Consider the following 115,343-nt stretch of genomic DNA (forward strand, 5'->3'; position numbering starts at 1 on the left):
GGGGTGTGGGGAGGCGGGAATCGCTACGCTCATCCCGCCTCCCCACACCCCTAATGGCGGTTATCTGAACACAGAGATAGCTGCGCTACACTAACACGCAAGATGGTTCAAAAGCTCGGGCAGGCCATTCAAAGCAAGCAAAAATGCGATGGTTCACCAGGTCACACCCCGCGAACGGCGAAGAGTGCGGTATGAAGCATGATGGCGATGTCCAGTGAAATTGAGCGGTACTTCAGGTAGTAAAGATCGTAGTGCATGTTTTCGTGGATCGGGTAGCGGCGGTCTTCACTAATCTGCCAGATGCCAGTGAGGCCAGGTTTTATGGCGAGTCTTCGCATTTGGATCTCTGAGTAGGTGGCGACGATGAACGGCATCTCCGGCCGCGGACCAACCAGGGTCATATCGCCCCGCAGAATATTTAGGAGCTGTGGCAACTCATCGATGCTGCTCTTACGCAGCCAACGCCCAACGCGCGTGATGCGAGGGTCAGCAGAGTCGAGCGGGCTTGTCTTGTAGCCACACATCTCGGTATGCATACTTCGAAATTTTAGGATGGTAAACGGCTTGCCGTGAGTGCCTATACGCGTTTGGCGAAAAAGGACAGGCCCGCGCGTGTCCAGCATGATAGCCGCAGCCGCAAGCAGCATGGGAATGCCTGTGATCACGAGCAATAGCGATGACGCGGAGATATCAAGTGCTCGCTTCAAAGCGTCGTAGAGCGTACGTTTGTTTGCGGTGTGAATCCCATAAAGTAGCCGCCCATCGAGCTCGAAGTAGTCGACCTGCACGCTGCCTGGGCTATGCGGCTCAGCTCCAAAAAGGATGGTTGCGCCTGCGCGTTTGCTTTGGTCAATCACATACTTCAACTGCGCGCTCGAAGCCATAGGTGATGCGATCACAACAAGATTTACACCTTCCGATCGCAAAGTCTCTTCATTAAAGCGCTCAGGACTGTAGATGTTCACATGGGCTGCGTTGCGTTCAAATGCCCTTGCATAATCGGGACTGTGCGCATCGCTAAAGCAGACTGTGGGGAGCAGCCTACTTTTGGGAGAGCGAAGGAGTGCGTCAAGAACAGGGATAGCGTTCTCAGCATGGCCGTAAACGGCTGCGCGATATAATCCTGCGCGGCGCGAACGGATATAGAAGAGCAATGCACAGTAGGCCTGCTTCTGGATGATGAGAAACAATGAGAGCAGTACGATCGTAAGGCCGCCAAATTCGAACGTGCTTCGCACGCCGAGAAAAAGAGCGCAGGGCGCAAACATCATTGAAGCATAGAAGACGGCGTTGAGAATGCATGCGGTTTCGCGGAGACCTAACAGGCTTCCTCCGATGCGATATGCTCCGGCGCGATCAAGCAGAACTACCAGCACCGCCGATACAACCAATGCCGCTGCGTGAAGTCGCATCTGCGATGCATGAAGTTGCAGGTGCAGCATGGAAAGCTGTGCTAAGTAGAACGATAGTTCGATAGCGCACAGCGCGGTCAGTACATCAAGACACACCTCTACCAGCTGGATTCTAGACAGGCGAAGGATGGCGTGATTGCCGACTGCGGCAGGTACCTTACTGGAAGGGTAGCCTGCATTCTGCGATATAGCTGTTGTGCTGGTTGCCATAAGGCTCCGTCAATACAGGATTGGATCAACCGGGACTTGCAGACTGCCTGTAGGCGATGGCTGCATCTATGGCCCCGGTGGAACAGCTTCGTTCCGGTAATTACACAGAGTATGAAGGTTCCCAGCGCGGGGTGTGTCGGCTTTGAACTGCACACCCGTTGTATTTGCGTGCCGGGTGTAACCCTGCTGGCGTCACAATCATGAGATTCCGTTTATTGCCGACAACCCGTCCTCAGCGACTCGTTACTATCACTGCATCCAACACATGTGCTCGATCTATGTGTTCTTCAGTTTCTGCCAAACACTCACAGCTATCGAAGCCAGGAATTAAGAACGGCTCAATGAAAGAGACGGTTACCGATGATGGAAAGTGTCACTCCAGATCGACCCAAGCACAGCCATGCGATGTTAGCGCCCGATATAGAAACTTCGTGCCTCATCGTCGGCGCCGGCCCGGCAGGTCTCGGACCTCTCGTGGCCGCAGCAACCTCGGATAAGCTGCAGGCCTTATTGAAGGCTGGCATTACGATCGTGGAGGCAGGTCTGGTAGCTGGGTGCGGGGAGATTGGACGCTACGCGATTTCTTCTGACAGTGCTGCCGAAGCCTTTCTCGATGCACTCTCCGGCACGGAGTATCCGCAGCTTGTTAGGTTAAAAGATCATCACTTGGCCGCAGCTATTCGCGGACGCATTGGTCAAGCTATTCCGCTGAAGCAGGCTGCTCAGTTCCTGCAACTTGTGGGTGAATCGATCTGTGGGATGGTGAAAGAGTCCAGACGCGGCCATGTGTTCATGCAGCATCGGGTGCTTTACACACGACGCACGAACGATGGTGGTTGGATTACAACCGTGCGCGACGAGCAGCAGGGGACGCTTCGGCAGATTCGAAGCAAGTCTGTAATCGTTGCGACGGGAGCGGAGCAACCGCTGTCACGCCTCTACTCAGAGGAAGTTGCCGGTCAAGCCCTGTTGCCTAAGTATGCAGGCAAGGTTTTGCAGAGCGGTTACGCGCTTACCGCGGGTGGCTTGCGCCAAATTAGAAGAGAGTTGGCAGCAAAAAGCGATCCTCGCGTAGCGATTGTCGGCGGTTCGGCTAGCGCAGGCGCCGTCGCGAAAGCGTTGTTGAATGACAAGACGCGAATTCCGTTTGGATCAAACGGCGTGACCATTGTCCATCGTCGACCACTTCGCATCTTCTATCCATCTGCTGCCGACGCGCTGAGTGATGGCTACACTGATTTTGAGCCGCAGGACATTTGTCCTGTCAGTGGCAGAGTGTACAGACTGGCGGGCTTTCGTCTTGAGTCGCGCGAGTTGATGATGCGTGTGCTGCGTGTAGGTGGAAGAGATGTTGAACCGCGTGTGAGACTGCAGCAGGTTGTTCCGGAAAACACAGCGGAAACCGCGAAGATCCTGGACGATGCACACATTATTGTAGCGGCGATGGGGTATCGACCTAGGGCGTTGACGGTGCTTGACGCATTCGGCAATCGGATCGCATTGCAGTGTGATACCGACGACATGGTTCCCATGGTCGGAGGAAGTTCGAATGTTTTAAGTGCGTCCGGTCGGGCGATCATGGGTCTTTACGGGGTTGGTCTGGCCTCGGGCTTTGTGCCGCGTGGTCGGTTCGGTGGTGAGCCAAGCTTCAAAGGGCAGGCCAACAGCCTTTGGCTTTGGCAACACGATATCGGTGAGCAGATCGCCACTGCAGTACTGCACGACGCAACTGCTATGAACGTATCCAACCGCTCAGTGGTCCCCAGTTCATATGTTGAAGTGCCCCGAGAGCAGCAGGAAGGTGTCGCATGATGGGTGTAAAGCGCGAAATACGAATGGCGAAACCGAATCCACCGAAGCTGAGCGAGCATCTTGCCGAGCTAATTGCGCTGGAGCAGTCTGGGACCTTTTCAAACTATGGCTTCCAGGCTCGTCGTCTTGAGCGAGAGCTTATCGAACAACTTTTTGATAGTGGCCATTGCCTCTCAGTCTGTAATGCAACTATGGGGCTTATGGTCGCGATTCGCAGTACGTTGTGGCGGCGCAAGAAACAACGCAAATACGCCTTGATGCCCTCCTATACGTTTGCTGCTACGGCCCATGCAGCGCTGTGGTGCGGGCTGACGCCACTTTTTTGCGATGTAGATGCCGACACTTGGCTCGGTTCTGAAGCGGCCGAAGAAGAGCTTCTATGTCGTTATAAAGATGAGATCGCCGTGGTTATTCCCTGTACGACCTTCGGCAATTCGATCGACATGGCGCGCTATGATCGCTATCACCGGCGGTACGATGTCGACATAGTTGTGGACGCTGCAGCCGCGCTCGGCAGCAAAGGACATGAAGGCAAGCAGTTTGGACAGGGAAGTCGTTGGCCTATTGTGTACTCGATGCACGCCACCAAGCCTTTTTCCAGTGGCGAAGCTGGCGTGATCTACTCTGCGGACTCCGATTGGATCGAAGAGATGCGCGCGATGGCCTCTTTCGGCTTCGAACAGCCGCGTGTCGCTATGCTCCCAGGTTTGAATGCAAAGATCTCTGAGATCGCTGCGCTTACGGCATTCCTCCAGCTGCAACGCTTTGAGGAGGTTGTGGATCAGCGAGCGCGACTTAAAGTGCAGTATGAGATAAGTCTTCCGGAGTTGAAGCGGCAAAGTGTGAATGGTCAGCGTCAAGTAGCCTCCTACGAATTCGTACTTCTGCCTGAGGAGATAGCTCATCTTCGTTCGCACATGATCGAAGATCTCAAGGATCGAGGCATTGGAACAGGTTGCTACTTTAGCCCTCACCTCGCAGAGCAATCGTATTTTGCGCAGTGCAGCGTGTCAGGACCACTTCCAAACACCGAAACCCTGAGCCATCAAGTGCTGACTCTGCCGATGTATGACACGATGACACGTGAAGAGGTGCAATACGTCTCGGATGAATTGCTCGCAGTGTTGTCGAAGTATACCGAAAGGGATTTAACCCCGACTGCCCAACCGTGTATACCAGAACCGGCTTACGTTATGGGACAACCAGCATAGCGATGACAAAGGTCTACACGGAGATGAGGGCAAAGAATTGAAAGCAGGTGGTCGTGACATCGCGAGCGATAGTGCAGCGCCTTTGCCGCTGGTGTCTGTCATCATCCCTTATTACAGTCAAGGGTCATATATCGCGGAGACGATTCAAAGCGTGCGTCGCCAGACGTATCCAAATATTGAATTAATCGTCATCGATGACGGTTCGGCAGAAGTTCATGCAGAGGCTTTGCGCAAGCTGGAAGGCCTGGTGGTGCATCGTATTCCGAACTCCGGGCCACCCGCAGCTCGCAACTTCGGATTTCATCAGAGCTCCGGCGAATACCTCGTTTTTCTTGACGCTGACGACGTTCTAACTGACGAGTCGATTCAAAAGAATCTTCATATGCTGCTTGCCAATCCGAAGGCGGCACTTGCTTTCGGCGCGGTTGAAGTGATCGATTCTCACGGACAGACACTAATTAAAAATCGTGTTTGCCTCCCAAGACGTAACTATTTTTTGATGCTGCTGGAGACGAATCCAATCTGGTCTCCCGGGGCAGCTATGGTGCGTCGCACCGCATTCAAACAAGCTGAAGGCTTTCGAGACATGCGGCAATTTCAAGCCGATGACTACGAGTTTTATTTGCACTTGGCACGTATAGGGGACTTTTGCCAGCATGACGAGTGCGTGCTTCGATACCGCCGCCACAGCAGCAATATGTCAAACGATCGTGAGCGCTTATTATGGGCCACACTCGAGGGTCTCGATAGGCTGGCGGCGGAGCATCAACTCGGCTTGCTCGAACGATTGCAGCTATGGCACGGACGTCGACGTTGGCAGCATGAGTTTAGCGACCGAAAAGGGTTGCTTGCGGAACTGAAGTCTTTCTACTTTAAGATTGCGACGTTTTGGAATATCGATGCGCTTTATTTGTTGCAAAAGCTCACCTCGAGAGATTGATCTTCAAATGTGGTTGAGAGCCGACGCAGACCACCTTGCCAGCATTGATAGTTACATAAGGATCAGGCCCGCGGCGTCATTCATTCGTCGCTTAAATCTGCCATCCTCCAGTTACTCAGGAGCCTTGTGAATCCATCCATTTACCGCGAGTTGACACTCCGTGACTTCATGCAGTCCTTTCTGCGCAGAAAGAGCTTGTTCCTCGGAACCGTCGGGGCCGGCGTCTTGCTGGGTGTTTTGGTATGCGCGCTTATTCCACGAAAATATGAAGCTACAGGTACGATCGAACTCGATACGCCCTCGGCAGATGGCCTTGATCGAGGTTCGCTCATGGGTGGCGCGCCGTCTAGTTCCGATGCTATGTCCGCGGACATTGCGATTCAGACACAGGCCAAGATCCTGCAGTCGGATGAACTCGCTCTCCGCACGATCACTGCTCTGCACCTGGCAGACAAAACGTCCTCGTCGGTAAAGCCTGCCGGAGGAAATACTAAGGACCAGCCGGCGCTGAAGGCGCTGACCTCATTTCGAACCGCGCTTACGGTGAAGCCAATAGCTGGCACTAAGCTCGTACAAATCTCTTTTTCGAACAAAGACCCGCGCGTTGCGGCGGCTGTTGTCAATGAACTAGTTAGCCAGCTGACGCAATTTAGTGAAGAGCGCATGTCAGCTTCGACCAATGAGTCGACCCAGGTGCTGACGCGGCAGCTTGAAGGACTTCGCACGCAGAGCGAAGATCTGCAAAAGCAGGTCGCCGCTATGCAGTCGCAGACGGGGCTTTACGAGCAGAGCACCTCTGATGGACGCAATGACGGGCAAGCGTACTCCGCGATTCTCTCGCAGTTTCAACGCGCAGCCGCTACGCTGAGTGATGCCACACAGAACCGGATACTGAAGGACTCCATCTACAATGTAGCGAAGACGGGTGACCCTGAACAGATCTCAAGCCTGGCAGGTAACTCGATGGGCGGGTCTTCATCCGGGCTTGCGAACTCGCTGGGGACGATCGAGAATTTGCGTGTGAGTGAAAGTCAAATGCAAACGCAGCTCGACCAGCTGCGCGTGAAGTTTGGCCCGGATTATCCGAAGGTCGCTGAACTACAGGCTGGTATCGCAAGCTCGGAAAAATCAATTCAGGCTGAGACTCAACGCATCAAGGAACGCGCACAAACAGATGCAACCATTGCAGACCAGACATGGAAGAGTGCGCAAGACAACTATAACCAACTGAAAGCTCAGGCCGACTCGCTTAACAGCAAGACCGTCAACTACCGTATCACCCTGCAGGAGGCTGACGAAAGCCGCACGCTTTACACGGATCTGATGAAGAGGTTGAAGGAAGCTGGAGTTGTTCAGGGCCTTCACTCGACGAACGTCACAGTAGTTGATAAGGCAGTTGTGCCTCGTCTGCCATCGCGACCAGTGGTCCCCCTATACATGGCTGTCGCTCTAGCGCTCGGCATCTTTCTCGGCGTCTTTGCTGTTGCCGCTGCAGAACTATTGGACGACCGTATTTATGAGTACGTTTCCGTGGAAGAGATGGGACTGAAGATCGCAGGTATCGTACCGCACTTGCTCGGAGGAGACGGGATTACGGTGGCAAATGGGGTGCTCGGCCTATATCACAACGCGATCCGCACAGTTCGTAACAATGCGACGCCTTCTCGACAAGGTGTCGCTGGTACCGTGGTTGCAGTTATGCCGGCAACACCTCATGAGAGCTCGCGACAATTCGCACTCAGTCTTACAGGCAATGCCGCCCAAGCGGGGCAGCGTGTTCTGTTTGTCGAAGCCAATGCGTCGGCGAGAGAAATACGTGGGCTGAAGACTGGAGTGGAGAAGCGGAAGATAGGTGACGTTTCTCCTGTAGTTGAGAAAAGCAAGGGTAAGAACCTTCCAGCTGTATGTCATTTGAGCAACGAGCTCACGACGGCGGGTTTGCCTATTACGCAAGATGATGCGGGACTTCAGCTTCGCCTGCAGGAATGGCGAGATCAATACGACGTGATCTTCATCGATGCATCAGCGCAACTCTTCGATGCGGATGCGGCGGCTCTGTGTGATAACGCAGACGTGGTGTTACAGGTGGTCACATATGGCGTGACGACTAAGACCTCGCTTCGGCGATCGAGCACACTTCTGAGCCAGCGATCCGGCAAGAAGCCCGCTGTCATCATTCAGGATGTTCCGCTACGTTCGGTTGCGTTTACAAATTACTACGGCTGTGCGCCGGCACCTGGCAATATCTAGGAGGGCAAGATGAAACCTGTAGTGCTACTTGCCATCTTAGGCACCGTGCTCACGTCACCGTTGTTTGCGCAGAAGGAAAGCCTTCTCATCGGCCCCGGCGATCAAGTGCATGTGGAGGTGTTTGATACACCTGAACTGAACTCAACTGCGCGTGTAAGTGACAAAGGGGATCTGCCGTTGCTTATGGGGGGAAGCGCACATGTCGCTGGTCTTACTCCAGAGCAGGCGGCCCAGGAAGTGGAGCGCAATTTGGTTCATCGGAGACTGATGAATAAGCCGCAGGTGCTGGTCACAGTGCAACGGTCCGCTACGCAAAATGTGACAGTTTTTGGTCAGGTAGTGCGTCCTGCTGCGTACGAAATTGCTACGCCAAGGCCGCTGACAGAGATTCTCGCGCAAGCTGGCGGATTTACAGAAACAGCCGATCATCACGTGTCGATTCGAAGGGCAAATGCTAAATCCGTGGAGACAGTCTTCGTATCGAATGACCCGAAGACCGATGTCGCGCAGGATGTTTTCATCTACCCTGGGGACGTTGTTACCGTTCCCAAGCAGGGTCTCATATACATTCTGGGGGACGTCAATCGGGCCGGTGGTTTTCCGATGGGTAACGATGCCTCGGGAATGACGGTGTTGCAAGCCATCGCTACCGCTGGCGGAACCGCACATACAGCGAAGAGCCAGGCGAAGCTCATCCGTCGCGAAAATGGCGACGGGTACAAGGAAATCCCATTGAATCTAAGTGCCATGCAAAAAGGGAAAGAGCCTGACATGGTGATGCAGCAGAACGACATCGTGTACGTACCCTTCGGCTTCCTGAAAAATGCAGCGCTCGGTGCAACAGGCATCGCGTCGGCAGCGACCTCGGCGGTGATCTATGCAAAGTAGCGTCCTTGACTTTCCAAGAGCAGTTGAAGACAGCATCGATAGACCTGACCGCGTGAAGGTGTATCACCTGCTTGATGAGGCCGAGCCTTTCTCTGAGGTCAATGGCGGCGCAATCTCGCGCTGGGCCGCAAACGTACTACGAGATAGCGAAGAGACGATCATCTGCCCCGATTACGATAGCTCGTGGAGTTTTGACGAAAAGCGTCTCCAAAAGCTGTCGAATTGGCAGAGAACGGATATCATTCATCCGATCTTGTACCGTATGCCATGGATGTTACAGAAGGCTTTCTACCTTCGCCTCTTTAGGCCTCTCTTGAAGCAGATGAAGTCCGGTGACATCCTGTACGTTCACAATCGTCCGGAGTGTGCTTCGGTGCTCAGCACCGTGGCTGCGAAGTACGGCATCACCGTAGTGCTTCACATGCATAACTCGCATCTCACGGTCGCGAAGTCTTCGCAACTTCGAGCGCTGAAGCATACGCCCATCGTCTTTGTAAGCACTTTCCTGCAGCGTGAGATCGAGCAAAAGTTCCCAGGTCACTTTGCTCGAACCTATGTCGTTTACAACGGCGCTGATGTTCAGCGTTTTTATCCTGCGCCATTTCGAGATAGCAAGCGGACGACTGTCGTTTATACAGGTCGCCTGATTGGTTACAAGGGTGCGCACATCCTTCTGGAAGCGATGCGGTTACTGCAGCAGAGAGGTGTCGATATCCAGTGCCGGATTGTCGGCGGATCATGGTTTGGTAAGAGTCGGACAACCGCTTACATGAAGAGCCTTCGACGCAATTGTCCGTCCAACACCGAGCTTGTAGGCTACAAGGCCGGCGCTGAGTTAGCGGAGATACTCCGCGAATCAGATATTTTCTGCTGTCCCTCCATCTGGAACGATCCATTCCCCCTGGCTCCCATTGAGGCTATGGCCACGGGATTGCCTGTAGTTGCATCCCGTGTTGGCGGCATTCCAGAGGCTTTACAGTATGGCGGTGGTTTGATGGTTCCTCCCAAAGATCCCTCAGCACTGGCCGATGCAATGCAGGCGCTTACGGAAGACTCCGATTACAGACTGCGGCTTCGAGAAGAAGGCATCCATGCAGCAGACCGCAAATTCCGCTGGTCGAATGTGCGCGAACAGTATGAGACGGTCATCGAAAAGGTATCTGCATGAGTAGTGGTAGTTCGGACCATGGGCTCAGATCCAGTGTTGGCTGGATGTTTATTGGGCAATGCAGCGGATATGTGCTCCGTGTCGTTTACTTCATCCTTATTGCGCGAGCGCTGGGAGTGGTTGAGTACGGCGCGGTTGCCGCTGCATTCGCGTTCGTAAGCCTTGGCGCACAGTACAGCCGTCTGGGCTCAGGTATGGTGTTGCTGCGGTACGTTTCTGCTGATCGACCGCAGTTCAGCGTGTATTGGGGAAATGTTCTAGCCACTACGCTTGCTGCAAGTGGCATCATCACGCTGGTGTTTACGCTGGTTGCTCCGCATATCCTCGACGCGAAGAGTGTTGGTCTTGTAGCTTTCACGGCTGCCGCAAGCTGCGTCTTCGAGCAAATCACAATCAGCACAACCCAGGTATTTCAGGCCTTCCAGCGAATGGGATTCACGGCTGGCCTCAACTTGCTCACTTCACTGTTCCGAACAATCGCTGCGGCGGGCCTTCTGCTCACGGTTCATCATGCAACGGCGAAGGAGTGGGTGATCCTTTCGATGATTGTCTCCGCCCTCGCAGCTGCGATTGGTGTCACCGCGGTTACGGTCTGCTTTGGGCGGCCAACTCTAGATCTGAAAGTCTTCCAGTCCAGAGCGGGCGAGGGCATTGAATATGCCTTCGCAGCGTCCACAAACAGCGCTTACGACGACCTCGACAAAACCATGCTGAGTCACTTCGGCATGACCGCCGCAGTAGGCATCTACGCCATGGCTTACCGTGTGATCGAGATGGCCACCGTACCAATCACCTCGATCCAACTCGCAGTTGAGCCACGTCAGTTTGCTCTCGGAGAGGAGGGCGTACTCGAGTCGGCGGCACTCGGTAAGCGTCTACTCTCAAAGTCGGTACTGCTTAGTTTGGCCACAGCGGCCATCCTGTTCGCGGCTGCACCCGTGCTTCCCTTATTAGTGGGCAAGAACTTTAGCGAGTCCGTGAGCGCACTGCGGTGGCTCTGCCTGATCCCGTTATTTCGCAGTGTCCACCACTTAACGGGGAGCGTATTGACCTGCTCGGGAAAACAGCGCCTCCGAACAGCCAACCAGCTCGCGACAGCAGCCTTCAACTTTCTATTGAACCTTTGGATGATTCCTCGCTTCGGCTGGGTCGGGGCCGCGTGGGCATCGCTATTGAGCGATGGAGCGCTCGGATTGATGAACTGGTTGACCCTGCGCCACGTTCTGCGCAAGAAAATCAGCCGGGATCTTGCAGCCACTGCACCAAGCCTGGCACCGCCTGTCATCTCGATCGTTATCCCATACTTTAATCAGGAGATGTATCTTCGCCACACGGTCAACAGTGTGAAAGCTCTGAGCTATCCCCATGTCGAAGTAATTGTGGTTGATGATGGTTCTACCGTCTCCGCTGCAAGTGTCCTGGAGGGTATAGATTCTGTGCAGATCGTCCGTACGGCTAATCGCGGTGTCTCTGCGGCACGTAACCTCGGGGCGAAGCTTAGCTCGGGCGACTACTTCATCTTCCTTGATGCAGACGATTTGCTAGAAAGTTCCGCTATCGAAGCGCATCTCAAGTTGCTCGAGAGGTCGCCCAAAGCTTCGATGAGTTTCGGCGCCACGCAGATCATCAGTGCGACCGGGAAGATTCTGGTGAAACCCCACGTTTGCAGGCCTCGCCGCGACTACCTAAGGTCTATGCTGGTGAGCAACCCAGTCGCCTGCCCGGGGGCGGCTATGATCTCGAAGGAGGCGTTCCATCGGGCCGGCGGCTTTGACGAACGTTTCAAGATGGCTGAGGACTATCTGCTCTTTCTTCGTATCGCTGCCCGTGAACAGATCGTTCGCCACGCCCATTGTGTGATTTCGTATCGAAGTCATCCCGCAGGTGTCTCTCAGGACAAGGCTGCAATGCTTGCGAGTACCTTGACTGCGCTTGACCTGGTAAAAAGTGATCTGAGCGCCGAAGATCAAAAGTATCTGCAGCACGCTCGTTGGCGTTGGAGACACGAGTATGAGGAGAATAAGGGTCTTCGTTTTGCTTGCAAACGTTTTTATTGCAAGTTGCATGCCATGATGACAGTTCCCGTTTCTGCTTACTTTGGGCGCGAATAGATAAATCTGGCCTGGGAGTGCTTGTTGAATATCGTCATCGTAAACGATAGCGCCACAATCAACGGTGGTGCCGCGAAGGTTGCTCTCACGGAGGCAAAAGCTCTTGCGGAGTGCGGACACAAGGTGCACCTGCTGTGTGGGGCAGGACCCATTGCTGCAGATCTTGCGAGCACTCGCAACCTGGTTATCCATCAACTTGATATTCCCGATATCAACGTCGATCCGAGTCGGATTCGCGCCATGAGCTTGGGTCTCTGGAACCCAGGTGCGCACAGATTTACCCAAGAGCTACTTTTGTCGCTCGACGCGACGCAGACAGTAGTACACGCTCACAGTTGGACGAGGGCGCTTACGTCGAGCGTCCTGCAAGCCGCGCTCGAAAGTAGGTGTTCTGTTGTACTCACGTTGCACGACTATCTGATGGGTTGTCCGCAAGGAACATTTTTCCAACAACGTAAAGGTTGTCCCTGCACACTCGTGCCCATGGGCATTTCCTGCCTTGCAAGTAATTGTGACACCAAGGGCTATACGCACAAACTCTGGCGTGCGGGTAGAAAGTTTGTGCAGGACAAGGTCAGCGGAGCTCCACGAAATATTCGGAACTTCATCTATCTCTCGAACGCATCGTTGAATCAACTGAAGCCGTACTTACCCCCCGATGCAAACTACTACCGCCTGCCCAATCCGATCGACGTACAGCGACTCACACCTGCGGCCGTCGAGCGTTCCGATATATTCTGCTTTGCTGGTCGTTTCGTTCCGGAGAAGGGCGCGCTGTTGTTCGCGCAAGCGGCCCAGGCGCAAGCCATATCGGCGCGCTTCATCGGTGACGGTCCGCAGAGAGATCAGATCGTTCGCATTATGCCCTCGGCGCAGATGTCCGGCTGGATGAATAGCTGGGACTTATCGCGAGCGCTTCGCGACGCCCGTGCTCTTATCTTTCCATCTGTATGGAATGAAGTGCTCGGCCTTACTGTTCTCGAAGCCGCAGCTCAAGGTGTGCCTTCAATCGTCCCTAAAGGGTGTGGCGCTGAGGAGTCTGTTCTCGATGGCATCACGGGACTTCACTTTGAGAGTGGTAACGCGAGCGACCTGGAAGCAAAGATCTCCATGCTGAAAGATCCGGTGTTCGCGGCAAAGCTCGGTCGCGAGGCGTATGAAACATTTTGGTCCACGAAGGAATGGACCATGGCGAAACATATAGAAAATCTTGAAGCAATCTATGGAGAGATCCTCGAGAAGCGCCAAAGTTAGGCCTTCGATACTAGCGACTTTCCTCGAGGAGACTTTTCATTCCTTGCGCGAAGTTCTGCAGGCGCATGGTTCGCTTTGAGAGTAGTTCTAGCCTGAGTCGGAACATCGCTGCGTTTTCTTCCGAAGAATTGCCGCAGAACGACTGATAGGAACTGCAGGTTGCCCACCAGGTATCTTTTCCAAAGTCTTCGGGGTTCGATACAGAGGCGCCACAGCCACTCGCAGCCAGCTCTCTGCCAGAATATCGGTGCTCGTTTGGTAAAGCCTCCAACCAATTCGAAGCTGCCACCCACACCGATCATTACCTTGGCTCGTACGTGCAGGTGTTCCTCGATCCAGTACTCAGCCTTCGGCGCCCCGAGAGCTACAAAAACGATGTCGGGATTGGCAGCATCGATACGATCCGATACTTCTTTATCCAGCGCAGAATCTTCATCGAACCCAAACGCAGGACAGTCGATTCCAGCCACGATCAGGCCGGGATAACGTGCGCTCATGCGTTCCATGGTCGCTTCTGCTGCCCCGGGTCGGCCACCCAGAAAGTACACGCTCTTGCCGTAGATTGCCGCCTCTTCACAGAGCCGCACCATCAACTCAGTTCCATTGACGCGACCGCGCAAAGACTGGCCCAGCGCAGACGCTACCCAAAGCAAGGGGACGCCATCTGCAGTGCTCACCGAGGCGTTCGCGATCAGCCTCGCAAGGCGAGGTTCGTTAGCGGCAAGGGTAACAAACTGCGCGTTCACGGTGACGACTTGCTGGCATCTCGCGCACGGGTCGCTCGCGAGTTGCAGAATCTCTTGAACTGTCTCCGGCAAAGACAGTGGATCGAGAACGGTCTTCCCAATCGTCACACGCTTTCGTGGCTTGATAGCTATACTCACAGTTCCTCCATCTTCAGTATCACAGCCCCACGACGGGAGTATGTCGGCAATAAGCCACCTACATCGCTTTCATCTAAAGATGATTACGTTCACGCTCAACGGAGGTAGCACCACTTCAGTGCCATCATGCCACGATGGCATTCTGGTCATGACAGGCCCAGCTTGCCAGTCGCCACTGCGGCTGCGATCATACTGCCGTTTGCCATAGCTCCATACCTCCACCGCATCTCCCGCCCGCCGCTCAGCGAGCCGCACCGGTACCGCATGCTCATGATCGGCATCCCGGTTTATCAATAACACCGCATAGGACCCATTGTGGGTTGCAGCATAGGCCGCCAGCCATGGAGCCCCTGCCGCGTCGGTTTGCACACGCAGCATATGCTCGCCGTCCTTTACGAAGCCGCTCTGCGAGAGAATCTGAAATCCTCTCGCGGCCGGCATCAGGTCACCTGGTTTAAGCCCCACTTGCACCTCTCCGACATTTGCGGTAGAGCCCGTATACACCAGCGCGGTATTACCGCAACCCGACCACCAGTTGTACGCAGACTCCCCCTTTGCATCGTAGTTATATGTCGAGCACACGGCTGTTTCGCCTTGCGCTTGCCACGTTGCGAACTCGACGCCCGCTTGCATAAACTCAGCGATTTGTATTGCCGTGAAAAGCGGCATCACTGCACCCATACTCTGTTTCGACCACTGATTGCCGCTCTCTTCTCCATTCCATTCCGTCACCCATATTGCTCCTGAAGGCTTCCCCGCATTCAGCAGTTGCGTTTGAAAAGAAAGCAGCGTCCCTCGCACCTGTGTGCCTGCGTCTACACGCTCTTGATAGAGAGTGGATCCATCCGTAATTGGATCGACGATCGGATATGAATGGAGTATCAGTGCATCAAACTTCGCCTGCTTTAACAACGGAACCTGATAATGCACTAGCGGGTCGTACCCTGGATTAGGCCCTGCTGACGGTACGGCAATCCGCACAGTTGGATCGACTGCTTTTATTGCTTCGTAGAACTGTGGTTCATATGTCGTATAAGTTGACAGTTCATGCCCATGCGACTTGAAGTAGGGGTTCGGATGCAGGTCAATGTTTGGGCCATCATAGGAGTACTGTTCGTTCCCAATCTCCCATCGATTGATGCCGTACTTCCGCTCTTGATTGGCGAAACTTACGAGGTCTGCCCCATTACGTTGCGCGCTTCCGCCGTCATCGCAACTCGGTGGATTGCTCCCATAGTTGACTGTCATATCCACATCGAGCCCCAACGGTTTCGCAACCGCCTCCATCATGTGTTGCAAAGTGTTGCTCGTTGTACCCGTTCGAGATGGCGTGGTTTGCCCATCTACTGCCGTGCAATCCGCTTTACCGCCTCGCCAGTTGTCGGCATCCGGAAAGCCACCTCCCGTATAGCGAAGCGCAGTCACTCCCGCAAGTTTCAATCCTGTCAGCAGCGCTGCCAGCGGAGCAGGGGAGAGGTCCTGGTTCGCATCGACATAGCCAAGCACATCGCGATGGATAACCCCGAGCCGGAGCGGTAGCACCAGAACCCCTCCAGCGGGTGGAGAAGATAACTTCGGCTTGAAGTCATCTCCTACTTCAGCTGCACTCCACGCTCGGTTTGCGATCAGAGCTTTTGCAATCGACATCTGCTTGCCGGTCTCGCAACATCCAGGAAATAGCTGGTAGTAAAAAATTGCGTCGTCCAGCAACTCCTTATACGATACCTTCGAACGCAATGTCCCGTCGACGTAAAGAGAGAGTTCACCCTCATTCCACGTCATCACGATCCGATGCCAGCTATCGCTTCGCAGATCGCAATGTTCTACATGAAAGCTTTCTCCAAGTCGTGTCCTAAATGAGCCACGAACGCAAAGCTCCTTCGAGTCCGTTTTTTGCAAGACCTCCACAGCCACGCTCGACTTGCCATCGATTGCCGTCATGGACTCTGCCATGAGCGGATAGCCGCCGGCGTCTGCGTTGAGCCAGAGGGCCAAGGTTCCAGCGTGTTTATTGAGGAATATTCCCTGCTGCTCAAGTTTTGCCTGGCTGTCGAGTGTCTGTGCTGCGTGCTCGCCATCCGGTACGGGGCCTGCCACGCCGCCTTGGATACCAAGACCGTGCGTAAAACCATGCGCTAATGGCCACGCGCCAAGATAATCAAACCCCAGGTCATCGCTCTGTTTTTCGCAAAGGGCCCAGTAGGCAAATACCCCAGGCTCGGTTTCATAAAAAGAGTCGTAAGCGGACTGGCATGCATTGGCTCGCGGTAGTTCCATTGCAGGCTGCTTGGAAGCAGATGACTGGGAGGACGCGGATGCCACGCCTAAAGCGAAGAGGCAATAAGCAATGTGAGCGGCTTGCAGTAACTTTCTCAATACTGATCCTTGAAAGGCTCTGGTGTTCGGCGAGAGTAATCGCCCGGTGTCGCGAAGAGATCGGCAAGAAGTGGAACCATCGGTTCCGTAGAGATTTGAAGAGAAGAAGCGATAACGGCGCTTGGCGCCTGCGGCCAGGGAACTTGCCCGGCCGCAAGCAAAAAGCAAGCCAGGGTTAGATTCCATCCAGTAAATCGGATAGGGTGAGCTTCATTCCGAGCGCGATCACTTCAAGCATATGGAGGGAGATCGACTTACGTCCTCGCTCTACGTCGGAGATAAAACTGCGGTCGATACCGAAGTCTACCGCCATGCGTAGTTGGGTCATGTGGCGCGAACGGCGGAGTTCGCGGAGACGTAGACCAAACCGTGAGCTTATGTCACGGGGAAGGAAATCGACCGACTTGTCGATAACGACGTGAGTAGAGGGTGTGACTCGTGGAAAAAGGGGCCCGTCAGAAATTCGTACACTGCTGGGCCCAGGGGCGACTACATCGTTGCCACGTGGATGACCCGCAGAGCGGATCGTGGCAACCGGAGAGGACGCATACTGTCCCCCTGCATAACCATGCATGTATATACTCCTGGTTTTTTTGTCGTGATTGTTGTGTCGAGCTTTGCTCCTTATTGAATAGGCACTTCATTGGTGCTCAGCGGCGTAAGGCTCGCATTCATTGCACTGCGGTTGATCAAGCCAGCGACGTTACCATGTCGATACCTGGGTTTCATCTTATGACGCAATTCTGATGTTGTTAGCAAAGATATTCTGGTTTTAGCCGTCACAAAGATTCTGATTAGCGTGGTCCACAATTGGACTATGGTGAGCACCTGTTACGGCTGCACTGACAGCGCCACATGCACCGCATGCTGATGGCCACCACCACTCGCTGTCACAAGTACATCGTAGCTGGCGGCGTTCGTATGCGTAGCCACGCAGCCACTCATGCTAAGCGCTGTGGCCAATCCTGCTATGACTAACAATGCTGAAAACAGAGAGTGAGGCATTCTGCGACGCACGCCGCTTGCTGCGAGGAAGGGAAGCAGCAGAATACCAGCCATGACCCCGTAAGTACTTGTCTTCAGGGCGCGATCAGCTGCGATGCTGGTATTAGGCTGTATTGTCAGCTGTGTCTGGACCGTGCTGGAACCTGGTGTTACTGAACTCGGCATAAAGACCGCGCGATAGCTTGTAGGAATACCCGACACGGTGAAGCTCACCGCATATGGGATGCTGCCGGTCGCAGGGCTCACGCTCACTGTATATTGCGCTGTTCCACTGAGCGGGATTGTCTGCGTCTGCGTACCCACGACGGACAACTGGAAGTCCAGCGTTGAGGCAACGACGCTTAGCGGAAACGAAGAACTCCCCAAATTGCCATTTGCATCCTTAGCAGTAACCACTAAGGTGTATGAACCTATAGTTGTAGGTGTTCCGGAAAGTGCGCCTGCAGCTGAAAGGCTCAAGCCCGGTGGAAGCCCCGTTGCCGAGAAGGTATACGGTGCCGTGCCGCCTGCTCCAGCAAACGACCCGGTGTAGCTTGTTCCAACAGTCGCTGCACCGAGCGTCCCCGTGACTGTAATGGTGACAGTGCCAATCCCGGTGCCGTTCAATAAGACGATCTGACTGTTCGCGACCCCGGTGCCGAAGGCGGCAAGGTTGTTGTCGGTCAACGTCAACTTGCCTTGCACTGCGCCATTCGTGGCGGGAGTGAAGGTCACCGCGTAGCTGCAGCTCGCATTGCTGGCGAGCGGAGCCGTGCTGGAAAGTGTCCCGCCAATGGCAGGGCATGTTGTCGCTCCGCCGCTTACCAGGTTGAACCCTGAGGTCAATACAGGGTTTGTGCCACTCCCGGCAGCCAGCGTCAGCGGAGCTGAGCCTATGTTCTCCACTGTGAATACTTGTGCGCCATCTGCAGTGTCGGTCGTTCCTGCCTGCGTGGGCGTCGCGAAGATCACTACCGGGGGTGTTGCAACATCTACAAGCACCACGCGGTTATTGTTGTAGTCCGCGATGTACACGTCGCCGTTTGCAGCCACAGTTACACCGTTGGGTATGTTTAAACCGCTACCCACTGTACGAAGGCTGCCATCTGTGACTGAAATTTCTTTGACAGCATTGTTGTAGGTATCCGTCACATAGACGTTGCCGAGCCCGTCGACAGCCACATCGCGGGGCAGATTGAAACCTGTACCAAGCGTCTGCACTTTGCCCGTCGCCGCCACGATCTCTTTGACGGTCCCATCATTAAGCCCCGCGACGTACACATTGCCGCTACCGTCCACGGCCACCCCTGCAGGCGCGTTGAAGCCGCTGCCTAGCGTGCGAACGCTACCATCGACTGCAACGATTTCCTTTACCGCATTGTTCCCGATGTCTGCGACATACACATTGCCGCCACCATCGACAGCCACACTATTCGGCATCATGAAGCCACTGCCAAGGGTGACCATGCTGCCGTCGGAGGCAAGGATCTCCTTCACAACATTGTTGTAGGTGTCAGCGACATACACATTGCCTGCGCCATCGACAGCTACTCCACCCGGCAGGAGAAAACCACTGCCTAGAGTTTTCGTACTGCCATCGGCTACAACGTACTCCTCGATGGAATCGAGACCGATGCTTGCGGTGTAGACGTTACCGCTGCCATCAACCGCCACGCTGTTTGGCCCGCTGAACCCCTGGCCGACCATACTCTGCGTTCCCGGCAGATACGCGATCTGAGGCCCATAACCATAGCCCTGGAGGTAGCCTGTTGCTACCTCGCTTGTGCCATTCGCCAACACTATCGCCCCATTGCGCGGACCGTTGAAGCGGGGCGAGAATGTGACCACCACGCTGCATGTGTCGCCAGTCGCGTAAGTATGGGCCGCGCCGTTCGTAGTGCAGGTTCCCGTGCCTGCATCGACGAAGTCTTGGTTAATAGCCCCAAGCGTCAACACCTTCACCGTCACCCCGCTCCCTGCAGTGGTAAAAGTGAATGTCAAGGTAGACGGTGCACTCGTATTGCCCGTATTTACGGTGCCAAATGTCACTCCATTTGAGCCCAGTGCCGCCGCAGTATTGTTCGTAGATGGAAGCGGAGCCACAAGTCGCGCCTGCTGAGCGAACGCAGCAGACGCGACGGAAGAGAGTAGAACCAAAGCAGACGGCAGCGCTCTCGCGCGAAGCAAACAGATGTTGAGCATAGTGGTCTTAGTCATGGGGTATCGAACAGTCGTAGAGGTCAGGTTTATCGCCGTAGCTTTACTTCTGTCAGATGCGCCATCAACCACTGTATGGGGAAGGAACGCGGCGTTTGTCGTCCAAAGCCATCACGCCCGCGCTCCGATCGAATCGGAATTGCCTCATCGGTTAGCCGTCACACTTCAGAGACGCCCACAACGATCTAGTAAATCGTATCCAGCAGCAACTGCTTCAAGTAGTTGCCATAGGTGCTTTTACCGAGCTTGGCTGCCAGCTGCTTCAACTCGTCATAGGTGATATATCCCTGCCGATAGGCAATCTCCTCAGGACAAGCCACTTTTAGCCCCTGACGCTGTTCGATCGTCTGGATGAAATTGCTCGCCTGCAGCAGCGACTCGTGCGTGCCCGTATCCAGCCACGCCACGCCGCGACCGAGGATCTCGGTGCGCAGCTGGCCCTTCTCGAGATACCAACGGTTCACATCCGTGATCTCCAGTTCGCCACGCTCGGAAGGCTTGATCGACTTAGCCACATCTACGATCTGCTTGTCGTAGAAGTAGATGCCCGTCACCGCATAACGCGACTTCGGCTTGGACGGCTTCTCTTCAAGAGACAGCACCTTGCGGTCTTTGTCGAACTCCACTACGCCGTAGCGTTCTGGATCGGTCACAGCATACGCAAACACTGTCGCGCCTGCGGTCTGTTGCGCCGCATCCGCAAGCGATTTCGGAAAATCATGCCCGTAAAAAATATTGTCGCCCAGCACTAGACAGCATCCTTCTCCGGCGAGAAACTCTTCGCCGATCAAAAACGCCTGCGCCAGCCCATCAGGAGAAGGCTGCACCGCGTAGGTGATCTTAATGCCCCACTGCTCGCCCGTGCGAAGCAGCTCTTGGAACGACGGCGTATCGCGCGGCGTGGAAATTACCAGCACATCGCGAATCCCCGCCAGCATCAGCGCCGACAGCGGGTAGTAGATCATCGGCTTGTCATAGATCGGCATCAGCTGCTTCGACACCGCCTGCGTCACCGGATGAAGCCTTGTACCCGATCCGCCCGCGAGAATAATCCCTTTCACTTGACCACCTCCGTGCGATCGTTCCGGCCGCTGTAGTTTTGAGTCACCCACTGTTGATAGCTGCCGCTGGTCACGCCATCGACCCACGCCTTGTTCGTCAGATACCACTCCACCGTCTTACGCAGCCCCGTCTCGAAACTTTCCTCCGGCGTCCATCCAATCTCGCTCTCGATCTTGTAAGCATCGATGGCATAGCGCCGATCATGACCAGGTCTGTCCTTCACGCTTGTGATCAGCTGCGCATGCGGCTTGTACTTCGAGTCCGGCACCAGCTCATCAAGCAGCGAACACAGCGTCTCCACAACCTCGCGGTTCGATCGCTGGTTGCATCCACCCACGTTGTACGTCTCGCCGATCCTACCCTTGGCCAACACCGCCGCAATCGCCTTGCAGTGGTCAACCACGAACAGCCAATCGCGTACCTGCATCCCGTCGCCATAGATCGGCAGTGGCTTGCCCGCAAGCGCATGCGTAATCATCAGTGGGATCAGCTTCTCCGGAAACTGATAAGGCCCATAGTTGTTCGAGCAGTTCGTCACCAGCACCGGCAGCTTATACGTGTGCACCCACGCCCGAGCCAGGAAGTCCGACGCCGCCTTGGACGCTGCATACGGGCTGTTCGGAGCATAAGCCGTCGTCTCTGCAAACGCAGGATCGTTCGGCTCTAGCGTGCCATACACCTCGTCGGTCGACACATGCAGAAAACGGAACTCCTTCTGCTCCTCTTCGCTCAACGTCGCCATGTACGCGCGCGCCGCCTGCAGCAGCGTAAATGTGCCATCGATGTTCGTCTTCAGAAACGCCTCAGGCCCCAGGATCGAACGATCGACGTGGCTCTCCGCCGCAAAGTGAACAATCGCCCGAGGCTTGTGCTCAGCCAGCAGCCGGGACACCAATTCTCCGTCGCATATATCGCCCTGCACGAAGGTGTAGTCCGGGCGGTGCTGTACCGTCACCAGCGTCTGCAGGTTGCCCGCGTACGTTAGCTTGTCCAGGTTCACCACCGGACCTAGCTCTTCGCCCAGCCAGTGCAACACAAAGTTGCCGCCGATAAACCCAGCTCCACCCGTTACAAGAATGCCGTTCGTCATGCGTCTCCAAAATCGTCGAGTCGTACTCACGGACATGCATCAACGCGACTGCCCGGAAGCCACTATCTATCATAGGGCTTAGCTCTTCCCAACAGAAAGCTGCACAGTTCGAGGAGGTATCCCCGGGCGCTGCCTTGGAATCTCCACAGGCGATTTGATCTAATGAGTCAACATGGAAATCGTCGACACCCCGCTTCATGATGTTAAGCTCGTCCGACCTAAACGCTTCGGAGACGAGCGCGGCTGGTTCGCAGAGGTCTTCAACGCAAAGAACTTCGCCTCCGCCGATCTCCCCACGAGCTTCGTGCAGGATAACCAATCCTTCTCACGACGCGGCGTTCTGCGTGGGCTCCACTACCAGCTCGGGCAGCCCCAAGGCAAGCTCGTGCGTGTTCTGTCTGGCCACATCTGGGACGTCGCCGTGGACCTCCGCAAAGGCTCGCCCGACTTCGGCAAGTGGGCTGGCTTCGATCTGCGCGGGGATGAGCTTGAGTTTCTCTGGATTCCCGAAGGCTTCGCTCACGGCTTCCTGGTTCTTTCCGAAACCGCCGAAGTCCTCTACAAAACAACCGACTACTATCACCCCGTCGGCGAGCGGTGCGTCCGTTGGGATGACCCCACTCTTGCCATCACCTGGCCCATGGCAGACATCGGTATCCCCGCTGTCTCAGCAAAAGATGCCGTCGGCGCACTTTTGACCGAAGCCGAGTTGCCAGAACCTTACACCTCTTGAATACCGTATGGCGATGGCTTATATGCCATCGCCATACGGATTATCGGCCTTCAATACCCGCAGGCCCGCCCATCAGCTTCGGAAACCAAGTCACCTGGAACGTTGCCGTTGTGTCTTTCTGCAGCCCATTACCCGGAATATAGATCGGTGCCTTCCAGCCCTCGTACTGCACCGTCGCGTTCAACTCCAGGTCGTGGTGGAACCGCTTCACCACGTTCACAATTAACTGGTTCTGCGTTGTTCCGCCCGGAATAAAGTCCTTCGGCGTCTTCTTGTTGAGATACTCCACCTGTACCCATTCGTTTCCCGATAGGTGATACGTAAGCCACGCTTGCCCGCCCTTGGCCTCGCGTCCAATCCAGTCGCCCATCAGATAACCCTTGTTCGTATACCCCTGCGTCTGGATCGTCTCGTAATAATTGAAATACCCACCGATGCTGCGCAGCGTCGAGGTGTCCGTACTGCTAGCTTCCACACGGAAGTCGAGCTTTGGCAACTTGGGAAACTGAGTGATGTATACACCTGGCCTATACGCTGCACGGCGTGGAGCACTTGGGGGCGTCACATCGTCGTGGGCAATCGAGTCCGTATATAGCGTCACGTACTTGCGCAGGTAGGGAAGCCGCCAACTGAAATTGAATTCGCTGTACCTCGCCCCTGGGTCCAGCGCGGTGAACTTTTCGTTGTAGTTATTCTGCAAGTCGCTCAGAGAGAAGAAACTGCGGAGAAACGTGTGCAGTGTGATGGGCTCATGTCCCTTGCCGCCCCAGATCACCGATCGCGCAAACCCGATCCTCACATTCGTCGTTGGCGCAAAACTCACTGTCTCTGAATGAAACCAAGGCGAGTTGGGGTCCGTGTGTCCCTTCAGCGATCCCACTATGAAGTCATATCGAAACGGACCCGTCACGGCAGAGAGAAAGGGAATATGGAGCGGTTCCACGCGGTTGACACGGAACGAGTAGATGTCCTGCGCATTGTTGCTCAACCCCATCGCGCCACCATAGCCTGGTCCGTTCCATGTGTCCGACTTTCCACCTGAAACTTCGTGTCCCAGCACATGGACGGACAGCGTCGCTTCCTGTAGCTGAAAGGTGTTCACTGACGCAATCGGCCCCGTGGGGATTGTCGCTTGATTCAGGTTGTAGCCGGAGTAGGGAACAAGATCGATCGCTGACAACTGCGCCATCAGCGCCTGCGAATACCCGACAGCCGATGGAGAGTGTTGATATTCGCCGCGCACGTAGAGCGAGAACGGGCCGGCTTCGTTCACCGTTGAAAAGCCAAGCTGGCTGTTGAAGCCCGGCTCGTAGGGCCGCCCATAATCGTTCACAACGGTCTGCCCGAGATGATAGCCATCGCGAAGAGACTGGCCGCCGATGCCCATCGCCCGCGCATATACCGAATCCACTCCATATAGCCGTCCGCGTCCCTCGCCTGTCTCGGTTGCCTCCTGCACGACGTAGGCCTGTAGCTTTGCAAGGATCGAGATGGCCTCATCATTGCCATCGGCCATAATCTGCGGAGTTGCCTGTTCCAGCGTGTGCAGCAGACCGCGCCGCGTCCACGGCCGCATGCCGATGAAGGACGTATCCAGATAGCCCATCGAGTACAAACGCAACGCCAGCGGATACACCGTGCTATCTACCGGAATGTAGGTCGATCCCAGTTGATCGGCGTGCTTGTTGATTGGCAGCGGATCGTAGTGCGCCAGCTTCATGAACATCGATTCCTGAGCAGCCTTAGGAGCCGCGGCTGCCATGTTGCTCTCTGCCGCAGTTCCCGCAGAAGGTCCCTGCGCCAGCGCGACCGAGGCACTCAGGAGAGGAAGAAAAAGAGATACAGAAAGCTTTCGTCGGGACCGCAGGGCCATCGAGGCAAAGGAGAATTGCATGGCGTTAGTCTATCGCTTTCGACCCCACTTCGCTCCCTGTTCGGACATCCGTCAACACCGTAGGCGTCAAGTCCGCAGCTCTTGCTGTTATGCTCGCCTTCAGCCTTATGTTCACCTTCATGCCATCCACAAAGTCGGTCTTGCCCTGGTTTGGGCGAGCCATGTCGTGCGTTTCACTATGCGCCGTGATGCTGACTGTGGTGCGCGCGCAGCGGCCGGTCGTTACTGTCTCGGCGACCGGAACAGCGCAGTTCAAGGCCGTGCAGAAGGCCATCGACGCTATGCCTGCGACTGGAGGTGTGATCGAGATTGCGCCCGGGATCTACCGCGAGAAGCTGCATATCACGACGAATGGCATTGAACTGCGCGGTCTGGGGCGAAAGCCGGAGGACGTGGTGCTGACGTGGGACGATGGTGCTCGCTACGTCGGTGGAACGAGGAACTCAGGCAGCGTGAATGTGACTGCCGATGACTTTCGTGCCGAGAATCTCACAATCCAGAACGACTTCGAGCGGACGCACGATCGCAGCGAGGAAGGCTCGCAGGCGGTGGCGCTGATGCTCTCTGGCGATCGCGCGGTGTTGCGTCATGTGCGACTGCTGGGGTTTCAGGACACGCTGTACGCGAACAGTCGAACTTGTCATGATGCGGGCGACAAGCCTTGTCAGGCTTCGCGGCAGTTGTTTGAAGATTGCTATATCGAAGGCCACATCGACTTCATCTTCGGGGATGCGAAGGCGGTATTCAATCGATGCGAGATTCATGCTGTTGCGCATCAGATGGTAACGATCACGGCGCAGAGCCGACTGACTCCGCAGGAGGATTCGGGATATCTGTTTCTCAACACGACGCTGACCGAAGCGGATGGAGTTGGACAGTTGTATTACGGACGACCTTGGCGCGCTTCTTCGCGGGTCTATTTTGTGGATACCAAGTTGGCGAAGGGAACTGAGCTGAATCCAGCAGGTTGGCTCGAATGGGGCGGACGATTGGCGACCAGCGATTATGCCGAGTTCGGAACGGTGAGAGCGGATGGAAGACCGGACGATGTCAGCGGACGGATTTTCTCGCGGCAGCTGACGGCGGATCAGGCGAAGGCGCTTTCGGTGCAATCGTGGCTGGCGGGCAGTGATGGATGGAAGCCTTAGTACCCCCTCCCCCCCCCCCTATACTTTTATGCTCAAAGTACTCATTTGGCTGAGGTTAGGTCTCGGGATATTTGCCATTTGTCTGACAGTGTGACCCGCCATCTCAGGGAAAGTTCTGACGAGGCTTTTTGTTTCGCGCTTACAGCGTTCTGGCCCCATATCGAATCATCACCTGAGCCTTCGGCCGTGAGGCTGGGCAATAGACGAAAAACTTGTAGAAGGTTTTGTTTTTTCTCTCTATATCCAGTTTAACAAACTGGACTGGGTGAACATGCAATTTTTATCTCGAATGGAATGATGAGGTTAGGTGGTTTAGGGGCTTGACAGGTTTTCCGTCGGATTGCTCGAGCTGTAGCAAAAGGAAACGCCCCATGCGTGGGCATGAGGCGTTTCAAATTTCGTTCGGAATCGATTACTTGGTCGTCGCGACCTCGTCGCTGGTGGGGGAACCGGCACCGAGGCCTAGCTTGTTGAGAGCGCGCGCGTCGGGTGTGAGGCGGGTCTGCCAGCCATTATCGCCCTGAAGCTTCGCCATGGCGGCGGAGGTCTGCGAGTCCCACGAGCCTGTCGGTTCGCCGGTGAGGTAGCCCTGCTTGATGAGGGCGGTCTGGATCTCGGTGGCGCGCTCGGACGAGATGCCGGCGACGCTGGTGTGCACGGACTTGTGCAGCTTGCTGCCGGATCCCAGCTTGACGCTCGCGTGCGTGTGGTTGCGCGGGCGGGGCTTGGCGAAGGCTGCGGTGGCGGGAAGGACAGCGAGCAGGAGTCCTGTGGTGACGAATTTTGCGTGCGAGTTGCGCATCGTTCGGTGGTTCCTCCGGGGTTGAAGTGGTCGAGGCTGTCCGGCCACTTGTTAGAGGGTAGTGAATTGGGGCGGATGGTGCAAGTGGGTGGTGTACCTCTTTTGGGGAGGGTGAAAGACAGTGAGGAGACTCGAGTGAGTAGACAGGAGTGAAAAGCGGAGGGCGCGGATTGCTCCGCGCCCTTGCTCACTGCGATGATTCGGGTTTGTTTACGGCAAGGTTCCGCCTACGAGGTTGTCGCCGTTGTCCTGGGTGGAGCTGCGGACTACGAAGACGACGTCGTCGCCGGACTTGAGGCCGTTGGTGGCGGCCTGGAAGCTGCCGGTGTCGGTGACGGGTTTGTGGTTGATTTCAGTGATGATGACGCCCTTACCGAGGCCGATGCCTTCCGCGAAGGAACCGGGTTTGACGCTGGTGATGATGACGCCTCCCTTGAGCTTCAGCTTGGTGGCCATAGGAGCGGGCAGGTTCTGCACGGTGATGCCGATGGTCTGAGCACCTACGTCCACGGCATCGGGCGTGTTGCTGTCGTCGTCGCTGGCTCCACCGTCAAGGTTGGCGAAGAGCTTGGCGCGGTCCGCGATGCCGACCTCAGCCGTCTCACGCTTGCCAGCGCGGAGGTAGGTGAGCTTCACGTTCGTGCCGGGCTTCTTCTGCGAGATGATGGCTACGAGCTCGTCGCCGTTCTTGATGGTCGCGCCGTCGATGGCCACGATGACGTCCTTCGGCTGGAGGCCAGCCTTGGCTGCCGGGCCGCCGGGGGTGACGACCGAGACGATGACGCCGCCGTTCGCTGCGCCATACATGCGGTTCACCGCCGAGGAGGTAGCGGCCTGGAACTGGATGCCGATGCTGCCGCGGGTGACGCGATGGTCGGGGCTGATGAGCATGTTGTAGACGTTGATGATGGTGTTGGAGGGCATCGCAAAACCGATACCTTCGGAGCCAGCAGACTGGGTGTAGATCGCGGTGTTCATGCCGATGACTTCACCCGCCATATCGACGAGCGGACCACCGGAGTTGCCGGGGTTGATGCTGGCGTCGGTCTGGATGAACTTCTGGAACTGGTTGGTGGCTACGCCGCCGGGGCCGGGAGCTTCGTCGATGGAGCGGTTCTTGGCCGAGACGATGCCGGCTGAGACGGTCTGCGAGAGGCCGAAGGGGCTGCCGATGGCAAGTACCCAATCGCCGACCTGAGCGCCGTCGGAGTTGCCGAGTTTGACGGTGGGCAGATCGAGACCCTTGGGGTCGATCTTGATGACGGCGATGTCGGTGTCCTTATCGACGCCGACGACGGTTGCGAGGCGACCGGGATCGCCAGCCACGTCATCCTGCGGGTCGGTGGAGAGCTTGACGTAGATCTTGTCGGCCTTATCGACGACGTGATTGTTGGTGATGATGTAGCCACGCTTGTCGACGATGTAACCGGAGCCGAGGGCACGGCGCGTGCCGCCACCGCCACCATCGTCGTCACCGCCGTTAGGGTTGCCGCCGAAGAAGTGGTTGAAGAAGTCCTGCATGTTGTTGTTGTCGCCGCCGTTGTCGTCACCGTTGCCATCGGGAGCGGGGATAACCTGTCCGCGACGACGAGAACGCGAGTTAGCGGCCTGCTTCGGGGTGGACTCCGTGTTGATGTTGACGACGGCTGGGCCCACCTGTTTGACGATCGAGGAGAAGCCGTTGGAGAGGGTGACGGGGTTGGGGACGACGAGGGGACGAGCGTCGCTCGAGTCCACCTTTTGCTGATGGGCGCTGACGCTGCCGGTGAGTGCGGAGCCTGCCACGATTCCAACCGTTAGAACGCCGAGCAGGCCGAAGGTGGTAGGCATGTGGCCGCTGCGAACCTTAGTCCAGATGGAGCGGCCGAAGTTTGTCTTTGATTCCATGAGAGTGTCTTCCTCGTGTTGTCCGGCTGATTATGCCTGATCCGTCTAGTTATTTAGTTATTGAGCACATGCTCTCGTACTTCCGGGTACGGACAGGCGTTGTCCCCAGCTTGGAGAGATGTTGAGTACAGCCCCCAGGTTGCGTGCGCTCTTTGCGCCCGCAGAAAGGGGTTTTCGGTACAGCACTAGGATAGACGCGAATGGTGGAGAAAGGTGAGTGAGGCGGGGTTGAGGGAGTAGGGTCCGTGGTGGAGATGTGGGAGAGGGTGGAGGAGGCGCGGAGAGCGTCGGGGTTCTTCGGCTGCGCCCTGCGGGGCTCCGCTGAGAATGACGGAGTTCTCGTCCCAGCAGGCCTTGAGGGCGAGGCTAGGGGGCGAGGTAGACGGTTTCTCCGTTGAGGACGGTGCGGAGGACTTGCGTGTGGAGGATTTGCTGCGGGGTGGAAGTCGTGAGGTCGTGGTCGAGGACGACGAAGTCCGCCAGGTAGCCGGGTGCGAGGATGCCTTTGCGCTTTTCTTCGAACTGCGCGAAGGCGGAGGCCTGCGTATAAGCGTAGATCGCCTGATGGATGGTGAGGCGCTGCTCGGGGTGGAAGGTCTGGGTATCGGCCTCGTTGCTGCGGGTGACGGCGGAGTAGAGGCCGCGGAAGGGGCTGATGGATTCGACGGGGTAGTCGGTGCCGAAGGCGAGGGTGACGCCGTGGTCCAGGAAGGACTTCCAGGCGTAGGCGTAGTTGCTGCGCTCGGGGCCGAGGCGCTGCTCGGCCCAGGCCATGTCGGTGAGGAGGTGGGATGGTTGCATCGAGGCGATGATGTGGAGCTGGTGGAAGCGGTCGAAGTCGGCGGGGAGCAGTACTTGTGCGTGCTCGATGCGGAAACGGTCTCTCGTTAGCAGCTCGTTCTCGCAGGGAGTGGGAGGCTTTCTTGGGAATGGACCGGTGTGTGCGCTGTAACACTTACCCAGGGCCTGAGAGAATTCGGCAATACGAAAGGCGTCCAGTGCAATCGTGTTGGCGTTGTCTCCAATGGCGTGGAAGCCTAGTTGGAGTCCTGCGTCAGCACGATCGGCCGCCATCTGGGTGAGCTTCGTTTGGTCGTAGCGTGGGAGGCCGGAGTTGGTAGGGTCGTCGGCGTAGGGTGCGGCGAGGGCGGCGGTGCGGGAGCCTAATGAGCCGTCCATGAAGCCCTTGAGCATGGCGGTTTTGAGGAGCGGGTCGTTGAGGTTGTGGTGGGCGCGCTCGGCTTTGAGGGTGTCGAGGGAGTCGTTGAAGGTGAGCCACTCGGAGACGCGGAGGTGGAGGGCGTGGTCGCGCTCCATTTGTTCGAGGACGAGGAAGTCGTCCCAGTCGGAGAAGTCCTGGACGGAGGTGACGCCGTGGGTGAGGGCGTCGTCGATGGAGAGCTGCAGCGCGCGTCGGCGGGTGGCGGCGTCGGGCTTGGGGATGTGGGCGGTGACGAGGGCGCGGGCGGCGTCTTCGCGGAGGATGCCGGTGGGGTTGCCGTCATCGTCGACGTCGATGCTGGAGCCTTGCGGAGCGAGGGTTTTGCCGGTGATGCCTGCGGCGCGGAGGGCGGCGGTGTTGACGACGGCGATATGGCCGTCGGTGCGCTCAAGGTAGGCGGGGTGATCGCCGGTGACGAGGTCGAGGTCGTGCGCGGTGGGGAGACTGTGGGAGGCCCACTTGGTGTGGTCCCAGCCGCCGCCCTGGATCCACTGGCCGGGGGCGAGGGTGGCGGCGTAGGTTTTAATCTTGTCCTGCATGGCGGCTAGTGAGGGGATGTTGTCGAGGTCGACGGAGAGCTTTTGCTGGCCGGCTCCGGCGATGTGAGTGTGGGCATCGTTGAAGCCGGGCAGGACGAAGGCGCCGTGGAGGTCGACGAGTTTTGTGGTTTTGGGGTCGGCGCAGTGTCTGACGGTGGCGTTGGTCCCGGTTAGGAGGATTTTGCCGTTGGCGGAGGAGAGGGCTTCGACGCGCTGCGGGGCGTCGCGCTGGTCGCGGGGCTGGAGACCGACGCCGGTGAGGATGTTGCCGTTGTAGAAGACAGTGTCGGGGGTAGTACATTGCTGGGCGGACAGTGGCGCGGCGCAGAGTGCGAAGGCGAGCAGAAGGGGTTTCATTGGGGATGAGTGTAGCTGTGGAGAGGTTGTTGAGGTTGAAAAAGGTTGAGCGGAGTGTGGTGAGGTCGAGGGCGTCAGAGTTCTTCGGCTGCGCCCTGCGGGCTTCGCTCAGAATGACGGGGTGTGTGGGTGGTTCGGTGAAGCAGGTCCTTCGCTTGCACCCCAACGAACAAAGAATGTTCGCCGGGGGGCCCGCCTGCGCTCAGGATGACAATCTCAGAGCGCAGAGCAGAGCTAGGAGCTTGCCAGCTGACAGGCGTCGAGGAGAAGGAGGAGGATGCGGCGGAGGGCGAGGTCGCGGCCGGTGGGGTCGTAGGATTCCTGGAGGGTGTGGATGCCGGTGGCGGTGCCACCGGTGCCGATGGCGAGGGCGGGAATGCCGAGCGAGAGGGGGAGGTTGGCGTCGGTGGAGCCGATGTGGGGTTCGGTGGGGATGCTGAGGTGGCGATCGACGGCGCGGAGGCTGCGGGCGAGCGGGTCGGTCGGGGCGAGGGAGCCGGCGGGGCGGTCTCCGATGCGGGAGACCTGGAGGCCGAGTCGGAGCGGAGTGGCCACGTCGCGGTTTTCGGTGGCGAGGGTGCGGGAGAGTTCGTTGAGGATGGCGAACTCCATGCGGTCGAGGCCGATGGCGGAGGTGGAGCGGAGGTCGAGTTCGGCGGAGGCGGATTCGGGGATGGAGTTGACCGAGGTGCCTCCGGCGATGGTGCCGATGTTGAGGGTAGAGCGGGCGCGGGTGGGAAGGCCAGTGGTGCTGCTGAGCGGCAGGTTCGCTACTGAGATAAGAGCTGAGGCGAGGGCGAGGATCGGGTTGGGGCGACCGGCGTCGGCCCAGGAGTGGCCGCCGGGGCCGGTGGTGGTTACGCGGAGGCGGCGGCTGCCGAGAGCGCGGTCGACGACGGTGGCGGTGCCGCTGCCTTCGAGGGCGATGGCGTAGCGGATGCGTTTGGCGTAGGGCGAGTCGGTGAAGAGGTGGCGCATGCCTCGGAGGTCTCCGGGACCTTCTTCGCCGGTGTTGGCGCAGAGGAGGATTGTGGTGGCAGGCGTGAGCTCGGCGTGCTGGATGGCGGCGGCGAGGGCGAGCATGGCGGTGAGGCCCGCGCCGTTGTCGCAAGCTCCGGGGCCGTGGATGACCGGATCCTCGTAACGCGGGGTACAGTCGGTGCCGGGCGGAAAGACGGTGTCGAGGTGGGCCGACAACAGGATGACGGGGCCGTCAGGGGCAGCGTCGGCTGAGCGAATTTCGGCGGTGGCGTTACCTTCGGAGTCGATGGCTGGGCTGGTGAGGTTGAGCTTGAGGAATTGCTGCTGAAACCATTGAGCGCGTTGGTCTTCCTGGAAGGGTGGAGCGGGGATGGCGAGGAACTCAAGCTGCCAGTCGAGGAGCTGTTTGGCGTGCAGATGGAGCCAATGAAAGGCGCGATGAACGGCGCGATCGCTGGCAAGTTGCGCGATGCGGCGGTTGTCGGCGGCGGTCAAAGGCTGGTCCCCTCAAGGGAGGGCGTCGGCGGGTAGTCCACTTGTACAAGATACAAGCCGTGGGCGGGGGCTGTGGGGCCGGCGGCGGAGCGGTCGCGTGCTTCGAGGATGCGGGGCAGGTCTTCAGGGGTGAGTGCGCCGCGACCGATGTCGGTGAGGGTGCCGACGAGATTCCGTACCATGTGGTGCAAAAATCCACTGCCGGTGACGCGGTAGATGAGTAGACCCTGTTCGCGAGTGAGGGTGGAGGTGTAGAGGGTCTTGACGGGGTTCGGGCCGGAGGAGCCGGAGTTGCGGGCGCTAAGGTCGGGATCGGCAGCGGCGAAGGAAGTGAAGTCGTGGGTACCGAGGAGAAGCGTGGCGGCTTGCTGCATGGGTTCGAGTGCGAGCGGCCAGCGGCAGTCCCAGACGTAAGGAGCGAGGAACGGCGAGCAGATGCGATCGGGGGTGCGTGACTCGGGGCCGGGAGATTCGGCGTCGCGGCGTTCGAAGATGCGGTACTCGTAGGATTTGCGGAGGACGCTGTGGCGGGCGTGGAAGGTGTCGGAAACGAGTTCGGCGGAGAGCACGCGGATGGCTGGAGGCAGCGCGCTGTTGAGAGCGCGGAGAAGGTTCTGCGGCGGGATGGGGGCGTCGAGTTGAACGGAGACGACCTGGCCGAGGGCGTGCACGCCGGAGTCGGTGCGGCCCGAGCCTTGAGGCAACGGTGTGTCGACGGTGAGGGGCGTTCCGGTGACGTTGGCGAGGGCTTGTTGAAGTGTTCCCTGAACGGTTGGAAGGCCGGGTTGGACCTGCCAGCCATTGAAGGCAGTACCGTCGTAACTAAGGATAAGTTTCCAGTTCGCCATACTTTGCGGGATTCTTTCAGCGGTTGCGGGAAGGTGACGCTTTGGATGCGGATAACGCGGTAGACTTCTGTGAGGCCACCCTACCCCTATACTGACGATGCCTAAAGCAGGGAAACGTTTGTGTGTTCCGGTTCGTTCGATTTGGGGAACCGGAGGGGTCAGTCCATCGTACTTTGACTTGGACAAGCCATGAAAGCAGTTTGTTGCGACTGGAGATGTATACCGTGAGATTGAGGCATTGGCAGGCAGCAGCCTGCATCGCTGCAACGTTGTCCTGCTCTATACCGCAGGGAGTAGCACAGACCTCGCAGCAGGGCACGAAGACACAGGCCCAGCTGGAGGCGGAGTTCAATCAGGCCATGCTTGCGAGCAAGGCGACGGCCGCGAAGAAGGCGCCTGCCACGGGGTCGAGCAGCACGCCGACGGCTGCTACGGCGATGCCAACTGCGGCTACGCCGACGCCGGTAGTGACAGCGGGTTCGGGTGTGGTGGTGACGACGACGCGACCGAGCACTCCGCTGACGACGCCGACTCGTCCCACGGCGGCGGCACCGATTGTGAATCCGACCCGGAAGAATGTTCCGGCTCTGCCTCCTGCAGCGGTGACGACGCCTGTTGCGACGACTCCGGCACCTGCGACGGTGCAGCCTGCGGCCGTGGTGGCAGCGGCGACGCCGAAGCAGACGCAGGTGAGCCCGACGCGGCCTGTGGCGGTGGGAACGATTCAGAACGATACGACGGGAACGAAGGGGCTGCCCCAGGCACCCGGACCGAAGCTGACCGAGCCGCTGTTCATGCGGCCGAGCTCGATCGATTATGGCAAGGGCAAAGCAGGGTTCAAGGACCCGCTGCTCTGGTACACGCCCAAGGATTATCCGCAGCCGCGCCTGAGCAACACGGCGCGCCTGGATGATTTGTTGCAGGACGGCAAGATTTATCTGAGTTTGTCGGATGCGGTGACGCTGGCGCTGGAGAACAACTACGACATTGCGATTGCGCGGATCAACCTGGATATCGCCGACACCGATGTGCTGCGAGCGCGTGCGGGTGGGACGCTGCGCGGTGTTTCTACCGGCGTGGTTGCGAATACGCTGGGCGGATCGACGACGACGATCACGGGCGGCGGCGGTCCGGGTGGGACGAGCAGCGGTACCGGCGGAACGGGCGCGGGTGCGTCGGGACTGGTGCTGAGTACGAACGGCGGTGGACCGACGCCTGAGGTGCTCGACCCAACGGTGACGGGCGCGCTCGAGTATGAGCAGGTGCTTTCGCCTTCATCGACGGCGCTAACTGGCGCGGCTGCTTCAATTTTCACGAATACCGCAACGTACAACTTCACCTATGCCCAAGGCTTCCTGACGGGCACGCAGTTTACGACGACGTTCAATAACAGCCGGGTTTCGACGAATAACAGCTTCAACACCTATGTGCCGTACATCAATACGGCGTTCCGCGTGCAGGCCACGCAGCATCTGCTGCAGGGCTTTGGAACGGGTATCAACGGGCGCTTTATTCTGCAGGCGAAGAACGACCGGCGGATTACGGACTCTGCGTTCCGGCAGCAGCTGCTGTACACGATCAACCAGGTGGAGAATATCTACTGGAGCCTGGTGAGTGCATACGAGGACGAGCAGGCGAAGGAGCGGTCGCTGGTGCAGTCGACCAAGCTGAGCGAGGACAATCGGAAGCAGCTGCAGATTGGAACGCTGGCTCCGCTGGACATTGTGAACTCGGATGCGACGGTGGCGACAGACAAGCAGGCGTTGATCCAGTCGCAGACGAACCTTGAGTATCAGCAGCTGGTGATGAAGCAGGCGATTGCGCGGAACCTGAATGATCCGCAGCTGGCGACGGCTCCGGTGGTGCCGACGGACCGCGTGGGTCTCGACCGCCTGCCGGAAGAGGACGAGGCGGTGGAGGACCTGGTGCGTGATGCGTATCAGAATAATCCGCAGATCGAGCAGGCCGTTCTGAACATGAAGAACAACCAGATCACGATCAAGGCCGAGAAGAATGGACTGCTGCCGGTGGTGGATGCTTATGGCTTCTACGGAGCGAGTGGACTGGCCGGTGCGCCGAATCCGAATCTGTCGACTCTGCTAGGTGCGGGTGCAACGCCTGCGGCGCCCGTTTCGTACGGCACGGCGTTTGGCGATCTGTTCAACAACAGCTCGCCGGACAAGGGCTTTGGTGTGAACGTGACGATTCCGCTGCGGAACCGGACGGCGCAGGCTGACCAGGTGCGGTCGCAGATGGAGCTACGACAGTCGGAGATGCGTCTGCAGCAGCTGTATACGCAGATTCGGATCCAGGTGATCAATCAGCAGTACGCGCTGACGAACGATCGAGCGCAGGTGTCGGCGGCGCAGGCTTCACGTGACTACCAGGCGCAGAGCTATGAGGCGGAGCAGAAGAAGTACAAGCTGGGCGCTTCGACGACGGCTCTGGTGTTGCAGCAGGGCAGGAGTTTGGCGATTGCGGAGAACTCACTAATCTCGGCGACGGCGGCGTATGCGCGTGATCGTGCGGCGCTTCTGCAGCTGCTGTCGAACACGCTGGACCGGTACGGCATCAGCATTGCGGATGCTGCGTCGGGCAAAGTGTCCTCAGCACCTCTGATTCCGGGACTGACGGCACCGAAGGCTCCGGCGGCACCGAGGCCGCTGACGCCTTAGGGCAGGGAGTAGGGAATAGGTAGAGGCCGTGGCGATTGCTGCGGCCTCTTCGTTTTAACGACGAGTGTGGCTGCTGGGATAAGCTTAAAGGGATTGGAGTTTTTCCTGATGAGTGAGCAGCATACGAACGCTCTGGCCCAGGCGGCCTCGGCGTATCTGCGGTCGGCGAGCAAGCAGCCGGTGGCGTGGCATGAGTGGGGAGTTGAGGCCTTTGCCAAGGCTCGGCAGGAGAATAAGCCGGTGTTGCTGGACATCGGGGCGGTGTGGTGCCACTGGTGTCATGTGATGGACCGCGAGAGCTATGAAAATGCCGAGATGGCGGCGCTGATCAACGAACGCTTTATCGCGGTGAAGGTCGACCGCGATGAGCGGCCGGATGTGGACTCGCGGTACCAGGCGGCGGTGGCGGCGATCAGTGGGCAGGGTGGATGGCCGCTGACGGCGTTTCTGACGCCCGAGGGTAAGCCTTACTTTGGCGGTGGGTATTTCCCGTTGGAGGAGCGGTATGGGCGGCCGAGTTTTCAGCGGGTGCTGCTGACGATGTCGGATGCGTTTGCACATCAGCGGGCGGATGTGGAGGAGACGGCAGGCGGCGTGCTGGAGGCGATTGAGCAGAACGAGACGTTCTCGGGACGAGCGGGGGAGCCAGGGGCAGAGCTGCTGAATAAGATCGTTGAGTCGGCGCTGTCGCAGTTCGACGCCAAGAATGGCGGGTTTGGGGCCGAGCCGAAGTTTCCGAATGCGGGAGCGATTGATCTGTTGATCGATGCAGCGGGTCGCAGTGGTGATCAGGCGGCGAGGGCCAGGCAGGTGGCGGCCTATACGCTGATGAAGATGGCGGCGGGTGGGATTTTCGATCAACTGGCGGGCGGATTTCATCGGTATTCGGTCGATGAGCGTTGGGTGGTGCCGCACTTCGAGAAGATGGCGTACGACAACAGTGAACTGCTGGAGACGTACGCGCATGCGTACCAGAGCTTTGCGCAGCCAGAGTTTGCGGCGACGGCGCGGGAGGTGCTGCGCTGGATGGATGAGTGGCTGAGCGATCGCGAGCGAGGTGGGTTCTATGCGTCGCAGGATGCGGATGATTCGTTGGAGGATGATGGCGACTACTTTACGTGGACTCGGAACGAAGCTGCTGCGTTGCTGCTGCCCGATGAACTCGGAGTCGCTGCGGCCTTCTACAATCTGAGGCCAGTGGGGGACATGCATCACAATCCGCAGAAGAACGTGCTGCACCGGGTGGTGACGGTGGAGCAGATTTCAGCGGCGAGCAAGGTGGATGTGAAGACAATTTCGGCGTTGCTGAGCTCGTCGCAGAAGAAGATGTATGCGGCGCGGTTGAAGCGGCGGACTCCGTATGTAGACGAGACGATGTACACCGGCTGGAACGGCATGTGCATCAGTGGGTATCTGGCGGCGGGGCGGGCGTTGAATCGACCGGATGCGGTGGCGTTCGCGCTGAAGTCGCTCGACCGGGTGTTGGCGGCTGCGTGGGATGAGTCGGTGGGGCTGGCGCATGTGGTGGCGTATGGTGACGGCGCTGAGGGCAAGCGGGTGACGGGCGTGCTGGAGGACTATACGTTCCTGGCGACGGCGGCGCTCGATGCCTGGGAGGTGACGGGTGAGCTGCGTTACTTTACGGTGGCCCAGCAGATAGCCGAGGTGATGCTGGACCGGTTCTGCGATGAAGAGGCGAACGGGACAACGAGCGCCGGGTTCTTCGATACCGAGAAGGGTGCTGAGGAGATTGGTGCGCTGGTGACGAAGCGGAAGCCACTGCAGGATTCGCCTTCGCCCGCGGGCAATGGGCTTGCCGCGATGGTGTTGCTGCGGCTCCATGCACTGACGGGTGTCACTCGTTATCAGCGGCGTGCGGAGGAGACGCTGGAGACGTTTGCCGGAGTCGTCGAGCACTTCGGGCTGTATGTGGCGAGCTATGCGGCGGCGCTGCGGTACTCGATTGAGGGCCCGGTACAGGTGTGCGTGATTGGCGACGACGCTGCGGCGGATGAGCTGATGGTTGCAGGGCTGCTGCGGTACGCGGTGAATAAGAGTGTGGTGCGGCTGCGTTGGGAGCAGCTGGGGGCGTTGCCTCCTGCGCTGGCGGAGACGCTACCGCATCTGGCAGCGGGGGCTAGTGTTGCGGTGGTGTGCAAAAGGAGTCGTTGCTTGCCGCCGATGACTAGCGCTGAGTCGCTGATCGCAGCGTTGGCGTAAGGGCCAATCAGGCTTCCTGGACCCCGCTCATCCGCGATAAAACTGCGTATGAACGGTGCACTCGGCATTGTGCGAAACCAATGTCCGAAAGTTTGGACATTGGGCACCCGGAGTTGTGGGATCAGACGGCTGGGGGCGTTGCGACCGGTAGCGGCATGGCGATGGTGGTGTTTGAGGCGCCGAGGGCGATCTTTTCTTTGGCAAAGGCTGTGAGCACTCTCTGACGCAGAGCTCGCATGACGCCGTCCCGCTGATTCACGCGAACGCGGACGTTGATGGGGTAGACAGCTTCGAAGCCCTTGATGGCGTCGACACCGAGAATGTCGGGGTTGGAGATGACGATGTCCTTGAAGGCCTCGTCGGTGCGGACTTCGTTGGCGATCTTTGTGAGCAGAGCGATGACGCGGGTTGGTTCTTCGCGGGCGTCTACCGAGACGTTGAGGGTGCCGACGGCGAAGTCGCGGGAGAGGTTCTGGACGGTGGTGATCTGGCTGTTGGGAACGATATAGACCGTACCGTCGCCGCCGCGCAGCTTGGTGACGCGCAGGGAGAGGTCTTCGACTGTACCGGTGAGGCTGGCGATGGTGATGGTGTCGCCGACGGCGTACTGATCTTCGACGAGGATGAAGATGCCGGTGAGCATGTCTTTGAAGATGGACTGTGCGCCGAAGGAGATGCCGAGACCGATGACTCCGGCCGAGGCGATGAAGGGCCCGAGGGAGACGCCGATCGCGGCGAGAACCTGGGTAAGAACGTAGAAGCCAATAATGCCGTAGGCGGTGGCCCGGAGGATGGCGGCCATGGTGCGCAGCTGAGAGGAACGGGTGGAGTTGCCGACGAGGTGGTCGGCGCGCAACTTCATACGACGGACAAAGAAAAGGACGATCTGCTGCGCGAGGAAAGCGAGAAGAAACGCGAAAAGAAGCTGTGGGATGCCGTGCTGGACGAAGTTTTCGAGGTCGTTGCTCCAGCCTTCGAGGACGTGGCGGAAGATGTGCTCGTCGTGGGGGATGGAGGCAGAGAGCTGGCCCGGGGCTCCGGCGAAGAAGGTCGTGAGAGTCATCATCGAATCATCCTGCGAAAGATTTCGCGCACTGGCGCTGAATCGATTAGATGCAGGTAGGGATGAAACTGCAAACGCGGATTGATCGGTGTGCTCAGGGCGTGGTTTGCAGGGCGAGTGCGGCCGGGAGGTTGAGTTGGGGTTCGGCGAGGTCTCCGGTGCGGCTGGCGGAGGTTTGTAGCGCGGAGATGATTTGGGAGGGTGTCCATGTGGGATGGAAGGCTTTCAGGATCGCGGCGGCTCCGGCGACGAGCGGCGTGGCGGCGCTGGTGCCGATCGCCTGAACGTAGGGAACATGGCCGAGATTGAAGCACCCGAGGCTTTGGCCTGGTGTGCCTGGTGGACCGTTGGCGGTGTTGGGCAGGCCGTTGGAGCAGGCTCCGCGGACGAAGCCGGTGACACCGTAGGGCGAGTTGCCGGGCAGGCTGCCGCCGGGTGCGGCGATGGCGTTCAGGCTGGAGCCATGATTGCTGTAGTAAGCGCGAGTGACGGGGCCGGGCGCGCAGGCTGCGCCGGGGGAGAGGTTTTCTGCACAGGCGGAGTTGGTGGAGGCGACGACGGCGAGGACGTTGCGGGCCTGGGCGGGAAGATCGACGTAGCTGCCGGTGGAGAGATCGAGGCCGTCGTTGCCGGCGGCGGCGACGATGGTGAGTCCGGCCTGCGCGGCGGCGTAGGTGACAGCGTTCATCTGGGCGACCCAGCCTGCGCCGTCGCCAGTGGAGGTGTCGACGAGGGTGCCGAGGGAGAGGTTGAGGATGTCGGCGTGGTTGGCCATGGCGTCTTGAATGCCTTGCAGGACCCAGCTGAGAAGACCTGTGGCGGTGCCCGCTTCGCACTGAGCAGCGAGCGTGGAGCCTTCGCCGGGGAGGCGTTCGACGACTTTGATGTTGAGCAATGAGGCTTGCGGAGCGATGCCGACGATGAGACCGGTGCCACGCCCCTGCGCGGCGGCAGCCAAGGAGGCGGTGAAGGTGCCGTGGCCGCTCTGGTCGATGGGCGAGCCGTCGTCGCAGGGGCTGGGCAGGGTGGACTGCTGGACTTCGGAGAGGTTGAAGTCGAGGTTGGGGGCGATGTCGGGATGGGTGGGATCGACGCCGCTGTCAAGGACAGCGATGCGGACGCCTTTACCCTGACTGGCGGCCCAGGGACCGGCGGCGGGACTGCCTGCGAGCGAGGCTCCGTAACCTCCTGCAAGGACGGTGGCCCAGCCCTGTGGGGAGGCGTAGAAGGCGTCGGACTCGGGGGCGAGGATGGGGCGGGCGACGCTGACGGGAGGGACGGGAAGCGGCGGCAGAGGGGAGGATGGGGTGAAGACGGCGGCCTGCTGCAGTCGACTGACGGTGACGTAACGGTCGTGGAGGACGGCAGTGATTTCGGGCTGAGCGAGCAGTGCGCTGATGGTGGCGGTGGGGTCGCCGGTGGTCTGGAGAGTGCTGAGGCCGAGGGTCTGCAGATGGCTGAGGGCGTGGGCTCCGGCGCGGGTGGCGAGGGCGGAGGCATTCGGGGGGACGATGCCGCCTCGATAGAAGATGACGAGGCGATTGGGGACGATGGTTTCGCGGGAGGGTGTTGGAGTGTGGCTGGAGTCGGGGGCTGGGAGGATGAGGCTAAAGGAGGGTAGAGCAGAAATGGTGGTGGAGAAGAGGGTGAAGGTTTGGGTGTCGGAGTCGGCGTAGATGTCCCCGGGGTCGGGTTTTGCGGCTGCAGGCGTCTGTGGGGCGACCGTGGCGGCGTAAAAGAGGAGGCAGAAGAAACGAAATGGGCGCATGGGCGGGCCTCGGTGGAGCGTTCTCCGGGGCTATCGGCTGGCAGCCGGGGCGGGTGGGTCGGTGTACGGAGTTGGGACAGCCCTGCAGCGGGCGGAAGGTAAGTGGCAGGTCGTTTTGCACCGGGGGAGACGCGTAAAATACCGGAGGTACCGTTAGAACGGTAGAAGGAGGGCCAGCTTTTGGCGCAGAAGGGTTTGTCGCAAACGAAGGTGGCCGAGAGCTCCGATGTGGCTCTAGCGGGAGGGCTTACCAGGGCCCAGCTGATTGAGTTCTATCGGCTGATGTACCTGTCGCGGCGGACGGATGACCGCGAGATCCTGCTGAAGCGTCAGCAGAAGATCTTCTTCCAGATCTCGTGCGCTGGCCATGAGGCTCTGCTGGTGGCTGCCGGGATGGCGATGAAGCCCAGCTACGACTGGTTCTTTCCGTACTACCGAGATCGCGCGATCTGCCTGGCGCTGGGCAGCACGGTGGAGGCGCAGCTGCTTGAAGCTGTTGGCGCAGCGGATGGTCCTGCGAGCGGTGGACGGCAGATGCCTTCTCACTGGACGGACAGGAAGATCAATATCGTCTCGCCTTCGTCGGCGACGGCGACGCAGTGCCTGCACGCGGTGGGGTGCGCGGAGGCTGGACGATACTACTCGAACCACAAGAATGCCGCGAAGAAGGCGAGCGGCAACCCGGCGGATTATCGCGAGTACAAGGATGTGACGTTCCATGGCGATGAGGTCACATATGTGTCCATCGGCGAGGGTTCGACGAGCCAGGGTGAGTTCTGGGAGAGCTTGAATACGGCCTCAAATCTGAAGCTGCCCGTGGTGTATGTGGTTGAGGACAATGGCTACGCGATCTCGACGCCGGTGGAGGCGAATACTCCCGGCGGCAATATCTCGAAGCTGGTGGCAAACTTCCCGAACTTTCACTTTGCCGAGGTAGACGGGACCGATCCGATTGCCAGTTATGAGGCGATGGTGAAGGCGGTGGCGTACTGCCGTGCGGGCAAGGGACCGGCGCTGGTGCATGGGCATGTGGTGCGGCCGTATTCGCACTCGCTCTCGGATGACGAGACGCATTACCGGAGTGCCGAAGAGATTGAGATCGACGCGCTGAAGGACCCTGTCTGGAAGATGCAGATGTGGCTGCAGCGTGAGGGGATCCTGGACGAGCAGGGGATCAAGGACCTGGAGCGCAAGGTCGATGAAGAGATCCAGCGGGCGACCGATCGCGCGTTGGCGGCGGTATTGCCGCAGCCGGATTCGATTTTGAAGCATGTGTATTCGGAGGATTTGAAGCCGACCTCGGAGCTGTTCGACGTGAAGCCGCAGGCGACGGCGGACAAGAGCGAGCATACGATGCTCGACCTGATTAACGTGTGCCTGCACGACGAGATGCGCCGGGATGAGCGGATTGTGATCTTCGGCGAGGATGTTGCGGACGCGACGCGCGACAAGGATTTGCGTGCGGGCAAGCTGAAGGGCAAGGGCGGCGTCTTCAAGGTGACGCACGGGTTGCAGAAGGAGTTCGGCAACGACCGGGTATTCAACTCACCGCTGGCGGAGGCGAACATTGTGGGCCGGGCGATCGGCATGGCGGTTCGCGGGATGAAGCCGGTGGTCGAGATCCAGTTCTTCGACTACATCTGGCCGGCGGTCCATCAGATGCGGAACGAGATGGCGCTGATGCGGTGGCGGTCGAATGGGACGTTCAGCTGCCCGATGGTGATTCGCGTGCCGATGGGTGGGTATCTGACGGGTGGATCGATCTATCACTCTCAGTCGGGTGAGAGCATCTTCACGCACACGCCGGGCGTGCGGATCGTGATGCCGTCGAACGCGCTCGATGCGATTGGCCTGCTGCGGACGGCGATACGCTGCGACGATCCGGTGATCTTCCTGGAGCACAAGAATCTGTACCGCTCGGTGTTTGGGCGCAGCGAGTATCCAGGGCCCGAGTACACGATTCCGTTCGGCAAGGCGGCTACGGTGAAGGCGGGCAAGGACCTGACGATCATCACTTATGGTGCTGTGGTGCCTCGCGCGCTGGAAGCTGCCCGGAAGATGGAGCGCGAAAAGGGTGTGGATGTCGAGGTGATCGACCTGCGCAGCCTGACGCCGTATGACTGGGAGGCTATTGCGACCAGCGTGAAGAAGACGAGCAAGGTTTTGGTGGCGCATGAGGACATGCTGAGCTGGGGCTATGGCGCGGAGATCGCGGCGAGGATTGGCGATGAACTGTTCCATGATCTCGACGCTCCGGTGCGGCGTGTGGGGGCGATGGATACCTTCTGTGCGTATCAGCCGGTGCTGGAGGATGTGATCCTGCCGCAGGTAGAGCATCTGTTCAAGGCGATGAGCGATCTGGCGGCGTTTTGATCCAGCTTCCGATGCCGTTCTCGCAGACAAGACCCGACTTCGGTCGGGTCTTGCTTTTGCGATACACTGGAGGTGTCCCCGACGACACCTTTCAGGCCCTTTACACGATAGATCTACCCTAGGGGAGAGCTGTATGCACTGGCAGCGAAAAGTCGGAGTTGCGATGATGGCAGCAGGGGTGCTACTGCTGGCGGCGTTTGTGGTGCCGACGGTGTATGGGCGCGCGATGTCGTCGCTGGCGGTGGCGGCGTTCCGGGCGCAGAGTTCGAATAACAGCCTGTGGGACAGTGCGCGCATTCGCGCTTATAAGAAGACGCTGGGTGTGGAGATGTCGCGGCCGGAGGCTGTGCTGCGGGTGCCGAAGGTCGGGATCGAGGTGCCGGTGTTTGAAGGGACCTCGGATCTGGTGCTGAACCGCGGCGTGGGGCATGTGAGTGGCACGGCCATGCCAGGTGAGAATGGGAACATGGCGATCTCAGGACATCGGGATGGGTTCTTTCGCGGGCTGAAGGACCTGCACATGGGCGACCGGGTGGAGGTGCAGCGCGATGCCGAGACCGGGCAGGTCGATACCTATGTGATCGACAAGATAAAGATTGTGCTTCCGCAGGATGTGTCTGTGCTGAAGCCGACGGAGAAGACCACGCTGACGCTGATTACCTGCTACCCGTTTTATTACGTGGGAGCAGCGCCGGAGAGGTACATCGTGCAGGCCAGCCTGCTCAACGACACGCACGCTGCAGTGGATCGCGGCGGTTCCAGTTCAAGGTAACTTTGCTTATTTTTATAGGAGAACACCGTTATGCCGATTGCTTTCCGTCCTTTTGTTGCTGCTACCGTTCTCGCGTTTGCGGCTTGTTGTGCTTCGACCGGTTCTGCCCAGGTGAAGGCCAGCTCTGGCGCTACCTCGACGGTGGTGTATGTGAGCGGCAATGATCTTGTGCTGAAGTCTGCCGAGGGCAAGCTGCTGAACTACACCGTGGCTTCGGGCATGATGTTTTCCGCCGAAGGTAAGCAGGTGTCGCTGGCTGATTTGAAGCCGGGAATGAAGCTGACCAAGGAGGTCTCGACGGGCTTCGATCCGGAGATCATCTCGGGCGTGCAGGTGGTGAAGGGCAAGGTGTTTGCGGCGACCCCGCCGGATGTGGTGACGCTGTCGCTGGCGGACGGAATCAAGGAACTGACGGTGCCTGCGGGCACGAAGTTTATGGTGGACGGCAAGCCAGTGATGATCGACGCGCTGAAGCCGAACATGATGGTGGAGGCGACGGTGGTGACGACGATCGCTCCGGATGCGAAGCCTGAGGTTGCGAACGCTCCTGCACCCATAACGCCTGCCATGACCGGGCCGGTGCTTGTGGCGAAGACGATGGGCGACGGCGCGACGGCTCTGCCGGAGGCGGGAACGAATCTGCCGCTGTATGGCGTGCTTGGCTTTGTGTTGTTGGCGCTTGGCTTTGGGCTGGTGAAGGCTCGTAAGCCGGCAGCGAATGTCTAAGGGTTAGAGGTGGTGTTTTGATTTGAAGGAAAGACGGGCAGCCTAAGTGGCTGCCCGTCTTTTACTTTGAGGGTTGAGCTGAAAGTATTTGTTGCGGGCGCAACTCGTTGGAGCGGTTGGGGTCTGCTCAAGGGATGGTGTTCTCGAGGAGCCGTGCGTCTATGAAGATTCCTGAAGCGAACGAGATATTTGGAGGCGTTGCGAGGGGTTCGCTGATGGCGGCGCTTTGCGTAGCGATGGTTCTGCCGGGAGGAGTGTCGGCACAAATGCCGGTTGCTGCCCACACGGCTCCGCTGACGCAGCAGGAGGAGGTTCTGCATGCGCTGAATCGGCTGACGTTTGGGCCGCGGCCAGGGGACGAGGCGGCGGTGCAGAGGGTGGGGCTGGAGGCCTGGTTTCAGCAGCAGTTGCATCCAGAGAACATCGATGATGCGGCGCTGGAGACTCGTTTGGATGCGTTTCCGGCGATGCGGCTGTCGGAGGAGGAGTTGATCCGGCGGTTTCCACCTCCGGCGATGATTCGCCAGCTTGCGAAGAACGGCGGAGGAACGCCGAGCGACCCGATTGAACATGCGATCTATGCGGACGCGACGGCGAACTACGAGGCGAACAAGAAGAAGCAGGAGCAGGCGAACGCCAATGGTGGAGCAGCTGATGCAGCTGCGGGCGATATGGCACTGAAGCAGGATGATCCTGCGGCTCAGAATATGGCGTCGACCGATGCGATGGTGAAGCCGACGGGTGATGCCGATACGGACAACCTGATGCAAGACCTAGCGATGGCGTCGAAGGATGGAGATGAGGCGGCGTCGGCGAAGGCGGGCAAAGGGAAGCGTGCGGTGGGTACGATGGAGCCGAGCGAGGTGCAGGCGGTGTTGCGCCTGTCGCCGGAGGAGCGGTTTGGGCAGCTTATAGCGATGTCTCCGGAGAGGATGATGCAGTTTCGTGCCAGCCTGAAGCCGTTTCAGCGGGTGATGCTAGTGCAGGGATTGACGCCACAGCAGGTGGAGGCCGTCGAGGCGATGCAGGGGCCGGCGCGTGTGGTGGGAGCTGAGGCGCTGGAGTCGCGGCTGATGCGGGACATCTACTCGCAACGGCAGTTGCAGGCAGTGATGACGGACTTCTGGCTGAACCACTTCAATGTGTATGTCCGGAAGAATCAGAATGAGCCGTATCTGCTGCCAGGGTATCTGCGGGATACGATTCTGCCGAACTCGCTGGGCAAGTTTGAGGACCTGCTGGTGGCGACAGCGAAGAGTCCGGCAATGCTGATGTATCTCGATAACTGGCAGAGCGTGGGTCCGGATTCGCAGGCGGCGACGCGGGTGAAGCGCGTGCAGGCGCTGCGACCGAACGGGAAGATTGCGCAGGCTCTGCCGAAGGGCATCAATGAGAACTACGCGCGTGAGTTGATGGAGTTGCATACGCTGGGCGTGGGGGGCGGATATACGCAGCAGGATGTGATCGAGGTGGCGAAGTGCTTTACCGGGTGGACGATCGACCGGCCTTACCAGGTGGGTACGGGGGCGACGGGTGGGTTCGTCTATGAGCCGAACCGGCATGAGCCGGGAGTGAAGACGGTGTTGGGTCACACGATTCCAGAGGGCGGCGAGAGTGAAGGGCTGGCGGTGCTGCATATCCTGGCGACAAGTCCGGCTACGGCGCACTTTGTTTCGCAGAAGCTGGCGGTGCGGTTTGTGAGTGACGATCCATCGCCGGCCCTGGTGAATGCGATGGCTGCGACGTTCCTGAAGAGCAACGGCGACATCAAGGCTGTGCTGACGACGATGTTCCATGCGAAGGAATTCTGGTCGCCGCAGGTGTATCGCGCAAAGGTGAAGACGCCGATAGAGTTTTTGACGAGTGCGGTGCGGGCGAGCGATGCGCGTGTGCAGAATCCGCTGCCGCTGGTGCAGGCGATGGCTCGGCTAGGAATGCCGGTGTACGGGATGCAGACGCCGAACGGGTACGCCTGGACGGCGGAGGGATGGGTGAGCAGCAATGCGCTGATCTCGCGCATGAACTTTGCGCTGGTGCTGAGTGGCAACAAGCTTCCGGGGACGCAGACGGACTGGCCTGCGCTGCTAGGAAACGGCGTGTCCGTCACAGATCCGACGGCGGGAACAGAAAAGCAGTTGGAGGCGATGCTGCTGGGACAGCCTGCGGCGGAGAAGACGCGAGCGACGGTGATGGCCCAGTTTACGAACACGGGAGCGCAGGACGAGGCGCTGCGTAGCTTTACGGCCGAGCCGAAGGGGGCGATGAGTGGCGAAAGTCAGATGAGCAGAATGGAAGAGCCGGGGATGCTGCGTGTCGGGCTGGGTAAGAAGGGCGGCGGTGGTGGCGCGGGCTTCGACGCGCAGCCCGGGACGCCGCTGGATACGATGGCCGGGTTGTTGCTGGGATCACCGGAGTTTCAGCGGCGCTAAAGTGGCTGGTACAGGGAGCAACTTTCCCGGTAGAGTCGAGTCAGTATAGGTAAGGCTCCGAGCGCTGGAGTGATGAGGAGTTCTGCGATGGCGAAGACGATCTTTACCGATGCGAGCGATTGGGGATGTGACATGGGCGGGCGCGATGTGGCGCGCCGCAATACGGTCACGCGGCGCGGGTTTATGCGTAACGGAGCGCTCGCACTGGTGGGGACGAGTGTGATTCCGAGCTTTCTGACGCGGTCGATTTATGCGGAGATGCAGAAGGCTTCGGTGAACAAGAAGAAGCTGGTTGTGGTGTTCCAGCGCGGCGCATGTGACGGTCTGAACGTGGTGGTGCCGTATCAGGAGAAGAATTACTATACGATGCGGCCGAGCATTGCGATCAAGCAGAACGAGGTGCTGGACCTGAACGGGTTCTTCGGGCTGCATCCTCAGATGGCGGCCTTCAAGCCGTTGTATGACCAGGGCCATCTGGCGATCGTTCATGCGGCGGGGTCGCCGGATCCTTCGCGATCGCACTTCGACGCGCAGGATTACATGGAGAGCGGCACGCCGGGCGTGAAGGTGACGCAGGATGGCTGGCTTAATCGTGCGCTGCAGAGTGCGCACGAAGATAAGCCTTCGGCGTTCCGTGCCGTGGCGCTGGGAACGCAGGTGCCTCGGACCTTGCAGGGCAAGGTGCCTGCGATTGCTGTGGCGAACTTGCAGGATTTTTCGGTGGCTGGCAAAGGGCCGCAGACCTCACCGATCTCCAATGCGTTCCAGTCGATGTATGACGAGAGCACGGATGCAATGCTGCACGGCACGGGGCAGGAGACCTTCGAAGCCGTGAAGATGCTGAAGGCTGCCGATCCGGCGAGCTACAAGCCTGCGGCCGGGGTCGTGTATCCGAACGGAGCGTTTGGCAACAGCTTGAAACAGGTGGCGCAGCTGATGAAGGCGAACCTTGGGGTGGAGGCGGCCTTCAGCGATATTGGCGGCTGGGACACGCACCAGAACCAGGGGGCTGCGAATGGGCAGCTTGCGAATCGGCTGAAGGAGTTTTCGGAGTCGATCGCGGCGTTCTGGAAGGACATGGGCGACGAGGCGGAGAACATCACACTGGTGACGATGAGCGAGTTTGGCCGGACGGCTCGGCAGAACGGGACTGGTGGCACAGACCATGGCCATGCGAACGTGATGTTCGTGCTGGGTGGCGCGGTGAAGGGTGGCAAGGTCTATGGCAAATGGCCAGGGCTTAGCGACGACCAGCTGAATGAGGGGCGCGATCTGAAGGTCACCACTGACTTCCGGAATGTGCTGGCTGAGGCAGCGTACAAGTCTCTGGGGGCGAGGAACCTGCAGGCGATCTTCCCGGGGGCTCCGGTGGATCCGGGGACTTTCCTGAACCTTGCGTAACGATGGGTCTTTCTTGCAAGGGTGCGCTGCAAGTGGGTTTAGTTACTAAATGCGTCCCGATTCAGGCTGGCTTTGGTCAGCCTGAATGCTTTTCGAGACGCATTTGAGATTTCTTTCGTTTTAACCAAAACTAATCGGTCCAACCTGCCGTTATAGAAGGTGTACGACGCACCAGTCGGGATCAGCAGGCCCCACGTTCCCGGCATCCCCTATCCGCAACAAACCCTCCCCACCTTTTCCTGGGGGCTCCCGCAAGGTGAGCCCCCACGGTTCTTTAAGACGCGAATCTTCATGGCACTAATAGGAGTCAAGGAAACGGCGAAGTCCCGCATGCAGTGCTGCGTCATCGCCGGGGCCCACGGAAAGCAGCATCTTGGGATTGCCTGCGTTTACTAGGGATGGAGATGGCGGATTGTTGCTGTGGGTGATGAGGAGTTTTGGCGCGACCGAGGAGGCGAGAGGTGAGGCCAGCGGAAAGCGTTCATGGAAGAGCAGTGATGCGGGAACGGCGTGGGAGCGAATGTCGTGCGAGGCGCGCTCGAGGGTATCGCCATCCGGCGTATCGAGGAGCATAGCTGCACAAGGGGTCTTGGTTTTGGCGCAGAGGTTGAGGGCGAGCGAGGCGCCGAGATCTCGGCCATAGACGAGGACAGAGGCTGCGGGGAGCTTGCGGGTCTGCAGCAGGTAATCGAGAGCGGAGGCTGCGTCGGCCTGCATGAGGGCCTCGGTTGGGTGGTCACCGCCGCTGCGGCCATAGCCGCGGTAGTCGAAGAGCAGCACGTTGAGGTTTTGCTGGTGCAGCATCGCTGCGGTGCCGAGAGCGTCGGCCATGTTGCCGGTGGCGCTGTGGAGGACGAGGACGGTGCGAGTGGCGACCGTGTCGGAGGGAATCCACCAACCGTCGAGCTGCGGTTCGCCAGAGGCGTCGACGCCGAAGTGGACTTCCTCTGCCTGGAGTCCGAAGGTGGAGGGGGTTGCGGCGAGGGGGCGAGTCGGGTGCAGCACGAGCTGCCATTGGCTTCGGGAGTACACCGTGCACAGCGTGATGTACGCGAGAATGAGAGCAACGAGGAAGAGAGCTCCCAGCGACTTCAGGATGAAGGAAGGATCGACGAGATCGGGGCCTTGCGAGGGCGGGCGAGTGTGGCGGCGTGCTTTGGCGGGACTTGGCATGGTGCATTTTGAGAAGACTGGGGTGATGCACAGTCGACTCCTTCAGCATCTCATGATGGACGATGAGGAGGATTTGATGGCAGAGTGGGTTCGTTTGTGTTCGATATGGGAGGCGCCAGCACCTGGCAATGCGATGGAAGCCGAGGCGCGAGGGGTCGCGGTGTGCCTGGCGAATGTAAATGGCACGCTTTCCGCGATGGACAACTGGTGTCCGCATCGCAGGGCGCCGCTTGGACAGGGAACGGTGGAGGGCGAGGCGGTGGTATGTCCGTGGCACGCGTGGGCGTTCAACACGAAGACAGGTATTGCTGATCCGCCGGAGAGGGCGAAGGTGGATGTTTTTTCGGTGAAGACTGACGGCGATGATGTGCTGGTGCAGTTGGATTAAGGATTTGGAAAATATCTCGCAATGCGGGATAACCTGCGATGTCTGCTGTGCCTCTAATCAGTTGTCTCAACGTTGAAGAACATACCCGATGCACAGTGGATGAAGTTATTTTCCCAGGAGATTTGATATGAAGACAGCCCTTCTCGCACTCTTCGCTGCCGTAGTTTTTGTGGGTTCGATTACGCCAGCCCAGGCGCAGCATCGTCACAAGCATTGTTGGGTTGACCACGGCCATCGCCATTGCGCTTGGAAGTAGTCTGCAGAGCAGATACATGACAGCAGCCCGACTTCGGTCGGGCTGTTTGTTTTTTCCGCAGGCCTGCGTCGAGTAAAATCGGAGAGTTTGTGAACTTCCGGTAATCGCGGGTGATTTACTCGGCTTTTACTCGTTCCGGGCTGCTAAAATCTACAAAATCCACTCTCTAAGGGAGAGGTAATGCAGGCAATTCTCGCCCTCGAAGACGGGCGTCTCTTTCGCGGCAAGGCTTACGGCGCAATTACAGAGCGCGTCGGTGAAGTCGTTTTCAATACATCCCTGACCGGCTACCAAGAGATTTTCACGGACCCCAGCTACGCTGGACAGATCGTGGTGCTCACCAATCCTCACATTGGCAACTACGGTACATCGCCGTTGGATGCAGAGTCGTCCAAGCCGTACATCGAAGGCCTGGTGGTGCGCGAGTTCTCGCCTGTCAGCTCTAACTGGCGGTCGACCGAGGTCGCGGACGAATACCTAGAGCGCAGCGGTGTGCCCGTGATCGGGGAGATCGACACACGGGCGGTGGTGCGGCATCTCCGCGCGAACGGATGTCTGCGTGGAGTGCTCTCGACCGCGGTCGAGGATACGGATGCCCTAGTTGCGAAGGCGCGCGCGCATAAGACAATGGCGGGTACTGATCTCGCCAGTTTTGTGACGACGAAAACACAGTATGTATGGGACCAGAGCGAGCCGAAGAACGAGACCGGCGACAATCTGCTTCCGGCTGCGATCACTGCCGAAAAGCAGATGCACGTGGTTGCGTATGACTTCGGCATCAAGCAGAACATTCTGCGGATGCTGGCGCGCGAGAACTGCAAGGTGACGGTGGTTCCGGCGAAGACATCTGCAGAGGATGTGCTCGCGATGAATCCCGATGGCGTGTTCTTTTCGAATGGCCCGGGTGATCCTGAGCCGCTCGAGTATGCCATTGAGAATGTGCAGAAGCTGCAAGGGAAGACGCCGCTGTTTGGCATCTGCCTTGGACACCAGATCTTTGGCATTGCGCTGGGCGGCAAGACATACAAGCTGAAGTTTGGACATCACGGTGGCAACCATCCGATCAAGAACCTGGAGACAGGCAAGGTCGAGATCACCGCGCAGAACCACAACTTCAATGTCGATCCGGCCACGCTGCCTGCAGACGTAGAGCAGACGCACATCAATTTGAACGACAACACGCTGGCTGGTCTGAAGCACAAGACCGATCCGATGTTCAGCGTGCAGTATCACCCTGAAGCAAGCCCCGGCCCGCACGATTCGCACTACCTATTCAAGCAGTTCCGTAGCTTGATGGAAGACTGGAAGAAGGCCTGATGAAAGCCGTCGCTCAACGCATGTTCTGGCCAATATGTTTGGCATTGACCGTGGCGTCGGGCGTTTCCCTTTGGATGGCCGTTCAGCGAGCGCTGATCGGCTGCCAGGACTTTCAATGGTCCGGGGCGCACATGTTTGCGCAGGGTATCGACCCGTACGCGGATTACCTGGCGGGTGATCCGCGTCACGCGGTACTGATGTCGCAGGTTCCCAACTACCTGCATGAGTACTATGTGGCACTGTGGCCGATCGGGTTGATGAGCTTTGGTCATGCGAAGGTGCTTTGGACAGGGTTGAATCTGCTTTTCGCTGTGGCGATTGTGCTGCTTCTGCGAAGTGTCTACGGACTGAGCCGGAAGCAGGCGTATCTGCTGGCGATGCTGCTTGCGATCAGCACACCGTTTCGCATCGCGGTCGGGTCCGGTCAGCAGGCGCTACTGGAAACATTATTGGTGTGTGTTGCGCTTTGGAAGCCGTCGCAGAGCGGCATGATGCTGGGAATGAGTTATTTCAAGTACAGCTTTTCTCCTATCTTCTTTTTCTATGCGGCAGCGTGCAGAGCCTGGAAGCAGATCGCTATGTCTCTTGTTTTGGCTGCCGGCGGATTGCTGGTTTTCTGGGCGCGCGTGCATGGCAGCCTGCTGAAGGTGCTGGCAGAGCCGTTTATGGTGAGTCGCTGGGGCATGGAGCATCGCACGGACGGCGATCTGATCTCGCTGACGAACATGGTGTATCCGCGGGGCTACAATGCTGCGATTGTGCTGGCTCTGGCTCTGAGTGCGGGGTTTGCGTTTCTCGCGCACCGTCGCAGCCCCACGTTTGCAGGGGCGATCGCTGCGCTGGCGGCGATCAATCTGGCATTGTTGCCGCATGGTACGCATGACGCTGTATTGCTGAGTGTGCCTTCGGCGTGGCTGATGGCAAACGCCCGCTGGAGCCTGGCGATCTTCGCGGGCGGCGTTTCGATTTCGATGTTCTGGTTTGGGTTCAAACTTGTACCGCTGAGGCATTATCCGGTGACCTCGCAGCTGCTTCACATGGGATTGCTGGCGGTGCTTTTCGTAGTCGTCTTGAGCGGAGATCGCTCTTGTGAACAGTTCAACGCGAGCTTGCAGGGCGCTCCGCATACAACAGCCGTATGCTAAAGAGTTTCAAAGGCTGTATTTCGTGAAGTGAGAAGGTTAGATGCCACGCAGGAATGACATTGCAAAGATTCTGGTGATCGGCTCCGGGCCGATTGTGATTGGGCAGTCGGCGGAGTTCGACTACTCCGGCACTCAGGCGTGTAAGGCGCTGAAGGCCGAGGGCTATGAGGTTGTGCTGGTGAATTCGAACCCGGCGTCGATCATGACCGATCCCGACGTCGCGGACCGCACGTACATTGAGCCACTGACGCCTGCTTACGTGGAAGAGATTCTGCGCGTCGAGAGCGAGATGCTGAAGGCTGCAGGGACGCCGGGCATCTTTGCTGTGCTGCCGACGGTAGGTGGACAGACGGCGCTAAATCTTGCGGTGGATCTGGCTGATGCGGGAGTGCTGGATCGACTGGACATCGAGTTGATTGGCGCGAAGCTGGGGCCGATCAAGAAGGCGGAAGATCGTCTGCTGTTCAAGGATGCGATGACGAAGATCGGTCTCGACATGCCGAAGTCGAAGCTGGTGAACAACATTCGCGATGGTCTTGAGTTTGCGCAGCTGATCGGCTTTCCGGTAGTGATTCGTCCGAGCTTCACCCTAGGCGGTTCGGGCGGCGGCATCGCATTCAATCGCGAAGAGCTGATGGAGATTCTTTCGCGTGGACTCGATCTTTCGCCGGTGCATGAGTGCCTGCTGGAAGAGAGCGTGCTCGGCTGGAAGGAGTACGAGATGGAGGTGGTGCGCGACCTTAAGGACAACGTCGTGATCATCTGCTCCATTGAGAACTTCGATCCGATGGGTGTACATACTGGCGATTCGATCACCGTGGCTCCGGCACAGACGCTGACGGACCGCGAGTTCCAGCGGATGCGTGATGCTTCGATTGCCGTGATCCGCGAGATCGGTGTGGAGACAGGCGGAAGCAATGTGCAGTTCGCAGTGAATCCGCAGAACGGTCGCATGACAGTCATCGAGATGAATCCGCGCGTGTCGCGTTCTTCTGCGCTGGCTTCGAAGGCGACGGGCTTTCCGATTGCGAAGATCGCGGCGCGGCTTGCTGTGGGTTACACGCTCGACGAGTTGCAGAACGATATTACGAAGGCGACACCTGCTTGCTTTGAGCCGACGATTGATTATGTCGTCGTGAAGATTCCGAAGTGGCAGTTCGAGAAGTTCCCCGGCAGCGACGAGACGCTTGGCCCACAGATGAAGTCTGTGGGTGAGGTGATGGCGATCGGTCGCACCTTCAAGGAAGCGATGATGAAGGCAGTGCGTTCGCTGGAGACAGGCAAAAAGGGGAGCGCCGATACGATCGATCCGCGCCGCCTGCGCCAGAAGCTGGTGATGCCTTCTCCGGAGCGGTTGGCGTATCTGCGCTACGCGCTCGATAACGGTATGTCTGTGCGCGAGGCGCAGAAGTACACCAGCATGGACCCGTGGTTCCTTCACCAGATGAAGCAGATCTCTGATGAATTGAACGAGGTTGCGTCGATTGGGTTGAGCAATCTGGACGAGCAGGACCTGCGTTCGGCCAAGCGTATGGGGCTCTCGGATGAGCGGCTGGCGCTGGCGCTCGACACAGATACTGCGAAAGTGGCTGCGCTGCGCAACAAGCTTGGTGTGAAGCCAGTGTTCAAGCTGGTGGACACGTGCGCAGCTGAGTTTGAGTCGCTGACGCCGTATATGTACAGCTGCTATGACGAAGAGGATGAGGCTCCGCCGACGGCGAAGAAGAAGGTCATTATTCTCGGCTCGGGTCCGAACCGCATCGGGCAGGGTATCGAGTTCGATTATTGCTGCTGCCATGCGGCGTTCGCGCTGCGCGACGATGGCTACGAGACGATCATGGTGAACTGCAACCCTGAGACTGTGTCGACCGACTACGACACGAGCGATCGTTTGTACTTCGAGCCGCTGACGTTTGAAGACGTGCTTGCGGTGTATGAGCATGAGGCTTCGGGTGGAGCGGAGATCGGCATGATCGTGCAGTTTGGTGGACAGACTCCGCTGAACCTGTCGCTGCCGTTGAAGGCGGCTGGTGTGCCGATCATTGGTACTTCGCCGGAGTCTATTGAATTGGCAGAGGATCGCAAGCGGTTCCAGAAGCTGCTGGAAGAGCTGGACATTCCGCAGCCGCCGGGTGTGATCGCTACGAGCGTTGATGAGGCCCTGGCCGGTGCAGCACGCGTCACGTATCCGGTGCTGGTGCGGCCTTCGTTCGTGCTGGGTGGGCGCGCCATGGTGATTGCGTATGACGATGCTGCGATCCGTCACTACATGACGACGGCGATCGAGTACTCGCAGGAGCGGCCGGTGTTGATCGACCACTTCCTCGAAGATGCGCAGGAGGTCGATGTCGACGCTCTGTGCGATGGCGACGACGTGTTGATCGCTGGCATCATGCAGCACATCGAAGAGGCTGGCGTTCACTCAGGCGACTCGTCTTGTGTGCTGCCGGCTGTCGATCTTTCTGACGAGGTGCTGGAGACGATTCGTACCTACACACGCAAGCTGGTGATCGCTCTGAAGGTGCGTGGACTTGCAAACCTGCAGTTCGCTGTGCAGCGCGGCAAGGTGTTTGTGATCGAGGTAAACCCGCGTGCGTCGCGTACGGTGCCGTATGTATCGAAGGCGACAGGTGTGCAACTGGCGAAGGTGGCTGCGCGCATCATGACCGGCAAGAAGCTGCGTGATCTGCTGCCAGCGGAAGTGGCTGCGGGCAAGGACCTGAGCACGGGCGATCACTACTTTGTGAAGTCACCGGTATTCCCGTGGGGCAAGTTCCAGGGCGTCGATCCGGTACTTGGGCCGGAGATGCGTTCGACGGGCGAGGTGATGGGTGTGGCTGCAACGTTCGGCGAGGCGTTTGCGAAGGCGCAGACGGCGGCCGGATTGATTTTGCCGACGAAGGGCACGGCGTTCTTCTCGGTGAACGATCACGATAAGAAGAGCCTGGCTACGGTGGCTCGGCGCTTTGTCGATATGGGCTTCAAGTTGGTGGCTACGCATCGTACTGGCGACGTAATCGAAGAGGCTGGTATGCAGGTGGAGCGTGTGTTCGCGGTGAAGGAAGGTCGTCCGAACGTGGTCGATCTCATCAAGAGCGACCGCATCAATCTGATTGTGAACACGCCTTCGGGACAGCAGAGCGTGTTCGATGAGGCTGCGATTCGTCGCGCTGCCGTACTGGCACGGATTCCAACGATCACGACGCTGGCTGCGGCTCGCGCGGCGGCTGATGGGATTGAAGCGATTCAACGTGGTGAATATAAAGTCGAGTCGTTGCAGGCCCTTCATGCAGCGCGCAAGGCACAGTAACGGCGAGGGATAGACTAGTACGATGCTGATCGATGGAATCCATGTACCGCTGAGTTCGCCGTTTTACCGCGATGGGCGCAGCTATCTGCGCAAGCTGGAGCACAATGTGGCGCGCTACTCACTGACGCCTGTCGCGGGGTTAGTGGCTCTGGCGAGCGAAGGCGCGATGCTGACCGATGCGGAGGCGTTTGAGTCGCTGCAATCGGTGGGGGAGTTCGCGGCGAAGGAGAAGGTGCTAATCGCTTCGATTGATCGCGAGAGCGTTCATGCGGCGTTGCTGCTGGCCGAGCAGGCAGACGCTGCGGGCTTCGATGCTTTGCTTGTGCGCGTGCCGGGGTCGATTGCGGCCGACGATATTGCTATGAAGGAGCTCTATCTGCGAACGGTTGCGGATGGTGCTTCTTTGCCTGTGCTGTTGCTGAGTGAAGAGGGACGTTCGCTGCCGGTGAGTGCGATCGCTGAGCTGGCGAAGCATACGAACATTATCGGACTGTATGACGCGGAGTTGACGGTCGAACGCTATCAAGAGATTGTTGCTGCGACTGCCGACGTAAAGCGCGAGGTGACGGTGACGACGATCTTTGCTCCGGTGACACGCAGGATGTTGAAGGTTGAGGTCGAGGCGGGCGGCAGCTTTGTATCTGCGGATTCGCTCGCAGGCGGTTTGGCCGTTGCGGTGGCTCCTCCTAAGCCAGCTATCAAAACGCGCACGAAGTCTGTCGGCTTCCAGATCATGGCGGCGGGGACTGCGACGAATATGACCTCTCTGCTGGCGGCGGGTGTGGCAGGGGCCATGCCGGAACTGGCTACGTGCACACCGCAGGGCGTGTACGAGGCGTTCGCTGCGTTCAAGGATGGTGATCCACGGCTTTCGGAGCTGAAGCAGGAGCGGTTGGTCGAGGCGGACGCTCTGATTGCGCAGCTTGGAATTGCTGGCATCAAGTACGGCTGCGATTGGAACGGCTATTATGGCGGCGTACCGCGTTTGCCGCGGCTACCGCTGGATGCAGCTGCTCGTGCGCAGATCGAACGTGTACTCGCAGGTCTGCGCAACTAGTTCAGGCACGGAAAAGACCCAAGGCCTACGCCTTGGGTCTTTTGTGTTTCGAGCGGAAGCGCGGATTAGTGAGCGGGGACGTGAAGCGAAGTCAGGCGCTGGCGGGCCTGTACTGCTTCGGGAGAGTTGGGGAAGCGCTGGATGAGAGCGCGCAGCTCGCGCACGCCGCCATCAGTCTGCTTCATCGAGATCATAGCCTCGGCCTTGTGAAGATGGGCGGCGGGGATCTTGGTGTTGTCTGGGTAGCGCTCTAGCAGGTGATCGTAGTCCTTTACCGCGAGCGTCGGCTTCTGTGAGCGCATAGCGATTTCCCCGAGGTAGAAGTAAGCGTTGCCGGAGAGATTGTCATCCGGGTAAGCCTTGGTGAGATCCATGAACTCGGAGGTTGCGAGAGGATATTTGGCGGACATGTAGTCGCTGTAGGCCGTGCGATACATGTCGGCTACAGGGGGAGCCGAAGGCGCAGCTGCTGGCTGCGGGTCTGAGGCCGCAGGATCCTGCGGCGGGCTGTTGCCGCCAGGGTCGCGCGAGATGGGGGCTGAGGTGGCCGGAGCCGGAGTGGGGATAGCGTTGCCACCTCCGCCGCCAGCAGGGAGGTTGTTGAGGATGGCAGCGGCGGACTGCTGCTGACCCTGCACATCGCTGAGCATCTTCTCCATCCGAGCCATGCGTGCCTTCAACTCGTCTAGAGTGTCGTTGAGTGACTGCACCTGTCCGGAGACCTGGTCACTCTTCGCGCCCATGGCCTCCTGCTGGTTCTGCATGCTCAACTTCATGCCGTTCATCTCGACGGACATCTTGTTCACGCTATCGGCTGTCTGCAATAGCAGGTCCTTCATGGCGCCCATGCGCTCGTCGTTGGACTGCTGAAGTCGCGCGACGGCGTCCTGCAGCTGCTGCATCTGGGTCTGCAGCTGGATCATCTCCTTGCTGACGGCGTGGGCCTTAGGAGTGGCGAATGCTGCGATGAGCAGAGCAACGGCAAGACAGCGAATGGTGAGAAGGCGGAAAGGCGAGCGGGACATAAAGGGCTCCTCGGACATCAGTACTACTGAAAGGGTACTGCAAGCGCTTGTGAAGGTGCTGCGAAACTGAGCGCCGTAACAAAGCTTATGGCCGTAGTGCGCTTACCGATGAAGGTAGCGCGCTACGGCCATTTTGGCATTCGCCAGACTTAGCGATCGATGGAGAACTGATCGCGGCGGTTCTGCTGCCAGCAGGCTTCGTTCTCGTCGGTGCAGAACTGGCGTTCCTTGCCGTAGCTGACGACGCGGATGCGGCTGGCGTTGACGCCGGCTGCGACCAAGCCCTGCTTCGCGGAGTTTGCGCGGTTTTCGCCGAGGGTGATGTTGAACTCAGCTGAACCACGGTCATCGCAGTAGCCACCGATGAGGATCTTGATGTTCGGGTTGGCGTTCAGGTATTGCGCAGCCTGTGCAATCGAGGTTTGAGCGTCGGCACGGAGCGTGAAGCTGTCATAGTCGAAGAAAACATCCTGCACGTGCGAGTGGAAGATCGAGTCGCTGCCCATGTCGCCTTCGCCCGAAGGAACGCTGGGCATGGAGGGCACGCGGACGGTGACGCGGACGCTGGCGTCCGTGGTGCCGCCGTCACCCTTGGCAACGAGGTGGAAGTTGGTCGAGGCGGAAGGCGAAACAGTCTGCGTACCGTTGACAGGCACACTGCCTATACCGTCGATCGAGACGCTGCTCGCGTTCGTGGTGCGCCAGTTCAGCACGACCGACTGACCGAGATCGATGGACAGGGGATCGGCGCTGATCGTTGCCGTTGGAGCGATGCCGCTGTCACTGGGAGCCAGGGCGGAGGGTGGCGGAGCTGAGTTCTTCTTATGGCATCCGGTTGCCATCAACATGCCAAGGCTCAGTGCCAGCGCTGCGTTCTTCCAAAGCCGAGACTGGCCCGAAGCCTGGCCTTTCACCGATACCCGATTCGCGTCCATAGTCATAGCGTTCTCTCTCACTCCCTGATATTCCTTTGTTGTATCTATTCAGTTTACGATGCAGCTCTTTGACAGGGTGTTATCTGCAGTATTGTATCGGATGGCGATACAATACTGATTATACAGCGTTTATCCTATTTCCAGCTCCAGTTAGGCATATCGGTACCGGCTCCGGAGAGGGCACGGCGCTGGGTGCCGTCGGCAAGCATGGTCATGATGCGTGTGTGGGCAGCGGCACCGTCGGGATCGTTGGCAAAGACGATGTGACGACCGTCGGGTGACCAGGAGGGGAAGTCACAACGACCGATCTCGTGGGTGAGCTGAATCCAGCGCTTCGTGGCGACCTCCATCACGTAGATGTCCTGCCCACCGGGAGCGCCCGGGCCGTACTTGCGGTCCCATGCGAAGGCGATGAACTGGCCATTGGGCGACCAGGAGGGCGAGGTAGCGTAACCGCCATCGGTCATGCGGGCGACGCCGGACCCGTCTGCGTCCATGATGTAGAGCTGTGGGAGGCCGCTCCGACCACTGATCCAGGCGATCTGTGCGCCGGTCTTGGGATTCCAAGTAGGCGAGACGTCCGGGCCGACGAATGAGGTGATGCGGTGCGAAAGGCTGCCCTGCGGATCGGAGATCCAGATCTCGGGGTCGCCGGTACGTGAGCTGGAGAAGGCGAGTTGCTGGCCGCTGGGTGCCCAGGCGGGGGATACGTTCGTTCCTCCAACCGAGGAGTAGTTGACGAGGCGACCGAGCAGCAGGGAGTACATCCTGATCTGGAAGCCATTTTTGTCGAGCGAGCTGAAAGCGATGCGCGAGTTGTCGGGCGAGACGCGCGGAGAGATGGAGATGGCGCCGAGGTGGGTGATGGCGTGCTGGTTCGCGCCGTCATAGTCCATCGCCCAGATCTCTTTGTTCGCGCCGTCCTTCTTCACATAGAAGATCTTCGATTCAGCGATACCGGGGACACCGCCGAGGCGCGTGATGATCTCGTCGGCGAAGCGGTGTGCAATCTGGCGAGCACTGTCGGAGCTGGCTTCTTCGTTGTAAAGCTTGGTGAAGACCTGCGGGTACTGCGTGTTCTTCGCGTCGTCGAGGAAGCCGTTCACGACAATGCGGCCACCCTGCACGGAAAGATTGCCGAAGGCGACCATGGAGGCGCTGGCAGGCGCTGCAGCCCAGTCTGCGAGATGAACGTCAGACTGATTGCTGGGCAGTGCCTGCGGGTTCTGACTCTTGGAGACGACATCGAAGATGCCCGCAGAGGCAAGATCGGAGTAAAGGGTGGCATCGAAGACGTGCTTGTCTTCACCGACGGATGGATCAGAGCTCATAGGCTTGAAGTCTGCCGTCGCGATGCGAATGCGCTCTGCCGCACCCTTGTTGGTCTCCAGCTGGTACCAGTCCTGCGCGTGGGCCTTGGAGGCTACCAGGGCGGAGAGCAGGATACCCGCGACGATCGATGTCTTTTGTCCGTAAGATGTTTTCATCATTCCTTTAGCCTTCTTCTAAATCCTAAACACACGTCCGGTGGATTCGCTTCGTTTGGAGCACCACGGCAGATACTAGTGTGCGTCGAATTTGTACTGGATGGTGATGTGATCGCCTGAGGGCAGCGGGCCGAAGCTTTCGACGCTCTCCACAGCGCGCCTGGCTGCGAGATCGAGTGGGCTGTAGCCGCTGGCTTTGTCGATGCGCAGGTTGTTCACCGTTCCATCTCGTTGGATGTCAAAAACGATGGTGACGCTTTTCGCCTGAGATCCGACCGGCGGACTGTAGTTCTGGTTGACCAGCTGGCCGACAAGCCGGAGATAGTACGCGTAACGAGTGCCGAAGACCTTGTCTTCGGCGGTGATGGTCGCGGTTCCGTTCTTCAGCGGAGCGGTGGTCTGTGGAAGCTGGGTGGCGGAGTCGCCGCTGTTGGCCTTTGGTGTATCCGGCGTGGGTTGAGGATGTTTGGGAGCTGTGACGGTAGTGGGTTTGGGCTGCGCTTTGTCCGGCGTCTTGCCCTTGATGAGGACATCATCCGGCTTGGGCGGAGGCTGGGTCGTCACCTTCGGCTGCGGGGCAGGAACGTTTGTGACGTCTTCAGAAGCGAGAACGGCCTTGTCGACAGGCGGAGCCTTCGGGGGCAAGGGAATGGCGGAGACGAGGTTCGCCTGGATGGAGCCGCTTTGCTGTGCGCTTTCTCCCCAACGTGGGCCGTGGATGTGGCTGACGAGGGCCCAGCCGACGATCGCGGCAGCGGCAGCGATGTGCAGGCCGATAGCGAAGGTGAAGCCGCGACCCAGCCGGTCGAAGTCCTGATCGTTCGTGTTGGAGTAGGTGCTCATCTACCGATTACTTCTCCAACGGCTGCGTGACGATGCTGATGTTGGTGATGCCTGCCTGCTTGACCGCATCCATCACCGAGGCGAATGCGCCGAAGGGAACCTTCTGGTCGGCGCGGACGTAGACGACGCGCTTGGTTTCCTTGGGATTGTTTGCGAGCAGACCGGAGAGATCGTGAATGTTTACCTGCTTGTCCTGCAGGAAGACGTTCTGATCCTTGTCAATGGTGACGACCATGTGCTCTTCGGTAAGCTGCGCGACGGTGCGCGTCTGCGGGACGGCGACGACGATGCCGCTCTGCAGTACCGGTGCGGTGAGCATGAAGATGAGCAGCAGCACCAGCACAACGTCGACCAGCGGCGTGATGTTGATGTCGGCGAGGGCCGTCTGCGTGCGCCCTTTGGCGGAGAATGCCATGGTTAGAGGGACCTCCGCCGCGCCTCTTCTGCTGCGGCTGCGGAGTCTTTGGGCTGGAACATGGCTGCGTTCTCAATGGCGTTCAGCAGCTCGCGACCGAAGTCATCCATGCGGGAGGCGAAGTCTCGCAGGCGGGCGGTGAGCTGGTTGTAGCCAACGAGTGCAGGCACGGCGACGACGAGGCCAGCAGCGGTAGTGATCAGCGCTTCAGAGATGCCGGGAGCGACGGCGCGGAGCGTGGCGGCGCCAGCGGTGCCGAGGCCATGGAAGGCGTCGACGATGCCCATGACGGTGCCGAAGAGGCCGACGTAGGTAGCTGATTGCGCGATGGTTGCGAGCCAGGTGATGCGGCTCTCCATCAGCGTGAGGGCTTCGCTGGAGGCGGTGAGAGCGGCGCGCTCCATTGCGGAGGGATTCGCGGGAATACCGCGACCGCCGCTCTGGCGCTGGTACTCATCGTTGATCTCGTTGAAGACGGTGACGAGCGGGCTGGGCTTGTACTGGTCGGCGACCGTCGAAATCTCGCTCAGCCGCCCCGATTTGCGGAAGGCACGGAGGAAGCTCCTGCTCTTTTTTTCTGCAGCACCAAAGGCACGCCATTTTGAAAGCATGATGGCCCAGGAGAAGATGCTGGCCGCGAGCAGAATGCCGAGAACAGCGAGCGCGACAGGGCCGCTGTTATGGATCATCTCGGTGAGGGCGCTGCCGTTGGAGGCTGCCGGTGCGGGCCCTAGCGAGGGGTCGACCGTGGCGGAGGTTGCGTCTTGGAGGAGGAGTGCGAAGGCAAGCAGGGTCATAGCGTCTCTCAGCAGTGTAACGTCGGGTTTCGTAGCGTGTCTTGATCGGAACCCTTTGTGGTACGAGTAACGATGCACCGGGTTAGATGCAACTTTGCCTTTCGTTCTCCAGAGCGTAGCCTGCTATTCTCTCGTTGAAACGAGAGACACTTCCCGATGCTTCTGGAGCTTCGCGCAGAAAACTATGCGGTGATCGACCACGCGGTGGCCGTCTTTGGCCCGGGCCTGAACCTGCTTACGGGCGAAACCGGCGCTGGCAAGTCGATTTTGATCGATGCCCTTGTTATTTTGCTAGGAAGCAAGGCCTCCAGCGATATGGTGCGATTCGGCGCGGAGAAGGCTGTTCTTGGATGCGTCTTCGAGACGACGCCAGGAGCCGAGGAGATCCTTGAGCGCAACGGGATCGATGCTGAGGGTGACGAGATCCTCATCCGCCGCGAGATTGGCTCGTCGGGCAAGGGAAGAGTGTTTGTAAATAATCAGCCAGCGACTGTGGCGGTGCTGCGACAGTTGGCTCCGGAACTAGCGCTGGTCCATGCGCAGTCGGAGACGCTGGTGGCGTTCGATGCGGAGCAGCAACGGTTGCTGGTGGACCGCTTCGGGGATATTCAGACTACGGATGTGGCTACGCACTTTGCGAAGTGGCGGGGGCTACGAACGCAGATCGAAGAACTTCGCAACGCGGAGGACGACCGCTTGAAGCTGATTGACCTGTGGAGCTTCCAGTCGAAGGAGATCGAGTCTGCAGCCATCGTCGATAGCGAAGAAGATAGCCAGCTTGAGACGGAGAAGCGGATTCTTGCCAATGCGGAGCGTCTCTTCACCGGAGCGAACGCCGCGCAGGAGCTGTTGTATGAGGCGGAGGTTTCGGCTGAGTCGCTGCTGGGATCCGCACTGAAGCACGTGGAAGACCTTGCACGTTTCGATCCGAAGTTTGTGGAGACGGCGCAGCAGCTTGCCTCTGCGAAGGCCTCCGTTGAAGATGCCGCTTCCACGCTGCGAGCGTTTGCTGGAGAGGTGACGGCTTCGCCTGAGCGGCTGGCAGAGATTGAAGATCGTCTCGCCGCCCTGGATCGGCTGAAGCGTAAGTATGGCAAGACGCTGGCCGAGGTGATTGCGTTTGGTGCGGACGCAGCGCAGAAGTTGTCGGACCTGCAGAACCGCGATGCGCGTCTGGTCGAGCTGGAGAAAGATCTGACCATTGCTGCGGCGAAGTACATTGTGGCTGCTCGCAAGGTGACGACCGAGCGCAAGAAGGCTGGGGAGAAGCTTTCGGAGACGGCAGAGAAGCAGATCAATGATCTTGCGATGCAGGCGCGGTTTCAGATAGACATCAAGCCCAGCGAGGATGAGTCCGCGTGGACGGTTCATGGCTGGGACCGCGTAGAGTGCCGCATTGCCACCAATCCTGGAGAGCCGGTAAAGCCACTGACGGAGATCGCCTCCGGTGGCGAGATGTCGCGTGTGATGCTGGCGCTGAAGGTGTCGGTGGAAGAGGGAGTTGCCGTTCATGCGAAGAAGCGCGGCCTACCGCTGCCGCGTACGCTGGTCTTCGACGAGATCGACATTGGTATTGGCGGACGGGCGGCGGAGGCTGTCGGCCAGAAGCTGAGAACTCTTTCGCGTGCGCAGCAGGTCATCTGCATCACGCATCTGCCGCAGATTGCAGCTTTTGCGGACCAGCATTTTTTGATTGAGAAGCAGGAAAAAAGCGGTCGCACACAGACTGGTGTTCGCCTGATGAAAACGGATGAGCGTACCGCGGAGATTGCCAGAATGCTCTCCGGAGCGAATCTTACCGAGACTTCATTGCGGCATGCCGAGCAGATGCTCAAGCAAAGCGTTTAGATCGGTTGCTGCGGAAGGCAGCTTGAAAGGCCGTCAGGTATCACCTTGATAGCCTTCGGTACCCCCGGTTTTGCACCAGTCCCGGTTCAAAACCGTGCCTTATGGGTAGGAAACGCGGTATACTTGGGACGTGAGCCTTCCGACCGCAGACCCCGTCGCTACGACCCCCTCCGTTAATTCAACTGACAAGCGCGTCATGCTGCTTAAGCCGCGTGGCTTCTGCGCTGGCGTGGTGCGCGCGGTCGATATCGTTGAGATCGCCCTCGACACATTTGGCGCGCCGATTTATGTGCGCAAGGAGATTGTCCATAACAGCTACGTTGTCAACGACCTTGCTGGCAAGGGAGCAATTTTCGTCAACGAACTGGACGAAGTTCCGTCCGGCGCTCGCGTGATTTACTCCGCGCATGGCGTTTCTCCAGCTGTGCGTGAAAACGCCAAGAGCCGTGGTCTCAAAGTCATCGACGCGACCTGCCCGCTGGTCACCAAGGTCCACGTTGAGGCGATCAAGTTTGCCAAGCAGGGTTATTCGCTTGTGCTGGTAGGCCATCGTGATCACGAAGAGGTCGAGGGTACCCAGGGTGAGGCTCCGGATGTGACCCAGGTTGTTTCGACGGTAGAAGAAGTAGCCGCTTTGGTGGTGCCGGACCCGAACAAGGTCGCCTACCTGACGCAGACCACGCTCTCGCTGGACGAGGCGCGCTACATGATCGAGGCGCTAAAGAAGAAGTTCCCGAACATCGTCGGACCGCATGCGCAGGACATCTGCTATGCAACCGAGAACCGCCAGACTGCGGTAAAGAATGTGGCTCACGGCGCTGATCTGGTCCTAGTAGTCGGTTCGCGCAATAGTTCGAACTCGAATCGCCTGGTTGAGGTCTCGCAGAATCTGGGCACGAACTCTTACCTAATCGATAAGGCTGAAGACATTCAGCCGGTCTGGCTTGAAGGCGTTTCGACGGTGGCGATCACCGCCGGTGCGTCGGCTCCCGAAATCCTGGTGCAGGAGGTCGTGGCGTATCTGCAGGACAAGGGATATGGCTCCGTCGAAGAGGTTGAGGTGATGCCGGAGAATGTACGCTTCGGTCTGCCCCCCGAGATTGTTCAGGCGATCGCTGCAGCTCCAAAGCTGCCTGTCGCTGCAACGGTCTAGCCATACATGAAATTTTTCTGAAGTTGCTTTGCTGTAGCTTCATCCAATCGTAAACACATCACGCAACAGACGAACGGGTACGAGCAGTCAAGCATGAGCACATTGCCAATCAATTCGGGAGCTACGGTGCCTGAGGGTACCAAGCAGCCACGGTTCGGTCGCCTTGATCTGGCGATGGACAAAGTCACCGAAGGCATCACGAAGTCGGTGAACTGGATCTTCGGCCAGCAGCACGAAGAGGGTTACTGGTGCGGCGAGCTTGAGGCCGACTCGATGCTTGAGGCCGATTACATCTATGTCCATAAGCTGCTGGGCACGGGTGATGCGGGCAAACTCGAGCGTTGCGCCAACGAGATTCTTCGTCATCAAAACGAAGATGGAGGCTGGAGCCTGTATCCGGGTGGCCCTTCCAACGTGAACTATGGCGTGAAGTGCTATCTCGCGCTGAAGCTTATGGGCTATAAGGCCGACGACCCGATTCTGGTGCGCGCTCGCGAGAATGTGCTCTCGCTCGGCGGTGTGGTGGCCTGCAATACCTTCACGAAGATGTATCTCTGCTCGATGGGGCAGTACGATTACGATGCTGTCCCTGCAGTTCCGCCGGAGATCGTTCTTTTTCCAGACTGGTTCTACTTCAATATTTACGAGATCAGCGCCTGGTCGCGCGCGATTCTGGTGCCGCTTTCGATCATTTATGCGAATAAGCCGTTCCGGAAGCTTGCGCCGGAGCAGCAAATCGATGAGCTCTTCGTCGGTGGTCGCAATGCTGCAAATCTGCATCTTGCCTGGGACCGAAAGCATATTTTCTCGTGGAAGAACTTCTTCCTGTTCACTGACCGTCTCGCCCACTGGGCAGAACGTGTGCATCTCCGTCCATTGCGCAAGAAGGCGCTGAAGAAGGCCGAACGCTGGATGCTGGAGCACTTTGAAAAGTCTGACGGACTGGGTGCGATCTATCCCGCGATGCTGAATGCGATCGTTGCATTGAACTGCCTCGGTTACACGGCCGACGATCCGCAGGTCATACGCGCGATGGACGAGTTTGAAAAGCTCGGCATCGACTGCCCGAACGGGACCGCCGACTATCCGACGCCTACCTTCCGCATGCAGCCCTGCCTGTCGCCTGTTTGGGACACCGCGCAGGTGCTGTCGACACTGGGCGAAGCGAACGTCTCCAGGACGGATCCCCGCATGGTGAAGTCAGCCGACTGGCTTCTGTCGAAAGAGATCCGCTATCAAGGGGACTGGTCGCACAACGTCAAGAACATCGACGCGAGCTGCTGGTGCTTCTTCTTCAACAACGACCATCAGCCGGACTGCGACGACACTGCCGAAGTGCTGTTGGCGCTGAAGGCGGTAGACAATCCTCGTGAGCGCTATCAGCATGAGGTGTCGCAGCGGGCGATCGACTGGCTGTTTGCGATGCAGTGCAAGAACGGTGGCTGGGCCTCGTTTGATAAGGACAACACGAAGAAGGTTTTCGAGTCGATTCCATTCGCCGATCACAACGCGATGATTGATCCGCCGACCGTGGACATCACTGGCCGCATCCTGGAGATGCTTGCGGCCTACGGCTACACCCGCCGCGATAAACGCGTTGAGAAAGCCGTGCAGTTCATCCTGAAAGAGCAGGAGCCAGACGGTGCCTGGTTCGGTCGCTGGGGTGTGAATTATCTGTACGGAACGTTCCTGGTACTGCGTGCTCTGGAAGCGATGGAGTTCAGCTACCTTGAGCCTGCTGTACAGCAGGCCGCTGAGTGGATTCGCATGATGCAGAACTCCGATGGTGGCTGGGGCGAGTCGTGCGGTACCTACGACGATCCGTCCAAGCGCGGCGTCGGTCCATCGACTCCATCGCAGACCGCGTGGGCTCTACTCGGTTTATTGGCTGCCAACGATACGCGTTCGGATTCCGTTGCAAAAGGCATTCGTTGGTTGATTGAGCGCCAGCATGAAGATGGCAGCTGGGATGAGTTAGCTCCGGGTCGCAACGGTGAGAGCTATTACACCGGTACCGGTTTTCCGACAGTCTTCTATCTTGGATATCACTTGTATAAACATTACTTCCCGTTGCTCGCGCTAACTACTTATCGCAAGGCTATAGAGCGCGGCCCGCGCGAAGAATAAATTTCACCAAAGCGAGCTTTGGCTCGTCAGTTCGATCACAGACCTTTCCGTAGTTTGAGCCCGAAGGGCTGAAGTATCAACGAAGGAGTTTTCAGTATGGCAGTTCCAGTCTCACAGATGTTCACCGTAGCTACATACGTCCTGAAGCAGAAGCTTTCGGGCCGGAAGCGCTATCCTCTGGTGATGATGCTCGAGCCGCTCTTTCGCTGCAACCTGGCGTGCGCAGGCTGCGGCAAGATCCAGTATCCGGCTCATATCCTGAAGGCGCAGCTTACTCCTGAGCAGTGCTGGAAGGCAGCCGAAGAGTGCGGCGCTCCGATGGTTTCCATTCCTGGCGGTGAGCCGTTGCTGCATCCGGATATGCCGGAGATTGTGGCTGGACTGGTCGCGCGCAAGAAGTACGTTTACATGTGTACGAATGCGCTGCTTCTGAAGGAGAAACTTCACCTTTTCACGCCATCGAAGTATCTCAGCTTCTCCGTGCATGTCGATGGTGAGCGTGAGCATCACGACTTCGCAGTCTGCCGCGAAGGTGGTTATGACATTGCGATGGAAGGCGTTCGCGCGGCTGTGGCTGCAGGCTTCCGCGTGACCACGAACACCACGTTGTTCGATGGCGCCGATCCCAACTCGGTGCGTCGCCACTTCGACCAGTTGATGGATGCCGGCGTCGAGAGCATGATGGTTTCGCCTGGTTATACCTATGACAAGGCTCCGGACCAGAACCACTTTCTCGGCAAGGCCAAGTCGCGTCGCCTGTTCCGCGCCATTCTTTCGAACCGTCATAAGAACTGGGAGTTCAATACGCATCCTCTGTTCTCTGAATACCTCATGGGTAAGCAGAACTTCGAGTGCACGCCATGGGGCATGCCGACCTACTCAATCTTCGGTTGGCAGAAACCCTGCTACCTACTGCAGGATGGCTACGCAGATACCTTCCAGGAGATGCTCGACGAGACTGCGTGGGAAGAGTACGGCGCAAAGAGCGGCAACCCGCGTTGCGCTAACTGCATGGTGCATTCTGGTCATGAGGCGTCTGCAGTCGATTACAACTTCGGCTCGCTGAAGGGCTTCCTGATCACGGCGAAGAAGTACATGTTCCCTTCGCTGTACAAGGACGATGACGCGATGAAGATCCTGAACGAGTGGAAGCCGGAAGGCCATACGCCGCTGGTGCAGATCGGCAACGCTCCCACGCCGGTTGTCGTTACGACTTCCGTCGATCACAACGTAACCGTCTCAGGAGACTAAGCATGTCCACCGCACAGCAGGAACATCTGAAGATTGAGCAGCTACAGCAGGTTTCTGCTGACGACCTCGAACACATTGAAGGTCGCGAGCGTGAGAACCTCGAAGGCTGGATCCCGCAGCTTGCCAGCGAGGCTGAAGTCCGCGAAGCGCTCGAAAAGGCGTTTGATTATCGTGGCGATGTCACGATTACACGTCGTGACGGCACGCTTGTCGAAGGCTATCTGTACGATCGCCGCACAGGACCCTCTCTTGAAACCTCCGTTGTTCGCATTATGCCGACGCCAAAAAATGGCGAGAGCTTCGAGCGCGTCATGGTCAGCTATGCGGATATTGCAGCGCTGAATTTCTCTGGTCGCGACACGGCTGCAGGCAAGACCTTCGATGCCTGGGTGAAGAAGTACTGGGAAAAGAAAAACGCGGGCGAGACGAACATCCAGATCGAGCCTGAAAAGCTCGACTAGCCACGATGCGTCTCTTCATCACGGGAGCCACGGGCTTCGTCGGCGCCCACGTGGCTCGACTCGCGGCGGAGCAAGGGGCAGATCTTCGCCTCCTATCGCGCTCCACATCGAATAAGAAGAATCTACCGGCAAATGCGGATATCGTCACAGGCGACCTTCGTAATCCGTTTGCGTTCGCCTCTGCGCTGCAGGGTTGCGACGCGCTTATCCATGTGGCGGCAGACTATCGTCTGTGGGTGCCTGACCCCGCAGAGATGTATCAGGCCAACGTGGAGGGTACGCGTGAGCTGCTGCGCCTCGCGCGTGAGGCTGGGGTGCCGCGCGTCGTGTACACGTCTAGCGTGGCTACGATGGGGTTCAAGAAGGACGGCACCGTCGTTGATGAGACGACCCCCGTCAGCGAAGCTGACATGATCGGCCACTACAAGCGCTCGAAGTGGTTGGCCGAGCAGGTGGCGCTTGAAGCAGCTCGTGCCGGACAGCACGTAATGGTGCTCAACCCAACGACGCCTATTGGAGCGCTCGATACCAAACCGACACCGACTGGGCGAATCGTGGTCGACTTCCTCAACAAAAACTTTCCCGCTTATGTCGACACTGGTCTCAACCTCGTTGATGTGGAAGAGATCGCGCGGATGCACCTCATCGCGCTCGAACGGGGGACGCCGGGTGAGCGCTACATCCTTGGAGGCGAGAATCTCACGCTGAAGCAGATTCTCGATCGGCTTGCGGCCATCACGGGTCTGGCTTCACCAAAGATGAAAGTGCCTCATGGTGTTGCGATGGCCTTTGCGTTCTTCGATGAGACGATCACCGGTAAGCTACGGGGCAAAGAGCCAAGAGCCACTGTAGAGGCCGTACGCATGGGCCGGAAGATGATGTTCGCGAGTTCAGCCAAAGCGGAGCGGGAGCTTGGGCTCCACGTGCAAAGCGTGGAGAGTGCTTTGCGTGCGGCTTGCGAGTGGTTCATTGCGAACGACTATGCGCCAGAACCGCCTGCGTGGGGTCGCTAGATCAGCCTGGGCGAAACCCGGCACGCTTCATCGCGATGCCCACTTCAGGATTGCGAGCGAAGGTCTCCCATACAAAGCCGCTGCGTAAGTTTTCCGCCATTACGACACTGATGCCGAGATCGATGCCGAGTACATCGGGGTCATACCACGCAGCGGCTGGATGCAGAGCATCGCAGAAGCTATACCTCCCCCAGGCTTGCTGACCGTAGTTGGTCTTCAACGAACGCAGCACACGCAGACAATCGTCGGGAAGGAAGGGAAGTGAGCCTGCGACAGCGTTTGGAACGACGGAGCCATCGACGCCGCCGAAGCTTTCGCCCGAAGGTGAAGGGCCGCCCCATGCGGTGTAACCATGCGCGGAGTCGGAAGCACTGATACCCCAGTAGTCTTCCGAGTATGGCTTGCCAAGCTTCAGGCAAAAGGCCTTGTGAGCGCGCGTGGCAGTGACGGAGTTCTCGAAGTAATTGGCATAGCGATCGCGCTTTCCACGGAAGTCGAACCAGGCTTGGCTGTACTGGTGGACAAAAAGGGGATCGCCACCGCCGATGTATTCGTAACCCGCATAGCTCATCCTGTCGCGAGACCATGCGTCCCAGCAGTCAGCATCGACCGGATGTGTCTGTGAGCCCATCGCCAGCAAATAAATCATCATCAGCTCGCAGTAGTGGTTCCAGCGCGCTGCGATGAAGCCGCTCTCTGGATTCCATCCCATGCTGAAGGTCTTACCGCCGTTAAGCATCCAAGGCCAGTCGACGCGCTCGTAGATCTTCGTTGCGTATCGTTGTACTTCGGAGTTGTTGTGGAAGTGTGCTCGTGCCGTCAGCACCCCGCAGAGCAAGAGCGCTGTGTCGATGGACGAGACCTCGTTCCTCGCGAAGCGGGCGCCGGTCTCTATGTCATTGAAGTGATAGAAAAAGCCGTGGTTGTTGTAGAGCTCATCTGCATGGAAGCGCAACGTGCGGACGACCTGTTCGACCATAGTTGCGTGAGGGAAGTAGCCACGCTTATCTGCAATGCATAGCGCCGACAAGCCAAAACCCGTTGCAGCGATACTTGTCATGCGTCGAGGATCGAGCTTGCCATCAATTGAAGCAGCCGCACGGTCCAGCACTTGCCCGTTGCTGTGGCTGGCCTGTTCTACAAAATATAGGCAACTTCGCCGCTGCATCTCATCCAGAAAATGTTCGTCGGTCGGGTTCAAAGCGCGTTGCTGAGAAGGCGGAATAGCCACGGTGGGGAGCGTGGCGAACGCCGTGGTTCCCGCCATCATGCGAAGGAACTCTCGTCTCTGCATCGCTATCTCCCAAGCGTGAGCACAGCGAGACCATGCGCCGGCACCGTGAGTTGTAGCTTACCGTGATCGAGGTGCAGGTGTTCTGCAGGAGACATCTGACCGGCTGCGCGCAGCTGCTTGATCTGGTCGCGCGTCAGGCTCCCGGTGGGTCGTCCCATCGCATTGAATGCTTTCAACACATTGCTGTGATCGTCGTCGATGCGCAGTACCTCGACAGCAGCGTTCGCAGCAACGTGCTCAAAGCTCAGATCGAAACTCTTAGGTGCTGCCGCCGGTCCCTTCGGCATCGTGTAGGTAGCACCGGTGCCTGTCGGCGGTGCATAGTCCCAAAGAGCAACGACAAGCTTGCCTGCCGCATCTTCCGTTACCAGCGCAGACTTGGATGACGAAGCAATGCGCCTTTCGCCAAGCTTGTGCAGCGCTCGGAAGACGTTCAGCGAGGCCTTCGGAATGTCGTCTGCCGCGATCAAACCAAAGCCGCCGTAGAAGGGTGAGCGAACGACGCCCTGCTCCTCAAAGACATCTGAGAAGGACCAGTAACTCATGCTCTCAGTGAGGCCATCGCACAGGCGGATGTTGTTTGCAAGCCATGGGCCGATGTACGGCGTGTCAGTAACGTTCGGCTCGTTCGCGTAGCTTGCGTTGTATTCAGAGAAGATCAGCGGAAGATGTGGAAACGCAGACGCTGCGATTTCATCGTGGACCTTCTTTACCGAGCGATAGACCATCGTTTCGCGCGGAATGTCTTCGTGTGTCTTGAATACATCCATGGCGTTGTCGTTGGCATAAACATGCGTCGAAACAAAATCGACGGGAACGTTCTCGGCCTTCACGTGCGCGAGGAAGGGTGCGACCCACGCAGCCTGTGCCGTGGAAGGCCCGCCGATCTGAAGCCGCGGTGATACGGACTTGATGTCACGGGCAGTATGATCGTAAAGCTTGAAGTAGGAGTCCTGCTTCGGGTCGCCCATCCAGAAGTCGAGGTTCGGTTCGTTCCACACCTCAAACTTCCACTTCGATACCTCTTCTATGCCGTAGCGATCGACGAGATGCTGTGCGAACGCGCGGATCATATCGTCCCATAGCTTGTAGTCCTTCGGTGGCGAAACGTTCGGGTGATACCAGAATGCGTGCAGAGCTGCCGGATCGGAGGCCATCTTCTTCGGCATGAAGCTGAGTTCGACGAAGGGCTGCACACCGTTGTCGAGCAGGCCATCGTAGATCTCATCCACATAGCTGAAGTTGTAGACCGAAGCATCATTCGCTGCCTCTGCCGCAAGCCCGGGGTTTTTCGTTTGGCGGTCGGGATCGTAGAGGCCTACGTCGTCATTGAAGATGCCATGAAAACGGACTGACTGGAAGTTGGTGGCCTCCTTCACTGTGCGCAGATCCTTGCGGTAGTCGTCGCGAAGCGCCAGAATGGCGCGCCCGGAGCCAAAGGTCTGTTCCCAGAAGTGGGGAAAGGGCGTGGTCGATGCCTTTGCGTCGATGGAAATCTTCTCCTGCGCCACAGCTATCGTGGTGATGCATGACGCGCCCATAAATAAGACCAAACCCATCGCGACATTACGAACTTTCAAAGATGTAAGCATTGTCTCTCTTTTATCTAGCTTCAAGGTTACGTTCGAGGTCGTAGCAGCTACGGCCCCACATGGATCAATAACAGCGCATTCTTTCCAAGTTCCAGTGTCAGGTTACCGTGCGAAAGTTTACGCTGCTCAGGTGCCTGCGGGGCAGTTTCACGGTTCAGCTCTTCGACCTGCGCAGGTGTTGGATAGGCGGGTTTTCCCATTGCAGCATAAGACTTCAGTACATTGCTGTGTTCTTCGTCTACGCGCTCGATGGATACCGATGCGCTCTCAGGCACACCTACGATGTGCAGCGTGACGGACTTTGCTTGCGGCGCTTTGCCAACATCCGCAAGGTTCCACACAGCGATGCGTAACGAGCCGTCAGAGGCCTTGGTTACGATCGCGTCATTTGCCGAACTCGCAATGCGCGTATCTCCGAGCTTATGCAGCAACGCAAAGTCGTAGAAACTCGCCTTGTTAATACCACCCGTAGCCCGAAGGCCGAACTGCCCTTCGAAGGGTTTGCGTGCCGGTCCGCCTTCTTCAAAAACATCGGAGAAGGTCCAGAAGGACAGTGCTTCGACTCCTTCGCAAGTGCGGATAGCCTCCGCCAGCGCGGGACCGACGTAGGGAGTGTCGCGGCGTTCATTGTCACCGGGTACGTTCCATTCGGTCCATAGCAGCGGGAGTTTTGGTGCTGTCGAGGCATCGATCTGCTGCCGCACGTGGGCAACCCCCGCGCAAACTCGATCTTCTTCACGAATGTCTTTGTCGCGCAGCGGTTGATCTTTGCCGAGCAGACGTTCTACCGGTTCGTCGTCGTAGCCATGCGTGGAGATAAAGTCGACCGGCACGTGGTTCTCCGAAGTGTACTGGAGGAAGTCCGGTATCCATGCGGCTGCGGCTGTCGCGGGGCCACCCACGCGCAGTCGCGGATTCACCCGCTTGAGGTCGCGTGCTGTGTGAGCATAAAGATCGAAGTACGATTCCATGCGAGGGATGCCTCCCCAGAAGTCGATGTTTGGCTCGTTCCACACCTCGAAGTACCAGCTCGAGACCTCAGCAACGCCGTAGCGATCGATGAGGTGCTGCGCGAAGTGAGTCATCAGATCGTCCCAGCGCTCCATGCTCTTGGGCGGTGAGACATTTTGTTTGTACCAGAACGGATGCAGTGCATCGGGATTGAACGCAAGCTTCTTCGGCATGAAACTGATTTCGATCACAGGCTTTACATGTTGCTTGAGCAGACCATCGTAGATCTCATCGACGTACGTAAAGTTGTAGACCGGGTCGCCGTGCTCGTCTTCGTTGTACACACCGACTTCATCGTGCAGTATGGCGTGGAAGCGAACGTACTTGAAGTCTGTAGCACCTTTTACTGCACGGATATCGTCACGGTAGCTCTCCCGCAGCGAGAGGATAGCGCGACCCGAACCGAACATCGTCTCCCAGAAATGAGGGAAGGGAGTGGCTGCAGCGTGCGCATCGATATCGATACGCTGCTGAGCCATAACCTGCGTATGCGAGAGGTATCCCGCAAGCAGGAACGCAGAAAGCGTCAGCACGCATCTGGTAGTTCGAAAAAGCATGGTCTGATCCTAAGTAGTATGGAGTGCTACTGATGGAACGAGAGGGCGGCCCGGTTTGGCACGCCCTCTCGTGGTAACGTACGAGACCCAACTCTTAGAAGCTGAACCGTGCCTGGAAGCTGATCGTGCGCGAGCCAAGAGCTGTTGTGTCTTGTCCGAAGTTCGTAGCGGTGACATCCGTTGTGATGGATTGAGGGTTGAGATTAAGTAGGTTAAAGAGGTTGAGAGCATCCGCCCGAATCTCCAGCTTCGCGTTATCACCGAGGATGCGGTTGTTCGGAATGCCGAAGCCCTTGCTGATCGAAGCGTCGATATCACGATAGTTTGGTCCATCGAAGGAGTTGCGCGACAGACCCGGGCGTGGAGGCAGAGCAGCGTTGACGCCCGGGAACGTGCCGGTCATCGCAGCTGCAAAGTTCGGCACTGAGAAGTAAGGATTTCCCGTGTAGGCAACCTGGGTTCCAGCATTTCCATTGATGGTGGCTGTGGGCGAAGCTGCCTTGCCGCTTGCCGCCGCCGCCGCATAGTTGGGGAAGTTGCTGTTCGTTTCGAACGCCTTATTGCTTGTCCCCTTCTTGCCGCCACCCAGATAGTTAGGATAGAGCGTCGAGTAATTACAGTTGGAGCAGTATAGAGATTGAGCCGTGTGATATTGAGGTGTGAAGGGGAAGCCGGTATGCAAGTTCATGATGCCGCTCAATGACCAGCCACCGGCAATCTTCTCCAGCAGGCCGTTGCCATGGAAGATTACGGGCTGCCACAGACCAAAGACCTTCAGCGACTTTCCGATGTTGTAGTCCGAACGGCCATAGTTGTAGTACGGCTGGTTAGGATATGGACCTTCCTCGTAAGGACCTGAGCCATCGTCCATGCTCTTGGCCCACATGAACTGCGCATCGATGGAGTAGTGGTGCGAGAACGGATGCTTGATCTCGGCAAGGAATGCATTGTTGTTAGATCCGCCGCTATTGCCGTAGGTATCAATATTCGTGACCAGCGGGTTTAACGCGACACCCTGACCGATGGCCAAAGCGTTCGAGTTGTACTGCGTAATCAGGTGACGAGATGAGCTACCTTCATAGCCAACTGACGCCACAATCGCCTTGCCGAAGTCATACTCGGCGTCGAGAGAGTAGTGGTGCGAATACGCAGTTGGAAGCTTTGAAGGAAAGTTGGTGATCTGTGCATTGCCCGCCGTGGGAAGCCCAGCGGTGTTGAAGGTGGTGATGGTATGCGGATTCGAGGGATAACCATTAACGCTATGAATATCGCTCGAGACAGCGTAGAGAATATCGGCGCCGTTCGTACCCTGGTTCGTAGGGCTGCTGTACTTGAAGTCGACGTTGTTCGTTCCTGGAGGATTGCCACCACCGTTCGCAGATATCGCAATCTCTTCCTGGTTGAAGTTCAAGCCATAGCCGCCACGGACGACCATCTTGTTGTGGAAGGCCTCAGGACTCCAGTTGAATCCAAGCTGGGGCCCAAAGTTTCCCTTCTGCGGCGTCCATATATTGCCGCCTTGATGCAGGCTGAGCCCTGTGTATAGAGCGCTACCGCTGCCCAGCGTCACGATGCCGACGTTGTTCTGCTTGGTGTAGAGAGAGCCAAAGTAGGAGTAGCGAATTCCGGCATGGAGCGTCAGATTCGGACGCAACTTCCAATCGTCCTGAACGAATACGCCGAAAAGGTTCTCGCGGTCATCCTGGCGGCTGCCACCCACAGTACCGGTGGTTGAGTTGAACGCACCCGTCTCTTCCATCGGAGCATCGTTCAGGAAGTCCCACACGTTGTAAAAGTTGTATGCCGGGCTGTAGCTATAGATCGGATAGTTCAGATAGTGAAGCTGCGTGAAGTCTGCACCGAACTTGATCGTCTGCTGTCCGTGAATCTTTGTGGCAACGTCCTTATAGCCATAAGTCCACTGGTTCAGATCGCTGCCGAGGTTTACGCCAAACTGGGCGAGGCTGATCGAACCAATATTGGTCGTTAGCTTCGATACGGGCAGGCCGACAGGGGACTGCGGATTCGATGCGACTTCGTTCCACCGCCAGCCGGCAGCGTTGGCACGGGCTTCGTTCAAGAAAGTCGGCGAGAAGGTATGGTTCCAGATTACCGAGAAAGCATCGTTGATCTGCGCGTGGTGGAACAAGTTGTAGGCACGCGAGTCGGTGTTGTAGCTCGTGTTGCCTTGCGGCACCCAGTAGATGGTGAAGCTCAGGTGATCCTTCTTGGTGGCGTCTGCATCCATACGGCCGTTGTACTGGTGGTAGTACGAAGAGTAAGGCGAACTTGTCGCGTAGTCGGCGATGTCGGCGGTGTTTGTAAGACCGCCGCCGATGCCGGGGTTCGAAGCCAGCCCTGTGGCGGTGGTGTCCTGCGTGCCGCGCGCCGAGGTCACCGGCGAACCAATGTTCAAACCAGCGCCCGCAATCGTGCGGCAGTTTGTACCTTCGATCAGGCCGATGGTCGTGCAGGTCTCGTTATTGGTGATAATGCCCGTCGTGCTGACACCGTGACCGGGGAAGTTTGTATACGTGTTCGAGATGTAACCGGACGGCGCCAGAGCGTCGAAGGCAGCGGTGTCATACCAACCAGTGCCCGTGGCAGTTGAGTTATTTGGGGAGGACTCATAAGCGAAGAATGCAAAGATGCGGTTCTTCAGGATTGGGCCGCCGATGCTTCCACCATATTGATTGAAGCGGTTCGTATCCCGGATGGGGGCACCAGTTCCAGTCGAACGCTGGTAGGCATTCAGGCCAGGACGATGTGCTGCAAAGAAAAGGCTGCCGTGGAGCTGGTTGGTACCGCTCTTGGATGTCACTAGAGTTTGAGCACCGCTGAAGCGGCCGTTCTCGGCGTCATAGTCGTTCGTTACGATACGCACATTGTCGATGGAATCCTGCGTTGGCGTGATGATGCTGGTACCGCCCCAGACCGCGCTCACCGTGCTGATGCCATCGATAGCGATGCCATTGCTGCCATACTGGCCGCCGTTTGCGTTGGACTGAGGGCCATTCTCAGTGGGAGCCTGCCCACCGCCACCTGAGCCGCCTGGGCCCTGGTTTCCGGGGGTGTTATAAACACCACCGCCCGCGCCTTGTGAGCCGTCATTCACCACACCCGGCGCCAGTTGGCTGAGTGTGAACACATCTCGGTTTGAGGAGGGGAGATGTTGAATGTCGTTCGAGCTGACCGTTGTGCCGATATTCGAGGTGGCGGTGTCCAGTGCTGGTTCTGACGAAGCATCGACAGTCACCGTCTGGTCAATGCCGCCGAGCACGAGCTTGACTGTGACCGAGTTCGGCTGCTCCGGGATCAGTTGCAGGTTGTCGAGTACCTTCGTCTGGAAGCCAGGCTTTTCTACGGTGAGCTTGAAGCTATCTGCCGGAAGAGCGTTGAAGTTATAAACGCCGTCATCGCCGCTGGTGCGAACCTGCGTCGCGTTGTTGGCCTTGTCGATCAGGGTGAGCTTCGCGCCGGGAACCACGGCGCCGTCGGGGTCGGTCACCGAGCCCTGGATCGACGTGCGATATTGCGCATATGCGCTGCTGCTCATCAGGCAGCCGAGCACCGTCAGCGATCCCGCCATCAGCACGCGGCGGGCGTTGAATTTCAATTGCATACTTGCCTCCGTAAATCTTCATGGCCCAGCCTGTATCGCAGGCTGCCCGTCAGCATTACCAAGCTGTTTAGGCAAACGTTTGAGCCGAAAAAGACTATGAACCCCGAAAGTAACTCCTGTCAACCCTCTATTTTCCGAACTATCTAGTTCTTTGTCTCCTGTGAAAGACTTCAGACGTGGCCACGCCTCCGAACTCCCGCAAAAAAGACTCCCGAGGCAGTCGTCCCGGCGCGCCTGCTTCGCTCGCTACGCTCTCAGCTCATCTCGGCTTGTCCGCCGCAGCTATCTCGCGTGTGTTGAACGGAGTGCCCGCCGCGAAGTCGATTCCCCAGGCCACGCAGGAGCGCATTTTCGCTGCGGCCAAGCAGTTCAACTACCGTCCGAATGTGCTGGCTCGGTCGCTTCAGCGGGGACATTCGCTCACTGTTGGCGTACTCGTCCCTGAAGTCTCCGAGGGCTACGCAACGCTTGTGCTCTCTGGCATCGAGCAGGCACTGCTACAGGCGGGGTATTTCTATTTTCTGATCAGCCATCATCATCGCGAAGAGCTCGTCGCACGTTCCATGCGTATGTTCGAGGAGCGTTCGGTGGACGGCATGATCGCTATCGATACGGTGCTGCATGAGACCTCGCACCTGCCCACCGTGACCGTTTCCTGCCCCTTGCAGCAAGAGAGTGTTACGAACATCGTGTTGAATCATCGTCGCGCTGCTGAACTGGCCTTCGATCATCTCGCGGGGCTCGGCCACTCCAGCATCGCGGTCATCAAGGGCCAGCAATTCAGCTCAGATACAGAACCGCGCTGGCAGGCGATCCGCCACGCCGCAACCAAGGCGAAGATCGCGCTTGATCCCAAGCTCGTGGCACAGCTCGAAGGCGACGCCCCCACAAGCGAGCCGGGTTACTTTGCGGCACAGCGCCTGCTGGCGTCGAATGTGCCTTTCAGTGCAATTTTCACGTTCAACGACGTCTCTGCGATCGGCGCCATTCGCGCTCTGCGAGAGGCAAACCTGCGTATCCCTCAGGATGTATCGGTGGTCGGTTTTGACGACGTGCAATCGGCGGCCTTTCAGAACCCTGGCCTCACGACGGTTCGCCAGCCGCTGCGAACCATGGGCATTCTTGCAGCCGAGTCGCTCGTGCATCAAATCGCCGCGCCGGCCGATCACGTCCCAGCCAAGCAACTTATGGTTGATCCTGAACTCATCGTGCGGGAGTCCACTTGTCCGCCGCCGGCACGCAAGTCGTCTCGGCATTGAGCCGCCGTAGAATAGAGGCTGCATGTCCGCATCCATAGCTATCATTGCCGCACTGCCGCGCGAGATCGCCTCTCTCGTGCGCGGCACTCGCCCTGACGCCGCTTTGCTGTCCTCGGGAATTCATCTCTACCGTCTGCCGAAGGCCATCGTGGTGGCTGCGGGTATGGGTCCATCGAGAGCCTCAAGCGCCGTAGAAGCTGCTCGTGCCGTAGCCGACATCACGACGCTGATTTCCGTAGGCCTTGCGGGTTCCTGCGTGGCGTCGCTTGCCGCCGGAGAGGTCGCCGAGATTGCGACGGTCATCAATACCAATACTGGTGAGCGCTTCGCCACGATAGACAGCGCGCAGTCTTACATACTCGCGACAACCGAAACCATTGCCAGCGTCCACGAGAAGATGCGGCTCGCTGCTACTTACGGTGCAAGTCTCGTCGATATGGAGGCTGCGACGGTTGCTCGTCTCGCAACTGCCCACGGTCTTCGCTTCCGAGCGATCAAAGGTGTTTCCGACGCACACGACTTTGAACTTGCCTCGCTCAGTCGCTTCGCGGGAAAGCACGGCAGCTTCCGCACCGGAGCTTTCGCACTACACACGGCGCTGCGGCCCCACACGTGGGCGAAGGCTGCGAAGCTCGGAAGTGATAGCAATCGCGCATTGGAGCGCCTGCATTCGCGGTTGCTGGAAGTGATTGGGAGCGAAGATTTATCCTAAACCCTAGAACGACAGGCAGCAGAAAAGGACTCATGCAAGAGACACTTCCCAGCACCATGCAGGCCGCGGTCTACCGCGACATCGACACCGTTATTCCTGAGACGATCGCACTTCCTGAGATCGGCCCAGGCGAGGTTCTCGTCCGGATCGACACCTGCGGTATCTGTGGGACCGACCTCAAGAAGATCCACACGGGGTCGCACTCTGCTCCGCGCGTCTTTGGACACGAGATGGCAGGCACCGTCGCCGCGGTTGGTGGAAATGTGAGGGGTTTCGCCGTTGGAGATCGTGTGATGGCCTTCCATCACATCCCATGCGGCCATTGTTTCTACTGCCGCAAAAAGACCTTCGCTCAGTGCGAAACCTATAAGAAGGTCGGCACCACTGCCGGAGTCGGGGTCGCGGCGGGTGGTGGCTTTGCTCAATACATTCGCGTGATGGACTGGATTGTTGGCGACGGTGTTACGACCGCTGGTCTGATACATATCCCTGATGACATTCCGTTTGAGCAAGCTGCTTTCATCGAACCGGTCAATACCTGCTTCAAGGCGATCAAGCTGCTCGAGCTGCAGGCGGATGATACTGTGCTCGTGATCGGGCAGGGAAGCATCGGTATCATCCTCGCCGCGCTCGCAGCACAGACAGGTGCAACTGTTCTCACCTCAGACATGTACCCTGAGCGCCACGCTATCGCTGCACACTATGGCCTCCATCATCCGCTCGATGCTCGAGGGGATGTTGTAACAGCCGCCAAGGCTGTCACGGAAGGACGTGGAGTCGATGTGGCTCTGGTTGCCGTCGGTGCCGACAAGCTTATCCAGCAGGCAATGGATGCGATCCGCCCCGGTGGTCGCGTCATGCTCTTCGCGAGCACACAGCATGGAACGGCTCCCTTCGATCCAGCGGCAGTCTGCATGGATGAGAAGACTCTGATGGGGTCTTACTCTGCATCTGTTGCGATTCAAGCGGAGGGCATCGATCTGGTCTTCGAAGGCTACCGATCAGGCAAACTCGATCTTACGAAGCTCATCTCGCATCGATTTACCCTGGATGAAGCTGCGGAGGCGGTCCACCTCGCTTCAAATCCGCAGCCTGATTCGATGAAGATTGTGCTGAAGCCCTAGCCCGCAGCGGAGTCACTGTGGGCGATTGCCTTGCGACTCCGCAACAGAATAAAGACGCCACCCGCAAACAATGTCGCCCCGGCCCCGCCTAAAAGTTCGATAGCGTGCCTATAAGCCGCCTGAACTACCGGTGGCGTAGCCCGCGTGCTGTCGAGGCACTGTGCACAACCTTGCAGTGCCAAAGTTGCCAGGCTCACTGGCCAAACTCCAGAAGAGCAAAAAGGAACACCCACAGCACGCCCATCACGTGCCAGTACCAGACAGTGCCATCCACCAGCACCTGCCGCGTCAGCATCGAGCGCGAACGCCAAAGTACCAGCAGTGCGCCGATCAAGGCGCCAATGCCGAGGAACAGATGGACCGCGTGTGTCACGGTAATCAGGTAGAAGAAGTGACTGCTCATGCTACTGCTAAAGAAGACACCCTGCGCTGCCAGTTGCCTCCATGCCATCCACTGCCCGGCGAGGAACATGCTTCCCAGCACGAGCGTTAGTCCCAGCCAGATACCAGCCCGGCCTGAGACCGGTCGTCCCAGCCCCAGCCACTCGTCCATCGCCAGCTTCTCATCGAACATGCGCTGCCGAGCGATCTCCGCCGTCAGCGAACTCAGCAGCAGGATCGCTGTGTTCTTCCAGAGGATCTCCGGGATGACCGTCGCCTTCCAGCTATGGACATAGACGCCGTAGGCATCGAAGTGACCACTCGATTTATCCACGAAGAAAATGCTGACAAGCGCGACGAAAAACATAAGGTCGCCACCCAGGGCGAAGAACAGTCCGACGCGAGCAGCGGACAGCCGTTCCCGAGGCCCACGCCGTCCCTGAGGACGATTGCTCCAGTTCTCCCCGTCGCCATTGCCGCCGGTGCGCTTGTCTGTCGGCGGCCTGCGCCCGCCGTTGTCGCCATCGTTCACGTCGAGATGGCGGTCGGTGCCGCGATCGTGTCTGCGGTCGATCTCCGGCGGTGTCAGGATAGTCGGCATAAGTGACCCCACACTTGCGTCTAGAACAACAGATTACTCCGCTTCGTGCTGCAAAGGAATCTCTGGCTTCCACTGAGGCGAAAAACTTTCACCGCGTGCGCCATACTGACACGGTTCCCGATAGACGCGGATCAATTCATCCTCGTCCGCCGGTTGCGGCGCCCACTCCAGAGTCGTTGCCTGCCACGGATTTTCCTCCGTCATCGAAGGCTGGCGGGCCGTCTTCAGGATGTTCCAGAAAAAGAACACCTGCGACACCGCCAGCAGCAGCGCCGAGTAAGTAATGTGTCGCTGCATCGGCATGGTCGCGCTCAGTAGGTCGTTTGCAGGCTTCACAATACCGTTGAGCTGTGCATAGTGCCGGGGCTCGCCACCGAGGCCAGTCAGGTGCATTGGCAGAAATGTTGCATAGGCCCCGGCAAGCGTACACCAGAAGTGGACCTTACCCAGCGGCTCGGAGAGCTGCCGATGAAACATCAACGGATACCAATAGTAGGTCGCGCAGAGTAGCCCGAAGACACCCGCCATCGCCATGATGAGGTGAAAGTGCGCCACGACAAAAAACGTGTTGTGCAGGTACTCATCGAGGATCGGCTGAGCGAGGATCGGTCCGGACAGGCCTCCGGTTACGAACAGCGACACGAATCCCAAGGCAAAGAGCATCGGTGTCGTCAGTCTGATCTGCTTTGACTTCGACCCCCAAACAGTCGCGATCCAACTCAGCACCTTCGCCGCGGAGGGGATCGCAATCGCGAGCGAAGCCACGCTGAACACCGTTCCGGCGAACGGATTCAGCCCTGCCACAAACATATGGTGACCCCAGACAAGTATCCCCAACAGCCCAATCAAGAGCGTTGTGGCGATCATCAGCTTGTACGCGAACACCCTCCGCCGCGCAAAGTTTGCCAGCACCATCGACGTCAGCCCCATTCCTGGCAGCACCGCGATGTAAACCTCCGGGTGTCCGAAGAACCAGAACAGATGCAGCCACAACAGCGGGGAACCGTCGCCGCGATGCGGAATCATTACGCCGTTAATCCACTCGTTCGCCGGGACGAAGAAGCCGCTTTGTAGATGCCGATCGCAAAACAAGAGAACCAGCGCGGCCAGCAGCACGCTGAATGCGATGACGCTAAGCATCGCCGCAGTGAACCATCCCCACACCGTAAGCGGAAGTCGTTCCCAGGTCATGCCCTCGCACCGCAGCTTCACAATCGTCGTCAACGTATTTACGGCGCTGATGGTTCCGGCGATGCCGAACAGTGTGATGCTCGCCAGCCACAGATCCATCCCGAAGCCTTGTCCCGGTCCAGCCAGCGAGCTCTCCGACAGCGGCGGATACGCTGTCCAGCCACCGATGGGAGCGCCACCCGGAACTATGAATGCCGAAAGCAACACCAGTAGAGCCACCAGCATCAGCCACATGCCTGCAGCGTTCCAACGCGGAAACGCCATGTGACGGGTGCCAATCTGTGCGGGCAGTATCAAGTTTCCGAACCCTGACTGGGGTGCAACGGTCAGCACGAAGAACAGCATCAGCGTGCCATGCATCGTCACCAGCGCGAGGTACTCCTCCGGCAGCACCGGGCCGTGCAAGGGCAGTGACCAATCCGGCCAGGTAAGGTGCAGCCGCATCACGAGCGACAGTCCCGTACCTACCGCCACCGCTATCGACGAAATAAGGAGATAGCCGAAGCCGATGATGCGGTGGTGCGTTGAAAAGATCTTCATCGCTGCACCTCGTGCGTCTTCGTCCAGGTCTCGAACTCATCAGCAGTCACAACCCGTAGCACGGCCTGCATGCGGTAGTGGCCCAGGCCGCAAACTTGAGTGCAGAGAATGGCATACTCGCCGGGAGCCGTGGGCGTGAAGTGAAGATGCGACGCCTGCCCTGGTACGGCATTCTGTTTCAGCCTCATCTCCGGCACAGAGAAGCCGTGGATTACATCGAGTGACCGCAGCGTCAGGTCGACCTCGCGGCCAGCGGGCAGCACCAGCTGACTCGTCACGATGTCATCCTTACCTTTCTCGTCAACGGGATCGATCCCCAGCGGATTGCCGCTCCCCGCCGAGATGAGCGAAAACTTCGTCTGCCCGAAGGCCGCATCTTCTCCCGGATAGCGGAAGTACCATGCAAACTGCTCCCCGGTGACCTCCACTTGCATCGCCTCAGGCGCAGCGCCGACATATCGTTGAGCGGACCACAGCTGCTGCGAGCGCACCGCGAGCCATCCAAAGACCGCGATCAACACGACCAGCGGCAGGTACTCCTGCATCGCCACAGACGTACCCTCGCTGCGTCTTCGCACAGCCAATCCCGCCAGCAGCAACACGTGAGCCAGTGCTGCGAGCCCCAGCACGATCCATAGGTTCAGTAGCAGGTGTGTGTCCAGCGCAGGTCCATGCAGCGCAGCATCACGCGGCAGGAACCATCCATGGCCCGGCGTGTTTGCGACTGCAAGTGTCATGGTTACGATTTTACTTTGCGCTTTCGGCAGCTACGATCTCGAGGAAGTGTTGGTGTACACGTGTGTCGTCGGTGAGCTCAGGGTGGAAGGTGGCTGCCAGCAGACGTCCTTGTTGCACCAGTGTAGGGAAGCCATCGCGCTCGGCAAGGACCTTAACGTCCGCGCCATGTCTGCTGATCCGCGGCGCACGGATAAAGACCATCTCCAGCGGGCCGCCGGGAAGGGAGGTTTCTTCGTTCAAAATGACAGAGTCGTTCTGGCGACCGTAAGCGTTGCGCTCCACTGTCACATCCAGAACCGCGAACGACCTTTGCGGCGGATTCGTTACTTCGTTTGCAAGCAGAATGCAGCCCGCGCATGTTCCAAATACCGGATGCTTATGCACATATTCGTTCAGCACGTCGTAGAAGCCCACCCGCTCGAGATTCTTCAGGAACGTTGTCGATTCGCCGCCAGGAATCACCAGGCCACCCAATCCGACGAGTTCCTCGGGTTTGCGCACGAGCCGCACCTGTGCGCCCAGCTCTTGCAGTTTTTTTGCGTGGACATCGAACGCTCCTTGCAGCGCCAGTACACCGATCACCGTCTCCGTTTTGCTCATTCTCTCTAGTCTACGCAAATCTCCATCTTCCGAAGATCGGTCCATGACGAACTACGGCCTCCCCGAAGGAAGGCCGTAGGAGTTGCAAGATGAAGTTCTTACTGATTCTTTGCTTCGTGGAACATCATCGCTACTGTGCGCATGAAGTGCATCGAGGTAGCATGCGGACGGACATCTCCCGCCAGAATCTTCTGGTAGGGAACGTCATGACCGTAGTATTCCGCGGTGTCGTCCTGGTTCTGGTTCACAACGTCGCCCGTGAGATCGACCCCAGCAAACAGACCCTTGTTACGCGAGTAGGTCAGGAAGCCGGTGTTCGCGAGCACTGAGGTGGAAGCCTGCGAATCACGACCCACCGGGCCGGCAGCAGCGGAGATGTCACCACCGAGCTTAACCTTGTCATGCAGCAGACGATCGAACGCATCGTGCGTCACAGCCACGAGTACGAGATCTGTGGACTGACCACCAATCTGGAAGCCAAAGCTCGCACCGGTGATCTGGATGAAGGCAGGTGCGCTCCAGCCATGGCCTGTGCGGCACGTTACAACGCCCTGGCCGTACTGTCCGCCCACAACGAAAGCTCCCTTTTTGTAGCCAGGAATTACGGCGACGCAGGTCGCGTGCTCAGTGATGTTCAAGGGAATTCCCTTGTCGGGTGTAGCCATCAGCTCGTGCAGAACTTCATGCGCGTGTTCGATGCGCTCATCGAGCTTAGCCTTGTCGGCAGCATGGGCAGCAACGGTCGTGGTGCCCGCGATCAGGAAGAGACATGCGATGTGTGCAAACTTTTTCATGGTGAAAGATCCTCGTTAGCGTACGAATCAAATCTCGTTAGCAGTTATTCCGATGCGATAGAAATCGCGCGAGTTGTGCAGGATCGAATTCTTCACAGAAAAAGAATGCCCCGAGACTCCATTACTGGAAATCTCGGGGCTTGCTGTTCAGGCAGATAGAAAGTCTTACCAGCCGCGATTCTGCATCATGTCGGCGTCCTCGATCATTCCAACGGCAAGTCCCTTCATCGCTCCCAGGCAGTCCTCGCTGGCCTGAGCAATGATCGCTGGATCGTTGTAGTGCGTGGCGGCCAGAACGATCGCCTTGGCACGACTCTCAGCTTCGGCACGCTCTTCCGGCGAGAGGAAATTGCCTGCTGGATCAAGCCCGACCTCAAGCCGAATATTGCCTTCCTTCATGAAGATGCCAGAGCCCACGAACACCGTCTCCGCGCCTAGCTGCATCATCAGCGCGGCGTCGGCAGGGGTTGCGATTCCGCCAGCGGAGAAGTTCGGCACCGGCAACTTGCCGGTCTTGGCTACCATCACCACCAGCTCGTACGGGGCACGGAGGTTCTTCGCTGCAGCGTAAAGCTCCTGATCGCTCAGCACGGTGAGCGCCTTCATCTCACTCGTAATCTGACGCATGTGCTTTACAGCGTGAATTACATCGCCTGTGCCAGGTTCACCCTTGGTGCGAATCATCGCCGCACCTTCAGCAATGCGGCGAAGCGCTTCGCCCAGGTCCTTCGCTCCGCATACGAATGGTGTCTTGAAAGCATGTTTATCGATGTGGTGAAGCTCATCGGCAGGCGTCAGAACTTCGCTCTCGTCGATAAAGTCTACCGACAGAGTCTCCAGTACCTGCGCCTCGACGAAGTGGCCGATACGGGCCTTCGCCATCACCGGGATGCTCACGGCCTTCTGGATGGCCTTAATCATGCCGGGGTGCGACATGCGGGCTACACCGCCTTGCGCGCGGATCATAGCAGGCACACGCTCAAGCGCCATTACGGCCACCGCGCCAGCCTGCTCAGCGATGATCGCCTGGTCGACATCCATGACGTCCATAATGACGCCACCCTTCAACATCTCAGCCAGGCCGATCTTCAGACGCAAACCCGCGCCATTGCCATTGTGTGAGCCGTTGCCGTTGCCATTGAGTGCCATCGTGGAAGTCTCCTTCTGCGCGAACAACCATTGAAATGTCTGCGCCAGAATGCCAGTTTAGCAGTTTTACGCTCCCTCCGTCCGACCTCCGCCAGCTGCATTTCACGCGCCGCAAGATTCAGCCCGAGAGGTTCATCCGTCCATCCTCTTCAAGCCAAATCCCCCACCGTTCGCCCGGCTCGACGTCCTACTCCGCTCCAGTCACCATCGCCTCCGCGTCAGCCTTCACGGAGCCCTTCAGCGTTGTCGCTACCGGCAGCTGTGCGCCCAGCCGCATCTCCGGATCAGAGGAAATCCTCATGAACCAGTCCTGTGCGCTAAGGCGATTCGGTTTCTTCTTTCCGCTCGACGGCACGCCCTGAGGAGCGCGAACATGCGAGCCGTCCGGCTCCAGGAGTCGCGCCTTCACGTCGTCACGCAGATATGCCTCCAGGATCTCATCCCTCAGCCTGCGCTTTGCTGCCTCGTCTGTAACAGGAAAGACTACCTCGCAGCGCTCGTACAGATTGCGCGACATCCAGTCGGCGCTGCCGCAGTACACCTCTTCCATGCCGCCGTTCGCAAACCAGAAGATGCGGCTGTGCTCCAGAAACCTTCCCACCACGGAGCGCACCCGAATCCGTTCGCTTAGCCCCTTCACGCCTGGTCGCAGCGCGCACATACCCCGCACGATAAGGTCGATATCAACGCCAGCCTGGGAGGCCGTGTAGAGAGCTTCGATCGTCGGCTCATCCAGCAAGCCGTTCACCTTCGCGATAATCCGTGCCTTCTGACCCTTACGAGCATGTTCCGTCTCGCGCGCGATCAGTCGCAGCATATCTTTTGCAAGAGTTACAGGAGCCACCAGCAGTGGCCGATACGCCTCGCTGCCCGCCTCCCACTCTGCCGTCAAATAGCGGAATACCTTCAGCACGGCCTCGGTCAGTTCCGTACGCGCAGTCAGCAGGCTGATGTCGGTGTAGAACCGCGACGTCACCGGGTTGTAATTGCCTGTGCCCAGGTGTGCGTAGCTTCGCACGACACCATCGGAGTCGCGCCGCACAATCAACGCCAGCTTGCAGTGCGTTTTGTAGCCATAGATACCATGAAACACCTGCACACCAGCATCTTCCAGCTCACGCGACCAGCGAATGTTTGAAGACTCATCGAAACGCGCCATCAACTCGACGACGACGGTCACGTCCTTGCTCTGCGCACCCTCACGCAACGCGCTGAAGATCGTCGAATCCGCACTCGTCCGGTACAGCGTCTGCTTGATCGAGATCACGGCCGGATCGCTCGCACCGGCCTCGATGAACTCCTCAACCGTGTTGTAGCTGTCGTACGGATGGTGCAGCAGAATGTCGCCCTTGCGCAGCTCCGCAAAGATGTTGCGGCTTTGTTCCAGCTTCAACCTGCGGCCATGGAACTCGGGAAACTTCAGCGTCTCTTGCTTCACTGCGCCGTACAGCGAAAATAACCGCGACAGACTTACTGGTGCCGTCGTTGGGAACACCTGCCAGGCGTCCAGCTCGAAGTTGCTGCGGAGCCGCTCGACGATCTCCTCGCTTGCGCCGTCTTCGATCTCCATCCTTACCGCATCGCCCTTGCGGCGGTTGTGCAATTCCCCCGCCACGCTCTCCAGCAGTGAGCGGCTCTCTTCTTCCTGCATGTAGAGATTGCTGTTCCGCGTCACACGGAAGGTTGCACGGTCCAGAATGTTATAGCCGCGAAACATGCTTTCGAGGTGCGCTTCGATCAGATCCTCCAACCGCAGAAAACCGTGGCGCCCATCGCGCTCTGGCAAAGCGATCAGCGTTGGCAGCGCCCGCGGGATCGTCACGACGCCGATCACCTTCGGATTGCTGCCGCCTTTCGAGCCAGCCTTCGTCCGTCGTTTATGACGCAGCAACAGCGCAAGGCACAACGCCTTATTCAGCACCCGCGGAAACGGATGTGCCGGGTCCAGCGTCACCGGCGTCAGAAGCGGATCAATCTCCTCATGAAAGTACCGCGCAGCAAAGGTGCGATCCGCCTCACGCAACTGCTTCCATTGCACGATCTTGATCCCCGCTGCGCTCAGCGCCGGGCTGACCTTCTTGTTCCAGCACTCGTCCTGCTCCTTCGAGAACCCATGAAGCAGCCCTTGAAGCTTTTCCAGCCGCTCGTCCTGCGTCAACCCGCCCTCGTCCGGTGACTGCGGCAGGCCCAGATTCTCTTCCATCTTCTGCAAAATGCCAGCGACACGAATTTCGATGAACTCATCCAGGTTGCTCGCCGTGATCGCGAGGAACTTCACGCGCTCCAGCAGTGGATTGGTCGCATCCTCGGCCTCCTGCAGCACCCGGCGGTTGAACTGCATCCAGCTCTCGTCGCGATTGATGAACCGCCCACCCGGTAGGTTCTTGGCAGATTTGCCTCTTGCCGCAACGCTGCGCGTAGAAATAGCTGCTGGCTTGGCGGCGATAGCCTTGCTGGTCTTTGGAGTCGTCTTCTTCGTCGTCATGTCTTTCGTTGTCCGGTCCTGAATCTCTTTTTAAGCTGCACCGAATCTACCCCAGCTCATGTCAAAGGAGTGTGACTGTCAGGCTACAACTTACAGCAATCGTAGACAGGAGCCGCCGCATGGAACAGCTGCAACCTATCTGCAAGGGAAGCATCTAAGTTAGTAACGCTACATGCAGTTACAAGGAGAGATCGATGTTCCAGCTCAAACTTCCAGCACTCGCACTCGCAACCGCCTTCGTTGTCAGCGCAGCCTCGCTCCACGCGCAGATCGGTCAGGATCTGAAGAATGCTGGGCACGATACCGCCGATGCGACCAAGACTGCAGCCCACAAGACCGCCAACGGAACCAAGAAGGTCTACCACAAGACCGCGCATGGTACGAAGACTGCTGCAAAGGATACCGGCCACGCCACCAAGGTAACCGCTGGCAAGACCGCATACAACACGCGCAAGGTAGGCGATAAGGTTGCCGACAAGCCGACCCCGCCGAAGAGCGAAGATCCGCACTACAGCAACCCTCACTAAATCCAGCGTCTCAAGGCCCCCACCTGTGCTGCACTAGCACACGGGTGGGGGTTTTGTTAGGCGGGAACTCTGCTATCTACTCTGATCGATACCCCCCGCCGTCTGCCGAGAAACACGCTGGAGCACGCCGCCACCAGCGCGATCCAATAAAGATCTGCTCCCAGTAGATGCAGCACCTGCATCCAGGTCGGGGCCAGCAACAACACATCCGCCGCGCCCAGCACAATCTGTGCCACGATAAGCGCCAGCACCCAGTGCCCAATCTTTGATCGCAGGTTCAGGCTCAGCCAGATCGCGCACCCCAGAGCCACAGCGGCTGCCGCCGGATGCATCCATCGCATCCTAATTAGTAGGGGAGCGTGGGCGGCGAAGTCCGCCAGGAGAGCACTCTGCAGGTCGGGAGAAGGGAAAAGTGTGTCCGCCAGCGCCGCTACCGCTCCAGTAGCTCCTACAAACAGTGTGCAAAACAGTGCAGTCCACGCAACCGCTCTGGAGCGCGCGTCCAGCATCACGATCTCTCCGTCGCGCAGCCACCACCATGAGAGCGTCATCGCTGCCAGTAGTAGGAGGGTGTTCGAGAAATGAATGCCCTGAACGACGACACGCATCGTCGATGTGTTGCCCTCGACGTAGCCACCTTTAACCAGAACCGCCCCTAGCAGGGCCTCGGTCAACAACAGGATGCCCGTCCAGGTAACGGCCTTCCGACTTCGGTGACCAACCGGCCGGGCCAGGTACGTCCAGCCGACCAGCGCCACCACCAGCCAGGTAATCACGCCGCTCATCGACCGGTGGGCGTATTCGATCACGGTTGCAAGTCGCGGATGATGCGGGAAGAAGTCTCCATTGCACAGCGGCCAATGGTTGCCGCATCCGTTGCCTGAGCCAGTCGCGCGTACCACCGCGCCCTGGAGAATTACCAGAACCATAAAAGCTACGACGCAGGCGGCGAAACCGCCGATCCCGCGCCCCCGCCTTAACCACGTCACAATCGAAGCCATGGCTTCGATTGTATTCCCGCATGAGGCCCTGCTTTTGTGTCCGCGATCACGTTCCCGCGTCGAAAACCGGCCATCAACCCAGTTGCTTGGCGCGCTCCGTAGCTCGCTTTACCGCTTTGATCAGCGTTACACGCAGGCCGCCTTCTTCGAGCTCGAGGATGCCATCGACCGTGCATCCCGCAGGCGTAGTCACTTCGTCCTTCAGTAGCGCTGGATGCGATCCCGTCTCCAGCACCATCTTCGCCGCGCCATAAGTCGTCTGCGCAGCCAGCAGCGTTGCTACATCACGCGGCAGCCCGACGTTCACACCGGCTTCCGCCAGGGCCTCGATGATGATGTAGATAAACGCCGGTCCAGAGCCCGAAAGCCCCGTCACTGCATCCATATGCTTCTCGTCGACGACGACCGCGCGCCCTACCGTCTCGAAGATCCTCTGTGCCAGCGTCATCTGCTCGTCGGTCACATGCGCTCCGCGACAGAGCGCGGTCGCTCCTGCACCGACCTTCGCGGGCGTGTTCGGCATGGAGCGCACAACGCAAGCTTTCGCCCCGGCGGCCTCTTCCAGCGCACTGATCTTCACGCCTGCCGCCAGCGAGATCAGCAACGCTCCCGGCTTCAGCGCTCCCGCGATATGGCGCACCACGTCGCCCATCTGCTGTGGCTTCACGCCCAGCAGCACGACGTCTGCGCCGGTCACTGCAGCAAGGTTGTCAGTGGTCACTGTCACGCCGTATTGAAGGCTCAGTGCTTTGGCCCGACCTTCGTGCGCGACGGTCGCCACAATCTGCTCAGGGGCAAACAGGCCGCTATCCAGGAATGCCTGCAGCAGAATGCCGCCCATCTTGCCTGCGCCCAGCACTGCCACCCGCAAACTTGCGGGGGCCGCCTCTACTACTACTCGCGTCTCAGTCGTCAAACTCATCCCTCGAAGGTATCAAACAAAGCCTTCGCCGGTAGGGTTGGCTTCAGGGAAGCGCAACACGGTGCTCGCCAGCTTATCCCGCCATCAAGAGATCCATACACTCGCCCGCGTCCAGCATGCGGTACAGCGTAGACCGACTGATTCCCAACACCTCCGCGGCCTTCAACTTGTTCCCGTTGCACGCCAGCAGCACGGCCCGCACGTGTTCCTGTACCACGCGGTCCAGCCGAACCAGGCGGGTGTCTGCGGTAACAACCTCCTGCGAGCGCCCTCCGGCTTCCACCGCCGCCAGCATATCCGCAGCGGACAGCATCGTGCCGGCTCGGTGTTCCATCAGCCACTCGAGAGCTGCGTACATCTGAGGCAGGTTTCCCGGCCAGGCAAACTGTCGTGCGGCTTCCAGAAACTCATCGGAGATCGTCACTGGGAGAGAACGTACTTCCTGCGTCGCCTGCGCCAGTCGATGCTGCTGGAGGCGACAGTGAAGCAGCATGGGAATATCCGACGCGCGCTCCCGCAGGGTCGGCAACGCCATGCGCAGAGAGCCCAAGCTTCCCGCCAACTCCGGCAAAAAGAAGCCGGCGCTGATATAGGGCTTCAAGCCGCGCCCTGTAAAAGCCACAATCCGCGGCGATTGTCCAACCTGCATTCGCAGCGTGCGCAACAACCCTTCCTGCGCCGCGCGCGACAGTCGCTCGGCCTCGGGCAGATAAATCAGACCTTCCTTGGCCGCTTCCGTGCCGCGTCCGGCAAAGCGAGTCTCCGCGTCCGGCGCGTCCAGCTCTACGAACTTCAGATCCTGTAGCGGAGACATGTGGTGCAGCATCTTCGCCACGGCGTCCTCGCCGCAGCCTCGTTCGCCGGTGAGCGAGAGGCATCGGAAGTACGGCGCGACCCGGCGGACATGCGCCCGCATCTGCATACTTGCCGGACTGTCGCCGAGTAGAGAGGAGGCGCTTGGATCGAGCTCCGCAGCCCTTGGACTTAGTGCCGGTCGCATCGAGCCGAACGGCGCAGCAAACTTCAGGATTTGATCATCATGGCCCATACTGAGCTCTCTATCGGCTCATCCGCCCGCGGCGTTCACCTGTCCCAAAGCGCAACACGTACACGCGAAGAGGCCCGGCGATTTCGCCGGGCCTCTCTGCGTATCGTTCTTGTGTTTCTTAGGCGGAAGCCTTTGCGCAGTAGGTGTCGAAGGCGCGCGTCAGTTCGCTGGCAATCGCGGGTGCTGTCGAGCTCTCGATCGCCGAGCGCTGCATCAGGTACACAAGCTGGCCGTCGCGGAAGAGCGCGATCGACGGGCTTGTGGGCGGATGTCCCTGGAACATGCTGCGAGCGCGGTCGGTTGCTTCGCGGTCCTGTCCGGCGAACACCGTGATTGCGGTATCGGGCTTGGTCGCTCCCTGCAGAGCCAGACGAACGCCGGGGCGCATCTTGCCAGCTGCGCAGCCACAGATCGAGTTCACTACGACCATCGCTGTTCCGGGCTTTGCGAGCGCGGCATCGACAGCTTCGGATGTGCGGGCTTCTTCGATGCCTGCTTTGGTCAACTCTTCACGCATCGGGATAATCATCAACTCTGGGTACATTTTGTCTCTCCTCAACTATTGGTCGTTAGCGAACCTGACTGTTTGATTGTACGTTTTATCAGAGGATGCGACAAACTTCGATGGTCGTCGAAGCGTTTGAGTGGCATTGAGGTGGATACCCCCGCCCCCCATACCTCAGGTCCTAAAGTCTTCAAGACAGGGACGTTGAGGGACGTTCTTGGCGGGCTAAGTCCAGACAAGGAGAACGCGGCTTGTGCGCTCGATCCCTTTGTGTTTTCAACCCTATCTCTATTATAGTCAGCCGGAACTGAGAAGATACAAATACTTTTAAGAGAGAAAACCCTTGTGGATGTTGACGATTGTGGCTTGCGGAGGCTGATGGGGGCTTGACAGCATTCGAGGGTACGCAGGGACGGTGGCAACGCTGATACTCACCGAAGGCACGTATATCCTTGACCACGATGCTTACTGTGCTTGAAAACCAGCCGCTTGCGCCGCTGACGACCTTTGGGATTGGCGGGGCCGCCCGGTATTTTGCGGCGGCCCGGAGCGAGAGTGATGTAACGGAGGCTGTGGCGTGGGCGAAGGAGCGGGGACTGCCGCTGTTTGTGCTGGGTGGCGGGAGCAATCTCCTGGTGAGCGATGGGGGTTTTCCGGGGCTGGTGCTGCATATCGATATTCGCGGCGTTGCGCAGGACAAACCGTGGAGCCCGGATTTTTGTGTCGGTGCCGGAGAGGTGTGGGACACCTTTGTCGATGCAGCAATCGAGGCGAACTGTGCGGGGATCGAGTGCCTGGCAGGGATTCCCGGCCGTGTCGGTGGCACGCCGGTACAGAATGTGGGTGCTTATGGGCAGGAGGTCTCCGAGACGATCCGGCAGGTGCGGGTCTTCGACACGCAGACTTTGGAGTTTCTGTGGCTGAGTAAGGAAGATTGCCGGTTCCGTTACCGCGAGAGCATCTTCAACACGACCGAGCGTGGGCGCTATATTGTGACTGCCGTGGTCTTTCTGCTGCACTATGGCGCGCCGACGCTTGCGTACGTTGAGCTTGCGAAGCGGTTCGAGGGGCGAAAGCCAAGTCTGCGCGAAGTTGCCGAGACCGTGCGGGAGATCCGGCGTGGGAAGGGGATGCTACTGGTGGAGGGTGATTCCGATTGTCGGAGCGCGGGGTCGTTCTTCAAGAACCCGATTGTGCCGATCGAGATGGTGCCTCGTGTTGCGGGTGCAGTTGGCGTCGCCGCCGAAGCGGTTCCGCAGTGGCTGGCCGGAAGCGGCAAGGTCAAGCTGCCTGCGGCGTGGCTGCTGGAGAAAGCTGGATTCACTAAGGGGTTCGGTGAAGGGGCGGCGGGGATTTCCTCACGGCATACGCTGGCGCTGATCAATCGGGGTGGGGCCACGTTTGCGGATGTGGAGCGACTGCAGAATGAGATTATCGCCACAGTGCGGGAGAGGTTCGGGATCACGCTGGAGCGGGAGCCTGTGCTGGTGGGGTGACCTCCTGCGCGGTCAAACAGTCGAACTCGCGGGCAGGAATCGTCGAGCCTCTGTGATGCTATTGGCATCCTCGGGGTCCTTCGGCTGCGGTTGGCGCAAAGTGCGCCCCAACCTTCGCTCAGGATGACGGTTTTTGAGGGATTGGTTTCAGGGGCAGTTACAGACTAGGCTTCGAATCCGAGCACACGGCGCATGCGGGCGCACTCTTCGGCCAGGACCAAGCGAGCGGTTCCGCGTCCGGTGATGCGGCCTGCTTCCATGCGCACTACGTCGGCGTCGAGGAGGAGAGCTTCTTCTACGTCGTGGGTAACGGAGAGGACGGGAACACCTTCGGCTTCTGCGCGCTCCTGCATGCGGAGCAGGAGGTCGTCGCGCATGCGGCGGTCGACGCCGGTAAAGGGCTCGTCAAGCAGGAGGAGACGGGCGTTGGGGACGGCGAAGGCGCGGGCGAGGCTGACGCGCTGCTTTTCGCCGCCAGAGATGCCGCGCACGGACCGAGTTCGCATCGCACCCAGCACGAAGAGGGCGAGGGCCGCATCGACTGCGGTGTTCGATGCAGCTGCAAATCCAACATTTTCCTGAACGGAAAGGTGAGTGAATACGGCTGCTCCCTGCGGGGCATAGGCAATTTTCCGCCGATGCACTGGAGTCTTCGTGAGATCGACCCAGCCGTCGCCCTCGCTCCGTTGGAAGCTCACATCAAGCTCCGGCAGCAGCCCACAAGCCGCGCGCAGGACAGAACTCTTTCCGCTGCCTGAGGGGCCGAAGAGAACCGTCCACGGCGCACTCAGCTCCAATGCGACCTCCAGCCGCACGGCTCCTCGCGATCCCGCCACCCGCAGTTGATGATGAACGTCAGCCAAGCTGGCTCCTTCGCGCGTTGGCAGCCCGCGCATACAGGAGCAGAAGCGCAAAGAACGACATTGCGACGAGCGCCAGCGCCGTACGGCTTGCGGCGGGATAGTTCATTTCCTGCACCAGGTCGAAGATGGAGATTGAGAGAGTTCGCGTCACGCCCGGAATGTCTCCGCCGATCATGAGCACCACGCCGAACTCTCCCACGGTGTGAGCGAAGGTGAGGACCGCCGCTGTTACGAACGACATGCGTGCCAGCGGAAAGATCACGCGTTGAAACACCCGCCAGGGAGAAGCTCCTAACACCCGGGCTGTTTCCACGACTCCGGGGTCGACACCCTCAAATCCCACTACCAGCGGCTGTACCGCGAACGGCAAACTGTAGATCACAGACCCTACCAGCAGTCCCTGAAAGGTAAACGCCAAAGGATGCCCCAGCGCCTTCACCAGGATGTGTCCCAAGCCGGAGGCAGGTCCCATGCCCACCAGCAGGTAGTAGCCGAGCACGGTCGGCGGCAGCACTAAGGGAAGCGCAACTGTTGCTTGAGCTATCTTACGCAAAATGCTGTTTTCACTTGCGATCCACAGCGCCAGCGGAGTGGCGATCAAAAGCAGGCACAGTGTCGTCAGCCCAGCCAGTCGCAGCGTTAAGACGAGCGCGGAGGTCTCCATAGAGGCCCCAGTCTACCAAGCTGGCCGGGGGTTACGGTGCGTCATTCGCGCGACGCGCAGGCTCCAAGCCGTACTGTGGCAGCAGTTTTTGTACCGGCTGACTCGTGAGCCAGGTCAGAAACGCGATTGCCGCGCCGCGATTTTGTGAGGCGGAGATGATCACCGCGCTCTGCTGGATGTCGGCATAGACCTTGGGAACTACCCAGAAGGTGCCAACATCTTTGTAAGGGCGTGAGCTGGCGATGGTGAGGGAGATCAGGCCGGCCTGGGCGTTGCCGGTGAGGGCGAACTGGGCCGTCTGGGAGATGTTTTCGCCGACGACAAACTTGGGCTTGACCTTGTCATAGAGGCCGAGGGCCTTGAGCGCCTGCGTCGCAGCGAGGCCATAGGGAGCGTGGAGGTCGTTGGCGACGGCGAGCTTCTGCAGCTTGTCGCTGGTGAAGGTGGTCTTCGAAAGAGGTTGGGCGGGGGAGTCGTTGCGTGCCCAGAGCACGAGCGAGCCGTGAGCGTAGGGGACGAGGTCGGTGGCGAGACCGGCTTTGACGAGCTGCTGCGGATGATCGGTGTCGGCGGAGAGGAAGAGGTCCGTAGGGAGGCCGTTGACGATCATCTGCGTGAGGGTGGCCGAGGAGCCGAAGGAGGGGACGACCCTGACGCCGGTGCGGTGCTCGTACTCGGCTGCGAGGAACGGAAGGACGGGTTGCAGATCAGAGGCTGCTGCGATGTGCACGGCTTCGTCCTTCTGCGCGTGGGATGCGATGGCAGAAAAAGCCGGGAAAAGAGCTGCAAGAACCAGCGCTAGTACGCGCGGGGTCGCGCTGGTGCGATACCCTAGAGGAAATAAACGGAAGCGGTGTTTTAGAAACCATGAGCGCGCAATCTGCAATGTCGGCAACGGGAACCTCTCACCTCTTACGATGCACTGGATGCGGCGACCGCATCAAGGCCTCGGAGGCAACCAGCAACTTTCGCTGCCGCATTTGCAACGATCTGTTCGAGGTGGAGTATCCGTGGAGCGAGACGGCGCCGGTAAGCGAGACGCCTGTGAATCGGCCGAATCCGGGGGCGCTGAAGTATCTCTGGCAGGAACGCCGGACGTCGACGCTGGCGATTGATCAGTCGGGCATCTGGCGGTTTCGCGATCTGCTGCCGATTGTGGCGAATGAGCAGATTGTGACGCTGCGGGAGGGGAATACTCCGCTGTACGAGATGCCGCGGTCGGCTGCGGCGCTGGGTTTGAACTGGCTGCTGGCGAAGCATCAGGGGATGAACCCGACAGGGTCGTTCAAGGATGCGGGTATGACGGCGGCGTTGTCGGCTGCGGTGAGCACGGGGTATCAGTGGGTGGCGTGTGCTTCGACCGGGAATACTTCGGCGGCGATGGCGGCGTATGCGGCGCGGGCGGGGCTGCGGTCGCTGGTGCTGATTCCTGAGGGGAAGATCGCGTGGGGCAAGCTCTCGCAGTCGCTGGATTATGGCGCGACGACGGTGCAGCTGAAGACGGATTTCGATGGCTGCGTGCGGGTGCTGAATGAGATCGTGCAGCGGGCTCCGATTTATCTGCTGAACTCGGTGAATCCGTACCGGCTGGAGGGGCAGAAGACGCCGGCGTTTGAGATTCTGGAGCAGATGGACTGGCAGGTGCCGCACCACATCATCGTGCCGGGCGGAAACCTTGCGAACTGCTCGGCGCTGGGCAAGGGGTTTGCGGAGATGAAGCACCTCGGGTTTATTCGCCGGGTGCCGAAGATCAGCGTGATCCAGGCTTCCGGGGCGAACCCGCTGTATCGTGCGATGCAGGAAAACGGTGGGGTCGATCTGACTCCGGTGACGGCGGAGACGCGGGCTACGGCGATTCGCATTGGGAACCCGGCTTCGTGGAAGAAGGCGGTGCGGATTCTGGCGTCGACGGGCGGCTGGGTGGAAGAGGTCTCCGAGGTGGAGATTGCGATCGCCAAGGCGGAGGTTGGGGCTGAGGGCATCGGTTGCGAGCCTGCTTCGGCGGTGACGCTGGCTGGACTGAAGAAGCTGGTGGCGGATGGTCGCGTGGGCAGGGAAGAGACGGCGGTGCTGCTGCTGACGGGGCATACGCTGAAGGACTCGCAGTACACCATCGACTTCCACCGGGGCGAGTTGCTGAATGAGAGCGAGCTGAAGGGTGCGAGCGCATCTGAGGCTGAGCAGACACGCAGCCTGCGTCGTGCACCGCTGGTTCTCGATGCGGATGCGGATACGATTTTGCGGGCGCTGGATGGGGTGGCAGCTCCGCAACCGGCTTAGGCATTTGCAGGGTGGGTGGAAATGGCGAGACTTCGGTCCCGCCATTTTTGTTAGGCGGGTGGGGATCGCTTACAGTAGGCCGACTTATTGGTACCAACTTTGTTGCCCGGACGCCATCAGCCGAAACTATCGCCCGTTTCACCACCACTCGATATCGTCTAACCGATGCCGGTAGGAAATATCTTGGGAAAGTCCAACCTGAACGGTTGAAAGGTTTTCAGATGTGTCGTCAACGACCCCACACGGGCCTAACTGGTAAGCAACTACTCCGCTTTTGTTAGGATCAAGGCTGTAGATCGTTGGGGCATCTTCTCTCAGGAATACCAGTGCACGGTGCCCAACGAGCAGATGCTCAGCCGCAACTGCTGGCCAATATGGAGGAGATGCCTTCTCTCCTGAGAAAGGCGTCAACTGAATCGTAGAACCTGGTAGGTCGTGGATCGGATTTTTCCACGATCGGAGTATACGAGCTCGAACAAGTTCCTGCCGGTTGCTTTCCTCATATGGCTCGGCCTGAAAGTCCGGCAGTCTATCGAGCACTTCCACCTCTAAAGCAGTAGTGGCATCTCGCGCCAATGCACGAGGTTCGGTACGGCAGGGTAGAGGGTGACCACTTGATGGGAGATATAGATTGCTAGACCCATCATCATAGAGGTGCCAACCCGCACCCACTGGAAGCAGGTCGCCTATGGTTGTGCATGCCCGGAACCGTGTGAGACAGTTCAGGTTGAAATTGGTAAGAAGTACTGCTTCATGATGAGGCAGTGTAGGCGTGTATGTGATGTAGCCGAACTCACAACCTTCACAGCCTGAAGGCCTTCCCACTTTATAGTCCGGGTGCAAAGCTAGTTGCTGATCATTCCCCATGAGTCGCGATGGTTCACTCCTGCCGTTCATGGTGATGCTGGCGAGTCGTGGGTAAACTTGTGCCGAAACGCCAAGTCTATATGACCAGTGTTCGGGCGGTCCTGCATCTATAACGTCCATGTGCATCATCGTGTAGGTGCGAACAATCTTGCCGTCCTGAACCTGAAAAAGAACCATAAGAGCACTCGAACGATAGCCGAGACGCTCTAATTTTCTCCATATAACTTGCCACAGACTTGAGCTAAACACTCGCTCCTGAGTCGGTTCCGGCAACTTGCCAATCAGGTTTATATACGGATCGTCGATGCGAATGAAGTACTGGCAGTCAGTCGAATTACAGTCTCCTTTGTACCTCCCCCACCTACCCCACCTGGCTATGAGCCGCTCTGCGTCGTCCCAAGTGCTTTGCATTGGATGAACGCTGTGATAATCCTCCAACAGCCTTGACATTCTCCAGCGAGTCAGCCGCATAGGCGCGGCTATTAGCGTCAACCAGAGTGCAATCGCTATGAGCAATATGATTATCATCACCCGTAAAGTACCTGTGATCGTGCGAGCCATTTGGGTTTAGACACCGTACCGTAAATCTTTGTTCCGACAAGTACTTCTATATGCCCGAAACAGTTCCTTTTTGGGTGTGGGAGCCTTATCTCCTGATAAACGCTCTTGTCATGAGTGGAAATCGCAGATGACTGCATCGCGTTGCTCCGGGCGTCGTTTGTGGCTCCTGTATCCTAGAAACGGCGCAGCGAAGGTCTGCTCGAGTCCAAAGAGTCGAAGGTCGTGCTTGAAAGTCGCAGCAAAATCAGCTATTCGTCTATCGCTTCCAGCCACCTCGGCCAATCTGGGGCCGGGTTTTGATGCCATTGGGTTGGCGCTTTCCATGCACCTTACGGTGGAAGCGCATGCGACTGCGACCTTTGGGATTGAGGCTACCGGCCGCAATGCTGAGCTTTGTGCGTCGCTTGAGAACAACCTCATTCTCGACACCTATCGCGAGGTACTTACTCGTGCGAACAAGGCGGTCACGCCGCTTCATCTGAAGCTGCATAATGAGATCCCGCTCGGCATGGGTTGCGGGTCCTCGGCGGCGGCGCTTTGTGCGGGGGTGGCGCTGGCGAACTACTTTGGCTCGCTGGGCATGGATGATGCGGCGATTGTGGCTGAGGCGACGCGGCTTGAGGGGCATCCTGACAACGTGGCTGCGTGCTGGCTGGGCGGCTTTACGGTTTCGGGTGAGGACGACGGCAAGGTGTTGACGGCGACGTTCGCCGGGGAGCCGACCTGGCAACTTCTGCTGGCGGTGCAGGCGTCGAGCCTGGCGACGAAGAAAGCGCGGGCGCTGCTCCCGGCGACCTATTCCAAGGCGGACGCGATCTTCAATGTGCAGCGCAGTTCGCTGCTGGTGGCTGCGTTTGCGCAGAGCCGACTTGATCTGCTTCGCACGGCCATGCAGGATCGGCTGCATCAGCCCTACCGGCAGGATGCGTGCCCATTGTTGAAGCAGCTTCTGCCGCTGGCTGCCGAACCAGAGCTTGCAGGCATCGCGCTGAGCGGAGCCGGGCCTTCGGTCCTGATCTTCCTTGCTGAAGACACTACGCCGCTCGCCGCCGAAACGCGCCTTCGCGGCCTTCTAGACGCTGAGGTCGAAATCCTCTCGCTGCGCATTGCTTCGGGTGCTACGCAAACGATCCTGTGAAGAGGTAGTCCTTTGAAAGAAGGTGCTATGAGTCGCCGTCTCTCGCTGCTTCTCGTTCTCTTCGCGGCGGTGCGTGTGATTTGTTTCGCGCAAGATAGCGCGGCAGGTCTCAACTTCGAGATCGCCTCCATTCGTCGCTCGAACGAAGCCAGCCTCAACGGCGGCATCAAGCCGCTGCCCAATGGGAACGGGTATCTAGCGCAGAACATCCCTGTAAAGCTGATGATCAGCCTTATGTACCGCATCCCCATGCGGCAGATCAAAGGCGACCCCGAGTGGCTGAGTTCGGACCGCTACGATGTTGAGGCCAAGGCCGATAAGGCGTATAGCGTTGAAGAGCTCCACACGATGTATAAGAACCTGCTGGCTGACCGTTTCGGACTGAAGTTTCATACGGAGAGCAAGCCGGGGAATATTTACTCGCTTACGGTTGATCCTTCCGGGCTGAAGATGAAGCCGAACGGCACGGCGGACGACTTCAAGATTCCGCTGAACTTCGTTTCGGGCGGATTTCAGGGGATTCGCGTTTCGATGCCATACCTGTGCTGGTTTCTCGGGCAGCAGCTTCAGGATGATGAGCGGCCTGTGGTCGACCAGACGGGTCTGCACGGGAACTTTGACTTTTTGCTGTCGTTCAAGCCGCTAAACCCACCTGCAGGCAGGGAAGAGACGGGAGCACCGCCGGACGATCGCCCGTCGATTTATGACGCTTTGAGGGTACAGCTTGGGCTCAAGCTCCAGCCTACCCGGGGGCCAGTCGAATACTTTGTTATCGACAACATTCAAAAGCCCTCTGCCAACTGATTTTCGTTCCTGTCAAGCCGTGTGGATGGCCATCGCGCATCGTTTTCCACCGCTGCGCATCTATGATTGAGTGTGTTCATTCGCCGAACTGATTCGGCAAGAGGAGAAGAGAAAATGGCAAGCAACCTGGTGGGCGCAGTAACCGACAGCACCTTTGACGCAACCGTTCTGCAATCACAGACCCCCGTGTTGGTGGACTTCTGGGCAGCCTGGTGTGGTCCGTGTCGCGCGCTTGCTCCGGTCGTCGACGAAGTCGCCGCTGCGTATGAGGGCAAGCTCACCGTCCTGAAGATGGACGTGGACTCGAACCCCGCGACCGCTGGGCGCTTCGGTATCCGCGGCATCCCTGCGCTGCTCGTCTTCAAGGGTGGCAAGGTCGCAGAGCAGATCGTCGGCTTCGTTCCCAAGGAGCACATCGACGGCGCTTTGGCACGCGTCCTCGCGTAAGTTTTCTAGAGGTTGAACAAAGGCCTGCGGCCCATCGGCTGCAGGCCTTTTGTCGTCTTCATAAGCCTGTCTACTGTCTGCATTACCCTGCTTTGCTAAACTTAGCGCTACGCCATGCTTGAATGGATACTCGTTCACGGAAGCCTGATCGCCTTCTTCATTCTGGCGAACAGCTTTTTTGTGGCCGCAGAGTTCGCGCTGGTCAGTGTTCGCGAGACCCGCATCGAGCAGCTGATCCAGCTCAATCGTCCGGGTGCGCGGACGGCATTGCATCTCAAGCGCAATCTCGACGATGTGCTGCCGGCTGTGCAGTTTGGTGTGACGCTTGCCAGCCTGGCGTTAGGCGGTATCGGCGAACCTGCCGTGGCGGATGCGCTGCTGCGCGCCTTCACACACATTTCCTGGCTGCCGCCCGCAGTGGCTGCGCACGCCACGCTCTATGCGCACGCTGTCGCCGTGGTGTTCGCCTTCGCCGTGATCACCTACTTCGAGGTACTGCTCGGGGAGCTGGTTCCCAAGTCTCTTGCTCTGCAGCGTGCCGAACGTCTGGCGCTGGCTGTGGCAGGGCCGGTGGATGTCTTTATCCGCATCACCCGACCGGCGGTGAAGGTGATGAACTTCTCCGCAGCGCTGGTGCTGAAGCTGTTCCGCGCCCCGCTCAGTGGCGAATCGACTGCGCATTCGCCGGAAGAGCTGAAGCTGATGGCGACGGCGAGTCGCCGCCGCGGCGTGCTGCCGTCTCTGCAGGAGCAGATGATTCATCGTGCAATCGAGCTGAACCAGGTGACGGCCAGCCAGATCATGACGCCGCGGGGCAAGATTTTTTCGCTGCCGGCGGATATGACACTGGAGGCTGCCAGCGCGAGGATCGTGGAGGAGCAGCATTCGCGGACGCCGGTCTTCGATCCTACGCAGGGCAGGGACCATATTATCGGTGTCGTCTACTCGAAGGATGTGTCGCGTCTGATTCACTTCCGTTCGGTGGCGTTGAGCCTTGGGCAGCCTACGGGGCCGCGCCAGCCATCCGGGATCACACTGCGACAGGTGATGCGCGATGTGATTCTGATCCCTGAGACCAAGCGGGCTGTCGAACTGCTGCAGGAGTTCCAGGAGCGCCGCCGCCAGATCGCGATCGTGGTCGATGAGTTCGGTTCGACGCTGGGACTGGTCACGGCGGAGGATGTGCTGGAGCAGGTCGTGGGCGAGCTTGAGGATGAGTTCGATACCGGCCGCAACCTGCCGCTGCCTGCGGCGGGTGGAGGTTTACTGCTCGATGGCACGGCGAGCCTGCGCGATCTGGTGACACAGCTTCGCTGGGTATTTCCGCGCGAGAATGGTGTGGAGACGCTTGCCGGTTTTGTGCTTGCGAAGCTCGGTCATATTCCTCGCGAGGGCGAGTCTATCGACTTCGAGTCGCGGCGGTTCACCGTCATCCGCATGGAAGGCCGTCGCATCGCGCAGATCCGCGTCGACCCGCTGCGCTCAGCGGATGCAGAAGAAGAGCCTGCAGAACTTGAAGTGTAGTAGTTTGAGGCGGCAGCCTGGTCAGTCGATGGTGAAGACGACGCGAGGCTTGCCTGTGGCCTTCTCCCAGACGCTTTCGACATCGGTTAGAGGGACGACCCGTGTGTCGACCTTCAGCCCCGCTGGTTCTACAGCCTCGAACACCTTTCTGATCGACTCGGCGAGTCCATTGCGACTTACGCTGCCGATGCCGCTGCCCATCAAGGTGATTGCGGCGGATCGCAATGCGGCTCCGGGGAGTTCGAGGGTCATCTCGCCACCGGCGCTGCCCACCTGAACGAAGCGGACCGGGTGGTCGTCAACAGTCTTAGCCAGAGCCGTGATGGCTGTTTTCGCGCTTATGCCCCAGAGGTAGTCGATCACCACATCGATCCCGTTCGAGAAGGAACTCTTCAAGGCTTCCTCGTAATCTGCCGCTCCGGACGGATGATCTGCGTCCAGTGCGAAGGCGATTACCTCATCTGCGCCGAGGGTCTTCAACTCCTCCATGTTCCTGCCTGTAGCGATGACCTTCGCTGCACCAAGGTACTTTGCGATCTGCACCGCAACCCTGCCCGCTGTACCGGTCGCTCCATTGACCAGTACTGTCTCGCCTGCCACCAGATGCGCGCGCTCTACGAGCCCGGCCCATGCCGACATGCCGGGGTTGGCGATGGCTGCGGCTGTGATGTCATCGAGCGAGTCGGGAATCTCGACACAGCGTCGGGTATGGATAGGGCAGAACTCAGCCAGCGAGCCGAATGGCGCTTCAGGCATCGCGAAATAGACGCGTCGACCGTCCTGCGTGGTGCCGACTCCGTCGGTTCCTGCCACTGCAGGGAAGATTCCGGCCGAGCTATAGTGGACACCGGTCGCACGCATCTTCGTCAGATTGCTGAGCGCTGCCGTTCGCACGGAGATCAGTTCTTCGCCGTCGCGGGCGACGGGCTTTTCGAAATCTCCATAGATGGGCGCTTTGCCTGCGGCGGTGACGATAGCGGCTTTCATGATGACTTTCTTCCCCTTGATCGCCGGTCAGAGAGTCTGGCGATATGCGATAGTGGTCTGGCTAAAGAATACCTTTCTGTCTCGATTGAAAGGAGGTTGTTGTGGATCGCCGACTGTTCGCAACCCGCTCCCTGGCTGCTGCCGCAGGCGCAGCCTTCTATCCGTGGCGCAGTCTCGCCAGCACAACGGCGAAAGCCGTCCCGGTGCCTGGGACAATTCCCGACGCCGCTATCAACGCGGCCCGCTTTCCTAAAGACTTTCTCTGGGGAGTGGCCACAGCCTCTTATCAGAATGAAGGTGCCTGGGACGAAGACGGCAAGGGTGAATCCATCTGGGACCGCTTCACGCATACTCCTGGCAAGGTGCGCGGAGGCGTAACCGGCGACGTTGCCGCAGATCAGTATCACCTCTATCCGCAGGACATTGCGCTGGCTAAGAGCCTGAACGTCAAGAGCTATCGCTTCTCCATCTCGTGGCCTCGTATTCAGCCTACGGGGATCGGCGCACCGAACATGAAGGGCATCGACCACTACAGCCGGTTTGTGGATACTCTCCTTGCCGCTGGCATTCGACCGTGGTGCACGATGTATCACTGGGATCTGCCGCAGGCGCTGGAAGATCGCGGAGGGTGGCCTAATCGCGATCTTGCGAATTACTTCGCGGACTACGCCGGTATTCTCGCCAAACATCTCGGTGATCGCGTCACGGTCTGGGCACCGTTCAACATGCCGTGGGCGATTGCCTTCATGTCTTATGCCGCAGGGGCGTTTCCGCCGCAGGGCACCAGTTTTCCCGACTTCCTGAAAGCTGCGCATACGCTTGCGCTTGCACAAGGTCAGGCCTTTCGCGCGGTCAAAGCTGCTTCGCCCAAAGCCACCGTTGGCAGCGCGTATGAGATGGCGCCGGCCTATCCAAAGACCTCATCCGCCGCCGACCGCGCAGCCACCGAGCGCTACCATGCGATGAATAACGTGTTCTTCCTCGAAGCCGCTTTGAAAGGGAAGTATCCAAATGCTTTCGTGGGCGAGACTCCTTATGAAGCGATGGGGTTCAAGGCCGGCGACGAGAAGCTACTGCGCGCTCCGCTCGACTGGATCGGACTGCACTACTACACGCGGCGCATAATCTCGGACGTCAGCAACGCGCACTGCTTCGGCGGCGGCTTCAGTGGAACGGAGATTGAATCCGATAGTGCCTGTGCGCGCGATCCCTATACGGGGCTTTCTGCCGTGATGCCCACCGAAGGCCCGCTGACCGAGGCTGGTCTGGAGTCATGGCCCACGGGCATCTATGACCTCGTTACGCGTATCTCGAAGGACTATAACCATCCGTTCCTTGAGATCACCGAAAGCGGATGCGGGTATCTCGATAGCCCCAATGAACAAGGTCGCGTGCCCGATGCGCGCCGCATCGACTGGTATCGTCAGACGCTCGCCGAGCTGGCCCGCGCCATCAAGGATGGAGCCAAAGTGCGTGCGTACCATGCCTGGACGCTGCTCGATAACTTTCAGTGGGGTGAGGGTTTTACCGAACGCTACGGCTTGATCTATACAGACTTCCGCAGCTTGAAACGCACCATCAAGGACTCCGGACATTGGTATGGGCGCGTTGCTGCGTTCAATCGGCTTGACGTTTAGGGTCTGTTTCCGCGCTTAGTTGGCTTCCGGCTTCTGGGCGGCGTCGACCACCAGCGTCTCCACCGGCCCCTTGTTCGGGACGAGCTTCAGGCCCAACTGCTCCTGCAACGCCAGGAAGACGGAGGGTGTATCTGGATTTTCGCCATTGTCGGGGGCGGTGTCCTCGGGGCGATAGTGCAGCTTGATGTCATACAACCCCGTCAGCCCCGTTTCGTCGTGTACAGGCTTACTGACTGCGTTTGCCAATTGGCTGGCCAGGGATCGCACCGGCACACCCGTACCTTCGTACATCCCTTGGCCCATGGTCATGAAGCCCTTCTTGTATTTGTCGGGATTAGCCTTCATCTCTTCCTGAGAAGGCGCTTCGATGGCCGTCGTCACCTTGAACTTGGGCCCGGATTTATCCAAGACCAGATCGTAGATGGGCAGCGTCTTCGTCTCGGTGTGGACTTTCAGTTGAAAGCGTTCCGTCAGCAGCTTTTGCAGCATCTCTCTGCGCTGCGCTCCGCTCAGTTTTTTGTAAGCGGCCATGTCGTCGCTGTTCACTTTTGCGGTCAGGTCGAAGCCTGTGCTCTTCATCCAGCCACTCAAGCCGGAGATCTGGTAGGGTTTCAGGTCCCATGCGCTGCAGATCATCTGCTCCAGCGGGAGGTTCTTCAGCTCTACGGCGTCTGCGCTCATCTGCCAGGACATTGTCGGGTCGTCAGGCGGGTGGGGCTTCACGACTGCCACGTCCCACTCCGGCAGAGGCCCCGCTGCCCGCACGTCTGTCCCGCGGTCCACATCCGACATCGTCGGTAGCTGCCCATAGATCGGCAGAGCCACCACCGCGAACGCAATAGTCACGGCAGCAAACCGATTCAGATCCCAACTCCGCATAGCACTCTCCTAAGATCACTTGTAGGTTCCCATACGTTAGCCTATCTCTGACAGTGCCGCAGGACGCGGCAGCAAAGGGATCCGCCGTATTAAATTCACAGTACCCGGAGCGGGGAACTCAGGCAGCACCTGTGTCAATGAGTGGGATCGGGATGAGAGGTTGTGGAACTGATGGGAGCGGCCTTATTCGTTCCGAGAACGGTGCTTCGGAATAGCTCATACGCTGGCCGTCCTGTCATGAAGCAGCCCGGAACCGGGCACAACGTCGCATGTGTCTGGGCTGTGACCTGACCCTGAGCGTTACGCGTCTCACCGTAGCTATCCATGGAGTACACGCGCACTCCTTTCGCTGCCTGTTCGGGATGATCCCTGCGGAAGGCCACCTGGTCGATGTCGTCGCTTTCCAGTGCGATCCTTCTCGTGCGCTTCCTGGAGGCATCGAAGAACTCCGCCATGAGCACGATGTGAAAGCGGCTCTGCGGTTCGATGTAGTCGCTGATGCGCACGATGCCGCCGTCCGGCAGCTCATCGTTCTCCACGATGACGACTGGAGGAGCGGGCCTGGCTGCGTCGTGAAGCTTCTGTATGTGATCCAGAATGGCATCGCGTCGCGTAACGTCATTTTGCTGTCCATACAGGTGTGCCTGGAGAGCTAGCGCCTGAGCGTCATCGGCGTTGCTGTTGAGGATGGAATCCAGAAGGGAGCTGGCCACTGCGTTGTCACCGACGTTGATCGCGGCCTCGGCGGTGAACTTGGTAATGATGTCGTTCTGCGGAACCTGTTCGTGCAACTGGGTCAGCCTGGGGAACGCACTCTTGAAGTCGGCCGCGTTAAAGCTTTTGCGAGCGTCATCAAAGATCGCTCGCTGCTCCGGGGTAAGACTCGCAAGCCACGCCGGTACGGCGGCAGGGGGCGGTGCAGACGGTTGCTGCGAGTGGGCACGGAGCGGAGCATCTGCCAGCGTCAAGATGAACGTCAGCGACAACGAAAGCAACAAAGGCAAAGTCGAGCGCATGGCGGAAAGTCTACTATGTTCCTTACTTGCAGCCCTGTTTTACTTGATGTAAATCATCGCAGCCGTCGCCGATGCCGCGATACCTGCAATCTCCAGCGCGCCGTTTTTCAGGAAGCTGAAGGGCACGTACACCACATCGTTCTCCTGCATCGCGATGTCCGGCTCTTTGCCCTTCTGCATTGCGCTCAGGTTTAGAGGTATCTTCTTGATGTTGTCGCCGTGCTCGCGTCGGATCAGAAGGGCCTGGCCTTTTGCGGTATTCGCGGTACCGCCCGCGGTTGCAACTGCTTGCAGCACCGTCATCCCGGATTGATCACTGTTCATCGGGAAGCCACCGGCACGCTTCACATCGCCGAGTATGTACACGAGCCCCTGCTTCGGTACCGTCACCGCGTCGCCGGGATAGATGTATACGTTTTGTCCCAGGTCCGTCTTCGGATCGTTCGAGACGAACACTGTCTCCATCGTCTTGCTGTTGTTCCTTCGGATCGTTACATGATGGTCCGCGGTCTCTGTAAAGCCGCCGGCCTGTGCGATCAACTCCGTCAGAGGGCGCGGAGTCGCAATCTCATAAGCGGCGGGTCGAACGACCTGGCCAAAGACCGTTACATTTTGTGTGGCCGACTTCATCACGGTGACCATCACCTGCGGCTTGTTCATCAGCCTTCGGTGCACAAGGTTCTGCTCCACCACGTCGGAGGCTTGTTCCGGAGTCATCCCAGCTATGTGAACATTTCCGCCCATCAGCAGCGGCAGATCGCCATGGTCGTCCACGCGTGAGGTCGAGTTCAGCTCAGGTGTGTCGAACACCTCAACATGAACCTGGTCGCCCGCCCCGATGAGGAGGCTCTCCTGCTGCCCAAGGCCTGGCAGCGTCAACGCAGAACAGAGAACGGCAAGCAGCAGTGCAGATTTCATGGGTACTCCTGAGGGCTTCGGCGTAAGGGCACGAGCGGCAGAATGTTGATCGCGGTCGCAAGACGACGCGCTTCACCATCCCTGACGCTACTATCTTCGAGTTCGACGGTGAAGTTGTCGGCTCCCAACCACATTGCAGTGTATTGTGTGCGGAAATCCTGCAAGTTGTTCTGCTTACAGCCGATGTGCTTCGACGAACAGCTCCCGTTTGAGCGTATTGCAGCTTCGCCGGGGGATTGAGGAACCTGAAACGGCACCTTCGCGGCGCTCGGCTATGGCACACTCGATGGAGTGGGTCACAACTCCTCCCAGGAGTTCACCGTTACGAACGGCGAAGGCCCGAGTCGATAACACAGAAGCGCGATGCGATACTCGAGTGAATGACGTCGCGCACATCCCGCACCGTTGTATGGATTCTTATGATGCGCTATGTGCGAAATTTGACCGCCCGGGTCTTTCTCGGGCTGACCCTGACACTCATTGGGTGCGGCAAGGGGCTGTTCGTCGTGCAGCTTGCCGTGAACTCGACGAACCCTTCCAGTAGCGTCGCCATCGGCGTCAGTCGTCCCGACCTGGACGGTCAGGGAAATGGCACCACCAGCTTTACGCGCACCTATTCCAACGGAGCGCCCATTACGCTCACGGCTCCGGCCTCCGTGGGTACGAGCACCTTCTCCGGCTGGTCAGGCTGCAGCAGCACGAACTCGACGACCTGCACGGTCGATCTGGTCGAAAGCAGCTCGGTCACCGCGAACTATTCGCTCCCCGTTCAGACACCCGTGGTCGCTTACCAGCTCACGGTGAACTCCATCAATCCGTCCAGCGGCGTCTCCGTCGCCGCGTCCCCTGCAGATCGTAATGGCGTAACAACAGGGAACTCCGCTTTCGCCCTCACCTATAACGCAGGCACGCAAGTGACGTTAACCGCGCCGTCCACTGCGGGCGGGAATGTCTTTACCTCCTGGAGCGGTTGCACATCCGCGACCTCGATGACCTGCGTTGTCGCGATGGGCGCAAACGCTGCCGTCACAGCGAACTACGCGGCACCTTCACTGGCACCGCCGACGTATCAGCTTGCTGTCACCGCCACGAACGCGCCTTCCGGGGTCTCCATTGCGACGTCCCCTGTCGATACAGGCGGGCTCAGCAGCGGCACCCCGACGTTCGTTCGTACCTACGCGGCAGGCACTACCGTGCAGCTTACGGCGCCGTCCAGTGCTGGCGGCGAGCCTTTCCTCGACTGGACTGGCTGCACCTCCGCCAGCACGGTTACCTGCGTCGTTGCCATGAACGCTAATGCCACGGTCACGGCCAACTATCAGGCCGCAGCCTCTGCTACCCCCACCTATGAGATCGTCGTTACCTCGACTAACCCAAGTGGAGGCGTAGCTATCAACGCAATTCCGGGTGATAACAACAAGGTGAGTAGCGGCCTCACCAATCTGGCGCTGAACTACAACGCTGGCACCACCGTCACCTTGACCGCGCCCTCCAGCGTGAATGGCAACCCGTTCGTCTCGTGGTCAGGCTGCACTGCCTCCAGCGCCATCACCTGCACCGTGCAGGTGACGGGAAACACCACGCTCACCGCCAACTACGTTCTACCGCCGCCAACGCCTGCTACGTATCGCCTGGCGGTCAATTCTTCCAACCCGGCGACCGGTGTGTCCATCGCTGTCTCGCCTATCGACAATACGAACAACTCGGTCGGTTCCACCAGCTTTACGCGCATCTATAACGGTGGGACCAATGTGACGCTGGTGGCTCCAGCTACGGCAGGCGCCAATACCTTTTCTTCCTGGTCAGGCTGCACCGCTGTCAGCTCGACGAGCTGCGTCGTAACGCTGAACGCCAATGCGGCGATCACGGCGAACTACATCACGCCTCCGCCCGCGCCTCCGGCAGTTTCCACGAATCTGCTGACCGTAAACTCCACCAACCCGGCGCAAGGCGTGGGGATCAGCGTATCGCCTGCAGACAACAACAACGCCAGCAGCGGGAACTCCTCGTTCACGCGAACCTACAACACGGGTACGACTATCACCCTGACGGCTCAGGGCACATGGGGCAACAACCCCTTCGTCAACTGGTCCGGCTGCACCAACACAAGCTCCACCACATGCACGGTAGTGCTCAATGCCGACACGGCGGTGACTGCCAACTACAGCCTGCCTGCGCCGGTGACGCATGTGCTTCAAGTTAACTCCGCAGCGCCGGCGAGCGGCGTCGCAATCAGCGTTGTGCCGGGGGACAACAACAACGCGGGCAACGGGACCACTAGTTTTTCCCGCATCTACAACGCAGGCACAGCGGTGGCGCTCTCTGCGCCTGCCAAGGTCAACGGGTATCCCTTCGTGGCATGGAGTGGTTGCACCTCCTCGAATGCCACCACCTGCAACGTCGCCATGAATAGCGACAGTACCGTCACCGCTACATACAGTACACCGACGATTACAGCTGTGACGGTGAGTCCGAACCCTGCCAGCGTGCTGGTTGGTCTTACACAACTCTTCACTGCTACCGTTACCGGCACGGGTACGTTCAGCCAGGCTGTCACGTGGTCGTTGTCTGGTCCTACAGGTGCGAGCCTCGGAACGCTATCGTCTCTGGGGCTCTTTACGACGCCGTCTCCGGCTCCTGCGTCCGTGACGATCACGGCGACAAGTGTGCAGGACCCCACTGTGAGTGGCAGCGTCACAGTTAACCTCATTCCTGCCTCTGGTGCGACCGGACCAACGCTGACGGTCGATGCAGCGAACCGGACTCGCCCGATCAGCCCATATATCTACGGGATGAACGCGTATCTGCTCGACTTTGGCGCTGCACAGGCGGCCAACATCCCACTCACGCGCTGGGGTGGCGATGCGACCTCGCGTTACAACTACCAGAACGATGCAACGAATACTGCGCAGGATTATTACTTCGAAAACAGACCGGGCAACACTGCGGACGGACAGGATGCTGTGGCCGGTACCTCTGCCTTCAACGCTCTTGTTGCGAAGAACCAGGCAATAGGGGCGGCGACGCTGGGCACAGTGCCTGTGCTTGGTTGGGTCGCCAAAGACAGCACCTCCTGCAGCTATCCGCGTTCCACCTACCCCAATCAATATTCCTTTGATATCTACTTTCCGTGCGGCGATGGCGAAAACCTCGACCAGAGCTACATCACCGGGAATAATCCTACCGTCGATAGCGTTGCCGTCGGGCCGTCGTGGGCGGGGGCATGGGTGGCATCGCTCGTGAGCAAGTTTGGCACCGCTGCCAACGGAGGTGTCGGCTTCTACAGCCTCGACAATGAACCTTCGTGGTGGGATGCCTCCCAGCATGATGTCCATCCTGTGGCTTCCACTTACGACGAGGTCACGAACAACGGCATCTCGACCGCCGCCGCGATCAAAGCGGCTGATCCAACGGCCAAGGTCAACGGCCCCGTTGTCGATTTCTGGTGGAACTACTTTTACTCGAAGAAGGACATCGAGGCTGGCTGGGACTCGCCGCCTTGCTATCAGCCATGGGACAGCGCCAGCGACCGGAACGCGCACGGTGGCGTCCCGTTCATGCAGTACTATCTGCAACAGTTCGCGGCCTATCAAGCTACGCATAACATCCGTCTGCTCGACTATCTCGATATCCACGGCTACTTCTCCGCGTATTACCCTGCTGACAGCTCCAATCAGACGAACCTGACGACTGCGGGCAGCGTGGCGGAACAGCAGGCCCGTGTCGACTCCACACGCGTTCTCTGGGACCCAACCTACACCGATCCCCACTATACGCAGCCCAATTACAAGACCGACAGCAACTATTACACGAAGGACTGCAACGTGCCCTTGCAGGCACCGCAGCTCATACCCATGATGCAGTCCTGGATCGCACAGAGCTACCCCGGTACGAAGACTGCCATCTCGGAATACAACTGGGGAGCGCAGGAGTCCATCAACGGGGCTGTCGCGCAGGCCGATGTACTGGGCATTTTCGGCAAGTATGGTCTGGACATGGCGACTCTCTGGGGGCCGCCGAATCCGATCACTCAACTGCCCGGCCTACAGGCCTTCGAGATCTACAGGAACTACGATGGAAAGAAGTCGACGTTCGGGGATGAAGCGCTGGCGTCGAGCAGCGTCGATCAGGGGCAGCTCGCAGTCTACGGAGCGCAGCGCACTGCGGATGGAGCCATTACTATCGTGGTCATCAACAAAACCTACGGCGATCTCACTTCGGCGCTGTCGCTGGTAAACTTCACGCCGACCGAGGGCCAGACCGCGCAGGTCTTCCGATACAGCAATGCAAACCTGCTAGCGATCACGCCGGTGCCCGCGGTTGCAATCACGCCGCCACCGTCGGGCTCTGCCGCCTCTACGCTCACCACGACTTACCCCGGCCAATCCATCACCCTGATCGTGGTAACGACAAAGTAGTCTCCGATAGAGTTTGTTCTTCTTGCCCTGAGCGCAGTCGAAGGACAGCAACGTGTGAAGCACGAGCGTCCGCCATGTATTCTGACCATGCACTATGGCTGCATTCCTTCGCATACTGAAACGCGTCGTCATCACCCTGCCTGTCATCTGGCTGGTCGTTACGGTTGTCTTCCTGCTGATCCATATCGTTCCGGGCGACCCCATCGTGCAGATGCTTGGAGATGGAGCGACAGCAACGGACATCGAGGCGTTTCGCCATCAATTGCGGCTCGACTTGCCTCTGCACACACAGTATCTGGAGTATTGGACCGGGCTGCTTCATGGCGACCTGGGTCGCTCGCTGCGGCTGCATGACTCCGTGCTGCACCTCATACTGCAGCGTTATCCCTACACGCTTGCGCTCACAGTGGCGGCGACAGTGATTGGCGCGTTGCTGGCTATCCCTGCAGGCGTTGCCTCTGCACGGCGTCAGAACGAGTGGCCTGATCGCACGCTTGGCGTAGTCAGTCTCTTCGGGCTTTCGTTTCCCAACTTTGCGCTCGGGCCTATTCTGATCGTGTTCTTTGCCATAGGACTCGGCTGGCTGCCTGTTGCTGGCGCTGGGGTTGGCACCGCGGGCTTTCTCGCACACCTGATCCTGCCTGCGGTGACTCTCGGTGTGGGAATGGCGGCGATCCTCACTCGCATGGTGCGAACGTCGATGCTCGAAGAACTCTCACAGGACTACATTCGCACGGCCCGAGCCAAGGGTCTTTCGGAGCGCACAGTCGTGTATCGGCACGCGCTGCGGAACGCTCTGAACCCGGTGTTGACGGTGCTTGGGCTGCAGTTTGGATCGTTGTTATCCGGAGCGATTGTGACGGAGACGATCTTCAGCTGGCCGGGTCTGGGGCGGCTGACGCTGTCGGCCATCTCGAATCGCGACTATGCGTTGGTGCAAGGGTGCATTCTTGCGATTGGCCTGACGTATGTGGCGGTGAATTTGTTA

Annotated in this window: 87 protein-coding genes (1 of these 87 running past the window's edge); 42 read left to right on the top strand and 45 right to left on the bottom strand. The window is 58.8% G+C overall.

Going from position 1 to position 115,343, the window contains the following annotated elements:
• Window positions 1–161: 161 nt before the first annotated feature.
• Window positions 162–1,622, bottom strand: a complete 1,461-nt coding sequence (locus OHL14_RS02565; RefSeq protein WP_263377744.1) for an exopolysaccharide biosynthesis polyprenyl glycosylphosphotransferase — start codon at window positions 1,620–1,622, stop codon at window positions 162–164.
• 360 nt (window positions 1,623–1,982) lie between these two features.
• Between OHL14_RS02565 and OHL14_RS02570 the strand changes: the two genes are divergently transcribed.
• From OHL14_RS02570 to OHL14_RS02605, 8 genes are all read left to right on the top strand, one after another.
• Complete coding sequence (locus OHL14_RS02570; protein ID WP_263377745.1) at window positions 1,983–3,434, top strand: FAD-dependent oxidoreductase; 1,452 nt, start codon at window positions 1,983–1,985, stop codon at window positions 3,432–3,434.
• Complete coding sequence (locus tag OHL14_RS02575; RefSeq protein ID WP_263377746.1) at window positions 3,431–4,645, top strand: DegT/DnrJ/EryC1/StrS family aminotransferase; 1,215 nt, start codon at window positions 3,431–3,433, stop codon at window positions 4,643–4,645. Before OHL14_RS02570 ends, OHL14_RS02575 begins: the two co-directional genes overlap by 4 nt.
• A 37-nt stretch (window positions 4,646–4,682) precedes the next feature.
• Window positions 4,683–5,585: a glycosyltransferase gene (locus OHL14_RS02580; RefSeq protein WP_263377747.1), complete on the top strand. Its 903-nt coding sequence runs from the start codon at window positions 4,683–4,685 to the stop codon at window positions 5,583–5,585.
• A 126-nt stretch (window positions 5,586–5,711) separates the two neighbouring features.
• Entirely contained in the window at window positions 5,712–7,835 is a 2,124-nt protein-coding gene (locus tag OHL14_RS02585; protein ID WP_263377748.1) for a GumC family protein, read from the top strand.
• A gap of 9 nt (window positions 7,836–7,844) precedes the next feature.
• Entirely contained in the window at window positions 7,845–8,723 is an 879-nt protein-coding gene (locus tag OHL14_RS02590) for a polysaccharide biosynthesis/export family protein (RefSeq protein ID WP_263377749.1), read from the top strand.
• Window positions 8,713–9,891: a glycosyltransferase family 4 protein gene (locus OHL14_RS02595; protein WP_263377750.1), complete on the top strand. Its 1,179-nt coding sequence runs from the start codon at window positions 8,713–8,715 to the stop codon at window positions 9,889–9,891. Before OHL14_RS02590 ends, OHL14_RS02595 begins: the two co-directional genes overlap by 11 nt.
• Before the next feature lie 44 nt (window positions 9,892–9,935).
• Window positions 9,936–12,002: a glycosyltransferase gene (locus tag OHL14_RS02600; protein ID WP_263377872.1), complete on the top strand. Its 2,067-nt coding sequence runs from the start codon at window positions 9,936–9,938 to the stop codon at window positions 12,000–12,002.
• A gap of 24 nt (window positions 12,003–12,026) precedes the next feature.
• On the top strand, window positions 12,027–13,256 hold the full coding sequence (locus tag OHL14_RS02605; RefSeq protein ID WP_263377751.1) for a glycosyltransferase family 4 protein: 1,230 nt from the start codon (window positions 12,027–12,029) through the stop codon (window positions 13,254–13,256).
• On the opposite strand, the gene OHL14_RS02610 is transcribed toward OHL14_RS02605, so the two are convergent.
• The 6 genes from OHL14_RS02610 to rfbB form a co-directional block, all read right to left on the bottom strand.
• Window positions 13,253–14,002: a WecB/TagA/CpsF family glycosyltransferase gene (locus tag OHL14_RS02610; protein WP_263377752.1), complete on the bottom strand. Its 750-nt coding sequence runs from the start codon at window positions 14,000–14,002 to the stop codon at window positions 13,253–13,255. The genes OHL14_RS02605 and OHL14_RS02610 overlap by 4 nt on opposite strands.
• A 207-nt stretch (window positions 14,003–14,209) precedes the next feature.
• Complete coding sequence (locus OHL14_RS02615; protein ID WP_263377753.1) at window positions 14,210–16,702, bottom strand: LamG domain-containing protein; 2,493 nt, start codon at window positions 16,700–16,702, stop codon at window positions 14,210–14,212.
• Window positions 16,692–17,090: a helix-turn-helix domain-containing protein gene (locus tag OHL14_RS20145; RefSeq protein ID WP_396270757.1), complete on the bottom strand. Its 399-nt coding sequence runs from the start codon at window positions 17,088–17,090 to the stop codon at window positions 16,692–16,694. Before OHL14_RS20145 ends, OHL14_RS02615 begins: the two co-directional genes overlap by 11 nt.
• A 257-nt stretch (window positions 17,091–17,347) precedes the next feature.
• Window positions 17,348–19,717, bottom strand: coding sequence for a hypothetical protein (locus tag OHL14_RS02620; protein WP_263377754.1), 2,370 nt, complete (start codon window positions 19,715–19,717; stop codon window positions 17,348–17,350).
• Between the two features lie 185 nt (window positions 19,718–19,902).
• The gene (gene rfbA, locus OHL14_RS02625; protein ID WP_263377755.1) at window positions 19,903–20,778 is read right to left on the bottom strand and encodes a glucose-1-phosphate thymidylyltransferase RfbA; all 876 of its coding nucleotides are present in this window, start codon (window positions 20,776–20,778) and stop codon (window positions 19,903–19,905) included.
• Window positions 20,775–21,869 carry a dTDP-glucose 4,6-dehydratase gene (rfbB, locus tag OHL14_RS02630; RefSeq protein ID WP_263377756.1) on the bottom strand — a complete coding sequence of 365 codons (1,095 nt, stop codon included), beginning with the start codon at window positions 21,867–21,869 and terminating at the stop codon, window positions 20,775–20,777. Before rfbB ends, rfbA begins: the two co-directional genes overlap by 4 nt.
• 172 nt (window positions 21,870–22,041) lie before the next feature.
• Between rfbB and rfbC the strand changes: the two genes are divergently transcribed.
• Complete coding sequence (gene rfbC, locus OHL14_RS02635) at window positions 22,042–22,602, top strand: dTDP-4-dehydrorhamnose 3,5-epimerase (RefSeq protein WP_263377757.1); 561 nt, start codon at window positions 22,042–22,044, stop codon at window positions 22,600–22,602.
• Between the two features lie 40 nt (window positions 22,603–22,642).
• Here the strand turns inward: rfbC and OHL14_RS02640 are convergent, their stop codons facing one another.
• A complete protein-coding gene (locus OHL14_RS02640) occupies window positions 22,643–24,496 on the bottom strand; it encodes a capsule assembly Wzi family protein (protein ID WP_263377758.1) in 1,854 nt (617 codons plus the stop codon).
• A gap of 188 nt (window positions 24,497–24,684) precedes the next feature.
• Here OHL14_RS02640 and OHL14_RS02645 point away from each other — a divergent pair, with 188 nt between their 5' ends.
• Window positions 24,685–25,644: a pectinesterase family protein gene (locus tag OHL14_RS02645; RefSeq protein WP_263377873.1), complete on the top strand. Its 960-nt coding sequence runs from the start codon at window positions 24,685–24,687 to the stop codon at window positions 25,642–25,644.
• A gap of 412 nt (window positions 25,645–26,056) precedes the next feature.
• On the opposite strand, the gene OHL14_RS02650 is transcribed toward OHL14_RS02645, so the two are convergent.
• From OHL14_RS02650 to truA, 5 genes are all read right to left on the bottom strand, one after another.
• Window positions 26,057–26,446 (bottom strand): peptidoglycan-binding domain-containing protein, encoded by a 390-nt coding sequence (locus OHL14_RS02650; protein WP_263377759.1) that lies wholly within the window; start codon window positions 26,444–26,446, stop codon window positions 26,057–26,059.
• Window positions 26,447–26,656: 210 nt separating this feature from the next.
• Window positions 26,657–28,333 (bottom strand): trypsin-like peptidase domain-containing protein, encoded by a 1,677-nt coding sequence (locus tag OHL14_RS02655; RefSeq protein WP_263377760.1) that lies wholly within the window; start codon window positions 28,331–28,333, stop codon window positions 26,657–26,659.
• 366 nt (window positions 28,334–28,699) lie between these two features.
• Window positions 28,700–30,451, bottom strand: a complete 1,752-nt coding sequence (locus OHL14_RS02660; RefSeq protein WP_263377761.1) for an amidohydrolase — start codon at window positions 30,449–30,451, stop codon at window positions 28,700–28,702.
• 234 nt (window positions 30,452–30,685) lie between these two features.
• Entirely contained in the window at window positions 30,686–31,927 is a 1,242-nt protein-coding gene (locus tag OHL14_RS02665; protein ID WP_263377762.1) for a M20/M25/M40 family metallo-hydrolase, read from the bottom strand.
• The gene (truA, locus tag OHL14_RS02670; protein ID WP_263377763.1) at window positions 31,924–32,775 is read right to left on the bottom strand and encodes a tRNA pseudouridine(38-40) synthase TruA; all 852 of its coding nucleotides are present in this window, start codon (window positions 32,773–32,775) and stop codon (window positions 31,924–31,926) included. The genes OHL14_RS02665 and truA overlap by 4 nt, the downstream gene beginning before the upstream one ends.
• Window positions 32,776–32,999: 224 nt before the next feature.
• Between truA and OHL14_RS02675 the strand changes: the two genes are divergently transcribed.
• Both OHL14_RS02675 and OHL14_RS02680 read left to right on the top strand, forming a co-directional pair.
• On the top strand, window positions 33,000–35,450 hold the full coding sequence (locus OHL14_RS02675) for a TolC family protein (RefSeq protein ID WP_263377764.1): 2,451 nt from the start codon (window positions 33,000–33,002) through the stop codon (window positions 35,448–35,450).
• A 108-nt stretch (window positions 35,451–35,558) separates the two neighbouring features.
• Entirely contained in the window at window positions 35,559–37,670 is a 2,112-nt protein-coding gene (locus tag OHL14_RS02680) for a thioredoxin domain-containing protein (RefSeq protein WP_263377765.1), read from the top strand.
• Window positions 37,671–37,791: 121 nt separating this feature from the next.
• Here the strand turns inward: OHL14_RS02680 and OHL14_RS02685 are convergent, their stop codons facing one another.
• Together OHL14_RS02685 and OHL14_RS02690 are read right to left on the bottom strand one after the other, a co-directional pair.
• Window positions 37,792–38,736 carry a mechanosensitive ion channel family protein gene (locus OHL14_RS02685; RefSeq protein WP_263377766.1) on the bottom strand — a complete coding sequence of 315 codons (945 nt, stop codon included), beginning with the start codon at window positions 38,734–38,736 and terminating at the stop codon, window positions 37,792–37,794.
• 91 nt (window positions 38,737–38,827) lie between these two features.
• Window positions 38,828–40,501 (bottom strand): S8 family peptidase, encoded by a 1,674-nt coding sequence (locus tag OHL14_RS02690; protein ID WP_263377767.1) that lies wholly within the window; start codon window positions 40,499–40,501, stop codon window positions 38,828–38,830.
• Window positions 40,502–40,711: 210 nt separating this feature from the next.
• On the opposite strand from OHL14_RS02690, the gene OHL14_RS02695 reads away from it, so the two are divergent.
• The 5 genes from OHL14_RS02695 to OHL14_RS02715 all read left to right on the top strand — a co-directional run bounded on the left by OHL14_RS02695 (window position 40,712) and on the right by OHL14_RS02715 (window position 48,202).
• On the top strand, window positions 40,712–42,874 hold the full coding sequence (locus OHL14_RS02695) for an alpha-ketoacid dehydrogenase subunit alpha/beta (protein WP_263377874.1): 2,163 nt from the start codon (window positions 40,712–40,714) through the stop codon (window positions 42,872–42,874).
• Window positions 42,875–43,007: 133 nt separating this feature from the next.
• Window positions 43,008–43,646, top strand: coding sequence for a class D sortase (locus tag OHL14_RS02700; protein ID WP_263377768.1), 639 nt, complete (start codon window positions 43,008–43,010; stop codon window positions 43,644–43,646).
• A 30-nt stretch (window positions 43,647–43,676) separates the two neighbouring features.
• Window positions 43,677–44,372, top strand: coding sequence for a hypothetical protein (locus tag OHL14_RS02705; protein ID WP_263377769.1), 696 nt, complete (start codon window positions 43,677–43,679; stop codon window positions 44,370–44,372).
• A gap of 161 nt (window positions 44,373–44,533) precedes the next feature.
• A complete protein-coding gene (locus OHL14_RS02710; protein ID WP_263377770.1) occupies window positions 44,534–46,801 on the top strand; it encodes a DUF1800 domain-containing protein in 2,268 nt (755 codons plus the stop codon).
• A gap of 132 nt (window positions 46,802–46,933) precedes the next feature.
• On the top strand, window positions 46,934–48,202 hold the full coding sequence (locus tag OHL14_RS02715; protein ID WP_263377875.1) for a DUF1501 domain-containing protein: 1,269 nt from the start codon (window positions 46,934–46,936) through the stop codon (window positions 48,200–48,202).
• A 297-nt stretch (window positions 48,203–48,499) separates the two neighbouring features.
• Here OHL14_RS02715 and OHL14_RS02720 read toward each other — a convergent pair whose 3' ends face one another.
• Entirely contained in the window at window positions 48,500–49,375 is an 876-nt protein-coding gene (locus OHL14_RS02720) for an alpha/beta hydrolase (protein ID WP_263377771.1), read from the bottom strand.
• Window positions 49,376–49,451: 76 nt separating this feature from the next.
• Here OHL14_RS02720 and OHL14_RS02725 point away from each other — a divergent pair, with 76 nt between their 5' ends.
• The 6 genes from OHL14_RS02725 to OHL14_RS02750 all read left to right on the top strand — a co-directional run bounded on the left by OHL14_RS02725 (window position 49,452) and on the right by OHL14_RS02750 (window position 56,848).
• Window positions 49,452–49,763 (top strand): Rieske (2Fe-2S) protein, encoded by a 312-nt coding sequence (locus OHL14_RS02725; RefSeq protein WP_263377772.1) that lies wholly within the window; start codon window positions 49,452–49,454, stop codon window positions 49,761–49,763.
• Between the two features lie 127 nt (window positions 49,764–49,890).
• Window positions 49,891–50,019 carry a hypothetical protein gene (locus tag OHL14_RS02730; RefSeq protein ID WP_263377773.1) on the top strand — a complete coding sequence of 43 codons (129 nt, stop codon included), beginning with the start codon at window positions 49,891–49,893 and terminating at the stop codon, window positions 50,017–50,019.
• Between the two features lie 180 nt (window positions 50,020–50,199).
• Window positions 50,200–51,336: a glutamine-hydrolyzing carbamoyl-phosphate synthase small subunit gene (gene carA, locus OHL14_RS02735; RefSeq protein ID WP_263377774.1), complete on the top strand. Its 1,137-nt coding sequence runs from the start codon at window positions 50,200–50,202 to the stop codon at window positions 51,334–51,336.
• Between the two features lie 74 nt (window positions 51,337–51,410).
• Window positions 51,411–52,481, top strand: coding sequence for a hypothetical protein (locus OHL14_RS02740; protein ID WP_263377775.1), 1,071 nt, complete (start codon window positions 51,411–51,413; stop codon window positions 52,479–52,481).
• A 40-nt stretch (window positions 52,482–52,521) separates the two neighbouring features.
• The gene (carB, locus tag OHL14_RS02745; RefSeq protein ID WP_263377776.1) at window positions 52,522–55,791 is read left to right on the top strand and encodes a carbamoyl-phosphate synthase large subunit; all 3,270 of its coding nucleotides are present in this window, start codon (window positions 52,522–52,524) and stop codon (window positions 55,789–55,791) included.
• A gap of 22 nt (window positions 55,792–55,813) precedes the next feature.
• Window positions 55,814–56,848 carry a dihydrodipicolinate synthase family protein gene (locus OHL14_RS02750; RefSeq protein ID WP_263377777.1) on the top strand — a complete coding sequence of 345 codons (1,035 nt, stop codon included), beginning with the start codon at window positions 55,814–55,816 and terminating at the stop codon, window positions 56,846–56,848.
• A 65-nt stretch (window positions 56,849–56,913) separates the two neighbouring features.
• Here the strand turns inward: OHL14_RS02750 and OHL14_RS02755 are convergent, their stop codons facing one another.
• The 6 genes from OHL14_RS02755 to OHL14_RS02780 all read right to left on the bottom strand — a co-directional run bounded on the left by OHL14_RS02755 (window position 56,914) and on the right by OHL14_RS02780 (window position 62,350).
• Complete coding sequence (locus OHL14_RS02755; protein ID WP_263377778.1) at window positions 56,914–57,873, bottom strand: tetratricopeptide repeat protein; 960 nt, start codon at window positions 57,871–57,873, stop codon at window positions 56,914–56,916.
• Between the two features lie 149 nt (window positions 57,874–58,022).
• Window positions 58,023–58,829 (bottom strand): OmpA family protein, encoded by an 807-nt coding sequence (locus OHL14_RS02760; protein WP_263377779.1) that lies wholly within the window; start codon window positions 58,827–58,829, stop codon window positions 58,023–58,025.
• Window positions 58,830–58,942: 113 nt separating this feature from the next.
• Complete coding sequence (gene tolB / locus OHL14_RS02765) at window positions 58,943–60,298, bottom strand: Tol-Pal system beta propeller repeat protein TolB (protein ID WP_263377780.1); 1,356 nt, start codon at window positions 60,296–60,298, stop codon at window positions 58,943–58,945.
• Between the two features lie 72 nt (window positions 60,299–60,370).
• The gene (locus OHL14_RS02770) at window positions 60,371–61,138 is read right to left on the bottom strand and encodes a TonB family protein (RefSeq protein WP_263377781.1); all 768 of its coding nucleotides are present in this window, start codon (window positions 61,136–61,138) and stop codon (window positions 60,371–60,373) included.
• Between the two features lie 7 nt (window positions 61,139–61,145).
• Window positions 61,146–61,553: an ExbD/TolR family protein gene (locus OHL14_RS02775; RefSeq protein ID WP_263377782.1), complete on the bottom strand. Its 408-nt coding sequence runs from the start codon at window positions 61,551–61,553 to the stop codon at window positions 61,146–61,148.
• A gap of 2 nt (window positions 61,554–61,555) precedes the next feature.
• Window positions 61,556–62,350: a MotA/TolQ/ExbB proton channel family protein gene (locus tag OHL14_RS02780; RefSeq protein ID WP_263377783.1), complete on the bottom strand. Its 795-nt coding sequence runs from the start codon at window positions 62,348–62,350 to the stop codon at window positions 61,556–61,558.
• A 156-nt stretch (window positions 62,351–62,506) separates the two neighbouring features.
• Here OHL14_RS02780 and recN point away from each other — a divergent pair, with 156 nt between their 5' ends.
• The 6 genes from recN (at window position 62,507) to hpnA (ending at window position 70,203) form a co-directional block, all read left to right on the top strand.
• Window positions 62,507–64,198, top strand: coding sequence for a DNA repair protein RecN (gene recN / locus OHL14_RS02785; protein WP_263377784.1), 1,692 nt, complete (start codon window positions 62,507–62,509; stop codon window positions 64,196–64,198).
• A gap of 130 nt (window positions 64,199–64,328) precedes the next feature.
• Entirely contained in the window at window positions 64,329–65,351 is a 1,023-nt protein-coding gene (locus tag OHL14_RS02790; RefSeq protein WP_263377785.1) for a 4-hydroxy-3-methylbut-2-enyl diphosphate reductase, read from the top strand.
• Window positions 65,352–65,444: 93 nt separating this feature from the next.
• Window positions 65,445–67,478: a squalene--hopene cyclase gene (gene shc / locus OHL14_RS02795; RefSeq protein ID WP_263377786.1), complete on the top strand. Its 2,034-nt coding sequence runs from the start codon at window positions 65,445–65,447 to the stop codon at window positions 67,476–67,478.
• 96 nt (window positions 67,479–67,574) lie between these two features.
• On the top strand, window positions 67,575–68,729 hold the full coding sequence (gene hpnH / locus OHL14_RS02800; RefSeq protein WP_263377787.1) for an adenosyl-hopene transferase HpnH: 1,155 nt from the start codon (window positions 67,575–67,577) through the stop codon (window positions 68,727–68,729).
• A 2-nt stretch (window positions 68,730–68,731) separates the two neighbouring features.
• On the top strand, window positions 68,732–69,190 hold the full coding sequence (locus OHL14_RS02805; RefSeq protein WP_263377788.1) for a hypothetical protein: 459 nt from the start codon (window positions 68,732–68,734) through the stop codon (window positions 69,188–69,190).
• 5 nt (window positions 69,191–69,195) lie between these two features.
• Window positions 69,196–70,203 (top strand): hopanoid-associated sugar epimerase, encoded by a 1,008-nt coding sequence (hpnA, locus tag OHL14_RS02810; RefSeq protein ID WP_263377789.1) that lies wholly within the window; start codon window positions 69,196–69,198, stop codon window positions 70,201–70,203.
• Between the two features lies 1 nt (window position 70,204).
• Here the strand turns inward: hpnA and OHL14_RS02815 are convergent, their stop codons facing one another.
• The 4 genes from OHL14_RS02815 to OHL14_RS02830 all read right to left on the bottom strand — a co-directional run bounded on the left by OHL14_RS02815 (window position 70,205) and on the right by OHL14_RS02830 (window position 78,279).
• The gene (locus tag OHL14_RS02815) at window positions 70,205–71,497 is read right to left on the bottom strand and encodes a glucoamylase family protein (protein ID WP_263377790.1); all 1,293 of its coding nucleotides are present in this window, start codon (window positions 71,495–71,497) and stop codon (window positions 70,205–70,207) included.
• A 2-nt stretch (window positions 71,498–71,499) separates the two neighbouring features.
• A complete protein-coding gene (locus OHL14_RS02820; protein WP_263377791.1) occupies window positions 71,500–73,077 on the bottom strand; it encodes a GH39 family glycosyl hydrolase in 1,578 nt (525 codons plus the stop codon).
• A gap of 59 nt (window positions 73,078–73,136) precedes the next feature.
• Complete coding sequence (locus OHL14_RS02825; RefSeq protein ID WP_263377792.1) at window positions 73,137–74,657, bottom strand: GH39 family glycosyl hydrolase; 1,521 nt, start codon at window positions 74,655–74,657, stop codon at window positions 73,137–73,139.
• A gap of 94 nt (window positions 74,658–74,751) precedes the next feature.
• A complete protein-coding gene (locus OHL14_RS02830) occupies window positions 74,752–78,279 on the bottom strand; it encodes a TonB-dependent receptor (RefSeq protein ID WP_263377793.1) in 3,528 nt (1,175 codons plus the stop codon).
• 176 nt (window positions 78,280–78,455) lie between these two features.
• Here OHL14_RS02830 and OHL14_RS02835 point away from each other — a divergent pair, with 176 nt between their 5' ends.
• Genes OHL14_RS02835 through OHL14_RS02845 form a run of 3 tightly spaced genes read left to right on the top strand, consistent with a single transcriptional unit; the run spans window position 78,456 to window position 81,374 of the window.
• Window positions 78,456–79,538 (top strand): LacI family DNA-binding transcriptional regulator, encoded by a 1,083-nt coding sequence (locus OHL14_RS02835; protein ID WP_263377794.1) that lies wholly within the window; start codon window positions 78,456–78,458, stop codon window positions 79,536–79,538.
• Between the two features lie 22 nt (window positions 79,539–79,560).
• Window positions 79,561–80,250 carry a phosphorylase family protein gene (locus OHL14_RS02840; RefSeq protein ID WP_263377795.1) on the top strand — a complete coding sequence of 230 codons (690 nt, stop codon included), beginning with the start codon at window positions 79,561–79,563 and terminating at the stop codon, window positions 80,248–80,250.
• Window positions 80,251–80,282: 32 nt separating this feature from the next.
• Window positions 80,283–81,374, top strand: coding sequence for an alcohol dehydrogenase catalytic domain-containing protein (locus tag OHL14_RS02845; RefSeq protein WP_263377796.1), 1,092 nt, complete (start codon window positions 80,283–80,285; stop codon window positions 81,372–81,374).
• 193 nt (window positions 81,375–81,567) lie between these two features.
• Here the strand turns inward: OHL14_RS02845 and OHL14_RS02850 are convergent, their stop codons facing one another.
• The 7 genes from OHL14_RS02850 to ppk1 form a co-directional block, all read right to left on the bottom strand.
• Window positions 81,568–82,356 (bottom strand): cytochrome c oxidase subunit 3, encoded by a 789-nt coding sequence (locus tag OHL14_RS02850; protein WP_263377797.1) that lies wholly within the window; start codon window positions 82,354–82,356, stop codon window positions 81,568–81,570.
• Between the two features lie 33 nt (window positions 82,357–82,389).
• A complete protein-coding gene (locus OHL14_RS02855) occupies window positions 82,390–84,087 on the bottom strand; it encodes a cytochrome c oxidase subunit I (protein ID WP_263377798.1) in 1,698 nt (565 codons plus the stop codon).
• Window positions 84,084–84,824 carry a cupredoxin domain-containing protein gene (locus tag OHL14_RS02860; RefSeq protein ID WP_263377799.1) on the bottom strand — a complete coding sequence of 247 codons (741 nt, stop codon included), beginning with the start codon at window positions 84,822–84,824 and terminating at the stop codon, window positions 84,084–84,086. Before OHL14_RS02860 ends, OHL14_RS02855 begins: the two co-directional genes overlap by 4 nt.
• Window positions 84,825–84,834: 10 nt before the next feature.
• Window positions 84,835–85,425, bottom strand: coding sequence for a pyridoxal 5'-phosphate synthase glutaminase subunit PdxT (gene pdxT, locus OHL14_RS02865; RefSeq protein WP_263377800.1), 591 nt, complete (start codon window positions 85,423–85,425; stop codon window positions 84,835–84,837).
• A gap of 98 nt (window positions 85,426–85,523) precedes the next feature.
• Window positions 85,524–86,219 (bottom strand): lipid-binding SYLF domain-containing protein, encoded by a 696-nt coding sequence (locus OHL14_RS02870; RefSeq protein WP_263377801.1) that lies wholly within the window; start codon window positions 86,217–86,219, stop codon window positions 85,524–85,526.
• A 165-nt stretch (window positions 86,220–86,384) separates the two neighbouring features.
• A complete protein-coding gene (gene pdxS / locus OHL14_RS02875) occupies window positions 86,385–87,368 on the bottom strand; it encodes a pyridoxal 5'-phosphate synthase lyase subunit PdxS (protein ID WP_263377802.1) in 984 nt (327 codons plus the stop codon).
• A gap of 187 nt (window positions 87,369–87,555) precedes the next feature.
• Window positions 87,556–89,853 (bottom strand): polyphosphate kinase 1, encoded by a 2,298-nt coding sequence (gene ppk1 / locus OHL14_RS02880; RefSeq protein WP_263377803.1) that lies wholly within the window; start codon window positions 89,851–89,853, stop codon window positions 87,556–87,558.
• A 194-nt stretch (window positions 89,854–90,047) separates the two neighbouring features.
• Here ppk1 and OHL14_RS02885 point away from each other — a divergent pair, with 194 nt between their 5' ends.
• Window positions 90,048–90,380: a hypothetical protein gene (locus OHL14_RS02885; protein WP_263377804.1), complete on the top strand. Its 333-nt coding sequence runs from the start codon at window positions 90,048–90,050 to the stop codon at window positions 90,378–90,380.
• Window positions 90,381–90,436: 56 nt separating this feature from the next.
• Here OHL14_RS02885 and OHL14_RS02890 read toward each other — a convergent pair whose 3' ends face one another.
• The 4 genes from OHL14_RS02890 to OHL14_RS02905 all read right to left on the bottom strand — a co-directional run bounded on the left by OHL14_RS02890 (window position 90,437) and on the right by OHL14_RS02905 (window position 93,895).
• The gene (locus tag OHL14_RS02890; protein WP_263377805.1) at window positions 90,437–91,381 is read right to left on the bottom strand and encodes a COX15/CtaA family protein; all 945 of its coding nucleotides are present in this window, start codon (window positions 91,379–91,381) and stop codon (window positions 90,437–90,439) included.
• 73 nt (window positions 91,382–91,454) lie between these two features.
• Window positions 91,455–92,303: a pyrroline-5-carboxylate reductase gene (proC, locus tag OHL14_RS02895; RefSeq protein ID WP_263377806.1), complete on the bottom strand. Its 849-nt coding sequence runs from the start codon at window positions 92,301–92,303 to the stop codon at window positions 91,455–91,457.
• 73 nt (window positions 92,304–92,376) lie between these two features.
• Window positions 92,377–93,351 (bottom strand): sigma 54-interacting transcriptional regulator, encoded by a 975-nt coding sequence (locus OHL14_RS02900; RefSeq protein ID WP_263377807.1) that lies wholly within the window; start codon window positions 93,349–93,351, stop codon window positions 92,377–92,379.
• Between the two features lie 118 nt (window positions 93,352–93,469).
• The gene (locus OHL14_RS02905) at window positions 93,470–93,895 is read right to left on the bottom strand and encodes a BrxA/BrxB family bacilliredoxin (RefSeq protein WP_263377808.1); all 426 of its coding nucleotides are present in this window, start codon (window positions 93,893–93,895) and stop codon (window positions 93,470–93,472) included.
• A gap of 413 nt (window positions 93,896–94,308) precedes the next feature.
• Between OHL14_RS02905 and OHL14_RS02910 the strand changes: the two genes are divergently transcribed.
• A complete protein-coding gene (locus OHL14_RS02910) occupies window positions 94,309–95,352 on the top strand; it encodes a UDP-N-acetylmuramate dehydrogenase (RefSeq protein ID WP_317890390.1) in 1,044 nt (347 codons plus the stop codon).
• A 164-nt stretch (window positions 95,353–95,516) separates the two neighbouring features.
• Here OHL14_RS02910 and OHL14_RS02915 read toward each other — a convergent pair whose 3' ends face one another.
• Genes OHL14_RS02915 through modA form a run of 3 tightly spaced genes read right to left on the bottom strand, consistent with a single transcriptional unit; the run spans window position 95,517 to window position 97,774 of the window.
• Window positions 95,517–96,215, bottom strand: coding sequence for an ATP-binding cassette domain-containing protein (locus OHL14_RS02915; RefSeq protein ID WP_263377810.1), 699 nt, complete (start codon window positions 96,213–96,215; stop codon window positions 95,517–95,519).
• On the bottom strand, window positions 96,208–96,879 hold the full coding sequence (modB, locus tag OHL14_RS02920) for a molybdate ABC transporter permease subunit (RefSeq protein ID WP_263377811.1): 672 nt from the start codon (window positions 96,877–96,879) through the stop codon (window positions 96,208–96,210). Before modB ends, OHL14_RS02915 begins: the two co-directional genes overlap by 8 nt.
• A 31-nt stretch (window positions 96,880–96,910) precedes the next feature.
• A complete protein-coding gene (gene modA, locus OHL14_RS02925; protein WP_263377812.1) occupies window positions 96,911–97,774 on the bottom strand; it encodes a molybdate ABC transporter substrate-binding protein in 864 nt (287 codons plus the stop codon).
• Between modA and thrC the strand changes: the two genes are divergently transcribed.
• Window positions 97,747–99,159 (top strand): threonine synthase, encoded by a 1,413-nt coding sequence (thrC, locus tag OHL14_RS02930; protein WP_263377813.1) that lies wholly within the window; start codon window positions 97,747–97,749, stop codon window positions 99,157–99,159. The genes modA and thrC overlap by 28 nt on opposite strands.
• Before the next feature lie 138 nt (window positions 99,160–99,297).
• Here the strand turns inward: thrC and OHL14_RS02935 are convergent, their stop codons facing one another.
• Window positions 99,298–100,554, bottom strand: coding sequence for a hypothetical protein (locus OHL14_RS02935; RefSeq protein WP_263377814.1), 1,257 nt, complete (start codon window positions 100,552–100,554; stop codon window positions 99,298–99,300).
• A gap of 259 nt (window positions 100,555–100,813) precedes the next feature.
• On the opposite strand from OHL14_RS02935, the gene thrB reads away from it, so the two are divergent.
• The 4 genes from thrB (at window position 100,814) to OHL14_RS02955 (ending at window position 104,500) form a co-directional block, all read left to right on the top strand.
• Complete coding sequence (gene thrB, locus OHL14_RS02940) at window positions 100,814–101,725, top strand: homoserine kinase (RefSeq protein WP_263377815.1); 912 nt, start codon at window positions 100,814–100,816, stop codon at window positions 101,723–101,725.
• Window positions 101,726–101,752: 27 nt separating this feature from the next.
• Window positions 101,753–102,529, top strand: a complete 777-nt coding sequence (locus OHL14_RS02945; RefSeq protein WP_263377816.1) for a TIGR03435 family protein — start codon at window positions 101,753–101,755, stop codon at window positions 102,527–102,529.
• 114 nt (window positions 102,530–102,643) lie between these two features.
• Window positions 102,644–102,976 (top strand): thioredoxin, encoded by a 333-nt coding sequence (gene trxA, locus OHL14_RS02950; protein WP_263377817.1) that lies wholly within the window; start codon window positions 102,644–102,646, stop codon window positions 102,974–102,976.
• A gap of 114 nt (window positions 102,977–103,090) precedes the next feature.
• The gene (locus tag OHL14_RS02955) at window positions 103,091–104,500 is read left to right on the top strand and encodes a hemolysin family protein (protein WP_263377818.1); all 1,410 of its coding nucleotides are present in this window, start codon (window positions 103,091–103,093) and stop codon (window positions 104,498–104,500) included.
• A gap of 21 nt (window positions 104,501–104,521) precedes the next feature.
• Here OHL14_RS02955 and OHL14_RS02960 read toward each other — a convergent pair whose 3' ends face one another.
• Window positions 104,522–105,487 (bottom strand): quinone oxidoreductase family protein, encoded by a 966-nt coding sequence (locus OHL14_RS02960; RefSeq protein ID WP_263377819.1) that lies wholly within the window; start codon window positions 105,485–105,487, stop codon window positions 104,522–104,524.
• Between the two features lie 101 nt (window positions 105,488–105,588).
• On the opposite strand from OHL14_RS02960, the gene OHL14_RS02965 reads away from it, so the two are divergent.
• Window positions 105,589–107,124 (top strand): glycoside hydrolase family 1 protein, encoded by a 1,536-nt coding sequence (locus tag OHL14_RS02965; protein WP_263377820.1) that lies wholly within the window; start codon window positions 105,589–105,591, stop codon window positions 107,122–107,124.
• 15 nt (window positions 107,125–107,139) lie between these two features.
• On the opposite strand, the gene OHL14_RS02970 is transcribed toward OHL14_RS02965, so the two are convergent.
• From OHL14_RS02970 to OHL14_RS02980, 3 genes are all read right to left on the bottom strand, one after another.
• Window positions 107,140–108,003: a TIGR03435 family protein gene (locus OHL14_RS02970; protein ID WP_263377821.1), complete on the bottom strand. Its 864-nt coding sequence runs from the start codon at window positions 108,001–108,003 to the stop codon at window positions 107,140–107,142.
• Window positions 108,004–108,137: 134 nt separating this feature from the next.
• Window positions 108,138–109,019 (bottom strand): tetratricopeptide repeat protein, encoded by an 882-nt coding sequence (locus tag OHL14_RS02975; RefSeq protein ID WP_263377822.1) that lies wholly within the window; start codon window positions 109,017–109,019, stop codon window positions 108,138–108,140.
• Between the two features lie 39 nt (window positions 109,020–109,058).
• Entirely contained in the window at window positions 109,059–109,937 is an 879-nt protein-coding gene (locus OHL14_RS02980) for an SLBB domain-containing protein (RefSeq protein ID WP_263377823.1), read from the bottom strand.
• 380 nt (window positions 109,938–110,317) lie between these two features.
• Here OHL14_RS02980 and OHL14_RS02985 point away from each other — a divergent pair, with 380 nt between their 5' ends.
• Entirely contained in the window at window positions 110,318–114,355 is a 4,038-nt protein-coding gene (locus OHL14_RS02985) for a glycoside hydrolase family 44 protein (protein WP_263377824.1), read from the top strand.
• A 94-nt stretch (window positions 114,356–114,449) separates the two neighbouring features.
• On the top strand, window positions 114,450–115,343 hold the 5' portion of the coding sequence (locus OHL14_RS02990; protein ID WP_263377826.1) for an ABC transporter permease. The gene runs 45 nt beyond the window's last position; 894 of the gene's 939 nt are visible here — the first part of the coding sequence; its start codon is at window positions 114,450–114,452; its stop codon lies beyond the right edge, outside the window.

It is taken from the genome of Granulicella paludicola, from assembly GCF_025685545.1.
Lineage (GTDB): Bacteria > Acidobacteriota > Terriglobia > Terriglobales > Acidobacteriaceae > Granulicella > Granulicella paludicola.

Coding starts and splice junctions, on each gene's coding strand:
- OHL14_RS02565 (WP_263377744.1), bottom strand. CDS start 1,622: ATGGCAACCAGCACAACAGCTATATCGCAGAATGCAGGCTACCCTTCC.
- OHL14_RS02570 (WP_263377745.1), top strand. CDS start 1,983: ATGATGGAAAGTGTCACTCCAGATCGACCCAAGCACAGCCATGCGATG.
- OHL14_RS02575 (WP_263377746.1), top strand. CDS start 3,431: ATGATGGGTGTAAAGCGCGAAATACGAATGGCGAAACCGAATCCACCG.
- OHL14_RS02590 (WP_263377749.1), top strand. CDS start 7,845: ATGAAACCTGTAGTGCTACTTGCCATCTTAGGCACCGTGCTCACGTCA.
- OHL14_RS02595 (WP_263377750.1), top strand. CDS start 8,713: ATGCAAAGTAGCGTCCTTGACTTTCCAAGAGCAGTTGAAGACAGCATC.
- OHL14_RS02600 (WP_263377872.1), top strand. CDS start 9,936: ATGTTTATTGGGCAATGCAGCGGATATGTGCTCCGTGTCGTTTACTTC.
- OHL14_RS02615 (WP_263377753.1), bottom strand. CDS start 16,702: ATGGAATCTAACCCTGGCTTGCTTTTTGCTTGCGGCCGGGCAAGTTCC.
- OHL14_RS20145 (WP_396270757.1), bottom strand. CDS start 17,090: ATGCATGGTTATGCAGGGGGACAGTATGCGTCCTCTCCGGTTGCCACG.
- OHL14_RS02620 (WP_263377754.1), bottom strand. CDS start 19,717: ATGACTAAGACCACTATGCTCAACATCTGTTTGCTTCGCGCGAGAGCG.
- rfbB (WP_263377756.1), bottom strand. CDS start 21,869: ATGACGAACGGCATTCTTGTAACGGGTGGAGCTGGGTTTATCGGCGGC.
- rfbC (WP_263377757.1), top strand. CDS start 22,042: ATGGAAATCGTCGACACCCCGCTTCATGATGTTAAGCTCGTCCGACCT.
- OHL14_RS02640 (WP_263377758.1), bottom strand. CDS start 24,496: ATGCAATTCTCCTTTGCCTCGATGGCCCTGCGGTCCCGACGAAAGCTT.
- OHL14_RS02645 (WP_263377873.1), top strand. CDS start 24,685: ATGCTGACTGTGGTGCGCGCGCAGCGGCCGGTCGTTACTGTCTCGGCG.
- OHL14_RS02650 (WP_263377759.1), bottom strand. CDS start 26,446: ATGCGCAACTCGCACGCAAAATTCGTCACCACAGGACTCCTGCTCGCT.
- OHL14_RS02655 (WP_263377760.1), bottom strand. CDS start 28,333: ATGGAATCAAAGACAAACTTCGGCCGCTCCATCTGGACTAAGGTTCGC.
- OHL14_RS02660 (WP_263377761.1), bottom strand. CDS start 30,451: ATGAAACCCCTTCTGCTCGCCTTCGCACTCTGCGCCGCGCCACTGTCC.
- truA (WP_263377763.1), bottom strand. CDS start 32,775: ATGGCGAACTGGAAACTTATCCTTAGTTACGACGGTACTGCCTTCAAT.
- OHL14_RS02680 (WP_263377765.1), top strand. CDS start 35,559: ATGAGTGAGCAGCATACGAACGCTCTGGCCCAGGCGGCCTCGGCGTAT.
- OHL14_RS02685 (WP_263377766.1), bottom strand. CDS start 38,736: ATGATGACTCTCACGACCTTCTTCGCCGGAGCCCCGGGCCAGCTCTCT.
- OHL14_RS02690 (WP_263377767.1), bottom strand. CDS start 40,501: ATGCGCCCATTTCGTTTCTTCTGCCTCCTCTTTTACGCCGCCACGGTC.
- OHL14_RS02700 (WP_263377768.1), top strand. CDS start 43,008: ATGCACTGGCAGCGAAAAGTCGGAGTTGCGATGATGGCAGCAGGGGTG.
- OHL14_RS02705 (WP_263377769.1), top strand. CDS start 43,677: ATGCCGATTGCTTTCCGTCCTTTTGTTGCTGCTACCGTTCTCGCGTTT.
- OHL14_RS02710 (WP_263377770.1), top strand. CDS start 44,534: ATGAAGATTCCTGAAGCGAACGAGATATTTGGAGGCGTTGCGAGGGGT.
- OHL14_RS02715 (WP_263377875.1), top strand. CDS start 46,934: ATGGGCGGGCGCGATGTGGCGCGCCGCAATACGGTCACGCGGCGCGGG.
- OHL14_RS02720 (WP_263377771.1), bottom strand. CDS start 49,375: ATGCCAAGTCCCGCCAAAGCACGCCGCCACACTCGCCCGCCCTCGCAA.
- OHL14_RS02725 (WP_263377772.1), top strand. CDS start 49,452: ATGGCAGAGTGGGTTCGTTTGTGTTCGATATGGGAGGCGCCAGCACCT.
- OHL14_RS02730 (WP_263377773.1), top strand. CDS start 49,891: ATGAAGACAGCCCTTCTCGCACTCTTCGCTGCCGTAGTTTTTGTGGGT.
- carA (WP_263377774.1), top strand. CDS start 50,200: ATGCAGGCAATTCTCGCCCTCGAAGACGGGCGTCTCTTTCGCGGCAAG.
- OHL14_RS02740 (WP_263377775.1), top strand. CDS start 51,411: ATGGCCGTTCAGCGAGCGCTGATCGGCTGCCAGGACTTTCAATGGTCC.
- carB (WP_263377776.1), top strand. CDS start 52,522: ATGCCACGCAGGAATGACATTGCAAAGATTCTGGTGATCGGCTCCGGG.
- OHL14_RS02750 (WP_263377777.1), top strand. CDS start 55,814: ATGCTGATCGATGGAATCCATGTACCGCTGAGTTCGCCGTTTTACCGC.
- OHL14_RS02755 (WP_263377778.1), bottom strand. CDS start 57,873: ATGTCCCGCTCGCCTTTCCGCCTTCTCACCATTCGCTGTCTTGCCGTT.
- tolB (WP_263377780.1), bottom strand. CDS start 60,298: ATGATGAAAACATCTTACGGACAAAAGACATCGATCGTCGCGGGTATC.
- OHL14_RS02770 (WP_263377781.1), bottom strand. CDS start 61,138: ATGAGCACCTACTCCAACACGAACGATCAGGACTTCGACCGGCTGGGT.
- OHL14_RS02775 (WP_263377782.1), bottom strand. CDS start 61,553: ATGGCATTCTCCGCCAAAGGGCGCACGCAGACGGCCCTCGCCGACATC.
- OHL14_RS02780 (WP_263377783.1), bottom strand. CDS start 62,350: ATGACCCTGCTTGCCTTCGCACTCCTCCTCCAAGACGCAACCTCCGCC.
- recN (WP_263377784.1), top strand. CDS start 62,507: ATGCTTCTGGAGCTTCGCGCAGAAAACTATGCGGTGATCGACCACGCG.
- shc (WP_263377786.1), top strand. CDS start 65,445: ATGAGCACATTGCCAATCAATTCGGGAGCTACGGTGCCTGAGGGTACC.
- hpnH (WP_263377787.1), top strand. CDS start 67,575: ATGGCAGTTCCAGTCTCACAGATGTTCACCGTAGCTACATACGTCCTG.
- OHL14_RS02805 (WP_263377788.1), top strand. CDS start 68,732: ATGTCCACCGCACAGCAGGAACATCTGAAGATTGAGCAGCTACAGCAG.
- hpnA (WP_263377789.1), top strand. CDS start 69,196: ATGCGTCTCTTCATCACGGGAGCCACGGGCTTCGTCGGCGCCCACGTG.
- OHL14_RS02815 (WP_263377790.1), bottom strand. CDS start 71,497: ATGCAGAGACGAGAGTTCCTTCGCATGATGGCGGGAACCACGGCGTTC.
- OHL14_RS02825 (WP_263377792.1), bottom strand. CDS start 74,657: ATGCTTTTTCGAACTACCAGATGCGTGCTGACGCTTTCTGCGTTCCTG.
- OHL14_RS02830 (WP_263377793.1), bottom strand. CDS start 78,279: ATGCAATTGAAATTCAACGCCCGCCGCGTGCTGATGGCGGGATCGCTG.
- OHL14_RS02840 (WP_263377795.1), top strand. CDS start 79,561: ATGTCCGCATCCATAGCTATCATTGCCGCACTGCCGCGCGAGATCGCC.
- OHL14_RS02845 (WP_263377796.1), top strand. CDS start 80,283: ATGCAAGAGACACTTCCCAGCACCATGCAGGCCGCGGTCTACCGCGAC.
- OHL14_RS02850 (WP_263377797.1), bottom strand. CDS start 82,356: ATGCCGACTATCCTGACACCGCCGGAGATCGACCGCAGACACGATCGC.
- OHL14_RS02855 (WP_263377798.1), bottom strand. CDS start 84,087: ATGAAGATCTTTTCAACGCACCACCGCATCATCGGCTTCGGCTATCTC.
- OHL14_RS02860 (WP_263377799.1), bottom strand. CDS start 84,824: ATGACACTTGCAGTCGCAAACACGCCGGGCCATGGATGGTTCCTGCCG.
- pdxT (WP_263377800.1), bottom strand. CDS start 85,425: ATGAGCAAAACGGAGACGGTGATCGGTGTACTGGCGCTGCAAGGAGCG.
- OHL14_RS02870 (WP_263377801.1), bottom strand. CDS start 86,219: ATGAAAAAGTTTGCACACATCGCATGTCTCTTCCTGATCGCGGGCACC.
- pdxS (WP_263377802.1), bottom strand. CDS start 87,368: ATGGCACTCAATGGCAACGGCAACGGCTCACACAATGGCAATGGCGCG.
- ppk1 (WP_263377803.1), bottom strand. CDS start 89,853: ATGACGACGAAGAAGACGACTCCAAAGACCAGCAAGGCTATCGCCGCC.
- OHL14_RS02885 (WP_263377804.1), top strand. CDS start 90,048: ATGTTCCAGCTCAAACTTCCAGCACTCGCACTCGCAACCGCCTTCGTT.
- OHL14_RS02890 (WP_263377805.1), bottom strand. CDS start 91,381: ATGGCTTCGATTGTGACGTGGTTAAGGCGGGGGCGCGGGATCGGCGGT.
- proC (WP_263377806.1), bottom strand. CDS start 92,303: ATGAGTTTGACGACTGAGACGCGAGTAGTAGTAGAGGCGGCCCCCGCA.
- OHL14_RS02900 (WP_263377807.1), bottom strand. CDS start 93,351: ATGGGCCATGATGATCAAATCCTGAAGTTTGCTGCGCCGTTCGGCTCG.
- OHL14_RS02905 (WP_263377808.1), bottom strand. CDS start 93,895: ATGTACCCAGAGTTGATGATTATCCCGATGCGTGAAGAGTTGACCAAA.
- modB (WP_263377811.1), bottom strand. CDS start 96,879: ATGGAGACCTCCGCGCTCGTCTTAACGCTGCGACTGGCTGGGCTGACG.
- thrC (WP_263377813.1), top strand. CDS start 97,747: ATGAGCGCGCAATCTGCAATGTCGGCAACGGGAACCTCTCACCTCTTA.
- OHL14_RS02935 (WP_263377814.1), bottom strand. CDS start 100,554: ATGATAATCATATTGCTCATAGCGATTGCACTCTGGTTGACGCTAATA.
- OHL14_RS02945 (WP_263377816.1), top strand. CDS start 101,753: ATGAGTCGCCGTCTCTCGCTGCTTCTCGTTCTCTTCGCGGCGGTGCGT.
- trxA (WP_263377817.1), top strand. CDS start 102,644: ATGGCAAGCAACCTGGTGGGCGCAGTAACCGACAGCACCTTTGACGCA.
- OHL14_RS02955 (WP_263377818.1), top strand. CDS start 103,091: ATGCTTGAATGGATACTCGTTCACGGAAGCCTGATCGCCTTCTTCATT.
- OHL14_RS02960 (WP_263377819.1), bottom strand. CDS start 105,487: ATGAAAGCCGCTATCGTCACCGCCGCAGGCAAAGCGCCCATCTATGGA.
- OHL14_RS02970 (WP_263377821.1), bottom strand. CDS start 108,003: ATGCGGAGTTGGGATCTGAATCGGTTTGCTGCCGTGACTATTGCGTTC.
- OHL14_RS02975 (WP_263377822.1), bottom strand. CDS start 109,019: ATGCGCTCGACTTTGCCTTTGTTGCTTTCGTTGTCGCTGACGTTCATC.
- OHL14_RS02980 (WP_263377823.1), bottom strand. CDS start 109,937: ATGAAATCTGCACTGCTGCTTGCCGTTCTCTGTTCTGCGTTGACGCTG.
- OHL14_RS02985 (WP_263377824.1), top strand. CDS start 110,318: ATGACGTCGCGCACATCCCGCACCGTTGTATGGATTCTTATGATGCGC.